Source organism: Bacillus cereus group sp. BfR-BA-01492 (assembly GCF_022662815.1).
Classification (GTDB): domain Bacteria; phylum Bacillota; class Bacilli; order Bacillales; family Bacillaceae_G; genus Bacillus_A; species Bacillus_A cereus_BD.
Window position 1 is genome coordinate 115,343 of record NZ_JAKUEH010000002.1, and the last position, 115,343, is coordinate 230,685.

Below are 115,343 nucleotides of genomic sequence, written 5' to 3' on the forward strand. Positions count from 1 at the left end.
ACAAGATCCATCATATTAGGAGCAGTAGAAAGTAACACCGCTAGCGCAATGATCCATCCGATTAGGATGAACCATTTCCCTTTTATAATCGCTTGCACACTCTTCCCTCCATTCAAAAATTGTTTATTCACTACTACCTCGATTCATATTTGAAATGGATCGTGTAAAAGTGTGATTACCGTCAGATGACAACTTCTGAAACAGGACGACGCGGACTCGGTAATCCTTGTAACGTCGGATAACCTAAACGAAATTGAATCACACTTTGCCAATTTGAGTCATTTATAATCCCATTTAATTTCTTACCGATTTTAGTTTCTATCCCTAAAGAAATTTCCCTATCACGGCGCTCTGACAATTGATTTAATACTTGCAACGCAAGACCTTTTGCCGTACCAAAAAGGTGGATTCTTTGCCATAATTGTCCCGCTTTAATTACTTGCTCATAATTGTTCAAATCGCGAACTGCAATAAAGCCAAAAGCTGCTGCTGTAGGAAGCTGTTTCTCCTTCACTGTTTTTAACCAAAATGCATTATTCTGTTCTACTGAAAGCGGAGGCAACATTTTGGCAACTACCCTCATAAATGGAGATAATCCTTGTGCATCTAAAGTGATACCATCTTTATGTGCTTCGATTGCATCCCAAGTTTGTCTCATCCACTTCGCATCATCATTTACTTGATCTTGATCTGCAATAAAAGCTTCCGTAGCCTCAAACATTGCTTCGCTAATCATTTTCTTATCTGACGACGAATCAAATAAAAATAGTTTCACTTCTTCTTTTTCCTCGTTTAATTTGTGTAAAAATTGTAGCATATCTTTCGATACAGTTCGCTCCGTGTCATACGGAGCCCGATTCATATGTCTTTTCGGAATGGCATCATATAATTCTGAACGAACCGTTTTTCCTTCTGAAAGATTGACCTTTGCTATATGATTTTTCTGTGAGGAATCAGGGAAATATTCAATTTCAGAAGAATATCCTTTGGCTGCGGCAGCGATAACTAAATTTTCAAGAGCACACCCTAAACTAGCATGCATTTCTCTCAAAAACGGATCGGCTGTACCGATATTTCTAGCTTTATCCGCAAAAATATGAATATATGTATCTCCAATATCAAAGCGCCATGGCTGTGTATTATGTGAATTTGCAGCTAACGTTGCCGCACGCACAATTTCTTCCATCCCTTGAGCACTTGTATTCCAAGCTGAATAAGCGAGGCCTTCCCCCGAATTAAAAACCCCTGCATCAATTGCTCTCCAAAACCCGCCAGCTGCTAAAAGCCCTCCTACGACAGCAGATCCCTTTAAAAAATTCCGTCTGCTAACCAACTTTATCGCCTCCATTTCATCACCTCAATCGCTATGATTTGCAATGGATTGTTCAAGAAAATAAAACATCTCCGCAATAAACTCCTTCGCTTGGACCCCATGTTCAAGCAGATAACTTTCCTTACTTAAGACTAAATTGGACATCCCAATAATATTCGCATAGAGAACAAACGCTGTTTTCGTCACATCAATATCCGCTCGAACACTGGAATCCTTGATACCTTCTTGAAGAAGATTTACTAAATAATGAAATGTTTTTTCACCCTCTAAATCGCTCATGACTTTAAATTCATCATCCGCAGGTAACTCACTCATCGCTCCGTTATACAAAACAATCATCTCAAAGTACTTCGGATGAAGTTGGATAAAACGCACATATGCCTTTCCTAATAACTTCAGCTTCATAATTCCATTTAAATCTTCCCGTTCATCTAAAGTATCACTAACAATTCCATTTAAAGCTTGATACGCTCTATAAATGATTCCATGAAGCAATTGCTCCTTACTTTGAAAATACGAATATAGCGTTCTTTTACTGTACTCCGCTACGTTTGCAATTTCATCCATCGTTGCACCTTCATAGCCTTTGGCAAAAAAAACCGCCTCTGCCGCTTTCAGAATATCCTCCCTACGAATCTTTTTTTCCCTCTCTTTTCTTTCTATAATTCCCATGTATCCTCCTTACGTAAAACTTTAAGTTATTTAAAGTACACTATTAGTTTACTTACCAAAATCATACAAAAACGCAAATGATTTTTCAAGTATTTTCCATAATAATTGTATATTTTTAACTTTTAAGAATTTAAATTGTATTCTAATTACTTTTAGATTGTAAAATATATACAAAACTTTTAAAATAACTTTATTATTTTAGATTTATTGACATATGTGTTAGGAAAATCTTCTGCATTTATGGTAGAGTAGAAAACTTGAACAAATTTCTTTAGGCTATCCAAAACATCAGTGAAACCTATTTTTTGGGACAACCTTTCATGGTAGTTCTCTACATAAGTTACAAAATCGACATTCTTTTCTTGACCATTCTCGGCTTAAGTGATGTAGGTTCTGTAATCACACCGAAAGATTATGATAAAGGCGATGCTGATGATTATGTGATGCATGAGGATGGAGAAAAAACTTATTTTCTTATCAAATCAAAATCAGATGAATATTGCTTTACAAACAAAAGATGAATTCATTTAGATGGGACGAATGCTACAAGTAAAAAGCGTACGTTAAAACGATTTAGTTACAGCAAATATCCAATTAAAAACGTAATGCTTGAAACTGCTGGTACAATCGATTTAGATGTAGAAATTAAATTTCATATGGGGGGGATGAATATTACTCCATTGATGTTCATAAAAACGTATTATAGAATTAAAATATTTATATAAAGCATTTTTTAAAATTGAAGAAATCTCATATGATAATGACGTTACCTCACAATACGCTCATAAAAGTTTAGATATGGCTTCTCATACATTTAGTCGTATTACAAACGCACAATTAAATTTAGCAGAACAATTTAAAGAAATGAATCAAATTGCATTCAATTGGCTTGTCGATACAAAAAAACAATACAACATAAAAGACTATGGCTTTGTCTTTGAAAAATTTATCAATAATTGATCTACAAACAAAAAACCTTGTTATCAATGATAACAAGGTTTTTTTATAGCGTCCCAGGAGAGATTCGAACTCCCGACCCGTCTTTAACCCGATATGTATAAGCGCTTTTACAATCCGCTTCTTGATACGTTCACTGTCTCGGTCAACTGACCGTTTGTTTAAATTCTACCTTATTATATAAAGTACCGTCAAGGCGAATATTCTGCGATTAATCGACCTATCCCCCGTAAAACTATTTCTAATCGTCTCAAAATGCGAATCTCGGCGTAATTAGACACAAAAAAAAGCGGCGACAAATCTCTCCGTTAGTGGAAAGACTCGTCGCCCCACCAATACAGTTATGGTTTTTCTTTTTATCTCTTTTACTATTTAGCGGCTTATCTTTTATATAAGAAATTAGTCGATAATATATAAGATGTAATTCTTTTCGATAGAAAAGGATTACCGAAGTATGAGCGTAAGCGAATGCTTCGTTATCTTAAATCTTTTTCCTTAAATCTCGTTATAATAAATCTAGTTAGACGGTAAATATTACCCTTACGAAATCCCCTAAAATACCTCGTCTAATTGTACTTTTTTACCATTCCTCAAAATCCCGAAGAATCGTCGAATAAATGGGCGCCGTAAAGTTCTTTTTTACGTTCCATCCCCGCTTCTAACTTTCGTAATGCTCTCTCGTATGCTTTTTTGCTTCCGGAAACTCTTCGAAAAACTCGTCCTCGTCTAATGGCTCATATGGTCGATAGCTATTTCCTAATAATCCCCTACGTTTTTGAATCAATCGCAACTCTTCTAACACATTCAAATGCGTTCTCACTGTCTTTTCCGCTTTACCGTACTCCATTGCTAGTCGTTGTGTTGACGGCCAAGCGTATCCGAACTCTTCGTTAAAATAGTCAACGATCAGCGCGTACAGATAACTCATCTCGGCTTTGTACTTCGGATGATATACGTAGTGTTTTAAATTTGACGGAAGTTTGATGAAATTTCCTTTGTATGCCCCTTTTGCTTTACGAAATAGTTTTTGTTTTCTCATTTCTACGCCTCCCTCTGTAGTGTTTGATGCGTCACAAACCTTTTTCGCACACTTTTTCGTAAATTTCTTTTGTAATTTTTACCGCCTATACTATAAATGACGCAAGACCTGCCCTCGTCGCGCACCAAAACGCGATAAAATTTTTCAATTCCACTTACTAAGTCGCGTGAGATGTCCATTTCGCACACTTTCCAATTAAATAAACGCAAAAAAGCACCGCTAGCCGCCCTGTGCTTCTTGTTCTATCCTTTATATATTCGGCTATCCTTGTAACACCATTTCGATGTACTGAACAACACCCATTTTAGACAACTACCTATTTACAGAAAGACAATCATCTAATTGGTACGTAATTCAATAAAATGTAGAAAACTAAGGAGTGATATACATGTTTCATAGTCTGCTAAACGAAGGAAATGATTATACTAGTTACCATACATGGCGTCGCCCCCTCTCTATACCTTCTTACTATCCCTATTTCATACCAACCACTTATCAAGCAACGTCTTACAGTCCATATTCATATATTTACGGAGGGCAGCCAGACCCACTTTGGGAATGTTATTATCAGTGCGTAAATAATGGTGGAAGTTCCGCAAGTTGTTGTTTTTATTGCGGTTTATGCTAAACGACTTAAATAAGCGCAAAAAACACGCGTATAGGCTGCGCGTGTTTTACTCGTTCTATATATAAAATTGCCGTCGTCATTCTCATCTTGCCTTATCCGGGTAGATTTATTTTGCTGTCTCCTAGTTGCCGCTAGGTAAATTCTGTCCTTCTAGTACCGCTTCGATAAATTCTACGGCGCTCATTTCGTGTATATTTTCGATTTCCGCTTTGCAATAAATTTCGACTGCTCTGTAACAATCTGAATTGTAAATCGTTAACTCCTTTTTACCGCGTTCGCGCAAAGGTATTTCTCGGAAAGTTAGATTCTCCCCGTTAAATTCATAACATACCGAATCTGATAATAAATACGCTTCATACTTCGATTCCTTTAATCCATCTACATCCTGATACTGAAAATTAACCGTGATTCTCTCCATTTCCGTTTTCCCCCCTTTATTAATAGGCCGATACGAAAAGTCACACACCACTACGAGATTGCTGTCTCGTATCTCCATGCCACTTTAACGCACCACTTAGGTCGCTGATTCATCCGCCTGCCTACCGCGGACGAATCTTACGACTCACCTTTTCAAAATTACTCGCTGAAGATTAAAACCAGCGATTCATAATTTTCGATTCCTCCATTTTCCTGTTTTTATAGTACATAAGCAATAAGCATATCGACGGCATACAACGTACCACCTACGCCGAATACTCCCCAATACCAAATACGATCAGATAACGTCTCAAGACCGAAGTAATCGTTTAGCTTTGCGAACATAATACGTTGCCTCCTTAATGTAAACCCTTTGTGAGCGTAGTGATTTTCAATAAGAATTCGATGACGTTCATGTTACTAATCTCTTCTAAGTTAAGCCCGTAGTCATTGACTGAACCTTGCAAGTCGAGTACCTCTTCGTCCAGGACAATAGCGCCTGCTTGGTCGTAATGAAATTTGTTGATAGCTACGCCTGCTTCGTAAACACTAAGAATCAATGCATCGCTGATTTTCAGCCCCTTTTCGGTGAATTCAACGGTGCTGCCGTTGGGATTATTGATAGCTACTTTTACATTTAACTCTTCGGTATTTTTTAGATTCATTATTCAATCGCTCCTTTTTATAATTCAAAGTGATGTCACCTTGATTTGTTACTCGCATTATAAAAATGATGTCACCTTGAAGTCAACAAAAAAATCAAATATTTAAAAATTAATTTAAAAATGCTATCATAATGACATCACCTAATAAGGAGCGGATATAAATGGCTACAAATAAAAAGGCGTTCACTTTACGCTTACAGGAAGATAATTTTAAGAAGATACAGTTCATTTCCGAGAACGAACATAGATCAATTGCGAATAAAATTGAAGTTTTAATTATCAATGAAATCAAAAAGTATGAGCAAGAAAACGGAGAAATTATTGTAGAAGATGAAGAGAGCGCTAAATAATAGCGTTCTTTTTTATGGAGAATCCCCGGGGATTCCGAAAAGGAAACTCGAGTTTCTATTTAGATATCCTTTTGGTCACACGAAGAGATATGCAGCGTAAACTGAACCTTTCCGAAGCTCTAACGTAAATTCTACGGTCAAATAACGAGAGAATTGTCTAGGAATTTAGCGATATGTATGTTGAATGGTAGTAATACATAGGAAAGTTTTATAACGAAGAAAATATAACCAATAGATTGATTTTTCTTTATTTTGTTATTTACATATTTATCCTCTCGGTTCATAATTTTAATGGAGAAGGAGAAAATATATGGTTCACATTAAGGTAACGCCTGAAATGCTAGAAGAAGTTGCAAATCGTGCAAGTAATACCAGGGTCGCATTAGAATCTATACATAATAATCTATGTAATGATATTGATCATTTGTGTTTTCAATGGATTGGTGCCTCTAATCAACAGTTCGTTCAAATGTTCAATGATGCCAAACCAAAAGCTTTTACATCTATCAATTCTATTGTACAAGTAGAAGAAGATTTAAAACGAATCGCTGAGAAATTCCGTACCGCAGATACTTCATATGATGGAAAGACTTCCGATGATAATATTGAAGAAGGGGCGATGTGTGGTCCATTAAATAGTGAGAAAAAAAATACCTCTTTATCGGACAAATTAAAACAAAGTCTTGAGGAAACTTATGAAGATTTTAGTGAAATAAAGAACGCCGATGAGTCTTTATATGATAAGTTTAAACATGGTGCAGAAGCAGCTTATGAAGGCTACAATAAAATAAAAGGTGCCCTTGACGATGAAGTCGAATCTACATTTGAAAAAGCCGGATTAGGTGCCCCCTATCATTTTATCAAAGGCGGAAAAGAGGCTCTTTCTGATGAATTAGTAGGACTTGCAGATGCAGTTATCCATCCAATAGACACATTTAATAACACGATTGAAGCCGCTTCTCACCCAGTCGAGACATTCAACATGATAAAACAAAAGATTTCTGATTCTTGGAATACCGATGTTGTAAACGGGGATTGGAATAGTCAAGCTGAATGGTTCGGAGGTGCAGGTGTTCATACTACACTTGCTGTTGGACAACTATTCTTAGGAACAAAAGGCGTAGATAAGATTTCAATGTTGAAACCTGGCACTAAATTAGTTGAGATGTCGCAAACTGCAAAACAGAACTTTGAATACGCCGCATCTTTATTTAATCGTAATCATAAAGAGTTTGCTATTGCTGGTGCGGGCTCAGGAATACCTTCGATAAAAGACTTTCTTTGGAGAGCAGATAGCGGAGAAAGTAATGGAGGCAGCGGATTTAATACCCTAATACAAAAAGGAGGCAAAATATTATCAGAATTAGATATCTCTTCTTTTGAAATAAAAGATAAACATTTGAATAGCTCAACAGCAAAAAGAGCAAGGAAATTTTCAGCAAACACTCCTGAAGAAGCCTCCGAAATTGTATCAGATGCATTAAAAAATGGAAGAGTATTAGAAATTTTAGATAATGGACTAGGAAGTGCAAATCAAAATTCTTTTTCAGCAATAATAGAGACTGGGAAAATCATTGGAACTAAGGGAGAAACAAAAGTAAAAATAGTTTATGATGAATTAAAAAATATATGGACTACTTATCCTGTAAAATAAGGAATGATGAATTTGAAAAAAGAGTTTAATAAACAAGCCTTTTTAGAAAAGAATGGAGAGTTCTCTAAAAACAAGTTAAAAGATTTTTTGATATCAGAAATTGAGGAAGATACGTTAGAAGATACTATTACATTTTTAAAGTGTGAAATTGGAAAAGAAAATGAAAGACTAAAAGAGGATTTGTATCATGGTGACAAATATGATGGAATTATACTTGATGGAAATCAATATTTAATAAAAAAAGAAGGGAAGCAAGCAATAATTATTGATGCAATATCGGAGGAACACTCAAAAGAGACAAAATTCACAAGGTTTGAATTACCAATTGATACTCTACTATACATTATTATCAATAAGAACAAAATTTTAAAAGAATTATAATACCCTATAAATTTTAAAAAAGGGGCACCTGCTCCTAGCGACCTACTCTTTTGGCATAAAGAAAATTTAACGTCTGAACAAATTTTAGAAATAGATTTGAATTATAAGAAAGAAAAGAAAGTACAGATTAATAACATATAAGTAAAGAAGCCAACTTTTCTGTCTTTGTAGAAGTTGGTTCTCTTTATTTTTATTCGGATTTTTTTACATACGCATTACTAGTCGTAATGTAGTACGTATTCCCTTTCGAATTGCTAATTAGAGTCGATATCTTACGTTTTAACCCCGTTTTCCTAGAAAATTATCAGCGAATTTGAGTACGTATATCCGAAGTAATATAAATGCCTTTCTAAACGACTTATATACTTTAAAACGTAGAGTATTATCTAGGGATTTAGACCCGAGGTTTTAAATTTTGCACGGATTTTGCAGGCACCTTGCGAACCAAACTCCCGAAAACCTCCCCCACCCCTAAAAAAAGAAGCCGGTATTATCTACCGACTACAATTTAAATGTTTTTAATTTGTCCTCGATTTGTTCTTCCGTGATTCCAATGTAGCGTAATGTAATCGAAGGGTGACTATGATTTAATATCTTTTGCAACTCCGCGACGTCCTTATGCTGCTTATAGTACCAATACCCGAACGACTTTCTTAACGTATGATTACCAACGCTCTCTACTCCTGCAAAGTCTGCGGCTTTATTTAGCTGACGATATGCTTGCGTTGGTGAGATTGCCTTGTCGCCTTTCCTCGAAGGGAACAACCACTCGCTATCCAGCGTGGATACGTATGCCTGTATCTCGTCGTATATCGAGTCTAGGTAGATAGTGCGTTTCTTTTGTGTCTTACCTTCCTTAACGATCGCCTTACGTTTCCCCTTTACATCCGATACCTTTAGCTTTAATAGATCACCGACACGCAATCCCGTATTGATACCGATTAAGAATAGTATATAATCCCTTTCGCTACAATGTCTGCGTAATGACCACTTCATGTTATCGATTTGTTCTAAATCTCGAATCGGTTGCACGTCTTTCAATTGTTTCATACGAAATCTCCCTCTCCCCAAACGCAGTAATATCAACGTTTTGAATGTACGATTTTTTAAGATAAGTCTATTTTATCGTCGATATCCCTCAATGTCAATAGAATAAACGAAATGAATGTACGTTTTTAAATAGAATCACACATTCGTAATGAGGGTCGAAGTTTTTGAAGGACGTCCGTCGTGAAGGCGTAGACTAATGGAGTCGGAAGTAATCCGTAAGCAGAAAACGAGTTTCTTCTATTATATGGACGAAAAACGACCCGATTCCGAAAGTTCCAATCGGGCGTCTATCCATCGTTGGCGACTGACGAAATGTAAACCGTTGTAAACTGACGAATTCATTTCCTACTATATATAGCGGAAAAATAGGACGCTTTACATTTACGTTAAAATTTATCGGAGGGCTACGATGCACAGTTTCCGTGCGTGGGCAGTATGTAATCGGTAGTAAAAATGTAAGTAGAAATGCACATGTGAGCATATATTAGTTCGTTGGCTTAATCCTTAACACTTTTTCGAAATTAAAAGTGCTAAAATGACTACTAAAACCGCGTAATGTCAACGTTTATAAGCCCTCGTCCTTAAAGAGAAGTATATAAAAGTGCTAAAACCTTGAAGTCTATTTCTATCGAAATATCCTTCCATCATTAATATATTCGGCGGTAATCACTTATATAAAAGAACTCCGCTAATAGATGATGAGATGCAATGAGCGTAAGCGAAGTTGCCGGGGGTTAAATACTAAGGAGGTGTAACTAGTGAATAATGAGATAGTAGTTTTTGATTATGGTCGATTAGATACTAATATGGCTGATTTCTTGCGAAAAAAAGAGAATAATATGCAAGATATTGTAGGTAAAGCTTATAAAGACTTAGGGAGAGAATTAAAAGAAGTGCAGGATGAACTAGCAAGCCATGATCAGTATAAAGGAGTTTTTGAAAAATGGTACACAGCATTGGGCTTCGCTAAAAGAACTGTTTATGCTTACATTAACTACTACAATGTTGTGCGACAGGCGCACGAGATGCAAGCGAAGGTAGATGTGGAGTCGTTGCCCAAAAAGTTAATATATGCTATCGGATCTAGTAACTCAGAATCAACGGAACCTAAACGACGAGCGAAACAAGCAGTATTAAACGGAGAAGTCAAAACGTTAAAGGAATACAAAGAGTTAGAAAGATCGTTACACCAAGCCGAAGAAGACAAACGAAAGCTCGGCCAGCTATTAACGGAAGAACGTAATAAGCCGCCGGAAGTCGAATACGTTATTGATCCCGATACTGAAATTTAATTACGTTTGTATCTATCCGAATAAGGTCGTATTGCATCACTTCACCAGTTAGCCCTATTAGGTCAATCACCGAGGAGTGATTTACGCTATTCCCTTATCGATCTCCAATGGGTAAAAAGTACACATTGGGTTTCTTTGTTACTGATTCTGTGGACAGCTCGACTTCATTAAACGATGGTAAATCCGCTACCATACCTCCACTTCCTGTAAATAAATTAACACACTACCATTCTCCTTTACGTAATATGGAGATAGAAAAAGGGCATCGCATTACACGACACCCACTTATAATCTATCTCTAGTTTCCGCGTCTATTATCTCTAAACGCGATAATCGTCATAACTCCAATTACAACAGTCGTCAGTTGCTCCGCCATGCTTAAGGCTTCTTTTGTAAACTCGATCAATAGCTACACTCCTTTCATCGCATCAAATCGCGTGACTTAATGATTTAAGCGTAGCATATTTTATTACGTCAAAACTCAAGGCGGAGTTTAATAACATCCAACCGTTTTTTACTGAGAAATCCTTCTGTATCAAGGGTTACGCATTATTTACGCTATCTTATAATTATTTCACGTGAAACAAGAAAATTCGACATACCCCCTAAAACTTTCCGTCCTCCCCTCGTATTTACCGACAATTCCCTCGATAACCTACGCCAACTCTCGCCCTCTTCCCCTAACTCCCCATCGCAATCCCTCCTCAATTTTATCAGTAAGTTGTCTCGTTATTTCCGCTTATAATCGAAGTTGCCTTTACCGCTTATCTTCACCTTTACTCTTCGTTATTAGTACGCTTCAGGGCAAGCCCTCACTGCTTCACATCTACGGATGCGCCTCCCGCTATGGGCTACGTCCCCTTACCGATCAGTTGCCTATCGTCGCTTTCGTCCTCCCTTAACGTTTACTCTTCACTCCGTTAGTGGTAGTCGCTACCATCCTCCGCCTATCTTGGCTAGTGGCGTATACTTCGTTATTTTTTGTTTTTGCCCTTGACTGTCTTTACGCTTTTTTGCTAGCGGAAGGAGGACGGTCTAGGAAACGATGGGGCAGGCTTCACCCCTAGGCACCACGTTAAAAAAATAAACGAGGCGCGAAGAGGTGAAGCACATACTAGCGTCAGTCGTTGGCTGAGGTTTCCGCGTACGCCCCTTCCGACTTCGGCGATTGATTTCTCTCTCGCCCACCGTCTTTCTACATTGCAGCATGTCCCACAATGCGCCGGTACTTTACGTACCCGCCTGACGATGCACCTCGCCTTTACAGATTCGTAAAAGCGCCATGCGTCCACTCCTTACCGTTAATGGCCGTAACCGCCTAGACCTGTACACGCACGGAAGGGTTATGCGTTTAGCGTACAGCGCCTTACTTTCCGACATTGGCTAGGCTCACCTGTTCAAGTTTTTAGCGTGGTGTTAGGTCGTTCCCACGTTCGGAGATTACCGTAACCTAGCGCCTAAAAAAGTGTATACTTAAGAAGCCTTGCATTCCTCGAATTTTTTCGATAAAATGAAGGTGCTAGGTAATCGGATTATCCGGTATTTAATTGTTGTTAAATGCATGGTAATCGGAATGTCCGGTATTTAGTTTTGAGTCGATTATTTTGGGTCACGGACTGCGCCAACAGTCTACCCTACGAGGAGCATCCGCCAAGATGCTCTTTTTTTTATTTACAAGAAGCTTCGTAAACTCTCTGCTACCTCTTCTTTTTCTAAATGTAAATAACGCGTCGTAACGGCTATATCGCTATGACCTAACGCTTTAGATATCAATGCTATATTTGCACCTTTCTTAAGCAAGTTCTTCGCAAAACCTCGTCTTAATGCGTGTGGGTTTATATTCTTAAGCCCGTGATCCTTCGCATATTTACTCAATCGCTTTGTTATATTGTTATTTGTTGGACTTGTTGCAATCCGCCCTCCACTTTTAGTGATAAATAGGTAATCGTTACGTACTTTATGTTCTTTTCGAATGATGTCGTTTTGTCTCATAAGAACGTCCAATAACCTCATAAGTACCTCATCGAATGGTAAATGTATCGACTCATGATTTTTAATAATACCGCCGTCAATTCTTAATAATTTCGCATCTAAATTAACGTGCTTATGTTCCAGTTGCGATAACGTTCCGACACGTATACCTGTTTGATACATGGTTAATATCGCTACCGCATCACGTAACTCTATAAAGTGTGTTAAATCGAGCATTGATAGCAGAATATTTATTTCGCGGTCAGTTGCCCCCTCTTTAACAGGACTATCCACCTTTATTTTGACATTTCGCCAAAAATTAATATCAACCCATCCATTATCAAAACAACGCCCTAAAAACGCTTTTAGGCACTTTAAACGTGTTAGTTTCGTTTGGTTACTCACGTTCATGGACGATAACCATAGATAAATATGATCAACGTTCAACTCTTCGATAAACTGAACACCTGTTACTTCGATAAAATGGTTAACATGTAATTCGTAATCACAAATCGTACGTTCACGTAATCCCGTCGCTTTCATTTGACGAATAACTGTTACGAGTGCTTTGTCGATTGCAAAACCTCTGACACGTTCCTTTTTCGGTTTACGATTAAAAACATCCGATAAATCTACGTTAACTGTTAGAGAATCTTTTCTTTTGGACATAAAAAAATAAGCCTCCTAACTCGTTGTTGATCGATCACTGACCGTTTCAACTGAACGAATTAAAAGGCTTATATCACGCGGTTTTCGACCTTACCGCAAGGTTTTTTATAGCGTCCCAGGAGAGATTCGAACTCCCGACCGACGGCTTAGAAGGCCGTTGCTCTATCCAGCTGAGCTACTGGGACATGGAGCGGGTGAAGAGAATCGAACTCTCGACCAGAGCTTGGAAGGCTCTTGTTTTACCACTAAACTACACCCGCATATTTCATTTTTTATTTGTTGATGTCTTATCGACAATGTTTATTATATTTGTACGTAAAGATAAAGTCAATACTTTTTTTCAAAGAGGATAAGAAATTTTTATCCTCTTTGAAATGTTACTTGTTCAACAACTTGTCCTTCTAAAGTTTTAAACTGAACTTCTATCTCATGTTCATTCATTTGTAGCAGCGCAAATGTTTTTTCTTTACGAGTCCGCGGCAATAAAATGCTACCCGGATTAATAAATAACATATCTTTATAAATTTCTGCCCCTAAAACGTGCGAATGTCCAAAGCAAACAACGTTAGCTGTTACTTCTTCCGCATAGTACGCCAATGTTTGTAATGTCATTTTCACATTATGACGATGACCATGCACAATTAAAAAGCGAACGTCTTTCACATCCATAACAATCTCATTCTCAAAATCATTATGAAAATCGCAATTTCCTTTTACAATTTTAAATCCTTGAATATCTTGATGCTCTGAAGTTAATTCAGAGTCACCGCAATGAATCATCACATCAACTTTTCCTTCATACATTTCTTTTAGTTGCTGCAATTCTTTTACTGAACCATGACTATCACTTACAATTAAAGCCTTCATCAGTCTCTCTCCCTTACTCCTCTAAAAACCATTCCGGGATTTTTTCTTCTAACTTGCGAAGCGCACGTCCGCGATGACTAATGGCGTTTTTCTCATCTGAAGTGAGCTCAGCCATCGCTTTTTTATATTCCTCTACATAGAAAATTGGATCGTATCCGAAGCCATTGTGACCACGGCGCTGTTCTAAAATTTTCCCTTCGCATGTTCCATTTACAATGACCGGTTCTTTATCGTCTTCAGGAAAAGCAACCGCTAATGCACAGTAAAAACGCGCTGTGCGCTTTTCAAGCGAAACACCTTCTAATTCACTTAATACTTTATCAATATTCGCTTGATCATCTTTTGGCTCACCTGCATAGCGTGCAGAGCGTACGCCAGGTTTTCCGTGTAAAGCATCCACAATTAAACCGGAATCATCAGCAATGACAATTGAGTTTAATTGCTTGCAAAGACTATCCGCTTTTAAAATTGCATTTTCTTCAAATGTTTCACCAGTTTCCTCTACTTCCTCAATATGAGGGAAATCATGAAGAGATTTTACTTCTAAATCAAATCTCTCAAATAGCTCAGCAAATTCACGCACTTTCCCCATATTTTTCGTTGCAATTACAACCTGTTTCATACTTCCACCCCTATTCAATATGAGATACGATATCACCTAATGCTTCTTTTTGTTTCTCAATAAGCTGTAAAATTCCATGTTCTGCAGCATCAAGTAATTCATTTAATTGAGCGCGGCTAAATGTTGCTTCTTCGCCAGTCCCTTGCACTTCAACAAAGTGTCCTTTTCCTGTCATAATTACATTCATATCAACATCTGCTTTCGAATCTTCTGCGTAATTCAAATCCAGAACAACGCCTTGTTCTTCCAAAATTCCAACTGATGTCGCGGCTAAATAATCTTTCACTGGAATTTTCGTCACTTTTTCTGCTTGTAATAACTTTTCAAATGCCAATACCATTGCGACATATGCGCCCGTAATAGATGCTGTTCGCGTTCCACCATCTGCTTGAATCACATCACAATCAATCCACACTGTTCTTTCTCCAAGCGCTTCTAAATCAACAACCGCTCGCAGCGCGCGTCCAATAAGACGTTGAATTTCCATTGTACGGCCTGTTACTTTCCCTTTACTAGACTCACGAATCGTACGCTGTTCCGTTGCACGTGGAATCATCGCATATTCCGCTGTTACCCAGCCTTTTCCTTCACCGCGCATAAATGGAGGTACTCGCTCTTCAACCGTTGCCGAACAAATCACCTTCGTATCTCCAACTTCAATTAGTACAGAACCTTCTGGATGTTTTAAATAATTTGTATGAATATGTACATGGCGTAATTCTCTTACTTCTCTACCATCTACTCGCATAAAATAACCCCCTCATAACTACTATTTGTTAGTATAGCCAAATTTAAATGTAGGATATGTATCACAATAGAAGAAGGGGAATTCAAAAAAGACATTCCCCTTTCTTACATAAGTATATCAAATTATTTATGATTAAAAACTACCAGTATTCACGTTTTGTGGTCGTTGAACAGGTTTTATTAATTTTTCTCCTTCTTCATTCATAAGATTGGCTTTCCCATTTACTTCAACAGATACATTCTTTACTCCTTGTTTTTCCGTTAAAGATAAGACGAGAGACTGCAACACATAGTTCGAAATCATGTTTTTATCTTTATTTGCATATATATTTTCGTTAAAGTTTAACGTCACCTTTCCATCTTGCATTTTCGGTTCACTAACAAGTTTTACCCCAGGATTAAAGTCATTTAACAAGGAAGAATGCGATGGTCCTTTCACAAGTTCATTTATTATTGTTTCCACTTCATTTTCTTTCCCTTCCGCAACGCGGCGGGTTACTGGTACATAATACTGCCTTTTATTATTTTGCGCCATAAAATAAAGTGTCACAGGCTTTGTATTCGTTACATCTGTTACTTGTTCATCATCAAAATTAATACCGTCAGCACGGCTCACACTCTCACCAAGGGGCGTCCCTCCAACAGGCATCTTCGTTAATTTCTCTCCGTTCATTTGAAACTTCACCTGTTTAATATCTTTAAATTGTGTTAACGTCCATGCAACGGATTCAACAATTTGACGTTCTTCTTCTTTTTTATAGTTTTTCACTTCCTTTGAAAAATCAATAACCGCTGTCCCATCTTTTTTCAAATCAACTGTCATAGTTGTGTTTGCTGGTAAAACTGCTCGAAATCCATTTGGTAATAAATTTTCTACCGGACCATCCTTCACAAGATATTCTAACGTTTGTTTCACAACTTCATTTTGTTTTGGAATAGGCAACGCTAACGTTTGTGGTACGACATAACCATTTTTATCAACAAGGTACAATTCTCTTTGTGTAGTTTGCTCTTGCTTTTCTTTCGTTGTTACTTCTTTCTTTCCTCCTTCTGTATAGGAAACTTTCTTGGGCGGATCAATCTGCTCTATTTCATTCTCCTTATTTAGCAAACCACAACCAGATAACAATGCCGCGCTTACCGTAACACAAGCAAGCCATTTGAAAGTGGATTTTGGCATACCAATTCCCCCTAAAATCTAAGTTTGTACTATATGTATACAAGCCTCTTATCTTTTAGAACACGCAATCATAACTTCTCCTATCATTACCGATCAAATAAAAAAACTCCTGAATCAGGAGTTTTTTATACGAATCTATTTCTTATTTTGTTTCCAAATCAATATGTTTCACATTCTCAATCGGCTGTCCAAACCATTTAGATGCAATCTCTTTAAACAAATCTATTTTACCTGTTGTTAAAAATAGGTGGTCACTTTGTTCTTCACCCTCATTTAACATCTTACTATGATATAAAATGGTACTCACTTCACGCGCAGTTTCGTCTCCAGAACTAATTAACTGTACTTTCTCACCCATTACTCGCTTAATAACCGGACCTAAAATCGGATAATGTGTACATCCTAAAATTAATGTATCAATTTCAGTACGTTTTAATGGTTGTAATGTTTCTCTAACAACCTCATATGCCATTTCACTTTCAAAATTCCCGCTTTCTACAAGTTCGACAAACGGCGGGCAAGCTAAACTCTCTACCATTACCCGATTATTAATAGATTTTAACGCTTCCTCATACGCACCGCTTTTTACCGTTCCAATCGTGCCAATAATCCCAACATGGTACGTATTCGTCACTTTTAAAGCTGTACGTGATCCTGGATGAATTACACCAACAACTGGAATCGGTAATTGTTTTTGCATTTCTTCTAACACAACTGCTGTAGCTGTATTACATGCAATTACTAACATTTTAATATTTAACGCTAGCAAATGTTCCGTCATTTCCCATGTAAATTGACGCACTTCCTCACGAGAGCGCGGGCCATACGGACATCTCGCTGTATCTCCTAAATATATAATACGCTCTTTTGGCAGCTGACGAATTAACTCCTTCGCTACTGTTAATCCGCCAACTCCTGAATCAATGACACCAATCGCTCTATTCAACATAATCACCTATTTTCTCATTCATCATCTGTTTCTTTATTTATATATTCTATATACTTTACGGTTTCATTTCACAAAGTACCTCTGTTCACATTTTTTCATATGTACCTGTATAGACCAGGACCTTTTTTATTTTGCTCCTTTTTTTCGCAATTTGCAAGACAGAAAAAAATAGCCGACCTTTTAAACAGATCGGCTTCACCTATTATAACTCGAGTTCTCCCATACGAAGAAGCTCAACAACCGCTTGCGAGCGTCCTTTAACCCCTAGCTTTTGCATTGCATTTGATATATGGTTGCGTACGGTCTTTTCACTAATAAATAGTTCACTTGCAATTTCTTTTGTTGTTTTATCTTGAACTAATAATTCAAATACTTCTCTCTCTCTCTTTGTGAGTAACGGTTTAGATTGATACGCTTTATCCTTCAACTGGTATAACCCTCCTTGCTTAAGCCAGAGCTGTACATGTGTAAGTTGGGTGTTTTATTTAGTCAAGATATTGTATGAATAAAGCGCACGAGTGGTGAATGAAAATAGGCTACATTTTGTGTGCGAATACACATTTGTATGCAATTTATTCTTTCATGCGGAATCTATAAATAAAAAGGGTCTAAAACGAAGCCCTTTTCTATTTTATCTCTCTTATTGTATAATCAACTGAAAATTAAAACAATTTTACTTCATTTAGCATGAGATACATATATACCGCGTTTGTATTTCATATCATTTAATTGCCCCTCTATATTTTTCCATATACAATAAAAGGAAACAAAATCACCGATATATAAAAATAGGTGATTCACATACGAAAGGAGAGGATCGTATAGTGGCAAAACAGTTACGTAAGTCTGAAACTGATAAAATGCTATTCGGTGTATGTGGTGGTTTAGGTGAATATTTTGATATAAGCTCTAGTATGATTCGTATCCTTTGGGTTATTGCTGTCTTATGCTTTGGAACAGGATTTTTAGCTTATCTTATCTGCTTATTACTTATGCCACGCTCTTATTAGCACCGTTATTCGGTGCTTTTTTCTATCATTTAACAGATGCGTCAGTTAACCCAGCTCGTAGTATTGCACCAGCTTTATTCGCTGGCGGAGAGGCTGTATCTCAATTATGGGTATTTATTGTTGCCCCAATTATTGGTGGTATCGTTGCTGCTATTGTAGGGAAATTTGTATTGAATACTGAAAAATAATATGATAAATAAACAAGCGAGCCTTATATGAAAAGGCTCGCTTGTTTATTTTTGCATTTTCGATTGTAAGCTTGTCACAAGCTGCTGTACTGTTACATTCGCAAGTACATGTTCCATTGCTTCTTGTGCTTGTATTAAAATAATTTCTAATACCGATTGAATATTTGCTCCGACTGGACATTCGACATTTGGATTTTCATGGAAGGAAAATAAATGTCCTTCTTCTACTACTTCCACCGCTTTATATACATCAAGTAATGTAATTTCATCTAAATCCCGAGCAAGTGATGTACCACCTTTTCCAGCTTGAACATCAACAAGACCTGCTCTTTTCAGCATTCCTGTAATTCGGCGGATCACAACTGGATTTGTATTTACACTACCAGCAATCCATTCAGAGGTACAGCGAGAGTTTCGATCGATCGCAAGTAACGTTAACATATGAACACCTACTGTAAAACGGCTACTAATTCCCATCTGCACACCCTCCTTTACGTTCATTCTATCAAAAAACATACATACTATTATATACCATTTCTTCTTTATACATAAAGAAAAAGCATGATTCTCCTTAGAAAATCATGCTTTTATCCTTATTGACGCTTCATAAACTTAGCTAAATCTTTAAATTTCACTTTATCAGAGTAGTTCATAACACCGTTGACATAAATGCGACTTGCAATCCAGTTAATGATTACAATCGTTACGACTAAAGTCGCTAATGTAGCACTAATCTCTATAGCCCCTGCCTCACCAGCAACAATACGCGAGAATGTAACCATCGGCGTAAAGAATGGGATATAAGAACTAATTACAACAAGTGTACTATTTGGATCTGTCAATGCTTTAATACTAATGAAAAGTGCACCCATTGCTAAAAATATAATTGGCGTTGCAACAGTTTGCAAATCTTCCGTTTTAGATACAACTGCTCCCATAGCTGCATATAGCATTGCATACAATAAATATCCTGTCACAAAGTAGATTAAGAACATACTAATGACAAATGAATTTAACGCCTCAAAATTCAGAAACAGTCCGAACATCCCGGAATTGTCAAAATCAACCCAACCAATTGCATATGGAATGAAAAATCCACAAGCTGCAATTAATAGCTGGGATAAGGCCGTTGCAATTGTTGCTATAACTTTTGCATACATCAATATGATTGGTTTTACTTTCGGAATCATAACTTCCATAACGCGAGAAGCCTTTTCGGATGCAATACTCGTTCCAATCGCATTCCCATACATGAGAATAAACATGTATAGTATAAATGTAAAGAAATACCCGATACCAAATATGCTCGCACGATCTTTTATCGCTTCTTCTTTTAGTGGAATTTCCACCTGTAATTTCTGTGCTACATCCGGTGAAATATTATTCGTAGTAATCGTTATTTGTGTATATTGTTGTTTTAAATACTTTGTTATAACCGCAGATTCTGCTTCTTTCGGAAATCCACTATATATATATTTCACTTCTGGAATTCCATTCTTTTCTGTTATATGAAACAATCCATCTAAATCGCCTTCTTCAACTTGCTTATGTAACTTATCATACTCTTCTTTCGTACCCAATTTCGCCTTCGCATCTGGTAACAATTTATTCAATTCATCTTCTTGTACTTTATAAGTAGAAGTTTCTACTACAATTGCAATCTTATCTTTATCCTTACTTTCATCTCCACCAGATGTAAAGTGATTAAAAGCAAAGACACCAAATATAAGTAAAAATAAAATACCGCTCGTAATTAATGTCTTTTTAGAAAGAAATGATTCCCTAAAATAAAATGAGAATACATGAGAAAATTTACGCATCACTATTTCGCCCTTTCTACAAATATTTCATTTAATGTCGGTTCAAGCATTTTAAACTGCCTTAAGCTCACACCTTGTCCTTGTAACTTCTGCAAAATCATTAAGGCTTCTGCATCATCATGAACCTTTACATAGAGCAGTCCTTGTTCTTTTTCGTACGAAATATGTAAGGCTTGCAATGCCTGTTCATTTTCTATCACATCTTCAATTGTTAAGTTACGAAAACCGTATTCTTTTTTTATGTCGCTTAGTTTCCCTTCTACAACCGCTTCTCCTTTCTTTAAAATACAGACGTGTTGACAAAACGCTTCCACTTGTTCCATACGATGGCTTGATAAAATAATTGTTTTTCCCTTTTGTATTTGCTCTTCAATTATATTTGCGAGCATTCCAGCATTAACTGGATCGAGCCCGCTAAATGGCTCATCTAAAATAAGAAGCTCTGGATTGTGAAGAAGCGCAGCAATTAATTGTATTTTTTGTTGATTTCCTTTTGAAAGCTCTCCTGCCATTTTATATTTATATTCCGGAATGGCGAGTTTTTCTAACCAGCAATCAATCGCGCGGTCTACTTCTTTTTTCGTCATTCCTTCTAATCTACCAAAATAGCGAAGTTGATCTACTACTCTACTTTTTGTATACAATCCTCTTTCTTCCGGAAGATACCCAATCGTTACACCACTTTCAGAAATAGCTTTCCCATCCCATGTAATGGACCCTTCATTCGGCGTTAATAAACCGAGAAGCATTTTGATCGTCGTTGTTTTTCCTGCACCGTTTCGGCCAAGTAGTCCTAATACTTCTCCCTTCGGTAATGAAATATGTAATTGATTAACTGCTTTTGATTCGCCAAATATTTTTGTTAACTTTTGTATTTGTAAACTCAAATGATAACTCCTCCCCTTCTCTATCATGATATTTTATTCTCATATACTTAATTTATCCATCATTCATTTAAAATTGCAAATCGAAAACTACCTATTATCAATTATAATCACACAAATATATAATACTATATATAAAAATTACGATAAATATTAAATTTTGCTATATAATATAAAATCACTTATTTGCAACTTCAAAAAATCCAATACAGAGAAAGATAAAATTCGTCGAAACAGCTTACAATCATTTGATGAAAAATAAGAAAAGGATGGCTTTCACCATCCTTTTCTTTTATCTACCATATTGCAAGCTGAAGACATTCTCCTACTTTATCGTTCCTTGTAAAGGTAAGATAAACACTTCTACACGTCGATTCTTTGCTTTCCCTTCCGATGTATCGTTTGAAGTGGCCGGACGATATTCCCCATATCCAGTTGCACTAAATTTCGCTGGATCTAACTGTTTATTTTGAAGCAACACTTGCATAAAATTTACAGCTCGCTGTGTACTTAATTCCCAGTTTGATGAAAATTGAGAGTTGGTTATAGGTACATTATCTGTATGACCTGATACCGTAATTTCACGCGGAGCAGCTGAAAGTAACAAATTAGACATCTCGTTCGCAATATTTAACGATTCTGGTTTCACATCCGCTTTGCCCGAATCAAATAATACATTCTCTAATATCGTTATCATCAAACCTTGTTCCGTTAGCTTTGTTTTAAAAGAAGATGATAATTGTTTTTCTCCAATATATTGATCAATACTTTTTTGTACAGCTTTTAATTCGTTCATTTCCCGTTGTTTTACTTCTGCTTCTGCTTTTGCTTCTGCTTCTGCTTGTTTTTTGATATTTTCAGATTCCAAACTGTCTGCTGATAACTCTTCTTTCTTTTTTGGTTTCTGGTCACTTAAAAATTCTTTATTCCCGGTTCCACCTGCTAGTTCACTTCGGAAAGAAAGGGCCATCTGTTTAAATTTCGCTGCATCAAGACTACTCATAGCAAATAAAACAATAAAAAGAGCAAATAACAATGTTAACATATCAGAATATGGAATAAGCCATGTTTCATCAATATGTTCCTCATGTTTTTTCTTTTTCCCTTTTCTACTCTTTTTACTCCTCATTTTTTTCCGCTCCTTTTTCTAGCTTTTTACGCTCAGAAGCAGAAAGTGCGCCTAAAATACGATTTTTCATAATAAATGGATATGTACCTTCTTGTAACATTAATAAACAATCGATAATTAATCGTTTCTTTTCTAATTCTGCTGCAGATTTTTGCTTTAACTTATTGGCAAATGGATGCCATAATACATACCCTGAGAAAATACCAAAAATGGTTGCGATAAATGCCCCTGAAATCGCATGCCCTAGTTTCTCAATATCGGTTAAATTACCTAGAGCAGCTACAAGGCCAATTACAGCCCCTAAAACCCCAAGCGTCGGTGCATATGTACCAGCTTGCGAAAATATAGCCGCACCTTTTGCATGACGTTCCTCCATTGCTTCCAATTCAGCTTCTAAAATTCGCTCTAAATCTTCAGCCGACACACCATCAATAACAAATTTCATACCACGTAATAGAAATTCATCTTGAATGCCTTCTAATTGTTGTTCTAAAGATAAAATACCGTACTTTCGACTTTCGGATGTCCATTGAACGAATGACTCCAACAATTGTTCATAACTTAAATCTTTTTTATTTGAACCAAAAAGAACCTTAAATAACTTCGGAACTCTTTTCAATTGATTCATTGGAAACGCAATACATACTGCTGCTATTGTTCCAACAAAAATAATAATTGCTGCAGCAGGGTTTAATAAAGCTGTTACTTCAGCTCCCTTAAAGAACATCCCTACTATTACTGCAACCAAACCTAATATAATTCCAATAAATGTTGCAAAATCCATTTCCATTCACTCCTAGCTTATCCAAGAAGTCATCCACTCTCGATAATCGTTACATCTTCTTATGTATATATATTACATAAAAAATTGATTTCATGAAAGATTTTAGAAATATTATTCTAAAAAAAACTACATATTCACACATTTTCTGACATTTTCTTTGCAATTCTATTACGTTACGACTCTTATATTTCTTTTTCCACAAACTAGATTTATAATAAAAACAATATAACTTTATTAAGAAAGGACTGAGAATAAGCACTTTTATGAAAAAAATAGTTTTTATTTCTACCGCTACCGCTATAATCGGTATCACATCCTTCGCTTATTTCAGCTCTCACTCATTAACGCGAAATGAAGTGAAAGCTGTCGAAGATCAAAAGCATGTGAAACATTCAAAAACAGAAATTCCTTCCTTTCCAAAAGCAGCTCATACAGCTCAAAAAATAGATGATAATGTTTCTCTCGTTACAAACCCAGATTCACCACTTGTCTTAGTAAATAAGCATCGCAAATTGCCAGATGGCCATATACCGAAGGATTTAACAAAACCAAATGTTTCCTTTACCTCTCCTAAAGATAAAGAAAAAACATTACTTCGCAAAAATGCTGCCATCGCCCTTGAGAACATGTTCCAAGCTGCAAAAGAAGAGGGATTAGAGCTAATAGCCGTTTCGGGATATCGCTCTTATAAACGACAACAATCTTTACATAACACATATATTAGACGCCAAGGAAAAGCTGAAGCTGACTCTGTTAGCGCAATTCCTGGAACAAGCGAACATCAGACTGGGCTTGCAATGGATATTAGTTCTAAATCAGCAAAATACCAATTAGAACCTATTTTCGGAGATACAAAAGAAGGGAAATGGGTTGCAGCACATGCTCATGAGTTTGGCTTTGTCATTCGATACTTAGAAGATAAAACAGATATAACCGGATACGCATATGAGCCATGGCATCTACGCTATGTTGGAAATCCATATGCTACATACTTATATAAACACCACTTAACATTAGAAGAAGCAATGGATGATAAAAAATAAAGAGAGCGATTCCGCTCTCTTTATTTTTGTAATAATTTTTGCTTCCATTCCTTAAACCATGATTCTCCTTTTCCTGTTTTCTTAGACACTTGTACCATTGCTCCGCGGCCCACTAAACAAATTTCGCCAGACTCATTTTTCACCATATAGTGTAAGTCTAATGATGAATTTCCCACTGCTCCAGCTTTCACATATACTTTTAAGCGTTCATCAAAGAAAATTTGCTTTAAAAAATTACACTGAAGATCCGCAACTACAATCATTGTTTCAGATGACTCATGCGTCCACTCTTGCATAAAACCAAGCTCTTTAAAAAATTCAATCCGCGCTTCTTCAAAATACGTAAAAGCTACACTGTTATTCATATGACCAAACATATCGGTTTCACCAAAACGAACTTTTACAGGAATATAAAATGAAAAACCACATTCCCATTTCTCAAAATCTTCGATATACGAAATTTGCTTCATAATCAACTCTCCTTTTTGAATAAACAGAAAATTTAAAAGTCAGTTTAAAAAAGCATCTATATAAATATTGCCTCTTCAAATCGAAGAGGCAATATTTATTAATAGTTATTATCGCTACCAAAGAAATCCTTAAATGATTGAATTGTTGTATCACGGTTTAAAGCTGCAATAGATGTTGTCAATGGAATTCCTTTCGGACATGACTGTACGCAGTTTTGCGAGTTACCACAGTTAGCAAGTCCACCATCACCCATAATGGCACGTAAGCGATCTGCCTTATGCATTTCACCGGTTGGATGTGCATTGAACAAACGCGCTTGTGACAATGGTGCAGGTCCGATAAAATCAGATTTACTATTTACATTCGGACATGATTCTAAGCAAACTCCACAAGTCATACATTTTGAAAGTTCGTATGCCCATTGGCGTTTTTTCTCTGGCATTCTTGGTCCCGCTCCCAAATCATATGTACCATCAATTGGAATCCAAGCTTTTACCCGTTTTAATGCATTAAACATGCGACTACGATCAACTTGTAAATCACGTACAACAGGGAATGTTTTCATCGGTTGTAAGCGAACTGGTTGCTCTAATTTATCAATAAGAGCTGTACATGATTGGCGTGGTCTACCATTAATCACCATAGAACAAGCACCGCACACTTCTTCTAAACAGTTCATGTCCCATGCAACTGGAGTTGTATGATTTCCTTTTGCATCAACTGGGTTACGACGAATTTCCATAAGCGCTGAAATAATGTTCATATTAGGACGATATGGAATTTCAAATTCTTGATCATATGGCTGTGAATTCGGTCCGTCTTGTCGTGTAATGATGAGGCGGATTGTTTTCTCAGGCATGTTGTTTATCCCCCTTCTCTTCACCCTTAGAAGCTACTTCGTGTTTTGAAGTGTAATCACGCTTACGCGGTTTGATTAATGAAATATCAACATCTTCATAATGGAATGCTGGTGCATTTCCTTCGCCATCAAATTTCGCCATTGTTGTTTTCAAGAAGTTCGCGTCATCCCGCTCTGGGAATTCTGGTTTATAATGTGCTCCACGACTTTCGTTACGGTTATATGCCCCAATTGTAATAACACGTGCTAACTGAAGCATATTTGCAAGTTGACGTGTAAATGAAGCCCCTTGGTTACTCCATTTCGCTGTATCGTTAATATTAATGCGTTTATAACGCTCCATTAACTCTTGAATTTTATCATCTGTTTCTAGTAGTTTTTTATTTTCACGAACTACCGTTACATTATCCGTCATCCATTCTCCAAGTTCTTTATGAAGAATATAAGCATTTTCATTACCATCTAATGATAAAATATTGTTAAATTTCTCTGTTTCGATTAATTCATTTTGTTCATAGACAGCTGATGAAACAGTATCCGATGCTTTTGATAGACCTTTTATATATTCAATTGCACTTGGACCGGCTACCATACCACCGTAAATTGCAGATAGTAAAGAGTTTGCTCCGAGTCGGTTTGCACCGTGCATAGAATAATCACACTCACCTGCTGCAAACAACCCTGGAATATTCGTCATTTGCTTATAATCTACCCATAATCCACCCATTGAGTAATGAACAGCTGGGAAGATTTTCATCGGTAGTTTACGAGGGTCATCACCTGTAAATTTCTCATAGATTTCAATGATTCCACCAAGTTTAATATCTAGTTCTTTCGGATCTTTATGAGAAAGGTCTAGATATACCATATTTTCACCATTAATACCTAGTTTTTGCTCCACACATACGTCAAAGATTTCACGTGTTGCGATATCACGAGGTACAAGGTTTCCATATGCAGGATATTTCTCTTCTAAGAAGTACCATGGTTTACCATCTTTATATGTCCAAACACGACCACCTTCACCACGTGCGGATTCACTCATTAAGCGTAATTTGTCATCACCAGGAATTGCTGTTGGATGAATTTGAATGAACTCACCATTTGCATAATATGCACCTTGTTGATAGATAGCTGATGCTGCTGTACCTGTATTAATAATAGAGTTTGTAGATTTTCCGAAGATGATACCAGGACCCCCTGTTGCCATAATCACGGCATCAGCTCGGAAACTTTTAATCTCCATAGATTGTAAATCTTGTGCAACGATTCCTCGGCATACACCTTCATCATCCATAACAGCTCGTAAGAAATCCCAACCTTCATATTTCGTTACAAGTCCTGCTACTTCATGACGACGCACTTGTTCATCTAATGCGTACAATAACTGTTGTCCAGTCGTTGCACCAGCGAATGCTGTACGATGATGTTGCGTTCCACCGAAACGACGGAAATCAAGAAGACCCTCTTCTGTACGGTTGAACATAACACCCATACGATCCATTAAATGAATAATACCAGGTGCTGCTTCACACATTGCTTTAACTGGTGGTTGATTCGCTAAAAAGTCCCCACCATAAATTGTATCGTCAAAGTGGATCCATGGAGAATCCCCTTCACCTTTCGTATTTACGGCACCGTTAATACCACCTTGGGCACATACAGAATGCGAACGTTTTACTGGTACTAAAGAAAACAGTTCCACGTTTACTCCTGCTTCTGCCGCTTTAATCGTTGCCATTAAGCCAGCCAAGCCACCGCCGACTACTATAAGTTTCCCTTTCATGCTCTCCCACTCCTTACTGATTTGCTAGCTGCGGATCAACAAACGCTAATAATGCACTCACACCTACATAAGATAAACCTAAGAAAATTGCCAAAGTTATATAAGTAGAGATACGTTGCGAACGTGGTGATACTGTAATTCCCCAGCTAATGCAGAATGTCCATAGTCCATTTGCAAAGTGGAAAATTGTTGATACAACTCCAACTAAATAGAAACCAAACATAACAGGATTGCCTAAAATATTCGCCATCATATCATAGTTCACTTGCTGTCCCATCGCAGCTTGAATACGAGTTTCCCAAACATGCCAGGAGATAAAGATAAGAGTGATAACACCTGAGATTCTTTGGAAAACAAACATCCAGTTGCGGAAATAGCTGTATGATATTGCATTATTCTTAGCTGTAAAGGCAATATATAATCCATATATCGCATGGTACAGTATCGGTAAAAAGATGACAAAAATCTCTAGCGCATACCGGAATGGAAGGAGCTCCATAAAATGGGCAGCTTTGTTAAAAGCCTCTGCTCCTCTTGTTGCAAAATTATTTACTACTAAGTGTTGCGTCAAAAAGACACCAACCGGGATGACTCCCATTAATGAGTGCCACTTACGAAACGTATACTCGCGGCCTTTCATGTCCCCATTACCCCCCTTGAATGTTTGACTGCTGCTTTCAGAATAGTTTATAACAATAATGTTTTTTCACTATTGCTATAAGAAAAACTGAAAAAATTATTCGAAATATTTCAGCATAATTTGATACCAAGTTCATTTTACTCCTATTTTTGTCGAAGCGTCAAGAAAACGTATACATAATTTGCATATAATTTGCCAATTCTTTTTTTCTTCCTATATATTCATATTTTCCCGTAGAAAGTGCTGTTTTTATAAACGAGAAATGTTATATAATAATCCCTATAGAAAGAGGGGAATATTGTGAGCAAAAATAAAGTCGATATAGAATCTTTACAGGATATTTCTTTGAACGCGTTCGCTTATGAGTTACTTCGTGAGGAATTATTGCCTGATTTAATCGGTAAAGAATTAAATGAAATTTTATATTGGGCTGGTAGAAACTTAGCTAGAAAATACCCACTAGAAACAATTGAAGAAGTGATTCATTTTTTTGAAAAAGCTGGCTGGGGTACTTTAAGTATCATCGAGCATAAACGACGAGAAATGCATTTTCAGCTAACTGGCCCACTTATCATAGAACGTGAAAAACAAAAACGCCATTCTTCTTATCAATTAGAAGCTGGCTTTATTGCTGAACAAATTCAAAAGCAACGAAATGTTGTTGCAGAATCCTATGAAGAGCAAAAGAAGCGTTCGGATTCTATCACATTCCTTGTAAAATGGGATGTAAAAGACATCATTGAAATATAATCTCTCTACTAGCAGTCAACTAGACACATATGTTTAGTTGACTGTTTTACATTTTGTACATTCATTCACATAATATTATTTCAAATCTTCTGAAATTATAACAAAAAACAGAAGACATTGTAAACTACAATGTCTTGTTGTTCGTTAAATAAGAATAAATGGTTTCCGCTACATGTTGCGGTATTCCTACCTCGATAAATTCCCCTACAGAAGCTTCCTTCATTTTTTTCAAGGAACCAAAATGCTTTAACAATACTTTCTTTCTCTTTTCTCCCACTCCTGGAATTCCATCTAAAGCAGATTGAATAACTGACTTTCCATGCAGCTGCCGATGGAATGTAATCGCAAATCGATGTACCTCATCTTGAATTCGTTGTAATAAATAAAACTCTTGGCTATTTCTTTCTAGCATAACAGGCTCTGGTGGATCACCGATGATTAAATGAGATGTTCGGTGCTTCTCATCTTTCACAAGTCCAGCCATCGGAATATATAATCCAAGCTCATTTTCTAAAACATCACTTGCCGCCGCAAGATGCCCTTTCCCGCCATCAATTACAATTAAATCAGGAAGCGGTAATCCTTCTTTTAATGCTCTTGTATAGCGGCGACGCACAACTTCCCGCATCGATTCATAATCATCAGGGCCTTGAACCGTTTTGATTTTATATTTACGATATTCCTTTTTCGCAGACTTTCCATCTATAAATACAATCATTGCCGATACAGGATTGGCTCCTTGAATATTTGAGTTATCAAACGCTTCAATCCGATATGGTGTGTCAATTCCTAACTGTTCTCCTAAATTTTCAATTGCTTTTACTGTACGCTCTTCATCACGTTCAATTAAATAAAATTTCTCTTCTAAAGCAATTTTCGCATTTTTATTTGCCAGTTCAACAAGTTCTTTTTTCTTCCCGCGCTTTGGCTGCGTTACATCCACTTCTAAAAAACGCTCTACTAATTCAGGATCAATACTTCCTGGAACGGCGATTTCTTTCGGTTTAAAATGATTGTTTTGCTCATAAAATTGGCCAATAAATGTTAGAAATCCTTCCTCTGGTTCATCATAAATCGGAAACATAGAAACGTCACGCTCAATCAACTTCCCTTTTCGAATGAAGAAGACTTGCACGCACATCCACCCTTTATCTACTGCATATCCAAATACATCACGATCCACAATATCGTTCATAATCATCTTTTGCTTTTCCATAATTGCATCCATATGAGCAATTTGATCGCGCAGTTCTTTCGCCCGTTCAAATTCCAATTTCTCAGATGCCTCATACATTTTCGCTTCTAATTCTGAACGGATTTCTTTATGCCCACCATTTAAAAATTTTGTAATTTTATCAACGATTTCTTTATTTTGTTCATCCGTTACTTCGTTCACACAAGGCGCTAAACATTGCCCCATATGATAATATAGACATACTTTATCCGGCATTTTTGTACATTTCCGAAGCGGATACATACGATCTAGTAATTTTTTCGTTTCATGTGCAGACTGTGAGTTCGGATAAGGGCCAAAATACTTTCCTTTATCCTTTTTCACATTTCGTGTAATCAGTAAACGCGGTTGCTTCTCTCCAGTAATTTTAATAAACGGATATGTTTTATCATCTTTTAATTTAATATTATAGCGTGGATCATACTTTTTAATTAAATTTAATTCTAAAATAAGCGCTTCTAAATTGGAAGAAGTCACAATGTATTCAAAGTCAGCAATCTCTCCAACAAGGCGAAGCGTCTTCCCATCATGTGAACCGGTAAAATACGAGCGCACACGATTTTTTAATACTTTCGCCTTTCCGACATATATAACCGTTCCTTGCTTATCCTTCATTAAATAACAACCTGGTTGGTCTGGTAAAATCGCTAGCTTCTCTTTTAAATGTTCGTGCACTCTCATACCTCCATTCTCCATGTGTATCCTTGTTATTTATAAAGAGAAACATATCTGTTACTCCCCAACATACGTTCTTTCATTGTAACGGAAAATAAGAAAAAAGGAAAATCTCTTCTATTTATAATGTTACATGCAAATTACGATAGACTTTTCCTTCTCCTTGACGCATAATGGATTCAAAAATAATTTACATATAAAGTAATGAGTATATCGGAAAAAGAAGATGGAGAATGATAATGGAAAAACAATTCATAAATGCTCACTATTTTTCCTCTCATAATAGAACTTACTTAGAAAAGGATTGCATATGCGGCTGTTTTTATTGTTTAAAAATTTTTCATCCAATAGAAATCGTGGAATGGTGGGATAACAACAATACAGATGTTTGTCCTCATTGTGGCATAGACTCTATTATAGGGGAAGGGTCTGGTTTTCAAATAACCGAACTTTTTTTAAAACAAATGAATGAAAAATGGTTTTGGTAAAAAGAAAAAACGCTGCCAACAGGGCAACGTTTTTCTTTTTAGAAGTGTTTAGAAACTAATTCTACTAACGCTTCTTTTGGTTTGTAACCTAATGTTTGATCAACTACTTTACCATCTTTTAAAACGAAAAGAGCAGGAATGCTCATTACTTCGAATTGACGAGCAGTTTCTTGGTTTTCATCAACATCTACTTTTACTACTTTTACTTTATCGCCTAATTCTGCATCGATTTCTTCTAATACAGGAGCGATCATTTTACAAGGTCCACACCATGGTGCCCAAAAATCTAATAATACAACACCTTCGCTTGTTTCAGATGCGAAGCTTTGGTCAGTTGCGTTTACAATTGCCATTTTATTTCCTCCTTCAAGTGTATTCTACCAAGAGTATATCATTATCTTATATACGTGGCGAATATTATGTATCGTTATGTATTGTAACAAAAAAATGTACCTTTATACTATACAAAAATATAGAATACATATGAAAAAAGTGAGAGACAAGAGATCTCCCACCTTTTCTTATCTATGGGGGTCATTCACTTGAAACACAAAGAGCATCAAATTAAGAATGTACTTTTAACTTTTTAAACTCCTCTGTTAAAAGTGGTACAACTTCAAATAAGTCACCAACAATACCATAGTCAGCTATTTTAAAAATACTTGCTTCTGGGTCTTTATTAATTGCAACGATTACTTTCGAGTTAGACATACCAGCTAAATGTTGAATCGCACCGGAAATACCACATGCAATGTATAAATCTGGTGTAACAACTTTACCTGTTTGCCCAATTTGCAATGAGTAGTCGCAATATTCTGCATCACAAGCTCCACGAGATGCTCCAACAGCCCCTCCTAAAACATCAGCTAATTCTTGTAACGGTTTAAAACCATCTTCACTTTTCACTCCGCGTCCACCGGCAACGATTACTTTCGCTTCCGAAAGATCGACACCTGTTGCTGTTTTACGAACAACATCTTGAATAATCGTACGCAAATCTTTTACATCGACTGTAATAGATGATACGTCGCCCGTACGCGACTCATCTTTTTCCAGCGGCGTAATATTGTTTGGGCGCACTGTTGCAAACAAAATACCATCTGTTACGATTTTCTTCTCAAATGCTTTACCAGAATAAATTGGACGAGTGAATACAACATTACCGCCAGCAACTTCTAAAGCAGTTACATCAGAAACAAGTCCCGCTTCTAGTTTTGCGGCTAATTTTGGCGATAAGTCTTTTCCAAGTGCTGTATGCCCAAATACAATCCCCTCTGGTTTTTCTTCATCGTATACAGCTAAAAATGCTTGCGCATAACCATCGGATGTATATGATTTTAATGTATCACTTTCAACTGTCACAACGCGATCTGCACCGTAATGAATCAATTCACTTGCCAAACTAGCTACACTTTCTCCAATCAGAAGGCCAACTACTTCTCCACCTTCTGCAATTGTTTTCGCTGCTGCGATTGCCTCAAATGAAACGTTACGTAGTGATCCGTCACGAACCTCACCCATTACTAATACTTTACGAGCCATAGATTTTCCCTCCTGCATATATAATTTCGTATTTTATTAGATTACTTTTGCTTCTGTATGGAGCAATGATACAAGTTCTTTTACTTGATCTTGCAGCTCGCCTTGTAACACTTTACCTGCATCTTTCTTAGGAGGTAAGTAGATTTCAATTGTTTTTGTTTTTGCCTCCACATCTTCTTCTTCTAAATCTAAATCATCTAATTCTATGTCTTCAAGCGGCTTTTTCTTCGCTTTCATAATACCTGGCAGTGATGGATAACGAGGTTCATTTAAACCTTGCTGCGCAGTTACTAAAAGCGGTAACGATGTTTCAATCACTTCTGTATCTCCCTCAACGTCGCGCTCAATCTTCACTTTTGCACCATCAATTTCAAGCTTTGTAATTGTTGTTACATATGGCATATTTAGCGCTTCCGCTACACGAGGACCAACTTGTCCAGATGCACCATCAATCGCTACGTTTCCACCTAAAATCAAATCTGCTTCTTTATCTTTTAAATACTCTGCAAGTATTTTTGCTGTTGTAAATTGATCACCATTTTCCACATCATCTTCAATATTAATTAATACCGCTTTGTCGCAACCCATTGCTAGCGCAGTGCGAAGTTCTTTTTCGCTATCTTCACCACCAACTGTTACAACTGTAATTTCACCGCCATGCGTATCTCTTACTTGAATGGCTTCTTCAATCGCATATTCATCGTAAGGGTTGATGATGAATTCCGCTTCGCCATCATAAATTGCACCATTCTTAATTACAATTTTCTCTTCTGTATCAAATGTTCGTTTCATGAGTACATAGATGTTCATTCCATTTACCCCCTTAGTTTTTAAGAAAGATTCCGTCAATTTAAATATTCTGTTAATTTATATTAAAAAAATAATGGACTACCTACCGCTAAATGAAGGCTTGCGCTTTTCTAAAAATGCCGCTACACCTTCTCTTCCATCCTCGCTTGTAAATACTTCTCCGAAGATTTGCGCTTCACGTTGCACACCCTCATAATATTGGGATGATTTCGTCGTCTGCAATAATTCTAGCACAGCGCGAACTGTCGCAGGACTTTTCCCTGCAATTTGTTTTGCAATTTTGATCGTCTCCTCCAACAAGGATTCTTCAGAGAACACCCCATTTACAAGACCCCATTCTAATGCTTGTGCACCAGTAATCGGCGTGCTTGTTAACATCATTTCATAAGCTTTTGCTTTTCCAACATAACGAGGTAATCGTTGTGTTCCTGCAAATCCAGGGATTAATCCTAGTGTTAGCTCAGGTAAACCAAGCTTTGCACTTTCAGTTGCAAAACGCATATGGCAAGACATAGCAAACTCAAGGCCACCGCCAAGTGCCGCTCCATGAATTGCCGCAATAACTGGTTTTGAACACTTTTCTACGCGCTCAAATGTAACTTGTCCAAGCTGTGCCAGCTCTGTCGCTTGCTTTGCTTCCTCAACAGAAGTAAATTCCTTAATATCTGCCCCTGCTGAGAAGAAGCGACCCTCCCCATGAAGAACAACAACACGAATATTGTCGTCTTTTTCAACTTGATCAATTAATTCAGTTACGTCATGCATAACTTGTGAAGACATTGCATTAGCTGGCGGATGATTGAACGTCACCACTGCAATATGGTCTTCAACTGCTACAGATAGGAATTTCAACTTGATCCCTCCCATTATTGACGATAACCACAAGCTAAAACAAGTAGCTCATGTACCGTTTTTGAAAGTGCGACCAAATCATATTTATGATCGCTCATTACCCAATTGGTTACAACCTCATCTACTGTTCCAAAGATCATTTGCCTTGCTACACGAACATTCAAATTCGCTCTAAATTCTCCTTGTCTTATACCTGTTTCTAAAATTTCATCGATGACTTGTAAATATCCTTTTAGTACCTCATTTATTTTAAGGCGTAGTTCTTGATTGGATTGTCTAAGCTCTAGTTGCGTAACAATAGCAAGAGAATCATTTTGTGATAACAGCAAGAAGTGCATTTCTACCAACATAAATAACTTCTCTACAGCGCTTTCAATTCCTGCTGTTTTTTGACGAATTGTTTCGATAAATTCTCCCATCTTCTCTTGGAATAAGGAAATTAATATATCTTCTTTATTTTTAAAATACAAATAAATTGTCCCATCAGCTACGCCAGCTTGCTTTGCAATTTTCGAAACTTGCGCTTGATGGTACCCATTTTCTGCAATCACAATCACTGCAGCATCAATAATTTGATTATATTTCGGTCTATTCTTTTTCACTTTACTGTCCCCTTCAAGAAGATGACTGAATGAGTAGTCATTCATATTTTAATATTACTGACTATTTAAAATATTGTCAATCCTATATTTTCAAAAAGAAAGGGCCTTAGCCCGTTTGTTCCTCCTCTTTCTTTTTTTGCTCTTCTTCAATAAGAGCTCGTCGTAAAATCTTACCAACTGTTGTCTTTGGTAATTCACTTCGAAACTCATATACTTTTGGGACCTTATAAGCAGCTAAATATTTACGAGCAAATCGATCCAATTCTTCTTCGGAGCAAACTTCATCTTCTTTTAAGACAATATAAGCCTTTACAGTTTCACCGCGATACGGATCAGGAATTCCGATTACAACCACTTCTTGTACTTTATCATGTTCATATAGTACTTCTTCTACCTCGCGTGGGTACACATTAAAACCACTGGCAACTATCATATCTTTTTTACGATCTTTCACATAAAAAAAACCTTCTTCATCCATATAACCAACATCACCCGTATGCAACCAGCCATCTTGCAATACTGCTGCTGTCTCTTCAGGTTTCTTCCAATACCCTTGCATAATTTGAGGGCCTTTGACCACAATCTCACCAATTTCACCTGGCGGCAATATTTCTCCTGTTTCAAGCGATACAATACGCGCATCCGTATCTGGCCACGGAACACCAATACTTCCTGACACACGTTTTTCCCATAGAAAATTACTATGAGTAACCGGTGATGATTCTGTCAGTCCATAGCCTTCTACTAATTTACCACCAGTAATCCTTTCGAACTTCTCCTGTACTTCTACAGGTAATGGAGCAGAACCACTAATACAAGCACGAATAGAAGATATATCATATTCTTTTAGAAGCGGACTATTTAAAAGAGCAATATAAATGGTCGGAGCGCCCGGAAATAGCGTAACTTTATGCTTCTTTATTGCTTCAAAAACCATTTTCATATCAAACTTTGGAATGAGTACCATTTTATACCCTTGCATAATACTTAAATTCATAACAGCAGTCATCCCGTATACATGGAAAAACGGCAGCACACCAAGAACAACTTCCTCCCCTTCTACACAATTATATAACCAATGAATTCCCATTAAAGTGTTCGATACAAGATTTTTATGCGTTAACATAACTCCTTTTGGAAATCCTGTCGTCCCCCCCGTATATTGTAAAAGGGCTAGATCATTTTCAGGATCACAAAGTATATCTACCGCTGTATCACGCTCCTTTTCGACTGCATTCCATAGGTGAATCATATGGCTTTCTTCAACTTTTACGATGAGATTTGTTTGCTTCCTTTGAATGAATGGATAGATAAGATTTTTAGGAAATGGTAAGAAATCAGCAATGCGAGTTACAATGATATGTTCAAGTTTTGTAGTGGATTGAACGCTTGCAACCTTTGGAAATACGAAATCCATACAAAGAATGACCTTCGCTCCAGAATCGTGTAGTTGATACTCTAGCTCCCGTTCTGTATAAAGAGGGTTCGTTTGTACAACAATCCCCCCTGCAAGTAGCGTTCCATAATATCCTATGACAGCTTGCGGGCAATTGGGTAACATAATCGCTACTCTATCACCTTTTTTCACTCCCAGTTTCTGAATAAAGTTTGCAAACTGCCTCACCTTGCTATTCAATTCTGAAAAAGTAATATCCTTCCCTAAAAAATGAAGCGCTTTCTTTTCTGGGTATCGTGAAGACATTTGCTCTAAATATACATGAAGAGGCTGCGTATCATAAGCAATGGTATGTGGAATTTCCTCTGGGTAATACTGTAACCAAGGCTTTTCCATTCCTATTCCTCCTTTCATTTTCATAACTATAAAATGAATGCCCATTCATGATGATTGTTTTCATTATATTATAGCCATAACTTCGTTACAATCATAATATTCTGACTTTTTCGCAACTATTCGATACTTTTTCTTTATGTACTTGTTCCCCTATTCGTTCATTACAATAGAGGGAACCTAGTTACCTAATCTTTCTAATTCTAAGTCAAGTCAACTCAATCTAATAATCGTCAAAACGGCTCCAGGGGTACTAGTTGATAAAGTTGCAACAGCCAATAGTCCAAATAGCTGCAAACTAATCGCGTCACCAGCCGCAAGCGTTGTAATAATTGTCGCGCTAAATGAAGTCGTTGCCACTAGTGGGGAATTAATGGTTCCCGCAAGCGGTGAGCCATTAACAGTAATTCGAGAACTTACTAATAACGAAGCTGTTATATTAATTGTATATGAAATATAGTAGTTCCCTGCACTTGCAACAGTAAATACGGTATTCCCGCCAGAAACAGTAATACCTGGACCAATATTTTGATTATTTGGAAGCGGTACATTCGTTCCACCAAGAAGAACAGATATAACGCCACCAGATGTATTATTGGCAAAAGCGTACGTTGCCGTTACACTAACACCTGTCGGACCGGTTGGGCCGGTTACTCCTGCTATTCCCGTTGGACCAGTTGGACCCGTCACTCCTGCTATTCCCGTTGGACCGGTTGGACCCGTCACTCCTGTTGCTCCCGTTGGACCAGTTGGACCCGTCACTCCTGTTATTCCCGTTGGACCGGTTGGACCCGTCACTCCTGTTGCTCCCGTTGGACCGGTTGGACCAATTTTAGGAACCGTCCCATCGCAGCTAAAACAACATGAATGAATATATGTTGTTTTATTACAACCACAATTTGTATGAAAATGATTGTACCATTGAGACATGGTGATTCCTTCCTTCATTTTTTATCTTTAACATACACTCTAGTAACCGAATAAAACGTTAGCTGATTCGGTCTACAACCAATCTTTTATACACAACAATTTATTCCCTATATCCTAATAGTTATTAGATGCAGCTAATTCTATTTTTGCTTATACTTTTGTCTTTCTTTTTAACGAATCCGCTCTTCTTCAACATTACTTCCTAAATATGTGAACATACTACATCAATGTGGCATAAAATGAATCTTTCATCGGTCCTCACCAATCGGGCTTTTACAGGATAAAATAAAAAAGAAGGAAAAATGTCTCCTCTCGTGAATTTATCATTTGAATAACCATAGGGGGGATAACATGTTTCAAACAATTGAGGGCTTTTTAAAAACATGGAAATACGAGGCTGATTCTACACAAAAAGTATTAAATGCATTAACTGATGAATCGTTAACACAAGAAATTACGCCTGACCATTGGACTTTAGGTAGAGTTGCTTGGCATATTGTTACGGCAGTTCCTGTTATGCTATCACGTACAGGATTAACATTTGAAGGCGCAACAAAGGATTATCCTGTTCCAACTTCTGCAAAAACAATTGCGGAGAATTATCGTAAAGTAAATGCATCATTTGTTGAAGCGATTCAAACACAGTGGACTGATAAAGATTTAGCTACAATAAATGACTTCTTTGGGCGTCCAATGCCTAATTCTATCTTTTTAATGACTTTAATCAACCACCAAAATCATCATCGTGGTCAAATGACTGTACTTATGCGCCAAGCCGGTTTGAAAGTTCCTGGTATTTACGGCCCTGCAAAGGAAGAATGGGCAGCTGCAGGAATGGAAGCTCCCAAAATGTAATAACGGAAAAAGACAAGGGATTGAGAACCTTGTCTTTTTCTGTAACTTGTTTCATGTGGAACTTTACAGTGCATCTTCATTCTCAATATTTCTAATTCCATAATAAGCAATCATAATGCCAATAGCCGCAAGCGCGAATTGAAGTGGCAAAAAGGTTGCTAATGAGAACTCTGGTTGACTTTGACATGCGATCATCACAACAATTAAGGAAGACAAAACCGTTGTTGGAACAGAATGTTTACGCATACCAAAATACAATGGAATTAAACCTGCTCCTGCAGCTGCAATGGAAAAAGGAATCACTTTTATCCCTTCTTGCATCAACTCCGCTATCGTTATTGTATTCGGAATAACTAGCATATAACGATTCAAAATAAAGAAGACACCTATTACAAAAATATTGGATAAGAAAACTGTTACAAACGTTAACGTTGCCGTGATTAATAACTTACTAGCAATGATTTTTTTTCGATTAATTGGATAAGAAAACATAAGTAATATTGTTTTGTTTTTATATTCTTCAATTACTAGTTTTGCAATTAATACTCCTGCAAAGACAATAAATGTTCCTCGCACCATTGCACTAGCCATTGAAAGCATCATTTGAGGATTTCTTAGTTCTACATCTCCTTCAATTTGTGACACATAGCTTACAAAAAACAACAGCGCAACCATCACTATATTTGCGATGATCGCTCCCTTCACATACCACCCAAGCTTACATTTCTTCATTTCTAGCTTCATAAGTTGCAACATTTTCTTCACCCCTGCTTCTATTTTAAAAGCATTCTCATTCCAGTTATAATGATATCTACTACCCTATCGCCATTAAAAGTAAAAAAACTTTCTGCTCAGGGCGTCTGTAATATAAAATTCCTCCGATTAAAAGGGCTATAATCCCTCCTATTAGATTAAGTATCAACAAATCCATAATCAGTCCCCCTGATTCTATTTATTATTCTGAACACTGCTTCTATTCCTAGCAAAACAATACTTAAAGTAAACCACTGATCTTCTCATACATATCGATTTATGAGTAAATCAAAGAAAATCAAAGTCATGAATTTATATTTATAGTTCCTTGTTTACTTAAAAGCTCCACTTTATTTAATGCATCACCAATCGTACCTTCTTTTAGCTTTTCCGTATTCGTCTTTTTCTTAAACCCGGCTAAATTCACTGTTATATCGGATGAATTACTACTAGCCGTAATCTTTAATGAAGTAGGTGCTTTATTATAAGACACTACGATATCTCCTGACTTCGTCTCTATAAATAATGACTTTTCTTCCTTTATATCTTTAATGGATACTTCACCATCTATTGAAGTGGCTTTCAGCTTAGAAGTGGTTACATTTGTAATGTAGTTATCACCAATAGTAGAAGATACAGATAGTTCTTCTACTGAGCTATCTTTTAAACTGAGTTCCCCCTCTTTTGATGAAAACTTCCCTTTTTCTGCGAATAGCCCTTCAATCTTTTGCACTCCCGATCTATTTGAAAATACAACATTTTTAGTCTTTATATCATTTATTTTTATATCACCAGAACTATTATTCAAAGTAATTGTATCTACTCCAGCCTTTGGAATAGAAATATAAATAGTACCTTTCTTTCCAAAGCTGAATCCTTCAATAAATCCTCCTTTTTGATCTTGTTGATTTACTATCATTTTCTTCCCATCATTTTTAATCGCTACAGGGGCATTCTTCTTATCTTTTTGTTTCCCTTCAGCTGTGATTGTTACTTTTTTGGATTCCGTATTTTTAAACTCAACATTCCAACTTTCATTATTTACTTCTATTTCTTCCACACTATCTACTGCAAAAGAAATTTTCTTTTCAAAACTCTTTCCTCTTACTTCCTTGAGACTAAAAACTATACCAACAACTACAATTATGAAAATAGCGGCTACTATCATTTTCTTCACTTTTTATTCTCCAGTTCATTTTAGTCGTGGTCATATCTTTCTTTACGATACATCTGTTTTATCAACTTTACGATACGAAAAATAACTAATGAAAAATCCTAATATACAAAGCACAATTGGTACAATTATAAAATCAAATAAGCTCATGGAACTATTTGCATCACCAACGGATCCATTCACTAAAAATCCGATAATGGTAGCGGAAGTAATGGTTGTCGGTGTTGATTTTTTTCTCATACCAAAATATAAAGGAACTAAACTGATTCCCGCTATCATAAATCCGTTTATAAAGGTAGCAGGAATGGTAGCAATGATATCACTTATCGTAACAGGCACTTCAAGTAAACCCATGATTGGATTCAAAAAGAATAACAATATACTAATTAGAAATGTAGCCATAATTGTACTTATAAAGCAAAATCCAAAAACGATTGCCAATTTAGCTTGTATCAACGTTTTTCGTTGTAACGGATACACGAACAATAATTGCATTGTTTTATTCTTATACTCATCAATAATTAAGCGCGACAACATAACAGCTGCAAAAATGATAAATGTGATTCTAATAAAAATATTTGCTAAAGACATGAATCCAGCATAATCAGAGAACATGACATCCTCTTCAACTTTAGATCCCCATGCCATAAGGCTAACAACAGCAAAAATGGCTACGATACAAATTGCAACACTTGTAAGATAACGAGATAAATGATGTTTTCTCCACTCTAGTTTCATAAGTTTTAACATAATTGTTTCCTCCACTAATTGTTCTCTTTCTACGTTGACAAACTTCTTTTATTTATACAAATCTACTTGTTCAATTTTCCTTATCGCTCTATACGCAATAAACAACCCTACACAAGCTAGCGCAAGAGGAATCGCGATAATATGAAATAAAGAATATTCACCATTTATACTTGACGTTACAAGACACATAATGATAATTGCTGATATAAACGTTGTACGTACTGAATAGTTCTTCATCCCGAAGTAAATGGGAATTAAGCTAATTCCAGTTGCTGCTACTGCGTGTACAAATAGCATAATGGCGTTTTTACTAACGATTGCTAGCGTGAGTGATTCTGTAATAACTGGTTGATATAAATTCAATATATAAAAAAGACAAAAAACAATCGCTTCAGAAATGAGAATAAGAAGCAAGGTAACGATCATAATAATACACATTTTAGCCATCATCATTTTTTTACGATTAATTGGGTACATAAACATAACTGTCATTGTTTTCGTTTGAAACTCTTGAATAATAAATTTTGCAATTAAACTCGCGCCAAACATAATATAGATTCCTCTCATAAAAATATCAATGAATCTAAATACTTCATCATAATGTGTAAACTCACCATCAAACATAAGTAATATTACAAATAGAGAAAAAACACATATCGCAATAAGCGCCCCTCTTATAATCGGCCACAACTTAAATTTTATAAGTTCAAGCCTCATTAAATTAAGCACGAATACCCTCTCCATTCACAATATTTAAAAAATACTCTTCTAATGAACTATGTTTTTTGTTTATACTTTCAATTTCCACATCATTCATAATTAATGTTTTAGAAATTTCTTGCTGCGTCACTGTCATTTCATACACACGAATCATATTTCCACTCATTATTTTGTAATTCGTTATGTGAAGTTTATTTTCTAACATGTAAGCTGCACGCTTCACATCTGGAACCGAAATTTCAATATACTCCGTTTGTTTTCCATTAATACTCTTCATTGAAACTTCTTTTATCAATTTTCCATTTTGAATGACCCCAATTGTATCTGCCATTTGCTCCATTTCTCCTAAAATATGACTAGAGACTAATAAAGTCATTCCATATTCTTTACAAAGCATTTTTAATAAGTCACGTAATTCCCTAATCCCGACTGGATCTAAACCATTGATTGGTTCATCTAAAATTAGTAACTCCGGCTTCGTTAAAATGGCTCTTGCAATTCCTAATCTTTGTTTCATCCCTAATGAAAAGTCTTTTACTTTCTTATTCTCCACGTTTTGTAAATTGACAAGATTTAACGCCTGCTGAATTCCATTCTTATCGTAGTAACCCATATATTCACAATGAAGATATAAATTTTCTTGAGCTGTTAATTTTTCATAAAAAATAGGGTACTCGATAATCATTCCCATACGTTTTAACACTTCATATGATGTACCTGTTAACTTCTCGCCAAAAATTTCAATATCTCCGCTCGTTGGTTTCATTAAATTTACAATCATTTTCATAATCGTTGTTTTACCGGCACCATTTGGTCCTAAAAACCCGTAAATTTCTCCTTTTTTCACATGCATATTTACGCCCGAAATTACTTCTTTTCCTTGAAACACCTTTGTTAACTGATTCGTTTTTAATATATATGTCATTTCATTTTCTCCTTTCGTATCACTTTATATTTCTAGCATAGACAATGAAGGTCTCTTTTTTCTTACCCCTTCCTTACAAATTCCTTACGTTCAAAAAAAGCTTGTAGAATCCTATTTCTACAAGCTAAAAATCGATTTTTCTCAGCATAATCGTAAATACTGTTTTTTCATACGGCTTACTAAAAAGGTGAATTTCTCCCCCTAAAGCTTCTACCAGTCGTTTTGTAATCGTAAGACCAAGACCACTACCTTGATATAGTCGATTCCTTGAATCCTCTAACGTATACATACGCTCAAATACTTTATCAATATGCGATTCATTAATTCCTTTACCGCGGTCCCATACATCAACATATACATATCGTCCATCATCTCTTAACGTAATACCAAGTATTTTTCCATCATATCCATACGTAATGGCATTGGATATTAAATTATTTAATACACGACCTAATACTTCTGCATTCCCAAATGCATACATATTTTTCTCCGGTATATCAATATGTACCTCAAACCCTTTAGTCGTTATTAAATCATAAAACGTTAAAATCTTTTCTCGGCACACTTCATTCATATTCACCTTTGTTATTTCAATTGCTTTATCTCCAGATTCTAATCTCGCCAAATCAAAGAATTTATGGATAAGTTCCATTACTTCTAGCGTTTTTACATGTACCTTTTCTAACAGTATTTGTTGTTCTTCTTTGTTCATCGTTTTATCTTTATTTAACATTTCCGTATATCCAAGAATAACAGTGAGCGGCGTTTTCAAATCATGAGAAATGTTAGAAAGCATCTTTCTCATTGAAATTTCAACCTTCGCATGATTCGCATTTGTTTTTTGTTTCGCATCTAATAAATGATTAATTGCTACTAATAATTGTTGTAGTTCTTTATCATCCGTTACAACTAATAATTTCTCACCAGTTTGTTGCTTTATAATATTCTCTAATTTTTCATACGTATAACGTATATTCGCACTCTTGCTTTTCCCTATTCTATATTGAAAATAAATGACACCTAATAATATAAAAATAACAATCATGAACAGAAAAAACATGCTACATCACTTCCAACTTATAGCCAATTCCCCATAATGTTTTAATATATTCTGGATTGGATGGATCTGTTTCAATTTTCTCACGTAACCTTCTCATATGAACGTTAATAACATTATCATCGCCATAGTATTCTTCATTCCAAATGAGATTATATATTTGTGCTTTTGTAAATACACGATTTTGATTCTTTATGAACAATTTTAAAATTTCGAATTCTTTTAAAGTGAGTTTTAACCGTTTTTCTTTTTTATGCACAGTGAAGTTAATCAGATCTATTTTCAAATCACCAATCTCAATCATTTCTTCTTTTTGCTCCACAACTGAATACTTTGTAAATCTTCGAATACTTGCCTTTGCTCTCGCTGCCAATTCAATCATAGAGAATGGTTTGCAAATGTAATCATCTGCACCAAGTCCTAACCCCACCGCCTTATCAACATCTGTATCTTTTGCGGACATCATTAAAATTGGTACAGCGCTTTTTTCGCGAATGATTCTCACAACTTCTAAACCATCTAGCTTTGGCATCATAATATCAAGAATAATCAAGTCAAATGTTCCATGAAAAAATTTCGCAACGCCTTCATCTCCATCAGAAGCAATTGTAACTTGAAATCCCTCTTTTAATAAATATTTCTCAACCATTTCCTGAATCGAAATGTCATCTTCTATTAATAAAATATGATGTGGCATGCTCCTATCCCCTTTTTACAAACATTAACAATTTTATTGTATCGTAACTGCTATAAAGTGGAAAGAATTATATGAATGTGCAAACCAACTTCCTTTCCTTCTCTAACAATGATATGATGAAATTCGCGACTCATGTTTGCAATGTACTTTATATAAAGGAGACTCACTATGTCAGAAAATAAAAAAGTAAGCTTGGCTGATTTAATGCGCAAGCAACTTGCGAAGAAAAAGCAAGGAAACAAAAATGGAGCAAGTATGAAAAATAAAGACCAGGCAACGAAAAAATTACAAAGTCAACAAACAAAAAAGCCAAATAATCAACGTAGACGTACAGGTGTATAAATGAACAGGCAAAAGCGAGCGAATATTTCACCTGGTCTAGAAGTAGATATTGTCTTAAAGAAAGATCAACGGACTGGCACTCTCACTCGAGGGATTGTAAAAGATATTTTAACAAACTCACCATCTCATCCACACGGGATTAAAGTTCGATTGCAAGACGGACAAGTTGGCCGCGTGCAGCATATTGTCCAATAAAAAAGAAGCTCATTTACGATTGAGCTTCTTTTTTAGGATTATCCTTTAAGCTTTTCAATAAAGACTACTTTTAAATAGTTACCTTCTTTAAATTGATCGATTGTACGGAAATCTTCTGGTAAGGAATGTTCTTCTAAAATTTTATATTTACCATTCATCTCTTTAAAAGCTGCACTGATAAAGCCTTTAAATTTTTTCATATCAAATGTACTACAGTTTGTAGAAGCAACGATGATACCGTTGTTTTCTGTAATGGCAATTGTTTCTTTTAATAAGTTTTTATAGTCTTTTGCTGCACTAAATGTATATTTTTTCGAACGTGCAAAGCTTGGTGGATCTAGTACAACCATATCAAACTTCATCTGTTTCTTCGCTGCGTATTTAAAGTAATGGAATACGTCCTCCACGATAATATCTTGTGCTTCATAGTCAATGCCATTTACGCTAAATTGTTCAATTGTTTTACTTAAACTGCGATTTGCTAAGTCGACACTTGTCGTTTTGATTGCTCCTCCAAGGGCCGCGAATACGGAGAACGCACCTGTATAAGAGAACATATTTAAAACCGTTCTGCCCTTTGCATACGTATCACGAATTTGTTTTCGAACGTTACGCTGATCTAAAAATACCCCTACCATTGCACCATCATTTAAATACACCGCAAAGTTTACACCGTTCTCTTTCACTAAAAGAGGGAATTCACCGCGCTCTCCTATTACAAAGTCATCTTCTTCAATATATTTTCCTTTTGTATCAAAGCGCTTCTTCTGATAGATTCCTTTGAAATTTGCTACCTTTTGAAGGGCTCCAATAATTTCATTTTTAAAGGAATATATCCCTTCGCTATACCAGCTAATCACATAAAACCCAGCATAATAATCAATGATTACACCGCCAAGACCATCACCTTCACCATTTACGACACGGAATGCTGTTGTATCATTTGATTTATAAAAACCTTTTCTCTTATGTAACGCTGACTTTATTTTTCGTTCAAAGAAAGCTTGGTCAATGTGTTCTTGCTCTTTTCTCGTTAAAATCCAACCATATCCTTTATTTTGCTTACCGTAATATCCTTTTCCAAGAAATTGATTTTTCTCATCTAATATGTTAAGAATCGTTCCTTCTTCTTGTATGTCATTTACATTTTGAATTGCCTCTTTTAAAATAAGTGGATAGCCACTTTTCAATTGTTTTATAAATTTTGGTTTTATTTTCACAGCAACTTCAGATCTCATATAATGACTTCCTTTCTATTTAAATGCTTTCTAATGGATTAGGAAGCACGAAAAACGAGGCTGAAAAAGCAGCCTCGTTTCACTATACCATATTATCACTTTGTAAGTACAACAAGCTCCTTCTTCAAAACACTCCTGTCGCTTACTTCTCTATCACAACTGCTCTCTTTTGAAACATAGACACAATATATCCGACAAACATACCAATGATTCCCGGAATTAGCCAACCCATTCCAACGCTATAAAGTGGTATTTTTTCTAAAATAGGTGCAAGTGTTACAAATTCAATATGAGCATTGTGTAAACCATCAAACAGGCTAATTGCAAATGCTCCTATCATACCTCCTACGTACATTGCTAATGGAATCGGAATATAATTTTCAACAAGAGATAAGATAATCAACACAATCCCAATTGGATACAGTGTAATTAAAATTGGTAATGCTAATGCAATGAGCTGTGTTAACCCAAGGTTTGCTACCATAAATGCTAATGCACAGAAAATAAAAATGACTGTTTGATAAGAAAGCTTTGGTAGTAATCCTGAAAAGAACTCTCCGCACGCTGCAACGATTCCAACAGATGTTGTTAAACATGCCGCTGCGATTGCTACACCTAGTAATAAAGTGCCATATCCACCAAATAAATGATGAACAATATTTGTTAAAATCACACCACCATTTTCCCCCATTCCGAGAGAAACACTAGAAGCTCCTAAATAAGCAAGCGCTAAATAAATAAGAAATAAGGCAAGTGCAGCAACGATCCCTGCAATAATTGTCACTCGTGCAATACTTTTCTTATCTGTAACACCTTTTCCTTTTAACGTATTCACAACGACATTTCCAAAAACAAGCGCCGCTAATCCATCTAAAGTTAAATATCCATCAATAAACCCTTTGAAAAGTGGATCTTTATAAGTTTCAGTCGGTGCACGAAACTCTCCAATTGGAGAAATCAATGCTTTCACAACAATAATTGCAATAATCGCTAATAAAATCGGTGTTAATACTTTTCCGATGCGTCCCACTAATTTTGATGGGTTCAATGCTAAATAAAATGTAACAGCAAAGAAAATAAATGTAAATATAACAAGTGGATACTTTGCACCAGCTACTTCAGTTGGTAAAAATGGAGCAACTGCCATTTCATAAGCAACTGTGCCTGTACGTGGTACACTCACAAATACACCTAAACATAAATAAATCGCAACGATGAAAACAAGTGCAAATAAAGGATGTACACGACCTGCGAGTTTATTAATATCTCCTTTTAAAGCAATCGCGATGACTCCTAGTAATGGAAGTCCCACACCTGTAATGACAAACCCAAATAACGCAATCCATACATTTGTTCCAGCCCCTTGTCCTAATGCTGGTGGAAAAATCATATTTCCTGCACCAAAGAAAAGTGCAAATAACATTAAACTGATTGCAAATATTTCAGATACCTTTAAAGATGACTTCACTTTCATTTACCTCCTTAAAAACAGAATATTCAGAAACAAAATTCATTACATACCCTTTTCCATATCGTCCTTCCTTTACAAAAGAACGCAAAAAACACCCGTCCCTAACAAAGGGACGAGTGTTGAAATCGTGGTTCCACCCTTATTCTAATAAAATGAATGTATAACAAAAAATTCATTTTATAGCTCGTGTAAATTGATAACGGTTTTATCCGCCAAGAATTACAATGCACATGCAGTTCACTCTTGAAGTTTAGAGGTGGTAAGTTTATCTTTTCGTATTAGGAAGCTCACAGCCTAAGGCCTCCCTCTCTGAGAATCGTAAAAAATAACTCATGTCCTCATCATTACTTTTACAAAATATATTGTCGAAACTTGTTGTTTTTTATTATATGGGCTATTTGAAAAAAAAGCAACAGTTTTATTTTTTCTGATAAAAAACATACGGAGCAAACAACTCTCCCTATAATACTCCTCGTAACTCTTGTAACTCTTCATCGGTAAGGTAGCGCCACTTTCCAACCTCAAGCTCACCTAATTTTATGTTCATAATTCGAACACGCTTTAGTTTTGTTACTGTATAACCGAAAGCACGGCTCATTCTCCGAATTTGTCGATTCATTCCTTGTGTTAAAACGATGCGAAATGTAGAGCAATCTACTTGTGTTACTTTACAAGGTTTTGTCATTCCATCTTTAATTTTCACACCGCAGCTCATACTATGAATAAACCAATCCGTAAACGGTTTATTAACAGTTACGACATATTCTTTCTCATGTTCATGGTCTCCGTGTAAAATTTGATTGGCAATCTTCCCATCATTTGTTAGTAAAATTAACCCTTCTGATGCTTTATCTAAGCGGCCAACTGGAAAGATTCTTTCGGGATAGTTGATATAACCAATAATATTCCCTTCGATATGTTCTGCAGCTGTGCAAGTAATTCCAACTGGTTTATGAAAGGCGATATATACTTTTTCTTTTTCTTCTTTTTCAATAACTTTTCCATCAACCGTTACAACATCATCGGGCTTTACAAGTACACCATGCGCACAAACTTTATCATTCATTGCGACGCGCCCAGCTTTAATAAGACGATCTGTTTCTCGCCTTGAACAGGAGAGTGCTTCACTTATAAATTGGTTAATTTTCATTGTCTATTCCTTTTTCTTATAGATTGTCCGAAAAGAAAAAGCATCAATCTCAAAGCATAGTATGATGCCGAGATTGACACTTTTTTACTTTGCAAAAACCATTAAATAAATAATCCCAATCATCAAAAATATGCCGCAACATGCTAACAATACTTTTGCAAGTTTGTCCATAAACATAATGGTTTACCCCTTTATTTGGCTTTTTGCTATTTTAATTCGACAACTGTGACGCCAAGGCCTCCCTCGCCCATATCGCCGTAGCGGAAACTTTTCACGCCGCGATGGTTCTTCAAGTAGTCTTGTACACCTTGTCGAAGCGCTCCTGTTCCTTTACCGTGAATAATCGATACACGCGGATAGTTAGCAAGCTGTGCATCATCTAAATACTTTTCAACACGCATCATCGCATTTTCAAAACGTTCACCGCGAAGATCCAGTTCTAAGGAAACATGGTAGTCCCGTCCTTTTACTGTTGTAACTGCTTTTTTCTCAAGCTGCTTTGGTGTATTAATATATTCCATATCAGATTCTTTTACTTTCATCTTCAGAATCCCAATCTGAACGTTCCACTCATTATCACTTACTTTTTTTAGAAGTTGACCTTTTTGGCCAAACGTTAATACTTTTACTTCATCGCCCGGTCTTAACTGTTGTTTTGGCGCTGTATTTTTCACTTTTACTTTTTGTTTTTTCACAAGTTCAGGCGCTGCCCCTTCTAGGCGGCTTTTCGCTTCAATCAATTCATGATCTTTCACATTGGCAAGCTGCGCTTTACGCAATTGACGAAGTTCACGAATAATCTCTTCTGCTTCTTTCTTCGCAGCTTCGACCTTTTCTTCTCCTTCTTTTTGCGCTTTTAATAATCGTTCATCACGTTCTTCATTAAATTCAATAATTTGGCGTTGCAATTCGCGATGAAGCTTTTCAGACTGCTTACGAAGCTCTTCTGCTTCTTTCCAATCACGTTCTGCACTCTTTTGGCTTTCTTCTAATTTCGCAATCATATTTTCGATCTTATTTGTATCTGTACTAATATGATTGCGAGCACGATTAATTACGCGTTCAGATAATCCAAGGCGTTTCGAAATTTCAAAAGCATTACTACGTCCTGGTACACCAATTAATAATTTGTAAGTTGGACTCAATGTATTTACATCAAATTCCACACTTGCGTTAATGACTTGATCACGATTATATCCATATGCTTTCAATTCTGGATAGTGCGTTGTTGCAACAACGCGTGCACCGCGATTATATACTTCATCTAAGATAGAAATGGCAAGAGCTGCCCCTTCTTGCGGGTCTGTTCCAGCACCTAATTCATCAAATAGCACTAAGCTTTCAAAGTCAGCTTTCTCTAAAATATCGACAATGTTAACCATATGGGAAGAGAATGTACTTAAACTTTGTTCAATGGATTGCTCGTCACCAATATCGGCAAAAATATTTTTAAATACGCAAATTTCCGATTCCTCTTGTACGGGAATATGAAGACCAGATTGTGCCATTAATACGCATATTCCAACCGTTTTTAACGTAACTGTTTTACCACCTGTGTTCGGACCTGTAATGACAATTGTTGTAAAGTCTTTACCAAGCATAATATCATTTGGCACAATCACTTTTGGATCGATAAGCGGATGACGTGCTTGGCGTAAATCCATATAACGCTCATTATTGACAATCGGTTTTGTCGCTTTCATTCGTTTCGCATACAAAGCTTTTGCAAAGATAAAATCAAGATTCGCAATCACTTCGACATTCGCTAATACGATATCAGCTTCTGCTGCTACTTCTTCTGTAAGCATCATTAAAATACGTTCTACTTCTTGTTTCTCTTTCACACGTGCTTCTTGCAAGGCGTTATTCAGTTCCACGATGACTTGTGGTTCAATAAATAACGTTTGTCCTGATGCAGATTGGTCATGAACAATACCACCATATACGCCGCGATATTCCTGCTTAACCGGAATTACATAGCGATCGTTACGGATCGTTACAATGGCATCTGATAACATCTTTTGTGCATTTGAAGAGCGCGTCATATTTTCGAGCTTCTCACGAATGCGACTTTCCGCTGTACGAATTTGATTGCGAATACCACGCAATTTATCGCTGGCGCTATCGAGTACTTCGCCACCATCTCCAATACAGCCTGTAATTTTCTTTTCTAAATCATATAAAGATACAATTTGCGCAACATGAGTTTCTAAAATCGGAAGCTGGGCGCCATTATCAACCATATCTTCAATGAATCGTTTCATTTGACGGCTGCCATACATTGTACTTGCGATATCAAGCAATTCATGAGGGCTCAGCATACTTCCTATTTTTGCACGCTTTACATTCGGTCGAATGTCAAAAATCCCGCCGAGTGGTGCATGCCCTTTTAAACGGATTACTTTCGCCGCCTCATCAGTTGTATCTTGCATTTCCACAATTTCTTCAAAGTCTGTGCTTGGCATAAGACGCTTTACTTTATCTCGACCAAGCGAAGAAGCTGTATGCTCAAGTAACTGTTCTTTTACTTTGTCATATTCTAATACACGCAACGTTCGTTCTAACATAAGTTGCCTGTCCCCCTTGTGTTACTTATTACGTTTAATAAAATCTAATAAACGTTCAATATCCCATGTGTTAATCACGGTATCTTTTTGAATCCAACCTTTACGTGCTGCCGCTACACCTGTTTCCATATCTTCTAACATCTCAAGTGTATGAGCATCTGTATTAATTGCTATTTTCACACCAGCATCTTGTGCCTGTTTTAATAATTTCGCACTTAAATCTAGACGGTTCGGATTTGCATTTAATTCTAAAACAGTATTTGTTTCTTTTGCGAGCTCAATTAATAGATCTGTGTCTACATCATACCCCTCACGGCGTCCAAGAAGACGTCCTGTTGGATGAGCAATCATTGTTACATGCTTATTTTCAATTGCGGCACGCAAACGTTTCATAATTGTTTCACGGTCTTGTGAGAAGCTGGAATGAATCGCACCAATTACATAATCAAGCTCCGCTAATACCTCATCATCAAAATCTAATGTCGCATCTGGCAGTATGTCCATTTCAATCCCACGTAAAATTGTGATATCTGGGTATTTTGCATTGATGCGCTCAATTTCTTTTGCTTGTTCACGAAGTCGCTCTTTCGTTAAGCCATTCGCTACTTTTAAATATTGGGAGTGATCCGTAATTGCCATAAATTTATAGCCACGCTCGCGGCATGCTTGTACCATTTCTTCAATGGAAAAAGCGCCATCACTCCATGTTGTATGCATATGAAGATCACCTTGTATATCAGAGAACTGAATTAAGTTTGGGTATTCCTTAATGAGTTCGATCTCTTTTCCGTCCTCACGTACTTCTGGCGGAATAAACGGAAGGTTGAAATGAGCAAAAAACTCTTCTTCTGTTTCAAATGTTTTCACTTCACCTGTCTCCAAATTTTCCACACCATACTCACTAATCTTTTCACCATTATCTTTTGCGATTTGACGCATTCTTACGTTATGATCTTTTGAACCTGTAAAATGGTGAAGCGTTGTAATAAATTCTTCAGGTTTCACAAGGCGAAAATCAATTGAAATATCATACTCATATTGCAGGCGAACAGATACTTTTGTATCGCCGCTTGCAATCACTTCAATCATATTATCAAATTGAAGCAAATGTTCACGTACTGCTGCTGGTTCTGTCGTTGCAATAATGAAGTCTAAATCTTTCACAGTCTCCCGAACGCGGCGTAAACTACCAGCGCGCGAAAAACGAATTACTTCTGCAATATTCGACAATTTCTCTTCTATTTCCCCGGCAATAGGAAGTACCATTGCAATCGGTAAACGTTCAGGGCGAGAACCAGCTTGCGCAATTGCTTCTAGTATTTTCTCTTCCGTCTTCTTCCCAAACCCAGCAAGCTCCTGTACTTTCTTGTCTTCACAAGCTTGCTTTAATGTTTCCATGTCAACAACACCAAGTTCTTTATAAAGTTTCGCTACTTTCTTACCACCGAGTCCTGGAAGTTTTAATAATGGCAATAAGCTACTAGGAACTTCTTTTTCAAGTTCTTGCAATACCTCTGACGTTCCAGCTTCCATATATTCTTGAATAACTGCTGCAGTTCCTTTTCCGATGCCTGGAATCTTTGTAAAATCTTCAATTTCAGAAAGGCTACGATCATCACTTTCTAACGCTGCTGCCGCTTTACGAAACGCGGATATTTTAAATGGATTCTCGCCTTTTAATTCCATAAAAAGAGCGATTGTCTCTAATAATTTAATAACTTGTTTTTTATTTATTTTCATACGTTCCCCGCCTTTCCTTCATAGAAAAAAACTTCTCTTTCCGAAAAAGAGAAGTTATACTCTGCTACCTGTCTGCCATAGTTCCTTCACCTTTTCAGAAAGAATCGGTGTATCGTCTACAATTATTTTGCTAATTGATGATTGTTGTAATGGTGTTTGCACTTGTTCAATCGGAAGAATCGTTCCAATAATAATTAAAACAAACAAAATAATGTATACTTCTAAAAAACCAAGAATTGCTCCAGCAAATGCATTAATTTGCTTTAACACTGGTATTTCCGCAAACATATTTAGCAAATTACCAAGTAATGAAAGTGCAATCTTTGTAACAATGAATAGTACAATAAACGCAATTGCTTGATAAAAAACTGTCTCCATATTGTTTGCATCGATCCATTCTGGAACGGATACATTTTGATCAAACGGATACGGAATCATTTTCGCTAGCGCTGGCGCTAAATCTTTACAGTACCAGTATGCAACAAGGCATGCGATAATAAAGCTTGTTAACTTTACAAGTTGTAGAATAAATCCTCTTCTTAAACCGAGGAAAAATCCCATAACAAGCAATAAAATGATAATGATATCAACCATGTTATTCCATTCCTTTTTGTCTCATACTTTCTTTCAGTTTTTCATGTTCTTCTTTTAATTTTATGTAATCGTGTATGACGTTTACCGCCGTCAATACCGCTAGTCTACTCGTATCAAGCGAAGGATTCTTGGCATTGAGTTCGCGCATTTTATCATCCACAATCGCTGCTACCATGCGGATATGACTTGTACTTTCATCGCCAACAACTGAGTACTGTTGACCATAGATTTCTACATTAATTCGACTTTTCTTTCCCTTTTGTTGTGACAACTCACCGGCCTCCAATCACGTACAGAATCCTAAAGTTTATCATACCATGAACTTTCCCAATATGGAAACAGAAAGAATAATCCGATATGATAAAAATAACACTATTGAAAAAGGAGCGATCATTTTGTCAAATTCTATCGTATTACAAACAAGTTCTACAGTCATTGAAGAGATGAAAAAACAATACAAACAAGCAATTAGTCCAACAGTTCCGCAAGGCGGTATCTTTATGGCGAAAGTATCATCTTGTACAATTACTGCTTATAAATCAGGAAAAGTTATGTTTCAAGGTGGACGCGCTGAAGCAGAGGCTTCTCGTTGGCAAACTGTCTCTCGAGCACCGAAATCATCTGTAAAAAAATCGGTCGATTCACATCGTTATGCACCGCCCGCTTCCATCGGTACAATGTCTATTATAGGGTCTGATGAAGTTGGTACGGGAGATTACTTCGGACCGATGACAGTTGTCGCTGCATACGTAGATGCAAAACAAATTCCACTTTTAAAAGAACTTGGTGTAAAAGATTCTAAAAACTTAAATGATGCTCAAATTATTGCAATTGCTAAACAACTCCTTCACGTTGTTCCTTACAGCTCCCTCGTTCTTCATAACGAAAAATATAACGAGCTGTTTGATAAAGGAAACAACCAAGGGAAATTAAAAGCTTTACTGCATAATAAAGCAATTACCAACTTATTAGGAAAAATTGCACCGACGAAGCCAGACGGCATCTTAATCGATCAATTCACACAACCTAATACATACTATAAATATTTAACAAAACAAAAAGAGGTACAACGTGACAATGTTTATTTTGCTACAAAAGGCGAAAGTATACATTTAGCTGTTGCAGCGGCATCTATTCTGGCTCGTTATTCATTCGTAAAACAATTTGATAAACTTAGTAAAAAAGCAGGTATGCAGCTTCCAAAAGGTGCAGGTATGCAAGTGGATATTGCCGCAGCTAAACTCATTCAAAAATTAGGAAAAGAGCGTCTTCCTGAATTTGTGAAGCTTCACTTTGCTAATACAGAAAAAGCGTTTCGTTTATTGAAAAAATAGCTATGTTTTAGTATCGACAATATGTAAATGAACTAAACAAAGAGAAAAGAAGTCTTATTTCTTTTCTTTTTTATTTTTGTTACAATTAGAATATACAGAAATATATGATTTTAAGCGCATATATAAAGGGTGATTTCATTGCTATTTTTACAAATGATTTTAAACATTTTGTTGGGAAATCCACATGAAAGACAATTAAGAATTCGCGAAAACATACGATTACTAAATGATCAACCCGAGTTCAATTTACTATTGGAACGATACGGAAGATCTATTTTGCTAAAATTCCGAGTGAGAAAACATATTAGTAAATATGATGCCCAAACATTGATTCATAACCCAATACAGCTTAAAAAATTTTGCAATGAGCTTGAAGATATTATTAAAAAATAACATCTTGATAACAACTAAGGGCGGGCAGCACTGATAAAAACTATTAAGTTTAAATGGATATTTTGAATAAAAAGGAGCCATGTCAAATGACTCATACGAAAGTAAAAAATCACTATACATACTCGTCCATTTTATCGGTCCTCTTACTTACTTTATTATTTCCCTTATTTGGGGAATTTTTTTCACTTCTAAATCTCTTGCGGAAAATATAACAGATAATCTATGTATTATGGCGATATATTGCTTGTTCGTTAGCTTATTATGGTTTTTCTATTTCGAACGCTTAGACAAAGATGTAGATAAAATGATAAAAGAAATGAAAAAATAATAGAAATAAAAACATATAAAATGAGTCATTCGAACGAATGACTCATTTTATATGTTAACTTCGCTTCTGTTTCTTATTTGATGAAGGTACTTTATAAGCACCTGTTTCATGCGTTGTTGTTCCTTGTCCTTCTACTTCTGGAGAACCTAAAACTGCTCGTGAAGGATCTTTTTTCACTTTTTTACTCATTCCTATTCACCCCTTCACGTTACTTTTTACTTTTCAATAAAAATCTATACAAAAAAAGCGAGAGGAAGGTCCTCTCGCTTTTTTTCATATTTTAAAACTCCGCAGAACCTGGCGTTCTTGGGAATGGAATTACGTCACGAATATTCCCCATACCAGTGATGTACATTAAGAAACGTTCGAAGCCTAGGCCGAATCCAGCGTGTTTTGTACCTCCGTATTTTCTAAGTTCTAAGTACCACCAGTAGTCTTCTTCTTTCATGCCTAATTCTTTAATTCTGTCTACTAAAACATCCATTCTTTCTTCACGTTGACTTCCGCCGATTAATTCGCCGATGCCAGGAACAAGAAGATCAGTAGCAGCTACTGTTTTACCATCATCGTTCATACGCATGTAGAATGCTTTAATATCTTTTGGATAGTCTGTTACGAATACAGGACGTTTAAAGATTTGTTCTGATAAATATCTTTCATGCTCTGTTTGTAAATCAATGCCCCATTCTACTGGGTATTTGAAGTCAGCACCTGATTCTTGAAGTACCTTAATTGCTTCTGTGTATGTGATGCGACCAAAGTCAGAGTTAATGACATTGTTCATGCGCTCAAGAACTGTTTTATCAACAAATTTGTTGAAGAATTCCATTTCTTCTGGCGCATGCTCTAATACGTATTTCATTGCATATTTTAGCATATCTTCTGTAAGATCCATTACATCTTCCAGTTCAGCAAATGCAATTTCCGGCTCAACCATCCAGAACTCAGCTGCGTGACGAGTTGTGTTTGAGTTTTCCGCACGGAATGTAGGTCCGAATGTATATACATCGCGGAATGCTAATGCATACGCTTCAGCAGGAAGTTGACCACTTACTGTTAAGTTTGTTTCTCTACCGAAGAAGTCTTTCGAATCGTCTACTTGTCCATCTTCTCCTTTTGGTAGGTTGTTCATGTCATGTGTTGTTACGCGGAACATTTCACCTGCACCTTCTGTATCGCTACCAGTAATAATTGGTGTGTGAACATGAACAAATCCACGCTCTTGGAAGAACTTATGAATCGCGTAAGCTGCGATAGAACGAACACGGAACGTTGCAGAGAATGCATTTGTTCTTGGACGTAAGTGAGCGATTGTACGTAAGTATTCAAACGTATGGCGTTTCTTTTGAAGTGGGTAATCGGAATCTGATAAGCCTTCAATTTCGATTTTTTCCGCTTTAATTTCAAATGGTTGTTTTGCAGTAGGTGTTGCAATTAACTTACCTTCTACTTTAATAGAGGAGCTAAGCGGTAATTTTGTAATTTCCTTAAAATTATCTAATTCTGTATCGAAAACAATTTGTACGCTTTTAAAGAAGCTACCATCGTTTAATTCGATAAAACCAAATACTTTTGAATCACGTAAGTTACGAATCCAACCAGATACTTGCACGTTTTGATCTACATATTTATCTGTTTCTCTATACAGACTTTTTACTAATGTGTTTTCCATAGTGAATGTCTCCTTTACTGATATTTAAATACAAAAAAACCTTTCATCCATAAAGGGACGAAAGGTTAAACTTCGCGGTACCACCCAATTTGTCATAAAGACCAACTTTGATTCGTATGTAATCCATACTTCCCGATTTGTAACAGGTAGGTTTCCCGTCTAAGTCTACTCTTGAATGGCAACATTCAATTTCGGTTAGCAACTCCAAGGTGTTCTTCATATATACCGCCTCACCAGGCTCTCACCGTCCCTGATTCGCTATGGATTATAGTATATACTACTTTTCCTTATCATCGTCTTTCATTTTGTTAAACTAAATTTAATGTACTACATTCGAGAGAAAGATGCAAGACGTCAGAAAATATATGAGTGATCTTTCTATTGTTGATTCGACATAGAATATTGACTGACCAACACCAATCGAACTGTTACTGCGCTAAAATAGCGGGATAAAAAAATTGCCGGATTGATTCCGGCAATTTTTTATTATTTACGTAACTCCGCACCAAATTTCTCTTCTACCGCTGCTAATACACGGCTATGTGCTTCTGTTACTTCTTCGTCTGTTAATGTGCGTTCTGGATCAAAGTAATTCATAGAGAATGCAAGTGATTTCTTACCTTCTTCCATTTTTTCACCTTCATATAAATCAAACAACGTTACTTCTTTTAGAAGTTCTCCGCCCGCTTCTGCAATAACCTTCTTCATTTCACCAGCTTTTACATCTTTCACTACAACAACAGCCATATCACGTGTCATAGATGGGAAACGTGGAATTGTCGAGTAACACGTTTCTTCTACATCTGCGCTAAATAGTTTTACAAGAGATAGTTCGAATACAAATGTATCTTTTACATCTAATTGTTTTTGTGCTTCTGGATGCAATTGACCGATAAAACCAATTACTTCGCCATCTAATAAAATATTAGCTGTACGACCTGGATGCATACCTTCACGCTTTGCTGGTGTATATGTGATATGGTTTGTAACGCCAAGTACGTCAAATAATCCTTCTAATACCCCTTTTACAACGAAGAAGTCGACAACTTTCTTTTCACCTTGCCATGCATGATGAAGAGCAAGACCTGTCATAACACCTGCAAGATGCTGTTCTTCTTTCGGAAGCTCTCCTTCTGCTGTCGGTAAGAAGATAGAACCTACTTCATATAAAGCAACACTATCATTTTTACGAGCAAGGTTGTAAGAAACTGCTTCTAACAATTGTGGTACTAAACTTAAACGAAGCTGACTACGCTCTTCACTCATTGGAAGTGCCAAGTTCACAGGAGCTTTTTCATTTGGTTCAACTATATATTGTTTCGCCTTATCCGCACTTGTTAATGAGTACGTAATTGCTTCGTATAAGCCAGCACCCTCTAGGAAGCGGCGTACTTTACGACGTTTCGCTTGTGCTTCTGTTAACTTACCACGTGTCATTGTACCTGTTGGAAGTGTTACTGGAATATGATCGTATCCGTACAGGCGTCCTACTTCTTCTACTAAGTCTTCTGCAATTGTAATGTCAGGACGACGAGACGGTACATTTACATGGAATGTTCCTTCTACTTCTGTGAATGGAAACTTTAAGTTTGTGAAAATTGTCCCCATTTCACTCGCAGTAATGTCTGTACCTAATACACGGTTGACTTTTTCTACTGTAATCGATACTGTACGTTCTTTTACTCGTAAGTTATCAACTTCTACTACACCTTCTAACGCTTCACCACCAGCGTATTTCGCCATTAGAGCAGCGGCGTGTTGAATTGCTTCAAACGTGCGTGTTGGGTCAATTCCTTTTTCGAAACGCGCACTTGATTCACTGCGAAGACCTAAATCTTTTGATGCGCGGCGCACTGTTTGACCTTCAAAGTATGCAGCTTCAATTAGAACGTTGACTGTATCATTGGTAACTTCAGAATCTGCCCCGCCCATTACACCTGCAATACCTACTGCTTCGTTTCCGTTTGTAATCACAAGGTGATGTGCTTGTAATGTACGTTCTTGATCGTCTAATGTTTGAATCTTCTCACCCTCTTTCGCATGACGAACAACGATTTCTTTTGAACCTAATTTATCATAATCAAATGCATGTAATGGTTGACCGTATTCCATTAAAATGTAGTTTGTAATATCGACTACATTGCTAATCGGACGAATGCCAGCTGCCATAAGACGTGTTTGCATCCACATTGGTGATGGACTAACCTTTACATTTTTCACCATTTTCGCAATATATAACGGATTTTCTTCTTTTGCTTCTACACTTACAGAAATATAATCCGATGTTTTTTCTGTTGACTCTTGTAGGTCAATAGCTGGAAGCTTTACTTCGCGACCGTAAATAGCAGCTACTTCATAAGCAACACCTAACATATTTAAGCAATCCGCACGGTTTGGTGTTAACCCAAGCTCAAGTACTTCATCGTGCAAGTTTAAAATTTCAAGTGCATCTGCACCAACTTCTGCATCACTTGAGAAAATGAAGATGCCGTCTGCATAATCTTTTGCAACTAACTTCGCATCAATGCCAAGTTCTTGTAGAGAACAAACCATACCATGAGAAGCTTCACCACGTAATTTTGCTTTTTTAATTTTGAAGTTACCCGGAAGTACAGCACCAACTTTTGCAACCGGTACTTTTAACCCTTTTGCAATGTTAGGAGCACCACAGATAATTTGTACTGGCTCTTCTTCACCGATATCGATTAAGCATTTGCTTAATTTATCAGCTTGCGGGTGTTTTTCACATTCTAATACGTGACCAACTACAACACCTTTTACCCCTTTATTTAATACTTCAACGCCTTCTACCTCAATACCACTTTTTGTGATTTTATCTGCTAGTTCTTGCGCCGTTACATCTTTAATATCTACATACTCTTGTAACCAACGATATGATACAAACATTCTTTATCTCTCCTTCCCTTACGCTCGTTTAAATTGTTGTAAGAAACGTACATCGTTTGTATAGAAATGACGAATGTCATCTACGCCATATTTCAACATTGCAATACGTTCTGCACCAATACCGAAAGCAAAACCTTGATATTCTTTTGAATCATACCCGGCCATTTCCAGTACATTTGGATGAACCATACCTGCACCTAAAATTTCAATCCAGCCTGTTCCTTTACATGTGCCGCAACCTTTACCATGACACATCATACAAGAAATATCCATCTCTACAGATGGCTCTGTGAATGGGAAAAAGCTTGGACGAAGACGAATTTCTCGATCCTCACCAAACATCTTTTTCACGAATACTTGCAGTGTACCTTTTAAATCACTCATGCGAATATTTTTGTCGATTACAAGACCTTCAATTTGCATGAACTGGTGGGAATGCGTCGCATCATCATCGTCACGGCGATATACTTTACCAGGACAAATCAATTTGATTGGACCTTTTTCTGTATTCTTTTCCATCATGCGTGCTTGCACAGCTGATGTATGCGTACGAAGCAATGTTTCTTCTGTAATATAGAAAGTATCTTGCATATCACGCGCTGGATGATCTTTCGGTAAGTTTAATGCTTCAAAGTTATAGTAATCTTGCTCTACTTCTGTTCCTTCAGCAACTTCATATCCCATACCGATAAATATATCTTCCACTTGCTCAAGTACTGCAGTTAATGGATGATGACAACCTGTTTCGACAGGACGACCTGGCAATGTAACATCGATTGTTTCAGAAGCTAATTTTGCTTCAATTTCTGCTTTTTCAATATGATTGATTCTGTCTTCTAAACGCGTTTGAATCGCTTCACGCACTTCATTTACTAACGCTCCCATACGCGGGCGCTCTTCCGGAGATAATTTCCCCATGCCACGTAATACTTCAGTAATTGGACCTTTCTTCCCTAAATATGCTACGCGTACATCGTTTAAACTCTTTAGCTCTTTCGCTTCTTCAATAAGCTCTAACGCTTTTTGCTTTAGCTCTTTTAAACGTGCTTCCATTTAGAACCCTCCTAATAATAAAAAATAAAAAAACCTCGCTCCCTAAAAAGGGACGAGGTAAATTCGCGGTACCACCCTAAATTGACAGAACGAGTCTGCCCACTTGATTTGTATAACGATCAACTTAGACCGGAACGCCTTTACATAATAAAAATGGTCCTGGCGTCAACTCCAGAGGTGAATTCACTTCCGTCTACCATAAGAATGCTTTCAGTCTGTGGCACTCTCTCCCTATATGGCGATTTTGAAAGTTACTCTTCTCTATCAATGTTTTTCATTCTATTCTTTTCTTTTTATTATATGTTCAACTTATTATAAGAAGTTTTTTAACGATTCGCAACCGGGCTTTGTAAATAATATGTTAAAATCCCAGCAGCAACTGCTACATTTAGCGACTCGGCTCCGCCATAAATCGGAATGTATAAGTTTTGATCACATTTTGCAAGAATATCTTGGTGCACACCATTTCCTTCATTTCCTACAATTAATGCGAAACTTCCTATTGGTGTTATTTCACCATATGGAACGCCATTTTCTAGAGCTGTTCCATATACAGGAACGTTATGTGTTTTTAACTTGTCTATCCATTCTTCTAAATTCCCTTTGACAACTGGCAAATGAAAAATAGAGCCTTGTGTAGAGCGCAGCACTTTACTATTATAAGCGTCTACACATCCTTCTCCAAGTACAACAGCATGAACACCTGCTGCATCAGCTGTGCGAATAATTGTCCCTAAATTACCTGGATCTTGAAGACCATCGAGCAAAAGAAATTTTCCATTTGTAAGCTCTACTTCTTTTTCTTGTTTCTCACAAACTGCAAATACACCTTGTGTTGTTGCTGTTTCACTAAGCACCTTTACAATCGATTCAGGGACAATATACATTTCGACATCAGAAACAGTCCAATCTTTCGGAAGGTCCGTTTGATCTGATACGATAAGTTCTGTAACAATGTCTGCTTTTAAAGCTTCTTCTACTAAATGGAATCCTTCTACAAAGAATAGACCTTTCTTATCGCGTTCTTTTTTTGTTTGCAACTTTTTCCACTGCTTCACACGCGGATTTTTTACTGAATCAATGTTTTTCATTCTATGCATTCCCTCTCTTCTTGTCTTCTCATTATAGCCTATTTTTCATACATATTTACATAAAAAAGAACAAAAACTAATGGCAGTTTCAATTTCGAAAAAGAGGTGACTGAAATGAACTTTAATTTACGCGGAGCAGTATTAGCAAATATAGCTGGTAATACACAAGATCAATTACAAGAGACGATTGTTGACGCTATCCAAAGCGGCGAAGAAAAAATGCTACCAGGACTTGGTGTTTTATTTGAAGTCATTTGGAAAAATGCAGATGAAAATGAAAAACATGATATGCTCGAAACATTAGAACAAGGATTAAAAAATAAGTAATATTACAAGCCTGTCTCCAAAGAAATATTTTTTTTGGAGACAGGCTTGTGTACAAAATCATCATATATCGGCGATTTTTCAAATATATCGGCGTTTCTTCATCCTATATCGGCGATTTTTTCAAAATATCGGCGTTTCAACACGAGATATCGACCAGCCGACAAATTTCGTCATCTCATTCCTACTAAAAATAATAAAAGCCCGTCTCTTTTCCCTAAACATTTCTACTTTACTAATATCGCTTAATGGAGTACAATGTTCAAAATATATTCAAATCGGTTAAAAAAGGAGTGAATGTTTTATGCGCCACGTTACACTTGAACAAATTTTCGAACATCACATTACACAAAAGTACGTAAACCGTTCTGGAATGGTCCATGCGATTACCGTCGCTTATCATGCGTTTCACTTAGCGAAAAAGCATCACGCCTCAGTCGATGCGGCAACAAAGGCTGGTTTTCTTCATGACATCGGACATCATACATGGTATAGCGACGGAAAATGGGACTATGAATTATATAAAAAGAATGATATCCATGCAATTAAAGGAGCTGAAAGAGCTCACAAATTGTTGATTCGATTAGGAGAACACCCTAAACTTGCAAAAGAAATTTCCATTGCGATTCTTCTGCATACAGACTCTTTCCTAGTAAAACAAGAGATTGAAAGAACACCTCTTCAACAGATTATTAAATGGGCAGATGAAGCAGATGAAGAACCGGGCGGAGCACATCACTACCGCACAATTTCTTATGAAAAAGCACGAAAAGCAATTCAGCAATTAGATCAAATGGTAGAGCGTGAATTACAAACACAACAAACGAAATCCAATAAAAAAATAGCGCAAATTTGTCAATAAATAAGAGGTATCACTGCATAGCGATACCTCTTTTATTATTTTACAACAACTTCATTTTATATTTCTTTTCTTTACTCCTATATAAACCATGACATAATAAAGCAATATCAAGTTTTATTAATGATTGTTTATCCCTATTTTTGAAGAAATCATTTTTCGAGGAATCATTATTATGATTATAACTTTCTTTACGGGCTAGTAAACGAACAAATTCTATTATTTCACGTTATGAATAATACGTTAGCATTTTTATCATAAAAACAGATTCGTTTTTAATCCTAATATTGTAAAATATAACTTATCAACTAGAAGGAGATTTTATATGGAAGCATCCGGAATATTCATTTGGATTTACTTAACGCCGATTTTCATATTATGTGGAATCATTTGCGGAATTTTTTTCATTATTACCGGAATTAAATATCGGAAATTACTTACTATTTTAGCAGGTTTGATTTGTCTCTCACTTATGGTTTCCCCTTTCATTTGTTTAGGGATTGGAATAGATTGCGAAAAACTACTCCCCGTTTCACCTGTTGTATATTGGAGCTTATTCCCTTTAGCTGGTGTACTCGCTATTATAAGTGGAAGGTCAATCAAAAGTATTTCTTACATGGGTCTAATCACATTTATAACAGGATTCATCACGTTTATCGCGTATCAACTTCTGATTGCAGCTTAATTATATTTGTAAAGAATACAAAAAAAGCAGGGACATTAATTCCCTGCTTTTCTATTTGGCTTATTACCTGATTTCAAGAAGAATGATAATATCCAGGCAATACCCGCTAATATAGTTGCAATTAAGAACGCATCATTAATACCGTTAATTGCAGATAGCTTTGAAATTTGTCCGTATAATAGTTGCGTACTCATCGCATCTCCAGCTTGTGCGGAACCAGCTAAAGCTGCTAAGCTTTGTCCCATTCCATGCACTTTATCAACTAAAATCGGATTTGTCGTTGTTAACATATTTCCGTAATCTGCTACATGATAGTTTGTTTGCTGCGTCATGATTGTAATTAAAATCGCTGTACCAATTGAGCCAGCCACTTGTCTTGACGTATTTTGTGTTGCTGTACCATGAGAAATCAATTTCATCGGCAACGCGTTCATACCAGCTGTCATAATTGGCATCATAATGAACGACATTCCGATTGAACGTATGATGTAGTCTCTCATGATTACACTATATGGTGTATCCATTGTTAATTTCGTAAATTCATATGTTGCATATGTTGTAATGGCTAACCCAATAATCGCTAATGGACGAATGCCATACTTATCAAATAGTTTACCTGCAATCGGTCCCATAATCCCCATAATTAATGATCCAGGAAGAAGCAGTAGACCTGATTCAATTGGCGTAAAACCACGAATATTTTGCAGATATACAGGAAGTAATAACATACCTCCAAATAGCGCCATTGTTACAATTGCGTTAATTAATAATGTGAAAGTAAATGTTGGATACTTAAATACATGTAAATCCAACATCTTATTATCCGTCGTCATTTCTCTCCAAATAAACAATGCAAGACCAATTGTACCGATGATAAGGGAAACAACAACTTCTGCACTGCTCCAACTATTATTGCCGGCTTCACTAAATCCATATAATAAACTACCAAGTCCAATACTTGAGCTAATGACACCAAATGAGTCTAATTTTGCTTTCGATACTGGCTGTGCTAGTGTAAAGAATTTTAATGACAATAAAGTAATGATTAAGCCGATCACAAACATCGCATAGAACATTAAGTTCCAGCTGTAATTTTCAATGACCCAACCTGTTACAGTCGGTCCAATAGCTGGTGCTAAAATCATTGCTACCCCTAATAATCCCATTGCAGCTCCTCGCTTATGAGGAGGGAACAGCGTCATAAAAATATTCATACCAATCGGCATTAAAATACCTGCACCAACTGCTTGAATTACACGGCCTATCATCATCATCGTAAAGTTTCCAGATATAGCACAAATAATAGAACCTACTGTAAAGAATACCATTGCTGCTATAAATAAATTACGATACGTAAAGCGCGATACTAAAAAGGCACTGATTGGGACTAAAATCCCGTTTACAAGCATAAATCCTGTAATTAACCATTGCGCTGTTGAAGTTGAAACATTAAACTCATTCATTAATGGTGGCAAAGCAACATTAATAATCGTTTGGTTTAAAATCGAAACGAACATACCAAGAATCAATACTGTTACAACTGCTTTTACATTTACATTTTCTATTGGCAAATGCTTTTTAGATGCTTCTTTTTTCATGTTTCGCACATCTGGCTCTACTGCTTCTTTCTTAGTTGCTTCTAATTCTACAATATTTGAAGCATTTTGTTCCGGTTGCTTCGTTTCTATTTTACTTACGGCTGGGACCTTCTCTTCTCCCGCGTTTGTTTTTTTCTTTCTAAAAAGACGATTCACAAGGAAGAAGACGATAATACAAAATATAGCATATCCTACTATTAAAGATGAGGACATTTTATCTCCCCCCTTATTTATGAATACGAACTGTCACATTCATTCCAGGAACAATATTTACTGACTTACTGTGGTCTAAAGAAATTTTAACTGGTACTACTTGTGTCACTTTTGTATAATTTGCTGTCGCATTGCTTGATGGTAACATCGAGAACGTATTTGCCGTTGTTAAACCAACTTGTTCTACTTTTCCTGTTAATGTTGTATCAGGGTATGCATCAACATACACATCTACTTCTTGTCCTTTTTGTACATCATCAATCTCTGTTTCTTCAATGTTTGCTGTTACCCATAAATCATTCATATCAAATGCGTATGCAATTGGGCTGCCTGCCCCAACAAAAGTATTTGTTGTTGCATTAGATTGTACAACTGTTGCACCTTGTGGAATTGTCACATCCATTGTTTGTTCACCATTTGAACCTGATGTTGTAACAGCACCTAGTTTTTCATTTTCATTGTAGTTTTTACCTACTTCTGCTTGCCATTCTGTTAATTTTCCCGCTACTGGTGATGCGATTGGAATTACTTTTCCATCAATTTTCGCATTCTCTGTCTTTAAATAGTTTTCGGATTGGTTGTAGTAGTAATAACCACCGATACCGCCGCCAACTAATACGATTAATGTGATAATGTTGATAATCACCATTCTTCGAAATTGATTCATTGCTTTTCTCTCCTTATATCGAATATAATTTTTCTCTAAACTATTTCCATTCCTTTTGTTTATACTATTTAATTGTTAATTATATTAACAATTAACCAAAAAAAGCACACCTTTTGCATGATAAAATAAGCTTTTCTTTTCATCATACGAGTGGTGCTGTTTTCTAAAGGAATATCGTTTATAATTATAAATAATTATTTCAAATCTACAACCGACAAATTAAGCATATATGTTGTTTATCCAACATTTAATTATGTATATGTTGATTAAGTAAATAAAACTCAACAAGGAGAAGCAAAAATGTCTATTAAAAATACAAATGATCCACGTGTAAAACGAACGAAACAGCTCATACAGGATGCTTTTATCACTTTAGTAGGCGAAAAAGGTTTTGAAAATGTAACTGTGCAGCACATTGCGGAACGCGCTCCTGTCAATCGCGCTACTTTTTATAGTCATTACCATGATAAGTACGACCTGCTCGAAAAAACGATTACTGAAATGCTAGAAACACTAACTGAAGCAATTAGACCAACAAAGCGAAATAAAGAAGATTTCCAGCTCACATTTGATTCACCACACCCAAGCTTTTTAGCTTTATTTGAACATATCGCAAAAAACGAAAGTTTTTATCGCGTTATGCTCGGTGATCAAGCAGCTGGCAATTATGGATATAAAATGATGAAAACCATTCAAACTCATTTAACTTTAAGTTTATCCATCGCACAGCCAAATGATGAAAAACTTATCGTTCCACGCGATATTCTCATCAGCTATATCACTGGCGCTCACCTTGGCATCATTATGTCTTGGCTCAAAAAAGGGACAATTTACACACCGCACTTTATGGCACTTCAATTAACGCGTTTAATTATTTTAGGAGCGCATACTGCAGCTGGATTAGAGCGCCCTTTTTAAACAAAAAAGCGAAGAGACACCTCTTCGCTTTTTTGTTTAACCAAATGTAATATTATGTACAGTCTCTTTATCAAGACGTTTAATCACTTCTACAATGAGTTTCACTGCATTTTCATAATCGTCACGATGTAACATAGCAGCATGAGAATGAATATAACGAGTTGCAATTGTAATTGCCATAGATGGAATACCATTTACAGAAATATGGATCGCCCCTGCATCAGTTCCGCCTCCAGCTACAGAGTCGTATTGATATGGAATATCTAACTCATCCGCAACATCCACTACGAAATTACGAAGCCCAGCATGACCAATGACAGATGCATCATATAAAATGATTTGTGGGCCATCTCCCATTTTACTTTGCGCTTCTTTTTCTGTTACTCCCGGTGTATCGCCAGCAATTCCAACATCTACTGCAAACGCAATATCCGGTTTAATATAGTTTGCTGATGTTTTCGCACCGCGTAGTCCTACTTCTTCTTGAACTGTTCCAACACCGTATACAATGTTTGGATGTTTTTCATCTTTTAATTGTCTTAATACATCAATCGCAATAGCACAACCAATGCGGTTATCCCACGCTTTTGCAAGCAGCATTTTTTCGTTTTTCATCACTTGGAATTCGAAATATGGTACAACTTGATCTCCTGGTCGTACGCCCCATTCCATTGCTTCTTCTTTGCTAGAAGCACCGATATCGATGAACATGTCCTTAATTTCAACTGGTTTTTTACGAGCTTCTGCTGGTAAAATATGCGGTGGTTTTGAACCAATTACACCTGTTATATCCCCTTTGCGCGTTATAATTGTTACGCGCTGCGCAAGCATAACTTGTGACCACCAGCCACCTACCGTTTGAAAACGAAGAAAACCTTTATTATCGATTTGTGTAATCATAAAGCCCACTTCATCTAAATGACCGGCTACCATAATTTTTGGACCGTTTTCTTCCCCTACCTTTTTAGCAACTAAACTTCCTAAATTATCTGTAGAAAGTTCATCCGCAAACGGTTCAATGTACTTTTTCATCACTTCACGTGGCTCACGCTCATTTCCCGCAATACCGCGCGCATCTGTTAGTTCTTTCAGCATTGTCAATGTTTTATCTAACTTTTGCATTGTCAATCCTCCTTTTTCTTCGTTTAACCTATTATACAATAAGTAAATTGAAATATTCAAAAAAATAAAGCAACACTTTAATCAGTGGAGATTTTCTTTATGCTCCACTGATTATAAACCTTCATCCATTAATATCCTTGCGTTTGACGTTGATGATTCACTTTATTTTTATCCAAATATGCTTTTTCAATTTCTTCTTGACTAAATTCAAGAACTTGTCCAAGGCGAAGATAGCTTGTAAATAATTCAATGTAATTTGTAATAGATGGTTGATCTGTGAAACGAATTACTTTTGCATATGTGTCTAAGAAACTTTCCACCTGTGTTTTATTCGTTTGCGCACATTTATAAAATAGAAAGTTCTTATCAATTCCTAAATCAATACCAATTGATAAAATGAAATGTAAACCATCTACATATTCTTCTAGTATGACTTCACGCTCAGATGCTGGTTTTGTACTCCAGTATTTAAAGCAACGCGTTTCATTTGCAAGTTCTCCAATCTCAACAAGGAGCGCTAACATTTTCTCTTTTAATAGCTTCTTCGGCTGTAAATCATGTTCTTTTGTAATATGATCATCTAATTCTTTTTGCAATTTAAATAGCTGTAGTAAATCCATTCCATCGTCCTCCTCTAACATCGCACAAAGACAATGTTGTTTCATCTCATATTTCATGTAAGCTAAAAGTCCTACCCTTATTACCTATTTCGCTTTCTATTCCCTTATGAAATATCTTGTCCTTAAATCATGAATCCATTTCAAACATTAGTAAATGATATGATAATAATTCTATATCATCTTTCCATTATAACAGTGTCGTTTCTACTAGAAAAGATACCTTTCAGAAGCAGTAAAAAAGTCAGAGAAATCCCCCTTGACGTTTTGTTACATATTATAAATTTACTACAGATTTTGTCATATCGATTACAAAATCTCCATTTCTTTTCTTCATTTCCAGCTAGCGTTATATCTTAGGAACACAAAAAAACCTTAGAAGAAACTCTTCTAAGGTTTTTAAGTAATTATTTTAAGTTGTTTTTTGCAACTGTTGCTAATTCAGCGAAAGCTTTTTCGTCATGAACAGCTAAGTCAGCAAGCATTTTGCGGTTAACTTCGATACCAGCAAGTTTTAAACCGTGCATTAAACGGCTGTAAGAAAGACCATTCATGCGAGCTGCTGCGTTAATACGAGTGATCCATAATTTACGGAAGTCACGTTTCTTTTGACGACGGTCACGGAACGCATATAATAGAGACTTCATTACTTGTTGGTTAGCAACTTTGAATAAAGTATGTTTAGAACCGTAGTAACCTTTCGCTAATTTAATCATTTTTTTACGACGTTTACGAGTAACTGTACCACCTTTTACTCTTGGCATAATATTACCTCCTAGTGTGTTCTATATATCAACCGAACTTATTTTAAGTTGTCAAGCATTTGACGAATACGTTTGTAGTCACCAGCACTTACTAGACCAGCTTTACGTAGTTTACGTTTCGCTTTTGTAGACTTATTTGCAAATAAGTGGCTAGTATAAGCGTGATCACGTTTAAGTTTACCAGATCCAGTTTTTTTGAAACGCTTTGCAGCGCCGCGATGAGTTTTTTGTTTAGGCATAGGTATTTCCTCCTCTATCTATTACTTATCGTTTTTCGGTGCTAAAATTAAGAACATGCTACGTCCTTCCATTTTAGGCTTAGATTCAATTGTTCCTACTTCAGCACAAGCTTCCGCGAAACGATCTAAGACACGTTGACCGATTTCTTTATGAGTAATGGCACGTCCTTTAAAGCGAATAGATGCTTTAACTTTGTCGCCTTTACCTAAAAATTTAAGAGCGTTGCGAAGTTTTGTGTTAAAGTCATGTTCATCAATTGTTGGACTTAAACGAACTTCTTTCATGCTAATTACTTTTTGATTTTTACGCTGCTCTTTTTCTTTCTTTTGTTGCTCAAAGCGGAATTTACCATAATCCATAATGCGGCATACTGGCGGTTTCGCATTTGGAGCAACTAATACTAAATCAAGATTAAGATTTGCAGCCATATCTAAAGCGTCATTACGAGACTTAATACCAAGTTGATCACCATTTGCACCAACTAAACGTACTTCACGGGCACGAATTTGCTCGTTAATCATCATATCCTTGCTAATAGTAAGCCACCTCCAAGATTTTCTCAGAATATGTTTGCAGTCATAGAACCCGAACAAAAAAAGTGCGGGCATACGACACCCACACTTGTACTATCTTAAGTAAGAAATACATTTACCTGTTAACTGCGAATGCGTCAATCAGGTGAGAAGCGGGTGCTTCTACTTGTTCTACAAAACAATATTCTATTATCCTTGATGAGTTTACCATAGGATATAATGTCTGTCAAGAAGACACGTTTTACTAACAACAAGAAATATTGTAACAAACAACACGAATACATGCAATACTTTTTTATGATAAGTATCATTTCATTATGATATGTATTCAGCAAGAAAGTCGCGGCATGCCGCGACTCTCTTATCGTTTTCCTTCAACTTTAATCATATCAACAAAGGCATCTAATGCAATTGTTTCTGATTTTTGCTCACCATATTTACGTACATTCACGCCGTTTTCAGCAACTTCATTATCACCTACTACAAGCATGTATGGAATTTTTTGCATTTGTGCTTCACGGATTTTGTAACCAATTTTTTCTTCACGTGTATCTACTTCAACACGGATACCAGCACGTTGCAATTGTTCTTGCACTTTCTTCGCATAGTCTAAATGCACTTGCGGAGAAACTGGAATAACTTGTACTTGAACTGGTGCTAACCAAGTTGGGAATGCACCTTTGTACTCTTCAATTAAGAAGGCAACGAATCGTTCCATAGTAGATACGACACCTCGGTGAATAACTACTGGACGATGTTGTTTTCCGTCTTCACCCACGTAAGTTAATTCAAAACGTTCTGGAAGTAAGAAGTCTAATTGAACTGTTGAAAGTGTTTCGTCTTTTCCAAGTGCAGTACGAACTTGAACATCAAGTTTTGGACCATAGAATGCCGCTTCACCCTCAGCTTCATAGTATTCAAGTCCCATTTCATCCATTGCTTCTTTTAGCATTCCTTGTGCTTTTTCCCACATTTCATCATCCGCATAGTACTTTTTAGTATCTTCTGGATCGCGGTAAGATAGACGGAATGAATAATTTTCTAAACCGAAGTCTTTGTATACTTCTAAAGTTAAGTTCACAACACGTTTTAACTCTTCTTTAATTTGATCCGGACGGACAAAGATATGTGCATCATTTAAAGTCATCCCACGTACACGTTGTAGTCCAGATAACGCACCAGACATTTCATAACGGTGCATTGTTCCAAGTTCTGCAATGCGGATTGGTAATTCACGATAACTGTGAATATCGTTTTTATAAACCATCATATGATGAGGGCAGTTCATTGGACGAAGGACTAATTCTTCATTATCCATCTGCATAGATGGGAACATACCATCACGATAGTGATTCCAGTGACCAGAAGTTTCGTAAAGTTCTCTGCTTCCTAATACTGGAGTATATACGTGGTCATAACCTAAGCTTGCCTCTTTATCAACAATGTAGCGCTCAATAATACGGCGAATTGTTGCACCTTTTGGTAACCAAAGAGGTAAACCTTGTCCTACTTTTTGACTATTTGTAAATAATTTCAACTCTTTACCTAATTTACGATGATCACGTTCTTTTGCTTCTTCAAGCATACGCATATGTTCATCTAATTCCGCTTTCTTCACGAATGCAGTACCGTAAATACGTTGTAGCATTTTATTGTTGCTATCACCACGCCAGTAAGCACCTGCAACGCTTAACAATTTAAACACTTTAATCTTTCCTGTAGATGGAAGATGCACACCGCGGCAAAGATCGAAGAATTCGCCTTGTTCATAAATTGAAATAACAGCATCTTCTGGAAGATCGTTAATCAATTCTAATTTTAGTTCATCATTAATTTCCTCATAGCGACGAAGAGCTTCAGCGCGTGGCACTTCATGACGAACAATTTCTAAATTTTCATTTACAATCTTTTGCATTTCTTTTTCAATTTTCGGGAAATCTTCAACTGTAATCGCTTCTTCCATATCAATATCATAATAGAAGCCGTTTTCGATTACTGGACCAATACCAAGCTTCACATCTTTATATAAACGTTTTAACGCTTGGGCTAATAAATGAGCTGTTGAATGGCGTAAAATATATAAACCATCCTCAGAATCTAATGTAACAATTGAGATTGCACCATCTTTTTCAATTGGTGTACGAAGATCAAGCATCTCATCATTCAATTTTCCAGCCACAGCTTTTTTCTTTAAGCCTGGGCTAATAGAAGCTGCGATTTCTTCAGTTGTTATTCCTTTAGGAAACTCCTTAACAGCTCCATCAGGGAAAGTAATTTTAACTACATCTGCCATCACTGGTCACTCCTCTTCTTCTCAAAATAAAAAACACTCATCCCCGTAAAAGGGACGAGTGTTGAATTCGTGGTTCCACCCTTGTTCCAATTAACTAAATTGTTAATTGCTCAAGTTCAACATAACGGTGTTGTCCGTTAGCAATTACTAGACAAACGTTCACTGCTAAAGTTCAGAGGTGGTAAGTAATAAACCCGTATTAGGAAGCTCACACCTTCATACTTCCCTCTCTGAAAATCGTAGTAAATTACCCATGTCCTCATCGTGACATTTCAATATATTTCGTTTATGTAGGTAATTATATGCTCAAAAACTTAGAAAATCAAGGGCGTCACCCTTATTTTTTATTTTTTTCACATTGCGCTCAAATTCATGTAATCCATACAACTGCACCCGTTCCTGAAATACATTTTGAAGGGTAATAATCATATTGTGATCCTGTTCCTTTGCATACAAATAAATCTTTTTAGGTGCAATCGACAAAAGCGGTGCAATTACCTTCGTATCAACATAAATATCTTTTTGATTTACTAAATCTTCATCTATATACTGCACTAATTTCTCTTGTTTTAAACGTACTCCTTTTTCATTATAAAAAATAAAACTTTCATCAAATACAAGATGTAAACAAGACAATCGGGATTTTCTACTACTCACTTGTTGCCTTAACATTTCGATAAACATTTGATATTCCTGCTCCATTTTATATTCATCAATCGCGACTACGGCGAGTCGATTGATCCTCTCTCTATATGCGCGAAGGCGAAATTGAACATAGGATGAAAATGAAAAGGATAAAGGGTCTCTTAGCCAATCTTTTAACGAAGAAACAACTTGAGACTCCATCTCTTTCTGCGTTAAGTCTTGTGCAATTCCTTTTCTTTTCCCTTTTAAAATCTCATGTGCCATATGTAAAATTTGGCGACACTCCTCTTGATCCTCGTAAAAAAACTTCTCTTTCAAAATCGTACGGAGCCATTCATTTTGTTTAATATTTACAATGAAATAAAGGAGCACTGGCATCAGAACTTTTCTAATATAGTGCGATTCACATATCGGGATATGGATTACTACTTTCTTTTCACTTACATAAATACTCGTTTCTTTATATAAGGCTTCCGTCCTTTTCATAAGTTGTCGATATACATATACAGCTTCATTTTTTTCTTCGAAGCAAATCTCAATCACTTTTGTCCCCCCTTTTATCCCCGTTCAAAGCATTGTCTTCTCTTAAGAAGAAGCGAAAGAGTCTATCACCTGGAAAGCTTTTACTCTTCGCCCGATATTTCTTGCTAATTTTATATATATTAAGGGCAGGGGAAAAAAATGATACAAGCTGGTTGCTTTAATAAAAAAAGAGCAAGCATTCCACTTACTCTTTTTGTCACGATTTGTTTCGTAACTAGTATTCTTGACCCGAATCGTTGCGATCTCATATCTATAGGTAAGATATATGTTTACATATGACGACGATTCTTACCACCAATTGCAACGGGTTTTGCTAAGTATTTAATCCGCTCCATAATACGAGCCGCTTTCATCTCTTCCGCTTCTCCACGCTGCGTATATGTTAAATGATGCTCTAACTGTTTAAAATCAAAATTAGATGTAAAAAACGTTGGTAAGTTCTCTAGCATTCGGAACTGCAATATCGCACCTAGGACATCATCACGCACAAAGCTCGACATCGCCTCTGCTCCAATATCATCTAACATTAATACCGGCACATATTTCACCGCATCAATTTTCTCACTAATTGTATTGTTCTGTAATGAGCTTTTAATCTCGCGTAAAAATTCCGGTAAGTAGACAATCATCGAACTTATCTTTCGCTGCGCTAATTCGTTTGCAATTGCTCCTAAAATAAATGTTTTCCCTACACCAAATGGCCCATAGAAATATAGTGCTTGCACCTTTTTCCCTGGTTCATATGCACTTAAAAACTCATTGGCAGCACGTATCGCTTCAAAACGATCTCCATCTGATAAATCAAGCGAAGACATAGAGGCTTGCAATATATCCTTTGGCATATATACACTTTGAATTAACTTTTCTTGTTTCTTTCTCTCATCGTAAGCCACTTGTCGAACGCAGCGATCATAATGAATGTCTATCATTTTCCCTTGAATTATTAATTTCGGCTCATATCCTTGAATGATATTTTTACACGATTCTAAGTTCGGACAATCCGCACACCCAACACTTTGACCAATGTATTCATATAATTTCACCAAACTTCTCTCGATCATAGAAGTTGTCACTTCATCTTTATGTTCTTCAATAAATTCCTTTACACGCGGATGTTCCATAACTTCTGCTTTCAATATTTCATATCTATTTTTAAAGTTTTCATTTTGCATTAATTTTGCAAATGAATTTTGAATATGCTCCATTCTTTCACCTCAAAGAGCGTTCATTCTCCTCTATTAATCACGCTTATATTTTTTCAATTCTTCTTCCAATCTCTTTCGTTCTTCTTCTAGCTTGTTCGTTTTTCGTTTCGAACTTGCCTTTTCCTTATCTGGCAATGATTCTTTTGATTCTTCTTTCAGCCAATCTGGCACCATTTCTTTTCGTACTGTTTTTGTCGATGGACGCCCCTTTTTCTTTGTCTCCGCCCATTCTTGATATTGACGATTTTCTTCTTTCGCTAAAGCCATCGCTTCTGACACTGTGCTTACTTTTTTCCTTGCCCAATGACCTGCAATCTTTTCAACATATGTTTTAGCAAGTTTCATATCAGAACGCAACATTACATAATAAATGAGAACATTCACAACTCCCGGTGCTAATTTTTGATTTAACATAACATCTTCGACAATTTGTAAATCTGCCTTTGTTGCCTCTGCGCCACCTGAAATTTCTTTTAATAACTGCTTTGGTGAAATTTCTTCTAATTGTTTTATTAACAACTCTTCTTGCGTAGAAGGTTCTTTCTCCACCATTGTTCGTGCTGAATGAGGCTGTACACGTTCACTTAATACCGGAAGTGCTTGTCCATGTTCAAATTGATACCAATCACGAGCCCCTTTACGAAGGCGTTCCATATCAATTGTTTGCATTTCCGTCATCGCACCAAGAACAATATTTTGCATGGATAACACATCCACTCCGTATACATAAGCTAGTGTAACGACGCATTCACGAACCTGTTCTGTAATTGTTTTTTTAGGGACAAGCGCCGATAATCCTTCAACAAATAATGAAAAATCAAAGAAATCATTCCAAATCTTAGGTGCATTTCCCGTTTCACTTTGCGGCATCACTGTTGCCTTTGGAATGCGAAGTTCTTCTTGTACATGTTCAAACTGTTCCGGATTAAACGAACCAAATACATCATTAAAAGAATGGGTAACATTCTCATATGAAGTAAAATCAAACATTTCTTCTAAAAAATATTTTTTTACTTGGTTGTACTTCGTTCTACTTAACCTATTGTATAAGAAAATACTTAAAACAATATCATCAAAAAACTGTTTTGGAGATAATGGTGGTTGCAGTTCATATATAAACATACGAATGTCTTTTTCTTTTTTTATATAGACATTTAAAAGCCCAATTGCTTCTAACTTTCTTCGTTCCTCATATATTTCAGGAAGCTGCATTTGCATGGTTACCATAAGAGAGTGGTGCGTATTCTCTTTTCCAAACAAGCGATCTTGTTCCAACTCTCCCCATAGCGTCATGTATAAACTAAAAGCTTTGCTACCTACTAAAGGTTGGTATAGCATGGTTAATACTTTCCGGTCATAGCTATGCAACAACCCTTTTGCACTTACTTTATAACGATCAATTGGCAATAGCTCCATCCATGACTGTTTTTCCATCCTTGAAATTCCTTTCTTTCATCCATTCTAACCTAACATCCACCATGCGTTCACCTTATAGAACTTCTTAGTGAAAAAGAGCTATTAGCTTACGCTTCTAGCTCTCTTATCCCGTTATTCGCAAATCAGATTTTTACCCTGCTATTTCAAGGCAGTAAAACTCCCATCTTAAGATTCAGAGAGAAACAAGGGAGATAACGGCCCATAATAACCCAATCAGCGCGAGATGAAGCCACGCTTATAATTGCGAGGCAAAAACCTCATCTTATTCTCTCTCTTTTTGCAGTATATCTTTTAATTCTTCAATAAACACATTTAAATCTTTAAATTGGCGATATACCGAAGCAAATCGTACATAAGCAACATCATCGATATCCCTTAATGCTTCCATTACAATCTCACCAATCATATCACTTTTTACTTCCGATATCCCTAGATTCCGAAGCTCACGCTCTACATTTTGCGTTACTTCTTCTAATTGCTTTAAAGAGACCGGTCGTTTTTCACAAGCTTTAATTAAGCCACGTAAAATCTTTTCTTTATTAAATTCTTCTCGTGTACCTTCTTTTTTTACAACAATAAGAGGTGGTTCTTCCACTCGTTCAAATGTTGTAAATCGGTTTAAACAACTTTCACATTCTCTCCTTCTTCGAATAGAGCGTCCTTCATCTACTGGACGTGAATCCAACACTCTCGTACCATTATGAAAACAGGATGGACAACGCAACGTATTCACTCCCTTACAAAATAATCTTTACTCTTTTTCATTTCTCTACACGTAAATATATATCCACATTATATAACTTATTTATCTGTGCTTACCACTTTAAACTCATTTTATATAAACTAAAAAAAGAGGTGTATTATACACCTCTTTACATTTTAAATCAATTATGTTCTTTTTTAAAGAGCTTTTGTTTCTCTTTGCTTAATTTCGAAGCTACCTGTACCTCGAGGAAGCTCGATGCTCTCACGCGTTTTCGCATTTAAGCCTTCTGCAATATATTCTGCAGCAACATTTGGATCGATACGATCCCCACAAGTATAAACATCAATACTCGCATAGCCGTGTTCTGGAAAGCTGTGAATTGTTAAGTGTGATTCTGAAATAATTACAACTCCACTTACACCCTGCGGTGCAAACTTATGAAAAGCAACCTCACGTACTTCAGCACCAGCTCTTAGCGCTGCATCCACAAACAATTGTTCAATAAACGGCATATCATTAAGCTTGTCGAAATCGCAATCCCAAAGTTCAGCGATTACGTGACGACCCATAGTGTCCATAGTATCCATTCTACAGTTCCCCCTTATAAATTTAATCTAACTGTTCGAATTGAAAACTAATTTGCAATTTGGCTTGCTCCACTACCACGGGGGAAAGTTAGTCCAGAGAGGTCCTAACCCTTTAAGTAGTGACTACGTACCTCAGCTCTTAAGTTTACGAGTGTTAGTATACTTTGTTTATTTTCATTTTGCAACAACAGTTTTTTCGATTTTTTGTCAAATTCTCTTCTTTACTTTTCCCAAAACGAAATAAACGATTCACAAATACAGTAATCACAATGTTTTTAAGTATGTATCTGACTTAACAATATATTTATATAACTTTTTCCTTTTCAAAAAAATGAAAAAGAAGGCAAGCAATCGCTTGCCTTCTCATTTTTCCACTTAAATATGTTGAACATTTTCTTGTTTTGCTAGTTCTGCAGTAACTAATTTCACAAGATCGACAACACGGCGAGAGTAGCCCCACTCATTATCGTACCAAGCAAGAACTTTTACTTTACGTTCAGCCATTACCATTGTGGATAAACCATCAATAATCGCTGAGTGTGTATTCGTATTAAAGTCAATAGAAACTAAAGGCTCTTCACTGAACTCAATAATTCCTTTCATTGTACCATTTGCAGCTGTTTTAAACGCTTCATTAATGTCCTCAACTGTTACATCACGTTTTAAATCAACTACTAAGTCAACAAGAGACACGTTTGGTGTTGGAACGCGAAGCGCCATACCGTGAAGTTTTCCATTTAAATGTGGAAGAACTTTCGCTAATGCTTTTGCAGCTCCTGTTGTTGTAGGAATGATAGACTGCCCACAAGCGCGTGCTCTTCGTAAATCTTTATGTGGATTATCAATATTTTTTTGGTCATTTGTATAAGCGTGAACAGTTGTCATTAAACCGTTTTCAATTCCGAACTGTTCATCTAACACCTTCACAACAGGTGCTAAACAGTTTGTTGTACAAGATGCATTTGAAATAACTGTATGTTTTGTGACATCTAATTGTTCTTCATTTACACCAACTACAACTGTTACATCTTCATTTTTACCAGGCGCTGTTAAAATAACTTTTTTCGCACCAGCTTCTACATGAAGAACCGCTTTTTCTTTTGCATTAAATTTACCAGTTGCTTCAATTACAACTTCTACACCTAGTTCTTTCCAAGGCAATTCTTTTGGATCGCGATTGTTTAGAAGGCGAATCATTTTCCCATCCACTAGTAAATGATCTTCAAACGCTTCAATTGTTCCATCAAACTTTCCATGAATTGTATCATACTTAATCAAATGTGCTAATGTTTCCGCTGGATAGCTTGCATTGATCGCCACAATTTCGAATGCGCTTTCTTTTATTGCCTGACGAAATACCATTCTTCCAATACGTCCAAAACCATTAATTGCCACACGAATCATAATATGTTATCCCCCTTGAATGCGTTATACTATTTATCTCCAATCCCAATAATAGTATAACACAAAAAGAGGATATGTCACTAAGCATTTTCATTAATTTCAAAATTTTTTAGTTAATAATGCCCCATTCCTTTAAAATCCGCTCCAATTGTCCTTTTGTCTCAGCAATTGTGCCATCATTATAGATAACTTTATCTCCTAATGTTATCTTTTCTGCTAGCGGCATTTGTGAATGAATCCTCGCTTTCGCTTCTTCTTCTGAAAAACCATTTCGCTTCATTAAACGTTCTAATTGTACACGCGGTGAAACTGCTACAACTAAAACATGATCTACAAGATTTGTTAATTTCCCTTCAAACAAAAGGGGAATATCTAGCACAACCGCTTGTACTCCTTCATTTATGTACCGATCCTTTTGTTCATTCATCTCTTTACGCACAGCAGGGTGAACAATTCCATTTAATTGCATTCGTTTTTCTTCATTATGAAATACAATACTCCCAAGTTTTTGACGATTTAATTCTCCATCCTCTTGTAATATTTCTTTTCCAAACACCTCTACAATTTTGTTATATGCTGGTTTCCCTTGTTCTACAACCTCTCTTGCAACAATATCTGCATCAATAACAGGAATGTTACATTCACGTAACATTTGCGAAACAGTGCTTTTTCCGCTTGCAATACCTCCTGTTAATCCAATTACAACTGTCATCCGTTTTCCTCCTTAACAATAAAGGCGTGAAACTTATGTTCCACGCCCCCTACATTTTCCAAAGTCCAATAATAATTAGTAACACTCCAGGCAGGAAAGTAAATCTTTGTAACCACCGCATATTTGATAACATTGTGCCCATTTGCATTCCAATAAATAAAAATAACGAACTCATCACCGCTACTAGCATTGCCATCATCGCTGGTGCATACCCTAATAAAGACGCTCCTATTCCAGCTCCAAATGAATCTACTGAAAGCGCAATGCCAAGTAATAAAGCTTCTCCAGCAGAAATTGTCCCCGACCTGTCAAAATCAGCGACAGTTGGTTTTCGTAAAATTTGAATGACTAATCCAAGGGAAGCAATTTCTAATTTCCAAACTTTTTCTTCTTGCTTCATTTCCTCTTTTTTATCGCCTCGAAAAAACTGATATAACACCCACGCACCAATTCCGACAAGGACAAACCCACCGATGCGTGTTGCAATCATAGGCGAAAACACTTTCGCAATCATATTTCCGATTCCCATAGAAACAAGCATTACGGCTGCTGAGCACATTCCAATGATTATGATGGAGCGCAGCGGAATCCGCACGTTCCTCAGCCCATAAGTAAGCCCTACACTACAACTATCTAAACTTAATGTAAAAGCTAATAAAATAAGAGAAAAGTAAAGAGACATCGGCAAGCTCCTTCCTATACACAACTCTGCTGTATGTATATGATAAATGCCTATCCGATGTTCACTTTCTTAGTTTCTCGGCTGACAATGCGGGCAATAATGCGTACCGCGTCCACCAACTACTATTTTTTCAATGGCTGTCCCGCATGTTACACATGGTTCACCTTTTTTTCCATATACATTCAACAGATCTTGGAAAGAACCAATTTCTCCTTGTGAATTGATATACGATCGAATTGTACTGCCGCCCCGCTTCACTGCCTCTGTTAATGTCGCTACAGTTGCCGCATGAATCTTTTCGATTTCATTTTTTGCAAGAGATGAAGCTTCTCGTTCCGGATAAATGCCGGAACGGAACAACACTTCATCTACATATATATTTCCTAGCCCTACTAAAAGCCGCTGATCTAATAATGCAACCTTTATTTTACGATTTGTCTTTTGCAATTTCTCTTGCAAATACTCCACTGTTAGCTCAGGGCCAAATGGTTCTGGCCCTAAATCAGCAAGCGGCATTTCTTTAAATTCCTCGCCCTTTGTAAAAAGATGCATCGTTCCAAACTTTCTTACATCTTTATAATGAAGCTCTGTGCCATCAGTAAATTGAAAGCGTACATGTGTATGCTTATCAACTGGGCCATCACTCTCATGAAGGAAATATTTCCCTTCCATACGCAAATGTGAAACAATCACATAATTTGTTACATATAGAAGAAGAAATTTTCCTCTTCGTTCAATTCGTTCAATCGTTTCCCCTCGCAACAGTTCTTTAAAAAGCTCTGCATCATCTGGTCGTTTCACTAATTTCGGATATGTTACAATGACATCTTTAATTGTTTTTCCTGTTACAAGATTTTCAAGTGTTCTTCTTACATTTTCAACTTCTGGTAATTCGGGCATTTCATCACTTCCTTATTTTGCATCATACCAAGTTGGCCCGTATGAATAATCAACCTTTAGCGGAACAGCAAGTTCAATCGCATGTTCCATTACTTCTGGGACAAGCTTTTCAAGTTTTTCTATTTCCTCTTTTGGCACTTCAAAGATTAATTCATCGTGTACTTGTAGAAGAAGACGCGCTTGCAATCCTTCTTCTTCTAAACGATCTGCCATAACAATCATTGCTTTTTTAATAATGTCAGCGGCACTACCTTGAATTGGCGTATTCATTGCCGTACGCTCAGCAAAACTACGCAAATTAAAATTTCGGCTTGTAATTTCTGGAATATAGCGACGGCGATTTAATAAAGTAGAAACATATCCCTTTTGTTTCGCTTCTTGGACAATTTCATCCATATACTCTTTTACACCAGGGAAGCTAGCAAAATACTTCTCGATAAACTCTCCTGCTGCTTTCCGTGTAATTCCTAAATTTTGTGAAAGTCCGTAATCGCTAATGCCGTACACAATACCAAAGTTTACTGCTTTTGCTTGTCGTCTCATATTTGATGTTACTTCATCTTTTCCAACACCAAAGACATCCATTGCTGTCTTTGTATGAATATCCATATCATGCTGAAACGCTTCTACTAATCCTTTATCCTTTGCAATATGTGCCAGTACACGCAATTCGATTTGTGAATAATCAGCCGCATACATGACCCAGCCTTCTTGTGAAGGAATAAAAGCCTCGCGAATCTTTCTTCCTTCCTCTAAACGAATCGGGATATTTTGTAAATTTGGTTCTGTAGAACTTAAGCGCCCCGTTTGTGTTAATACTTGATTAAAACGAGTATGAATTTTAGATGACTCATCATGAACAACTTTTAGTAGACCTTCAATATACGTTGAGTTCAATTTACCAAGTTGACGATAATGTAAAATCTTTGAAATGATTTCATGATGATCCATCAGCTTGTCTAGTACATCAGCTGATGTAGAATATCCTGTCTTCGTCTTTTTAATCACCGGTAAATTCAGTTTCTCAAACAGAACAACACCGAGCTGCTTTGGCGAATTAATATTAAATTCTGTACCAGCAAGCTCATAAATTTCTTGCTCCATTTCCTTTAGTCTACCAGCAAGTTCATCTCCCATATTACGCAAGCGCTCTGTATCAACTTTCACACCTTTTACTTCCATGTCAGCTAAGACGCGCGCTAGCGGCATTTCAAGATTTGTGAACAGTTCATATTGTTCATTTTTCTCTAATTCATCTATAAATGTTTGTTTTACATCGTATAAGACATGTACTTTGCGAGCTACATGTTCCGCAACAATTTCCTGTGCCGGAACAGCACGTTTTGCTCCCTTACCATACACTTCTTCATCCGATTTCACCGCATGCGTTTCTTTCATTTTCGCTACCGTACGAAAATCTTTATCTGTATCAGCTGGATCAAGTAAATACGCAGCGATTAATAAATCAAAATCAATCCCTCTAATTTCTACATCTTTCCATTTAAGCGCTACAATGGCACGTTTGGCATCAAATGTATACTTTCTCATTTCTTCATCTTTCAGCCACTTTATGAATGCCTCAGACACAAGAGCTACATCCGTTGGGATGAAATAACAACCATTGTCATTTTGAATACCAAATCCTTGAATGTCTGCTTTATGATAATTCTCTTCTTGCACTTCTACAATGATTGCACTATCTTGCTGCAGCATCTCTTCTGTTACTTCTTCAGCAATTTCAAATGAAATCTCATCTAATTCAGCTGGAGCAGTTTCTTCAGAAGGAGCCCCAAGCTTATTTAATAAAGACGTAAACCCTAGATTTTCAAAAAGAGGAATAACGTCGACTGCCTCATATCCTTTATATTCAATATCATCTATATGCACGGTAATAGGTGCATCCGTAATAATTGTCGCAAGTTCTTTACTCATAAATGCTTGCTCTTTATGTGTCTCTAATTTTTCTTTTAACTTCTTACCGCTCACTTGATCTAGATTTTCATATACAGCTTCCACTGTCCCAAATTGCGTTAACAGTTTAATCGCTGTTTTCTCTCCAACACCTGGGACCCCAGGAATGTTATCTGATTGGTCTCCCATTAGACCTTTCATATCAATAATTTGCTTTGGTGATAAGTTATACTTTTCAAAGAGTGTCTCTTTTGTATACTCGTCCACTTCTGTAATTCCTTTACGCGGAATACATACACGTGTATGATCAGAAATGAGTTGAAGTAAATCTTTATCTCCTGAAATTACTTTTACCTGTGCCCCTTGTTCACTTGCTTCTTTCGCTAACGTACCCATAATATCATCAGCCTCGTAGTCTTCTAATTCATAACGAGGTACATGAAAAGCATCTAACAATTCGCGAATGAAGGGGAATTGCTCTGAAAGTTCAGGTGGCGTTTTTTGACGTCCTCCCTTATAGTCACTAAATGTCTTATGGCGGAATGTTGTCTTCCCAGCATCAAATGCTACAAGCATATGCGTAGGCTTTTCTTCTTCCAATATCCTCATAAGCATCATTGTAAAACCATAAATTGCGTTCGTATGTATCCCCTTATCGTTATTTAAAAGCGGTAGTGCGAAAAAAGCACGATACGCGATATTATTTCCATCAACTAATACAACTTTTTTTTCCAAATTTGAAACCTCCCCATACAAAATTGAACTGTTCTTTCCTATATAAAAAAACCGTTCTTTCCTTCTCTCTATATTAACACGACTAAGAGAGAGAAGAAAAATAACGGTTTTCCTTATTACATAAAAATATAATATCTCACAGAAAAGGGAAGTGACGAGAACAGAGTATCTATTCTCGTCCCAATTTACTACTCCTTGGATGAAGGGGTTTTCATATATTATATTAACAGGTCTTTATTAATCTTTAATGAAGCTATTGTTAATATAATGTAAATATCCCTCAACCAAAGTCTAGAGATTTACTTTTGGTAAAGCTACCGTAAACATTGTCCCTTCTCCTATTTTACTTTCTACAGTAATCATTCCGTGATGAGCTTCAACTAAATGTTTAACAATAGATAGTCCAAGCCCTGTTCCACCTGTATTTCGGCTTCGTGCCTTATCTACACGATAAAAACGTTCAAAGATTCGTGGGATTTCTTCTTTACTAATCCCAATTCCCGTATCAGCTACTTTCACATATGCATTCTGTTTGTCCTCAAATAACGAAACAGAAACGGTCCCACCAACAGGCGTATATATAATTGCATTATGAATTAAATTAATAAAGATTTGCTTCAAGCGGCTGGAATCTCCAATAACAGACACATGCTGCATAGTATCTATCTGTAACATAATCTCTTTATCTTGCGCCTTTTTATCTAACACCATTTTTATATCTTCCAGCAAGTCCTTTATATCCACATTTCCCATATTTAATTTAAAACCTTGTTGCTCGATTTTCGATAAATCTAACAAATCTTCAATCAAGTCTTGCATACGTTCACTTTCTTTTAAAATAATATGTAAAAAATGCTCACAAAATTTTCGATTCTCCATCGCTCCGTCAAGCAACGTTTCTGAAAATCCTTTAATAGAAGTAATTGGTGTTTTCAACTCATGAGAAACGTTCGCTAAAAAGTCTTTTCGCATTTGCTCAAGTTTCTTTAATTCGGTTATATCATGAAATACAAGTACAATCCCTTTCCACTCATGATTCGTCCCAATAATAGGCGCGCCGTATACTTCAAAATGCTTTCGTTCAATATCAAGCGGCAACAGCACTTGTTTGCGCACTTTCACTTCTGTCATAAAAATCTCTTCTACAAGTTCAATAATCTCAGTGTGATGAAACGATTCATAATATAAACGATTTAAATACTCTTCATCTGTAACATGAAAAATCTCTTTATACGAACGGTTTACAAGACTAATATACCCTCGGCTGTCAATTAAAATCATACCGCTCCCCATATTTTCAATAAGCGTATGCAAGCGATCTTGCTGCATTTCTTGCTCTAACGTCATCTCTTGTAAATTACGGGCTAAAATATTAATTGCTTTACTTAACATTCCTGTTTCATCAGAATGACTCTCATACGCTCTTGCCTTATAATTCCCCTTAGCCAACTCAATGGCTACCTTTGTAACAGATTCTATCGGGCGAATATACTGTCCAGTAATTTTCATTCCAAGAAAAACAACTACAAGACAAGCAATTACAAATCCAACAATTAATAGTCCCCATGTTTTTTGATGAACATCCTTTAAAGGTTCGATTATACTTTTCACAAGAATATATCCTTGCTTTCCTTGCGTATCTTGTACAAATACAGCATGGTAAAATACATTGCTCTGCTTTGATTCTTTTGTAATGACCCTACTTTTTTGGCCGGCTGTTTCAGAAGTAAGCTCCTCTATCATTTTTTGATCAAACACCGGCTTATCGCTCTTACTATATTGAACCTTTTTCGCTTCATCAATAAAGAGGATAGAAATCGGTATTTGTTCTTCTAATTCGGTAAAAACATTCTGTTCATGTAAAACCTTATCAATACCTAACTCTTCTACTAATAAAGCAACATACCTTGTTTCCTTTATCGTTCTCTCTTTCGTGTGCTCGATATAATAATTCTCAAACAATGTCTCTAACAGTACACCGAGTCCCACTAAAATAAAAATAATAAGCGAAACAAATGTAAAAAGAAGCCTGGAGCGAAATTTATTCATCTCCTTTTGGCTCCTCTAATTTATAACCTAATCCTCGAATTGTCTTAATATACGCTGGTTTTTTTGTATTGTGTTCTATTTTATCTCGCAGATGACTAATATGAACATCAACAATTCTCGTATCACCAGCGAAATCATAATTCCATACCGCGCTTAATAATTGATCGCGGGTTAATACCCGCCCTTTATTCCTCGCAAGATAAACAAGTAATTCAAACTCTTTCGGAGTAAGTTCTAACTTTTCTCCTCTGAAATATGCCTCATAAAATTCTGGTAAAATCTTTAGTTCAGAAATCATAATGCTATTTTCATCTGGCACTTCTGGAGTTTGTTCCTCTTGCAGCTTTGTTCGGCGTAAAATGGCCTTCACTCGCGCAACAACTTCCCTCGGGCTAAACGGCTTCGTCATATAATCATCTGCCCCAAGTTCAAGCCCTAGTACTTTATCAAATTCATCATCTTTTGCAGTTAGCATAAGAATAGGTGTCATAACGCGCTGCAAACGTAATTCTTTACATACTTCCATTCCATCCATCTTTGGAAGCATTAAATCTAATATAATCAAATCTGGACGCTCTGTTGTCGCCTTTTGAAACGCAACTTCACCATCCATTGCTGTGATCACTTCAAAACCAGCCTGCTGTAAATTAAACTCAATTAAAGTTAAGATAAACTCTTCATCATCAACAACTAAAATTCGATTGCTCATTCTCTTCCTCCAAGTAATAGACTTGAAACCTTCTTCATCCTAGTATTTTCCCCGTTATTCTCATCATACTAGAAAACAAAGCCCCTCTCAATAGAATTGTCCATTCGGAAAACCTTATCGTTACAAAGTTGAAACGATAAACTAAAAAACAGCATGACACCGTTCCTATCGAATGAAGGAACAAACATATGCTATTTTCATTCTTTTTGAAATTGGTGTAGTTCTCTCATTTGAAAATGGTTAAGAGAAGGCTGTTCTACTTGGAGACATCATTTTATGCTTATACCGTACCATGCTATATTTCAATTATGTTCCAGTTTTGAACGTGTATATGCAAATGATGAAGGCATATTTACTATGAGGATAAACGATCCATTAGAACCCCCCCGCTTGGTGAGGACTCATAATGAAGGAGACTTGACCATTTGACTTACCTACCTTAAAATGAAACCATTATATATCGTTGAATTAAAATATATTGTTAAAAGAGGTACTTTTGTAATGAATCAAAAAAAATGGATATTATCTAGTATGGCCTTCTTATTTGTCGCTACATTTGTGATTGGATTTTCTAACTGGGACACATTACACTCCTTCTTATCTGATTTTGGAGAAGGATTTGCCGCAGGATTTTTTAACTAAATGACTGCTATATGATTATACGAAAAAAGTAGTGCTAGTCCAGTGGAGCAGCACTACTTTTTTTCTGTCAAACTGATTTAACGTGTTTAGAAGTTATCTAATGTTTTTTCTAACATGGACACCGATTGGTAAGGAGGCGTTACTGTTAATCTTCCTTTCACAACCACTTCTTCACTTTCATCATAAGCAAATACACGCATATCAATTGTATGTTCTTCTTGAGAAACCTCTATCACTTCAAAATGAATTTCTAATGTTTCATAATGATGAACTGGTTTGACAAACATAAGATCCTTCCTAACAACATGACTTCCTGGACCTGGTAAATATTTTGTAACTGCTGTTGTAACCATTCCTGTTAACATCATGCTCGGTACAATCGGCTTTTCATATGGAGTTTGGGATGCATAATCATGCTGAATATATAACGGATTCGCGTCATTTGTTAAACCTAAATACAATAACAAATCTTTATCTTCTATTTTCTCAGTAATGGATAACTTCTCTCCTACTGTCATTTCATCTATTCGACGACCAATTTGAACTTTTTTCTTTAACATGTCACATTCCCCCTCCGATTTTCACCTTATTATCCTACTAAAAGCGATTTTTATTCGAAGCGTTGCAATAACGAAGGTAATGTCTGTTACAATTCTATCGTTCTACTATAGGACATAACGATTGATAGCGCTTTCAAATTATTTCAAAAAAACAATCTACTAAATAGCGGAAAAAGATTCGGAACCCGAATCTTTTTCCTAGCACATATTTAACTTAAGAAAGAATTTTCATAACGTTACGCACAGATTCAACTGAACGATCTAACGCCGTTTTTTCTTCTTCGCGAAGTTCCAACTCAATCACTTTTTCAATACCGTTACCGCCTAAAATTACTGGTACACCTAGGTAAAGATCACGATAACCATATTCCCCTTCAAGATATGCAATAGCTGGTAACACGCGGCGTTGGTCTTTCAGGATTGCTTCCGCCATCTCAACGAGAGAAGCAGCCGGTGCATAATATGCACTACCATTTCCTAATAGATTTACAATTTCACCGCCACCTTTACGTGTACGTTCCACAATTGCATCTAAACGCTCTTTCGAAATGAGTGTTTCTAGCGGTATACCACCTGCATACGAGTAGCGAACGAGCGGTACCATATCATCACCGTGACCACCAAGAACAAATCCAGTAATATCCTTAACAGAAAGGTTCAATTCTTGTGCGATAAATGTACGAAAACGAGCTGTATCTAATACACCAGATTGACCAATAACGCGTTCTTTCGGAAATCCCGCTTCTTTAAATACAGAATATGTCATTGCATCAACTGGATTTGTTAACACAATAATAATTGTGTCTGATGAGTATTTTGCAATTTCTTTTGTAACACTTTTCATAATTTTAGAGTTTGTTGCTACTAAATCATCGCGGCTCATACCTGGTTTACGTGCGATTCCTGCTGTAATAATTACAACGTCAGAATCAGCAGTATCTGCGTAATCAGATGTACCGATAATGTTAGCATCAAAACCTTGGACAGGGCTTGCCTCTAACATATCTAACGCTTTCCCTTTTGTTGGATTTTCAAGCTGTGGAATATCCACTAGTACAACATCTGCAAGCTCTTTTTGAGCTAATAAAAACGCCGTTGTTGCTCCTGTAAATCCCGCACCGATGACTGATACTTTTTTGCGTTTGATTGTCATACGTTCACCCCCGCTTTTATTACGCGTTTTTAATTGCCGCTACGTCCATATTGTTAATAAGAGCATCAGCAAATTCAGAACATTTCACTTCAGTTGCACCATCCATTAGACGTGCGAAGTCATATGTTACCACTTTTGAAGCAATTGTTTTTTCCACTGCCCCAGTTACTAATTTCGCAGCTTCATTCCACCCTAAATGTTCTAACAATAATACTCCTGAAAGAAGAACAGAAGATGGGTTTACTTTATCTAAACCTGCATATTTCGGAGCTGTACCATGTGTAGCTTCGAAAATTGCATGTCCAGTCACATAGTTAATATTTGCACCTGGAGCAATACCAATGCCACCTACTTGAGCTGCAAGCGCATCAGAGATATAGTCACCATTTAAGTTCATTGTTGCCACAACATCAAATTCACGTGGACGTGTTAAAATTTGTTGTAAGAAGATATCTGCAATGGAATCTTTTACGATGATTTTACCAGCTGCTTCAGCTTCTGCCATCGCTTTATTCGCTGCATCTTTACCATCTTTTTCAACAATGCGATCATATTCTGCCCATGTAAATACTTTATCACCAAACTCTTGTTCAGCAACTTCATAACCCCAATTTTTGAAAGCACCTTCTGTAAATTTCATAATATTTCCTTTATGAACTAATGTAACAGAAGAACGTTTTTCGTTAATTGCGTATTGAATTGCAGCACGAACAAGACGCTTCGTCCCTTCTTCTGAAATTGGTTTGATACCAATTCCTGATGTTTCTGGGAAGCGGATTTTGTTTACACCCATTGTATCTTTTAAGAAAGCAAGAACTTTTTCTGCTTCTGGAGATCCTTTTGCATATTCAATACCAGCATAAATGTCTTCTGTATTTTCACGGAAAATAACCATATCAGTATCTTCCGGGCGTTTTACAGGTGAAGGAACACCTTCAAAATAACGAACCGGACGTAAACATACATATAAATCTAACTCTTGACGAAGCGCCACGTTTAGAGAACGAATTCCACCACCAACAGGAGTTGTAAGCGGACCTTTAATCGCAATTAAATACTCACGAATTGCATTTAAAGTTTCCTCTGGTAACCATTCACCCGTTTGGTTGAATGCTTTTTCCCCTGCAAGCACTTCTTTCCAAATAATTTTCTTCTCGCCATTGTAAGCTTTCTCTACAGCCGCTTCTAATACACGAGATGCAGCTGCCCAAATATCCGGTCCAATTCCATCCCCTTCGATGAAAGGGATAATTGGATTGTTCGGTACATTCATAACACCATTTGTTACAGTAATTTTTTCTCCTGTCGTCACTGTGATAACCCCCATGTTCGAAATTTCATATGTATGAGACTGAGGGAATAACCCTCAGTTCAAACCGTTAGTTAAATTAAAATATTCCAATCATTACTTCTTTCCTAAAAAGTCAGACTTTTAAAAGCGTATTTCTACTATCGAAATAGTGCTTTTGACTTAGCGTTGTGCTAGCGGAACGTATCTTTGATGCGTCGGTCCACTATATTCAGCACGCGGGCGAATTAAACGGTTATTTTCATATTGTTCTAAAATATGAGCTAACCAGCCTGACATACGGCTAATCGCAAAGATTGGTGTAAATAAATCATGGTCAATTCCTAAACAATGGTATACAGAAGCAGAGTAGAAATCGACATTTGGCGGAAGAGCTTTTTCTCTTGTTACAATATCTTCTATTTTCACAGACATATTATACCATTTCTCTTCTCCTAAAAGCACGCATAATCTCTTAGACATTTCACGTAAATGTTTTGCACGTGGATCACCATGTTCATATACGCGATGACCAAATCCCATAATCTTCACTTTATTTTGAAGCGCATTATGAATATAGGATTCTACATTTTCTTCTTCACCAATTTCTTTTAACATCTTCATTACATTTTCATTTGCCCCGCCATGAAGAGGCCCTTTTAGCGCACCAATCGCTGCTGTAATACCAGAATATACATCTGAAAGTGTAGCAACACAAACGCGCGCTGTAAATGTAGAAGCGTTTAATTCATGATCTGCATGAAGTACAAGCGCCTTATCAAAAGCCTCAATTTCAACTTCATTCGGTTCACGATTATTTAGCATGTATAAGAAGTTTGCTGCTAATGATAGATCTTTTCTTGGTTCGATAACCTCTAACCCTTTACGAATTCTTGCGTATGCTGCGACAATTGTTCCGACTTGAGCCTGTAATTTAACCGCTTTCAAACGATTGGACTGTTCATCCATGATTTCAGCGCTCTCATCATATAATGCTAGCATGGAAATCGCTGTTCGTAAAACTGACATCGGATGCGCAATCTTTAAATCTACTTGCTTTAAATATGTGAAAATCTCATTTGGAACTTCCGAATACTTGGATAAAACTCCCTTGAATTCCGCTAATTCAGCTTCGTTAGGCAGTCTGCGATTCCATAATAAGTATACGACTTCTTCAAATGTAGCATTTTCTGCTAAATCATCAATATTATACCCAACATACGTTAATGTATCATCAATAATTGAGCTCACAGATGATGTTGTTGCTACTACCCCTTCTAAACCTCGAATAACAGTCATGACACTCTCTCCTTTTCCTAAAAATTCTCCCAACCTTGTATCCACTTGCACTCCTTCTAAATTATGAACGCCCGTTCACTCTTTAGGCAAGCAAAATGCACGATCATGCAATTTGTTGTGATATCCCCATCATGTAAGTTCTATTGCCTTATTTGTCTAAAGCATGAGCGTGAGTTTCTCCCCGACTCCTCACACTTAGAACTACAGATGGTGAGGAAAACTAGTTTCGAAGAGTTTATGATAAAAACAACATAAAACAATATCACTAAAAATTGTTTTATGTTGTTTTTATTTTATCTGGTGTAAGTCTTTGTTGTTATGTAACCTTTTTAAGTTTCTATCTTTATTATAAACAATTATCTGACTTTTGTGAATGGAAAGAATTCAAAAAATTTATATTACTATAAAATTTTTCATTTAAACATCTGTATAATGTTCATGACTGCATAGGCAATTCCAGCTCCGATTAACGGTCCTACAGCTACCCCATTAAATAGAGCAACCGCAATAATAGTCCCAAATACAAGCGCAGTTGTAATATGCGGATCGTTCGTTAACAACTGCAAACCGCCCTTTGCCAATAGTGCAACCGCTATTCCTGAAGCTAAAGCAATCCATGCATAATAAGATTTCGTCGCTTCACTCAGTTGCTTAAAACCAATTTCACCTGTCGCAATTGGAACAAGAACCGCTATCGTAATGACTGTTACTCCTAGATTAATCCCTTTCGTTTGTAAATAAGGTAGAATTTTATCTCCCAAAAACGTCCACTTTAATACAAATAGCACACAAATGGCTACAATTAATGATTGATTTTTAGCAATTAACCCAATAATAAGCAGTATGAATAAAAATAACGTTGATTGACTAATCATGATTGCACTTCCTTTCTGAAAATAATGAACCTGTTTCCAAACAAAAATACTGTTAAACATATCGTTATACCAGATATAAAGTCTTCATCCATTACTTTCTATAAAAATAAGTACTGTATGGACGATACAAATAAATTACATACAATTTTTGCGATTTGAAAACCTAAACCAGAATGAAGAATAGTATACAGCCATAAAACAGATTCCTTTTCTTTCTTTTCTGAAAAGAAACAGGTAAAATAAAAAGAAAATAAAGTGAGGTTCTTACCATGTAAACATAACTTTTCTGTTTGGTTAATCCGCATCATCAAGCTTTTACGAGAGGATGGTTTTGCCGTTTTAGGTGTATCCTAACACTCGCAAATAGCAGGATAAATCCATCATTCCACTATAACACAATACACTTTGGAATGGGAGGTAAACATCTTTGAATCGTAACTCACTATACGTCTTATTACGACTGATCTTAGTCATCATGATAACAATAATCGGGTTTTATGTTCTCATCTATATTTCAGGACTCATATACCCATTTATTATCGCTCTAGCATTTGCTTATTTGATTAATCCAGTCGTAAATTTTCTGAACCAAAACCTACACTTTCCTCGTGCATTATCGGTGCTCGTCAGCTTAATTCTCGTTTTCGGTGCCATCGTTGGACTCGTCACATACCTTGTGACAGAAGTTATTTCTGCCACAACTTATTTATTGCAAATTGTTACCGACAAATTTCCGACTATCGTTCAATATGCACAACAATTTGCACTCAACAATATTATGCCTCTCTACGACGATTTAATTTCTAAATTTAATCATCTTGGAGAATCTCAGCAACATACCATTACACAAAACATTCAAAATCTAGGCACGGAAGCTACAAAACAAATGAAAGATTTGTTAACTGCTATTATTAGTGGATTAACAAACTTTATTAGTGCACTTCCAACTACGTTAACTGTGCTTGTTTTTGTTCTCTTAGCAACTTTCTTTATTAGCTTCGATTGGCATAGACTTGCTCATAAAACAAGACATTTTCTTCCAAACCGGGTACACGGATACGGAAAGACCATTTTTGTAGATTTAAGAAAAGCATCATTTGGATTTGTGAAAGCACAACTTACCCTCGTATCGATGACAACGATTATTGTATTGGTTGGTTTATTAATTTTACGAGTACCATACGCAATCACAATCGCATTAATAACTGGTATTGTAGACTTGCTTCCTTATTTAGGCACAGGAGCTGTCTTTGTTCCTTGGGTTATATACGTCTTTTTTACAGGAGATACAGCCTTTGCAATCGGCTTACTCATTTTATATATCGTCGTAATTGTCCAAAGACAAATTATGGAGCCAAAAGTCTTATCATCAAATATTGGACTTGATCCTCTTCCAACACTTGTCGCTTTATTCGTTGGATTTAAGCTCTATGGTTTTTTAGGGTTAATTGTCGGTCCAGTCACATTAGTACTCTTAAATACATTGCATAAAGCACATGTCTTCCATGATTTATGGAAATTTATTAAAGGGACTCCCTTAAAATAATACCATTCATATGTAACACTTTTATTCGAAACAAAAAAATAAGGGACTTAGTCATCTATCACGACTAATCCCTTATTTTTTTGCATATAATATCATAATTGAGGATAGTTTTGTATTTTCATTCTACTTTCAGTATTTTTATCATTACCTTTTCTTCCTTTTTCTACAAATGAATAAATATACACTTTATAATTCGACAAAAAAATAACCCGTAGAACATTCCTCGTTCTACGGGTTATTTTTGTACAATAATAGTTGTGTTCCTTCTTAATTTCCACTCTAGCCATCTCATTACTATCGGCTTCCATATCTTTCGTGTCACTGGCATGACAAACACAAAACCAATTACATCTGTTACATATCCAGGCACTAATAAAAGCACCCCACCTATAAGAATAAAAATCCCATCTAATACAGCATCTCCTGGCATCTCTCCTCGGCCTACTCTAAGCCTAATTTCCCTAAGTACCCTAAAGCCTTGTCGCTTCGCTAAATAAGCTCCTAACGCAGCTGTAACAATAATCATAGCAAACGTTGGCCATACACCAATTACATGACTTGAACCAATCAAAACCGTCACTTCAAGAGCTGGTATCAAAATAAATAAAACGAGCAGCCATTTCATTTTTCTATCACTCCTTTCAACTGTCCCTAGCAAGCTGCACAACCTTTCAGAAGAACGAATCCCCATATCCCTAGTCCCTTCTCTGGTAAGGGCTCATAATCAGTAAGAGAGGAAGAAGCTCCCTTACTACACCCCTTATTCAATCGAAGTTGTACGAATTTCCTTTTTAAGTTGTAAAAAAAAGAGAAGGATCCTCATCCTTCTCTCCATATTACTTCTTATAGCACTTCCGCATGTCCATTATAAACAATTCCGCGAGCTGCATCAACTGTTACTTCTTGGCCATTTTTTAAAGTTTCTGTTACACCGTTTACGCCAACGATAACTGGAATACCGATTGAAACACCTACAACAGCTGCATGGCTTGTTAAACCGCCTTCTTCTACAACTAAAGCTGCCGCTTTTTCAATTGCAGGAATCATATCTTTATCAGTACTTGTTGTAACTAGAATATCTCCTTCTTTTACGTTCGCTACAGCCTCAGTTGCTGTTTTCGCTACAACCACTTTACCTTTTGCCGCTTTACGACCAATTCCTTGTCCTTTAGCGATTTCTTCGCCAACAACATGAATTTTCATTAAGTTTGTTGTACCTGTTTCAGCAACTGGAACACCAGCTGTAATAACTACAGTATCACCAAGTCCGATTAGACCAGCATCCATACCTGTTTGAATAGCAGTATCTAACATTTCATCAGTAGACGCCGCACGTTTACTAGCCATAAACGCTTGTACACCCCAAACAAGTGCAAGACGACGGCATACTTGCTCATCAGATGTTACAGCTACGATTGGAGATTTTGGACGGTATTTAGAGATCATTTTTGCAGTATAGCCACTTTCAGTTGGAGCAAAGATTGCAGCTACATCAAGAGCGATTGCTGTATGTGCAACAGATTGACTAATCGCATCTGTAATTGTTGGTGTAAGCTCTTTAATACGTTTCTTGAACATATCTTTATATTGTAATGATTTCTCAACGCGTGTTGCAATATTCGCCATCATTGTTACTGCTTCTATTGGATATTGCCCTGCTGCAGTTTCACCTGAAAGCATGATTGCATCTGTACCGTCAAAGATTGCATTTGCTACGTCACTTGCTTCCGCACGAGTCGGACGTGGGTTACGTTGCATAGAATCTAACATTTGTGTTGCAGTAATAACTGGTTTGCCTAATACGTTACATTTTTTGATTAGACGTTTTTGTACTAATGGCACTTCTTCTGGTGGAATTTCTACACCCATATCACCACGAGCTACCATTAAGCCGTCAGAAACTTCTAAGATTGAATCGATGTTATCGATACCCTCTTGGTTTTCAATTTTTGGAACGATTTGGATATGTTGTGCATTATGTTCTTCTAATAATTCACGAATTTCTAACACGTCAGCTGCTTTACGAACGAAAGATGCTGCGATAAAGTCAACATTTTGCTCGATACCAAAGATGATATCTTTTACGTCTTTTTCAGTAATACCAGGAAGCTTAATGCTTACGTTTGGTACGTTTACACCTTTTTTATTTTTTACAATACCGCTGTTTAGTACTTTTGTACGGATATTTCCGTCAGCTTTCTCGATTACTTCTAGCTCGATTAAACCATCATCGATTAGAATGCGAGAACCTGGATTTACATCGTCATATAAACCAGCATAAGTTACTGAGAACTTTTCTGCAGTTCCTAATACTTGCTCAGTAGAAATAACTACTTCTGAACCAGTTGTTAGCTCAGCTTGTCCGTCTACGAAGTCGTGTGTACGAATTTCTGGACCTTTTGTATCAAGTAAGATTGCAACTGTTTTACCAGTCTTTTTAGACGCTTCACGAATGTTTTTAATACGTGCTCCGTGCTCTTCATGGCTACCATGAGAGAAGTTTAAACGAGCAACGTTCATACCAGCCTCAATTAACTGTTCTAATTTCTCAATATTTTCACTAGCAGGACCTATAGTACATACAATTTTTGTTTTACGCATATTGCACCTCCGAAATTTCTGAAACCGTTCCCAAATATCTGACATTACGTCGATTAGATGGATAATTCTTTAGATAATTCATACATATCTGTATCAATTACATGTTTTTGAGCTAACGCTTCGATAATATCATGATCAACCAGTTTGTTGTTTTGGATACCAACGCAACGTCCGCCCTTGCCTTCCATTAATAATTCAACTGCTCTTGCGCCAAGGCGACTCGCTAATACACGGTCTTGTGCACTTGGTGATCCACCACGTTGTACATGACCTAATACTGTTACACGAGTATCAAAGTTTGTCGCTTCCTCAATTTTCTTACCAATGTCAATCGCACTGCCAACACCTTCAGCTACAACAATGATACTATGTTTTTTACCACGTTCGCTACCGCGTTTTAAACGAGCAATTACATCATCCATATCATATTCTACTTCTGGAATCAAGATTGTCTCTGCACCATCAGCTAAACCCGCCCATAATGCGATGTCTCCAGCGTGACGCCCCATTACTTCAATAACGTATGTACGTTCATGAGATGTAGCTGTATCACGAATTTTATCAATTGCATCAATAACAGTATTTAAAGCCGTATCGAATCCAATTGTAAAGTCTGTTCCAGGAATATCATTATCGATAGTACCTGGTACACCTACACAAGGGAAGCCTTGCTCTGTTAATTTTTTAGCTCCTTGGTAAGAACCGTCTCCACCAATAACAACAAGTCCTTCAATACCAAGTTTCTTCAATTGTTCGATTCCTTTTTCACGAACAGCTGGATCTTTAAACTCAGGGCATCTTGCTGTATATAATTTCGTACCACCACGGTGAATAATATCGCCAACGGAACCAAGTTCTAATTTTTCAATGTGACCAGAAATTAGTCCAGCATATCCATGGTAGATACCATATACTTCAATATCATGGTAAATCGCTTTACGAACAACCGCACGAATGGCAGCGTTCATACCAGGTGAATCTCCACCACTTGTTAATACACCAATACGTTTCATTTGTACTCACCTCAAAAAGATTATTTGCCTTATAATAAAATAACATGAAGAAATATAAAAATACAATGGAGAAGATGTGTCTTTTCACAATAAAAACGTGCATTCGCGAAAGGGAACGCACGCTTTTATTATTTTACCCAAATGGAAGCGTTTGAAAACGAAACTTGCCCAATTTTCATATATTTTTCATAACGTTTTTCAATTAATTCGTCTTTCGAAATACCACTTAATTGTTCAAACGTTTTCTGCAACACAACATTGATATTTTCTGATTGCTTTAAAATATTACGATGCGCTCCGCCTCTTGATTCGGGAATAATTTCGTCAATTACACCTAATTCTTTCAAATCAGCCGCTGTAATTTTCAATGCTTCCGCAGCATCTCTCGCTTTTGTCGCATCTTTCCAAAGAATGGTCGCCGCACCTTCTGGACTAATGACAGAATAAGTGGAATTTTCTAGCATATAAATGTAATCCCCTACTCCAAGACCTAATGCACCACCGCTACCACCTTCACCAATAACAATACAAATAACAGGAACAGTAAGACCCGCCATTTCAAATAAATTGCGAGCGATTGCCTCACTTTGACCACGTTCTTCAGCCGCTTTCCCTGGATAAGCACCTTTTGTATCAATAAAACAAATAATTGGACGATTAAACTTTTCCGCTTGTTTCATTAAACGCAGCGCTTTACGATAGCCTTCTGGATGAGGCATTCCAAAATTACGGCGAATATTTTCTTTCGTATCTTTCCCGCGCTGATGCCCAATTACAGTTACAGGCATGCCATTATACTTCGCAATGCCGCCAACAATCGCTGCATCATCACCAAAGAAGCGATCTCCGTGACATTCAAAAAAATCAGTAAATAAGTGCTCAATATAATCAAGCGTCGTTGGCCTTTCTGCATGCCGAGCAATTTGAACGCGATCCCAAACCTTCATATTGCCGTATATTTCTTCCTCTAAATTTTCTAGCTTATCTTCCAAAATACGAATCTCCTCACTGAAATCCATCTGGCTGTGTTTCGTATATTCTTTTAGTTCATGAATTTTATTTCTTAGCTCAACAACCGGTTTCTCAAATTCTAGTTCTGCCATACAGCCATTCCCTCCCCTTGATGAACTTCTAAAATCTTGCGGAGTGATTCTCTCATCTCATTGCGATGCACAACGGCATCCAATTGACCATGTTCTAACAAAAATTCTGCTGTTTGAAAATCTTCTGGGAGTTTCTCACGCACTGTTTGTTCAATAACACGTCTACCGGCAAAACCAATCAGTGCACCTGGTTCTGCAAGATTATAGTCACCAAGTGAAGCGAAACTTGCTGAAACTCCGCCCGTTGTCGGATGCGTCATAACAGAAATAAATAATCCTCCAGCATTACTATATTTCTTCAAAGCTACACTTGTCTTTGCCATTTGCATTAGACTTAATATACCTTCTTGCATACGAGCACCGCCCGAAGCAGTGAAAATGATAAACGGCACTTGTAATTCATATGCCTTTTCGACTGCACGTGCAATTTTTTCGCCTACTACAGAGCCCATGCTGCCCATTCGAAAACGAGAATCCATTACTGCCACAACAACAAGCATTTCATCAATTGTTCCCTCACCTGTCACAACCGCTTCATTTAATTCTGTTTTCTTTCGATCGTTCTCTAGTTTCTCTTCATAGTTTGGAAACTGAAGTGGATTTAAAGAAACCATTTCTTTATCATATTCACGAAATGATCCTTCATCCAATATACTGTCGAGACGTTCCCATGCATTCATCGGATGATGATATCCACAGTTCACACATACTTTTAAATTTTTTAGAAGCTCTTTTGTATACATAATTTTTTTACATTTTGGACATTTGGTCATAACACCGTCCGGTACATCTTTTCGTACTTGTTCTGAAGGAATTGCAGCGTACTTTTTCTTTTTCACGAATAAATCTCTTAGCACAATTTGACCCCCTTTGTTGAGAGCTAAGGTTAGGAAGAAAATGGGGCTAACACCAAAAATCGATGTTAGCCTTCTTTTCTTAATCTGTCTAATAACCTCTCTCTTTACGTTTAACTTTAACCGCTGTGCGGTAGATTGTTTGTCATAACGTGTCATGGTCATTTCGACAAATTTTATACATTACGAGTGAAACTGTATTTTCTCTATCAATTCATCATAAATGTTCAGTGTCTCTTCTTCCTGTTTTGCTTCCAAAGCTTTGTAAAGTTTTCTATATCCCTCTATAGAGTCTATTAACACTTTACAAGAAAGGGTTGCCACATAATCATTTACAATCATCCAAATGCGATATAGTAAATAGTTATCCACTTGTTCAATAAGTGTTTTGAAAAACGTTTGATGAAACGCTTGAATTGAACTTTCATGCCCCTCAAGCGCCTGTTTTAATTTACTTAACACCGTAGAGAATGTATCATCTGATAAATTACAGACAATCCGAATCATATCTTTTTCAATTAATCGTTTCGTTTGTAATAAATCCTGTCTTGTTTTTTCATCTTGCAATAAAAATGGTGCAATTAATTGAACGAGACCATTTTCATAAAAGTTACGAATAAACGTCCCTTCACCGCGCCTTGTTTCAATTAATCCTACCAGTTCTAAAGCACGCAATGCTTCTCGTACAGACGAACGCCCAACATTCAAACGTGCACTTAACTCACGCTCTGACGGCAAACGGTCACCTGCAACTAAACCATCCTCCTCCATAATGGAGCGGATTTTCTTTACAATTTCGAGGTATACTTTTGTATTTGATGATGTCAATTAAAACTCCTCGCTTATTCGTTACCAATCAACGCTAATCGTTTTGTTTTCTCAGCAACTTCATTTGGATCTACTTGACGACGAGCTACCCCTGTCTCCATCGCAGCTTTCGCTACATAAGCCGCTACCTGAGGCGCTACACGCGCGTCAAATGGCGCCGGAATGATATAGTCTTCATTTAACTCATCAGCTGTTACAAGCTCTGCTATAGCCGCTACAGCTGCCATTTTCATTTCTTCGTTAATTTGGGTAGCATGCACATCAAGTGCACCACGGAAAATGCCAGGGAATGCTAACACATTATTTACTTGGTTCGGGAAGTCAGAACGACCTGTTCCAACAACCGCTGCACCCGCTGCTTTTGCCGCTTCTGGCATAATTTCTGGAACCGGATTTGCCATTGCAAAGATAATTGCGTCGTTATTCATCGTACGAACCATTTCTTCCGTTAATGCACCTTCTACAGATACACCGATGAATACATCCGCACCTTTTATAACATCCGCTAAAGAACCTTCTACACGGTCTTTATTTGTATATTTTGCAACTTCTTCTTTCACTGGATTCATACCAACAGGGCGGCCGTCGTAAATCGCTCCTTTACGGTCACACATAATAATGTCGCGCACACCGTAACGGTATAAAAGTTTAATAATCGCAATACCCGCTGCACCTGCACCATTTGCCACAACTTTAATATCAGACATTTCCTTTCCAACTAACTTCAGAGCATTTACAAGACCTGCCACTGTTACGATAGCCGTTCCGTGTTGGTCATCATGGAACACAGGAATATTCGTTTCTTTTTTCAAACGTTCTTCAATAATAAAACAGTTTGGAGCTGCAATATCCTCTAAGTTTACACCACCAAAGTTTGGCTCCATTAATTTTACAGTTTCAATAATTTTTTCTACATCGTTTGTATTTAAGGCAATCGGGAATGCATCTACGCCAGCAAAGCTCTTAAATAATACCGCTTTACCTTCCATTACAGGTAGAGATGCTTCTGGTCCAATATTACCAAGACCAAGTACTGCTGTCCCATCTGTTACAACAGCTACCATGTTTCCCTTCATTGTATATTCATATACCTTACTTTTATCGTCATAAATTTCTTTACAAGGTTCTGCAACCCCTGGAGAATATGCAAGACTTAAGTCTTTTGCATTTTCTACTTTTACTTTTGATACAGTTTCTAATTTTCCTTGATGCACTTTATGCATGTGAAGTGCTTCTTCACGAAGTGTTGACAAACTATCCACTCTCCTCAAATTATTCTTGCTGCTATCAATTTTTCCGAGTGGTCTGACCACGAACACTACTACTATAATAATCGAACTATAGGGGCGTTGTCCATTATATTTTTACGACCACATTTTCTTTGCCGACAATTTCACGAAGTGTTCTTAAACATTCCTCGCTCGGATGGATTGACAAACTACGAGATAATTGTACCACTTTATGTTCCTTTTCATAATAAATTAGTACTTTCGCAAAACCTGAATAGTGAAATAATATTTTTGTAACTTGATTGAATAACTTCTTATCGTACTGCGAAGGTAATTTGACATAAATGGATGCTTCTTTCATTTCGTTATATACATCCATTTGTTCTAATGAATAAAGCCCGTTTATAATCCACTGTAATTTATTATTTCTAGATTCAACCGTTCCCTCAACAAGAACTATTTCTCCTTCTTGTAGCCTTTCTGAAAAATGAATGTATGTCTCCGGAAAAACAACCGCTTCCATTTCATCGTTATGATCACAAAACGTAACAAACGCCATTTTTTGTAATTTCTTTGTACGAATGACTTTCACTCTTGTAAGATAAACAATCGCACGTTGTACTTTTCCTTTTTGTCTCATTGCTTGCGCAAGAGAAGGGATTTCTAATTCTTTTACTAAGCTTGCATACTGAGCTGTCGGATAACTTGATAAATAAAAACCAAGCGTTTCTTTTTCCTTATTCAATTGTTCGATAAAAGACAACTCTTTCCCTTGCACGTAAACTGATTTTGGTACACTTTCTTCCCCTAATTCACGCGCAAGACTTGCGTACTCTAAAGCACCCTTTATGCTGTTAAACAAAGTTGTTCGTGAAACTTGAAAATCATCGAAACAACCAGACCAAACAAACGCCTCTAAATTGCGCTCTGTTACAAATTTCACTGGCATTCGAAGACAAAAGTCAAATAAATCTTGAAACGGTGCTTTCTCTCTTTCTTCAATCAAAGCAGTCACTGTTGCCATCCCAATATTTCGAATGGAAAGAAGGCTATAACGAATCGCATTTCCTTCAATTTGAAAATGATAGCTACTTCTATGAAGTGATGGCGGCAAAACACGAAAACCCTTTCGTTTGGTTTCGCGTATATATTGCATAATCTTATCTTCATTTCCAATTGCACTTGATAATAAAGCGGTCATAAACTGAAGTGGATAATTCGCTTTTAAATATGCAAGTTGATACCCAATCATACTGTACGCCACCGCATGGCTTCGGTTAAAACCGTAATTTGCAAATCTAACAATTAAATCATAAATTTGCTCTGCAGATGTTTGATCATATCCATTTTGTAAACAACCTTGCACAAAATGCTTTCGCTCTTCTTCTAAAATATCTCGACTTTTTTTACTGACTGCACGGCGAAGTAAATCCGCTTCTCCAAGTGAAAATCCAGCCAATTTAGAAGCAATTTGCATAATTTGTTCTTGATAGACAATTACGCCATATGTACTCTCTAAAATCGGTTTCAAATCTGGATGTAAATATTGAATGTTTCGTCTTCCATGTTTAGATTCAATAAAGACCGGAATTTGTTCCATCGGTCCTGGGCGATATAAAGAGTTGACGACAACGATATCTTCAAATTCGTTTGGCTTTAACCCGCGAAGTACATTTCGCATGCCACCTGATTCAAGCTGAAATACCCCTGTTGTATCTCCTCTTCCGAGCAATTGAAATGTCTTTTCATCTTGGAGCGATACATTCCTTATATCAATTTGTTTTCCAGTCGTTGTTGTAATAAAAGTAAGAATATTTTCAAGCAATGTTAAATTGCGCAACCCTAAAAAGTCCATCTTTAGTAGACCAAGTTCTTCTAAAACATCTGCTGGATATTGCGTTACATATACATCATTATGCCCTTCTTGAATCGCAATACTTCCTGTTAAGGGCTCTTGACTCATAATAACGCCAGCTGCATGAATAGACGTATGACGCGGTAATCCCTCCACACGTTTTGCAATTTCAAATACACGTTCATGCAAAAGATTTCCTTGAATAAAATCGCGAAGAGCTTCAGACTCCTCATAAGCTTCTTTTAATGTAATTCCAAGTTTCGATGGGATCAGTTTGGAGAACAAATCAATATCCCGAGGCGGCAATCCCATTACACGAGCAATATCACGAATTGCTGCTTTTGCAGCCAGTGTTCCGAACGTAACAATTTGAGCAACACGAAGCTGGCCGTATTTATCCTTTACATAACGAATCATTTCATCGCGTCTTACATCAGGAAAATCAATATCGATATCTGGAAGTGTAACACGTTCCGGATTTAAAAATCTTTCAAACAATAAATTGTATGCAATTGGGTCAATATCTGTAATTTCTAGTACATATGCGACAAGTGAACCCGCTGCCGATCCACGTCCTGGCCCTGTTAAAATCCTCTGTTCGTGTGCATATTTCATAAAGTCCCATACGATGAGGAAATAATCACTGAACCCCATGCGAGAGATAACCTCAAGTTCATGATATAAACGGTTCACATGTACCTCTTTTGGCGTTCCATAGCGCTTATATAGTCCCTCTTCACAAATTCGGCGCAAATAAGCATCGCTCGTTTCATTAGTAGGAACAGGAAATTTCGGTAATTGATTCACATGAAATGGAATTTCTACATGGCAACGTTCTGCAATATGAATGGTATTACGAAGTGCTTCTTCCACATGAGAAAATAAGGCTTCCATTTCAGCTGATGATTTCAAATAGTACTGATCCGTTTTCAACCTTGGTCTATCCGGATCCGTCATTTTTGTACCGCTCTGAACAGATAATAAACATTCTTGTACAAGTGCATCGCTTTGATTAATATACCGAACATCATTTGTTGCCACGATTGGAATATTCCTGTTTCTGACAAACTCTGCTACTTTTTCTTGCAACAATAATTCATCTTGAATCGCATGATGCTGCACACTCATATAAAAATGTCCAAACATATTTTGGTACGTGCGGGCAATCTCTTCTGCAAGCTCATCTTTCCCTTGCAATAATAATTGTTCAATTTCTCCATCTTTCCCTGGTGAAATTGCGGTTAATCCTTCCGCATAATGGACAAGCCACTTTTTAGGAATTCCATCTTTAGACTTTGTCATAATGGTGCTAGAAATTTTCAATAGATTTTGATAACCTACTTCATTTTCAGCCAGTAAAACAAGTGGATAAGCGCGTTCTTCTTCCTCATTCAAAACGGAAGCTGTTAATCCGATAATCGGCTTTATCCCCATCTTCTTACATGCTTTATAAAATGGAATAACTCCGTACATCACGTTTTCATCTGTAATTGCAAGAGCTGAAAACCCAAGTTCTTTCGCTCTGGCCACAAGTTCATCAATTTTACAAGCACTTTTTAACAAACTATAAACGGTTTGACATTGTAAATGCACAAACTTCACTGTTGTACCCTCTCTTTACCTATTTGACTACTTTCATTATAGGTGATGAGGAAAGGGGAAATCAAAACATACTTCTCACACTTTGTCCATATATATATAAAGGAGAAAGGGGAATGACGATGGATGTAAGACAATATACTTTTTTCTCTCTGCTTATCATTAGTTACTTTATTGCCTTTGGGGTCATACTTGGTGGTTCTTTAATTGGAGGAATTGGGGCTTTTCTTATTGGACAGCCTGCTCTTACTTCCATTAATCAATTCGCACAAAATTTAAGGATTTGGGCACTCGTTGCAGCAATCGGCGGGACTTTTGACACATTTTATAGCTTTGAGAGAAGTTTTTTTGAGGGAGATATGAAAGACATTGTGAAACAAATTTTGCTTATCTTCTTTGCAACAGGCGGCATGCAGACTGGTCTTATTATTATTAAATGGTTAACGCAGGAGCATGTATGAGAGTTCCCAGCGCTTCTACTGCCAAACGATGGTATTTATTTTTAGCTGGTGCTGCTGTTGGCGGTGTAATTAGCTGGTTTATCTTCCTCTACATATATGGCATCTTCCAACAAGAACAAGCTAGTCAAATTGCAGAGCAAAAGTACATTATAAATAAACAAGAAGAAAAACTACGTGTGCTTCTTGAGGATCAAGATAAACTAAATAAAGAGAATAAACGACTCTTAACAATCCAAGAAATTAAAATAAAAATTATCAACGGGGAAAAATATGACTTAGACAACCTCACACTTGAGAACATGACTACTTCTATTCATAACGACCTCCAGCATCTTTTAACGAAAAATATTCAAAGTATCGCCAAAAATAAAGAACTGCTCAAAAAATTAATTGAAAATAAAACTTACAAACATTACGATCGTATGTATCGCTTTAAAGTCGACATGATTTCTTTTGATACTGTACTTGAAATTAGTGTTCATATAGAAAAAGAAAAGTAGAGCCTTTTCGCTCTACTTTTCTCCTCAGTCTATTGAAATGATTCCAACAATGATAGGAGGCATTCCCCCTACTTACTTGCAAATGGCACGTAAATCTTCAAAAAGGCGATCTGCTTCTTCCCAAGAAAATACTTTCGCACCAGAAGCCATCGGATGTCCCCCACCATTATATTGCATTGCTAAAGTATTAATAACAGGCCCCTTCGAACGAAGACGAACACGAATCACATCGTCCTCTTCTAAAAACAGAACCCACGATTTTAATCCATCAATATTACCAAGCGCTCCTACAACGCCAGATGCTTCTGAAGGAAGCACATCAAATTGTTGTAATATTTCTTTCGTTAGCTTAATATAGGCCGCACCTTCTTCTGTCATCGTGAAGTTTTGTAAAATGTAGCCGTTTAAACGAGCAATTTTCTCTTTCGTTTTATACATTTCATCATATAATCCAGTAAATGTAACACCCATTTCGACAAGTTCACTGACATAGCGGAACGTTTTTGCGGTTGTATTTGGAAATAAGAAACGTCCTGTATCTCCAATAATTCCCGCGAAAATAAGACGTGCTGCTTCCGCTGTCATTTTTAAGCCTTTCTCTTTCCCATAAGAATAAAACTCGTAAATCATTTCACTTGTAGAGCTTGCTGTTGTATCCACCCATGTAATATCTCCATACGGGTCTTCATTTGGATGATGATCAATTTTAATTAACATCTTCCCTTTTGTATAGCGCTGATCACAAACACGTTCCTGGTTTGCTGTATCACAAACAATAACAAGTGCATTTTCATATACACTGTCTTCAATCTCGTCCATTACTCGTAAATACGATAAAGACGGTTCATTGTAACCAACCATATAAATGTTTTTTTCTGGAAACGATTCTTGCAAAATTGTCCCAAGTCCACATTGGGATCCTAATGCATCTGGATCTGGACGCACATGGCGATGAATAATAATTGTATCAAACTCTTGGATTGCCGCTAAAATTTGTTCATGCATATGTATAATCTCCTTCTTATCAATCGATATTTATATACTCTATTTTCACTTTATTCTCCATTATAGCGGAAAATATTTCATACATGCGAACAATTCCTTTATAATATAAATCAGAAAGTTTAGATTTTTACCACTTATACTTATCATTCTGCGGAGAAACAGAATATGCAAAATAATGGGGGGATTGTATTATGCCAGTATTAGTCTTTTGTATTATCATCTCATTTATGTTGTATCTTTTCTATAAAACAAAATATTTTCGTACAAACCGTCCAATGGAGAAAGGCTGGCTTTCCGGAAAATCGGCAATGGCACTCGGTTCATTCGTTTCTTTATTTGGTTTCAATCAATTTTTCCTAGAACTTTCTACTGCACGAATCATTGTCGGTGCATTATTTCTCTTATTTGGCATTGCAAGTATTGTAAATGGTTTCCGTCAATATAAGCATTTCTTACCTCTAGCTGTAAAAGAAGCAGAGGCCTATAAAACAATGTAATGTAAAAAAGCATCGGCTATTTGAGCAGATGCTTTTTTTATTTCTTTTCGATTTCACAATTGGTATATGCAACAAAAGTAGAAAGTAAACACAATGGATTTCCTTGCATGTGAATGTGCAATGGTTCCTCTTCAAACGACATTTTTTATACAGCTCTTGCTACGAAGGTCCTGTATGCTTCTTTTTTCATTCCATTTATCGATCAATTAACTGCACCATAAGCAGTGCTTTCCCGACAACATTTCCTTCATGATGTACTTCAACATCGACCTTACCAAATTTACGACCAATTTCTAATACCTTTGGATGAACTGATACGATATGATCAATTTGGACAGGCTTTACAAAATAAATCGTTAAATTTTCAACGATTAAATCGCTCTTCTTTTGCGCTCGAATCACACGATTTGTCGCCTCTGTTACAATCGTTGTAAATACACCATAAGATAACGTTCCTAATGAATTCGTCATTTGTGGCGTTACTGAAAATTGATAATTTTGTTCATGTTTCGTTTCTTTTTGATTCACAAATTGACTTGTTACGATATCATCAATTGTTTCTCCTACTTGTGGTTGACGCTGAATCATTTGCAGTGCCTGAAGTACATCTTGACGACTAATAATTCCCTGCAGTTTGCTCCCTTCATCCACCACAGGAAGCATTTCAATTCCTTCCCAAACCATCATACGTGCTGCTGCAGCAACAGACATTTTTCCATTCACTGTAATCGGTTGTTTTGTCATGACCTTTTCAATCGGTGTTTCTTTTGCAACCCCAATCATATCTTTTGACGTTACGATTCCTAATACTTTTTTATTGTCATCGATGATTGGATAACGCCCATGCATCGTTTCTTTATTATAAGCATGCCATCTCTCCACTTTATCATCTGGCTTTAAATATAAAGTTTCTTCAATTGGCGTTAAAATATCTTCAACAAGTACAATTTCCTTTTTAATAAGCTGATCGTAAATCGCACGGTTAATTAGTGTCGCTACAGTAAATGTATCATAGCTACTTGAGATAATTGGCAACTTCAATTCGTCTGCTAATTTCTTCACATAATCTTCCGTATCAAATCCACCTGTAATTAATACAGCAGCTCCCCTTTCTAACGCAAGCTGGTGCGCATTTGTACGGTTCCCAATAATTAATAAGTTCCCAGCTTCTGTATAGCGCATCATCGCTTCTAATTTCATTGCGCCAATTACAAATTTATTTAATGTCTTATGTAACCCTTCTCTACCGCCTAACACTTGACCATCGACAATGTTAACGACTTCTGCATATGTCAGTTTTTCAATATTTTCTTTCTTCTTTTGTTCAATTCGAATTGTTCCCACGCGTTCAATCGTACTTACATATCCTTTATTTTCTGCATCTTTAATTGCGCGATATGCTGTTCCTTCACTGACACTTAAATCCTTTGCAATTTGACGCACAGAAATTTTATGCCCTACTGGCAAGTTATTAATATGTTCTAAAATTTGGTTATGTTTGGTAGCCAAATGGTTTCACCATACTTTCTTTTCCCTAAATTCTTCATGTATTGTATGTTTAGTATACTATATTTCCAAAACTGTTACACACTCTCTTTACATATCTGTACTATTTTCCATATAACAAACAAATTCTTACAACAGCATAATTTATTTTTCATCTCATTCCATCATTTATCCGCTCACCTCAATATAAAATAAAGGTAAGAAATGAAAATGAAACACCTGGACAATCATTACAAAATATCCAGAATGCATACTCTTACACCTATTTTTCATACATAAAGAAACCCTTCACTTGTTTGATCAAATGAAGGGTTTCTTTTCTATAGTGTAATACTTTCTCCCACTTCTAATACTCTCCCTGTACGGTTTGTTAGCTTTTCAACAAATCGATGTGGGTCTTGTTCAATAACCGGGAACGTATTATAATGCATCGGCACAACTGTTTTCGCATCAATCCATTTCGCTGCTAACGCCGCATCTTCTGGTCCCATTGTAAAGTTATCACCAATTGGTAAAAATGCTAATTCAATATCGTTACGCTCTCCAATTAATTTCATATCAGAGAATAATGCCGTATCCCCTGCATGATAAATTGTTTTCTCCTCTGCTGTAAATAAAATCCCAGCTGGCATTCCTGTATATGTAATCGTCTTATTTTCTTCATCGATGTAGCTAGAACCATGGAATGCTTGCGTAAACTTTACTTTTCCAAAATCAAATTCATGCGCCCCACCGATATGCATTGGATGCGTCTTCACACCTTGCCATCCTAAAAACGTCGCGAGTTCAAAAGGAGCTACTACAATCGCATCATTTCGCTTCGCAATTTCGGCTGTATCACCAACATGATCTCCATGACCGTGCGATAAAAGAAGCGCATCTACCTTTACATCTTCCGCTTTTAAATCTGTTTTCGGATTTCCTGTTAAAAATGGATCAATTAAAATCACTTTTCCATTCGTTTCAATCTTTACAACTGAATGCCCGTGATAAGATATTTTCATTGTTACATTCCTCCTCACTCACCCCTTTTATTCTACATGATTTCACAATTTCCTGTCTTTTCTAACATCTATTTACTTGTCATAACTCTTTCATCCGATGTAAAGTTATATATGTAACTGAAATCTCGGAGGTGTCGATCGATGAATACTAGATTAGAAAAATTCATGCACTGGCTACAAGAACAAAACGTGGAAGCTGCCTTCTTAACTTCTACACCAAACGTTTTCTACATGACGAACTTCCATTGTGAACCGCACGAAAGACTACTCGGTCTATTCGTATTCCAAGAACAAGAACCTATTTTAATTTGTCCGAAAATGGAAGAAGATCAAGCGCGAAATGCTGGATGGACACACGAAATTATCGGATTTACTGATACTGACAGACCGTGGGATATGATTGAAAAAGCATTGAAAGACCGCAGTATCAAAGCAAATGCAGTTGCAATTGAAAAAGAACACTTAAATGTAGAACGCTATGAGGCGTTAACAAAATTATTCCCAAATGCAACTTTTCGCTCTGCAGAGGAAAAAGTTCGTGAACTTCGTTTAATTAAAGACGAAAAAGAACTTTCTATTTTACGTGAAGCTGCTCATATGGCTGACTATGCCGTCGGTATTGGTGTAGAGGCCATTAAAGAAGATCGTAGTGAATTAGAAGTACTAGCAATTATCGAACATGAACTAAAGAAAAAAGGTATACATAAAATGTCATTCGACACGATGGTCTTAACTGGAGCGAATTCAGCTCTACCTCACGGTGTACCAGGCACTAACAAAATGAAGCGCGGTGACTTCGTTCTATTCGACCTAGGTGTAATTATTGATGGTTACTGTTCTGATATTACACGCACAGTCGCATTCGGCGATATTTCTGAAGAACAAACGCGTATTTATAACACAGTACTAGCTGGCCAACTACAAGCAATTGAAGCATGTAAACCGGGCGTTACACTCGGTGCTATCGACCGCGCTGCCCGTTCTGTTATTGCAGACGCTGGCTACGGAGACTTCTTCCCGCACCGCCTCGGTCATGGACTTGGTATTAGTGTACATGAATATCCAGATGTAAAAGAAGGCAACGAATCCCCATTAAAAGAAGGCATGGTCTTCACAATTGAACCAGGCATTTACGTACCAAATGTAGGCGGAGTTCGAATTGAAGATGATATTTACATTACAAAAGACGGAACAGAAATTTTAACAAAATTCCCGAAAGAATTGCAGTTTGTGAAATAAATAAAAGGTAGCGAGAATGCTACCTTTTTATCTACTACCTCAAACTTCTCAACAATCATTTGGGCTGGATAGCTCTCAAGTATTTGAGAAGACCATACTTTTATTTTATATCCTGATTTCAACTGCTGATATGTGTTGCTATCAACAAAATTCAAAACAGTGTCAGTTGGAAACTTCTCATGTAGTCGCTCTTCTATATACTCTTGAAACTCTGCTTTTGTTTCAAATTTTTTATTCGTGATGAAATATACATTATCATTTCCCACTATGACATACCCTTCTACAGTAGCGATTTGTTTAGATGGAAATGTAGATGCACATGATGTGAGTATTGTAAGGAAAATACTTAAAAAAACAAATACCCAAGCCATTGAGCTCTTCCCCCTCATTTCAATCCCCCCTAAAAATTTTATCCCGCTATTTGCGAGCAATAAGACCCTCACCTCAAAATTCAGCAGTTAAGAATGATAAAAAGAAGGCACTCAAAAAGTGCCTTCTTTCATCTTACTAATATTCACTTGAAAATTTACAATCCAAACTGAGAAAAGATGTACAAAAATCGCTATAACCATACAAGTCCCGCTCAAAAAAGTTAAAATTGGGTGCGAGTATGAATGCTCTAAGTAATAAGACACTCCAATAAAAAACAGTGTTATATAGATGTAGATTGCTCCATGTATTTGCCTCATATAAGCCCCCTTTTCCTATATTATACCATAAATTTTCTGATTATTCACATTAATAGACTGTAATCAATATTTCTCAACTATTACGACTCTTACAATACCCTATATATTAGTATATCTTTTGTAAATTGTTTCATTCATCTTTTTTACCAATTGCATCTTAACTAAAAAAAGCCCATCTATGTTGATGCGCTTTTCTGCTTATATACAAACCATCATTCTATTCTTTCATCGCTTCTTTCACAACATCTTGAATCATTATCACTTCTGTTTTCATATCGACAGCTGGTGCTTCTTCATCAATACATTCATCCCAAAACGCTAAGTGCTTTTTATCAATTTCATGATGAGAATTTTCGACAAGAGTCCCCCCTTCTCCTTGTACAGAATACCAATATAAGTACTCTTCTCCATCTCTTATTTCCCGGAAAATTGTCTCTACATACATTTTTTCGTCGTTTAGTGTCAAAAGCACTTCTTTCATATTGTCATTAAGAAGCTGCATCCACTCATCTACACGATGACTTTTTCCTGGTTTCACTTTGAATCTTGTTAATTCGACGTTCATTTTTATCCCTCCGTTTTCTTACGTACAAATAAATTATATTCTACTGGATTATGAAAATTTAATTTACTAGCTAATTTTTGCGAAGGAATATTGTCTACGTTACAATCCCAGCACGGCATTATATGATTTTGTATACAATGTTCAATGAAACGTGTTGCGACCGCTTGGGCTAATCCTTTCCCTTGATGCGCTTCATGCGTCACAATATCAATTTCAGCAAAACTATTCCCGCTAAATATCGTGACACATTCCGCTACGATCATCCCATTTTGTTCTATGCAAAATCCAAATCCATTATTCAAAAACGCTTCAGTTGATCCCCAATATTCTTTATAATACGCCTCTGTAAATTCCTTACTTCGTTCTATATCGCTTCTATCAATACGCTTAACCTCATATGTATTTTTGTTACAATCTCGTTTTCTCTCTTCAAAAGTTTCTCTTTGAAATTTCACTCGCGGGATTTTCCGAAATACATTATTAAAACGGTCTTCAATCATCATTTCCCATTCTTCACTAGAAGTGAAAAGCGTAAATCGTTTTTCTTTCGTTTCAATGGCTGTTTTTATATACGAGAATAAATCTTCGTTATAACTTTGATCATGAGTGTCACCGAATAAATAATAAATGCCGTTAGCTGCGATAATTAGTCCTGCTGTTAATTGCTCGTTTACAAAAAACTCACCATTTATCATTTGATCACATACCGCATAAGCAAATGTGGTCGTTCTTGTATTGCTTTTTAAAATCGGAAGAACTTTTCTATACTCGACTACAGATAATTTTTTCATAATTGCTCCACTATAATCGTATCAGCCTCTATATGTTCAAAACAAAGATTTACCGTTCTCTTTAATGCTCTCGTTCTATGAATCGTACATGATGGAATTAAAATTGAATCATTCGGTTTCAAAACTGCTGTCTCTCCATCTTCAAAATCGATAAGTAATTCTCCCTCTAATACAATGAATAATTCGTCCGAATTAGAATGATAATGCCAATCATATTCACCAGTAAACACAGCAATTCGTAAGCAATGACTATTTACATTTGAAACGACGAAGTTTTTATGTTGGTCTTTAATATCTTTTGTTAAATCTATTAAATTTATCTTTTCCATAGAATCCCCTCCTTATGCCCCTATATATCTATCTTAAAATTATCATAGGAGGCATTTTACTAACAAGAAAAAAATTCCATATAAAAACCTTAAATAAAAAAAGATCTCTAATCTTTCCTAGTCTATAAAAAAAATTAAAGATCCTCTTTTCTATTCCATCGGAAATGTACTATTTCCAGCAGAAAGCACACCTTCCACATAACCTTTTGCGAAATCAGGTAATACAATGACAATTACTGCAGTTAAAATCCCAATACCAATTCCTCTTAATTTCGGATCATTCTTCTTTTTAGCTACCACCATTGTAATAATTCCTGCTATAAGCAAAACGAATGACAAAATATCACAAATATACCCCATGTTGTTCCTCCTATTTCCATTCATGTTTCTTTTTATTCATATTATATGATGCTTATGTTTCAAATAAAAGCCCTCCTTATCACAAGAAGGGCCTCATCTAATATTTATTATGATAAAGCAGGGGCTTTTTCAAGAAGCTCTTTCGCATCAGCGTATTGT

General features: G+C 36.5%; 119 protein-coding genes, 2 tRNA genes, 2 pseudogenes and 5 other annotated features (2 of these 128 running past the window's edge). Of the genes and pseudogenes, 26 read left to right on the top strand and 97 right to left on the bottom strand.

The window, feature by feature from the left end; all coding sequences use genetic code 11:
• The 3 genes from MR063_RS03715 to MR063_RS03725 all read right to left on the bottom strand — a co-directional run.
• A protein-coding gene (locus MR063_RS03715) for an MMPL family transporter (RefSeq protein ID WP_242193454.1) crosses the window boundary here: on the bottom strand, nucleotides 1–98 show its 5' portion. 3,019 nt of this gene lie to the left of the window's left edge; only the first 98 of its 3,117 coding nucleotides appear in the window; the start codon lies at nucleotides 96–98; the stop codon falls past the left edge of the window.
• 83 nt (nucleotides 99–181) lie between these two features.
• Nucleotides 182–1,333: an Acg family FMN-binding oxidoreductase gene (locus MR063_RS03720; protein WP_242193456.1), complete on the bottom strand. Its 1,152-nt coding sequence runs from the start codon at nucleotides 1,331–1,333 to the stop codon at nucleotides 182–184.
• Nucleotides 1,334–1,357: 24 nt separating this feature from the next.
• Nucleotides 1,358–2,005 carry a TetR/AcrR family transcriptional regulator gene (locus tag MR063_RS03725; protein ID WP_242193457.1) on the bottom strand — a complete coding sequence of 216 codons (648 nt, stop codon included), beginning with the start codon at nucleotides 2,003–2,005 and terminating at the stop codon, nucleotides 1,358–1,360.
• Between the two features lie 320 nt (nucleotides 2,006–2,325).
• Here MR063_RS03725 and MR063_RS03730 point away from each other — a divergent pair.
• Nucleotides 2,326–2,965 (top strand): annotated as a pseudogene (locus MR063_RS03730) (PH domain-containing protein).
• Nucleotides 2,966–3,620: 655 nt separating this feature from the next.
• Here MR063_RS03730 and MR063_RS03735 read toward each other — a convergent pair.
• The 4 genes from MR063_RS03735 to MR063_RS03750 form a co-directional block, all read right to left on the bottom strand.
• Nucleotides 3,621–4,001 (bottom strand): helix-turn-helix domain-containing protein, encoded by a 381-nt coding sequence (locus MR063_RS03735; protein WP_242193458.1) that lies wholly within the window; start codon nucleotides 3,999–4,001, stop codon nucleotides 3,621–3,623.
• 749 nt (nucleotides 4,002–4,750) lie between these two features.
• A complete protein-coding gene (locus MR063_RS03740) occupies nucleotides 4,751–5,047 on the bottom strand; it encodes a hypothetical protein (RefSeq protein ID WP_242193459.1) in 297 nt (98 codons plus the stop codon).
• Between the two features lie 218 nt (nucleotides 5,048–5,265).
• Complete coding sequence (locus tag MR063_RS03745; RefSeq protein WP_242193460.1) at nucleotides 5,266–5,391, bottom strand: DUF3961 domain-containing protein; 126 nt, start codon at nucleotides 5,389–5,391, stop codon at nucleotides 5,266–5,268.
• Between the two features lie 14 nt (nucleotides 5,392–5,405).
• Nucleotides 5,406–5,711, bottom strand: coding sequence for a hypothetical protein (locus MR063_RS03750; RefSeq protein WP_242193461.1), 306 nt, complete (start codon nucleotides 5,709–5,711; stop codon nucleotides 5,406–5,408).
• A 161-nt stretch (nucleotides 5,712–5,872) separates the two neighbouring features.
• Here MR063_RS03750 and MR063_RS03755 point away from each other — a divergent pair, with 161 nt between their 5' ends.
• The 3 genes from MR063_RS03755 (at nucleotide 5,873) to MR063_RS03765 (ending at nucleotide 8,096) form a co-directional block, all read left to right on the top strand.
• A complete protein-coding gene (locus MR063_RS03755) occupies nucleotides 5,873–6,061 on the top strand; it encodes a hypothetical protein (RefSeq protein WP_242193462.1) in 189 nt (62 codons plus the stop codon).
• Between the two features lie 310 nt (nucleotides 6,062–6,371).
• On the top strand, nucleotides 6,372–7,715 hold the full coding sequence (locus MR063_RS03760) for a WXG100 family type VII secretion target (protein ID WP_242193464.1): 1,344 nt from the start codon (nucleotides 6,372–6,374) through the stop codon (nucleotides 7,713–7,715).
• A gap of 6 nt (nucleotides 7,716–7,721) precedes the next feature.
• Complete coding sequence (locus MR063_RS03765) at nucleotides 7,722–8,096, top strand: hypothetical protein (RefSeq protein ID WP_242193466.1); 375 nt, start codon at nucleotides 7,722–7,724, stop codon at nucleotides 8,094–8,096.
• Between the two features lie 501 nt (nucleotides 8,097–8,597).
• Here the strand turns inward: MR063_RS03765 and MR063_RS03770 are convergent.
• Nucleotides 8,598–9,146, bottom strand: a complete 549-nt coding sequence (locus MR063_RS03770) for a tyrosine-type recombinase/integrase (RefSeq protein ID WP_242193470.1) — start codon at nucleotides 9,144–9,146, stop codon at nucleotides 8,598–8,600.
• A gap of 806 nt (nucleotides 9,147–9,952) precedes the next feature.
• Here MR063_RS03770 and MR063_RS03775 point away from each other — a divergent pair.
• The gene (locus MR063_RS03775; RefSeq protein WP_242193471.1) at nucleotides 9,953–10,438 is read left to right on the top strand and encodes a hypothetical protein; all 486 of its coding nucleotides are present in this window, start codon (nucleotides 9,953–9,955) and stop codon (nucleotides 10,436–10,438) included.
• A 1,671-nt stretch (nucleotides 10,439–12,109) separates the two neighbouring features.
• Here MR063_RS03775 and MR063_RS03780 read toward each other — a convergent pair.
• From MR063_RS03780 to gerE, 9 genes are all read right to left on the bottom strand, one after another.
• Nucleotides 12,110–13,078: a tyrosine-type recombinase/integrase gene (locus MR063_RS03780; protein ID WP_242193473.1), complete on the bottom strand. Its 969-nt coding sequence runs from the start codon at nucleotides 13,076–13,078 to the stop codon at nucleotides 12,110–12,112.
• A gap of 111 nt (nucleotides 13,079–13,189) precedes the next feature.
• A tRNA-Arg gene (locus MR063_RS03785) sits at nucleotides 13,190–13,263 on the bottom strand.
• 1 nt (nucleotide 13,264) lies between these two features.
• A tRNA-Gly gene (locus MR063_RS03790) sits at nucleotides 13,265–13,338 on the bottom strand.
• A gap of 100 nt (nucleotides 13,339–13,438) precedes the next feature.
• Nucleotides 13,439–13,945: a metallophosphoesterase family protein gene (locus tag MR063_RS03795; RefSeq protein WP_242193475.1), complete on the bottom strand. Its 507-nt coding sequence runs from the start codon at nucleotides 13,943–13,945 to the stop codon at nucleotides 13,439–13,441.
• Between the two features lie 13 nt (nucleotides 13,946–13,958).
• Complete coding sequence (locus MR063_RS03800) at nucleotides 13,959–14,567, bottom strand: XTP/dITP diphosphatase (RefSeq protein WP_242193477.1); 609 nt, start codon at nucleotides 14,565–14,567, stop codon at nucleotides 13,959–13,961.
• A gap of 10 nt (nucleotides 14,568–14,577) precedes the next feature.
• The gene (gene rph, locus MR063_RS03805; RefSeq protein WP_242145271.1) at nucleotides 14,578–15,315 is read right to left on the bottom strand and encodes a ribonuclease PH; all 738 of its coding nucleotides are present in this window, start codon (nucleotides 15,313–15,315) and stop codon (nucleotides 14,578–14,580) included.
• Between the two features lie 132 nt (nucleotides 15,316–15,447).
• Entirely contained in the window at nucleotides 15,448–16,494 is a 1,047-nt protein-coding gene (locus MR063_RS03810; RefSeq protein ID WP_242193478.1) for a GerMN domain-containing protein, read from the bottom strand.
• Nucleotides 16,495–16,636: 142 nt separating this feature from the next.
• The gene (gene racE, locus MR063_RS03815; protein WP_277927776.1) at nucleotides 16,637–17,443 is read right to left on the bottom strand and encodes a glutamate racemase; all 807 of its coding nucleotides are present in this window, start codon (nucleotides 17,441–17,443) and stop codon (nucleotides 16,637–16,639) included.
• A gap of 202 nt (nucleotides 17,444–17,645) precedes the next feature.
• Nucleotides 17,646–17,870, bottom strand: coding sequence for a spore germination transcription factor GerE (gerE, locus tag MR063_RS03820; RefSeq protein ID WP_012095666.1), 225 nt, complete (start codon nucleotides 17,868–17,870; stop codon nucleotides 17,646–17,648).
• A gap of 397 nt (nucleotides 17,871–18,267) precedes the next feature.
• Between gerE and MR063_RS03825 the strand changes: the two genes are divergently transcribed.
• Together MR063_RS03825 and MR063_RS03830 are read left to right on the top strand one after the other, a co-directional pair.
• A complete protein-coding gene (locus MR063_RS03825) occupies nucleotides 18,268–18,453 on the top strand; it encodes a PspC domain-containing protein (protein WP_242145643.1) in 186 nt (61 codons plus the stop codon).
• Nucleotides 18,426–18,641: pseudogene (locus tag MR063_RS03830) on the top strand (aquaporin); the annotation flags it as partial. The gene MR063_RS03825 and the pseudogene MR063_RS03830, both read left to right, overlap by 28 nt.
• A gap of 45 nt (nucleotides 18,642–18,686) precedes the next feature.
• Here MR063_RS03830 and MR063_RS03835 read toward each other — a convergent pair.
• From MR063_RS03835 to motA, 5 genes are all read right to left on the bottom strand, one after another.
• Nucleotides 18,687–19,118 carry an Rrf2 family transcriptional regulator gene (locus MR063_RS03835; RefSeq protein WP_242193479.1) on the bottom strand — a complete coding sequence of 144 codons (432 nt, stop codon included), beginning with the start codon at nucleotides 19,116–19,118 and terminating at the stop codon, nucleotides 18,687–18,689.
• A 116-nt stretch (nucleotides 19,119–19,234) separates the two neighbouring features.
• Entirely contained in the window at nucleotides 19,235–20,461 is a 1,227-nt protein-coding gene (locus MR063_RS03840) for an ABC transporter permease (RefSeq protein WP_242193480.1), read from the bottom strand.
• Between the two features lie 2 nt (nucleotides 20,462–20,463).
• Nucleotides 20,464–21,348: an ABC transporter ATP-binding protein gene (locus MR063_RS03845; RefSeq protein WP_242193483.1), complete on the bottom strand. Its 885-nt coding sequence runs from the start codon at nucleotides 21,346–21,348 to the stop codon at nucleotides 20,464–20,466.
• Nucleotides 21,349–21,670: 322 nt separating this feature from the next.
• Nucleotides 21,671–22,474, bottom strand: coding sequence for a flagellar motor protein MotB (gene motB / locus MR063_RS03850; protein WP_242193484.1), 804 nt, complete (start codon nucleotides 22,472–22,474; stop codon nucleotides 21,671–21,673).
• Nucleotides 22,464–23,258 (bottom strand): flagellar motor stator protein MotA, encoded by a 795-nt coding sequence (motA, locus tag MR063_RS03855; RefSeq protein WP_242193486.1) that lies wholly within the window; start codon nucleotides 23,256–23,258, stop codon nucleotides 22,464–22,466. The genes motB and motA overlap by 11 nt, the downstream gene beginning before the upstream one ends.
• 263 nt (nucleotides 23,259–23,521) lie before the next feature.
• Between motA and MR063_RS03860 the strand changes: the two genes are divergently transcribed.
• On the top strand, nucleotides 23,522–24,301 hold the full coding sequence (locus MR063_RS03860; RefSeq protein WP_242193487.1) for a M15 family metallopeptidase: 780 nt from the start codon (nucleotides 23,522–23,524) through the stop codon (nucleotides 24,299–24,301).
• A gap of 20 nt (nucleotides 24,302–24,321) precedes the next feature.
• On the opposite strand, the gene MR063_RS03865 is transcribed toward MR063_RS03860, so the two are convergent.
• From MR063_RS03865 to MR063_RS03880, 4 genes are all read right to left on the bottom strand, one after another.
• Entirely contained in the window at nucleotides 24,322–24,771 is a 450-nt protein-coding gene (locus MR063_RS03865) for an acyl-CoA thioesterase (protein WP_242145650.1), read from the bottom strand.
• 98 nt (nucleotides 24,772–24,869) lie between these two features.
• Entirely contained in the window at nucleotides 24,870–25,631 is a 762-nt protein-coding gene (gene sdhB, locus MR063_RS03870) for a succinate dehydrogenase iron-sulfur subunit (RefSeq protein WP_242145651.1), read from the bottom strand.
• Nucleotides 25,624–27,417, bottom strand: a complete 1,794-nt coding sequence (gene sdhA / locus MR063_RS03875) for a succinate dehydrogenase flavoprotein subunit (protein WP_242145652.1) — start codon at nucleotides 27,415–27,417, stop codon at nucleotides 25,624–25,626. The genes sdhB and sdhA overlap by 8 nt, the downstream gene beginning before the upstream one ends.
• 13 nt (nucleotides 27,418–27,430) lie before the next feature.
• Nucleotides 27,431–28,057, bottom strand: coding sequence for a succinate dehydrogenase cytochrome b558 subunit (locus MR063_RS03880; protein WP_242145653.1), 627 nt, complete (start codon nucleotides 28,055–28,057; stop codon nucleotides 27,431–27,433).
• A gap of 300 nt (nucleotides 28,058–28,357) precedes the next feature.
• On the opposite strand from MR063_RS03880, the gene MR063_RS03885 reads away from it, so the two are divergent.
• Nucleotides 28,358–28,807 (top strand): YslB family protein, encoded by a 450-nt coding sequence (locus MR063_RS03885; protein ID WP_242193488.1) that lies wholly within the window; start codon nucleotides 28,358–28,360, stop codon nucleotides 28,805–28,807.
• Nucleotides 28,808–28,931: 124 nt separating this feature from the next.
• On the opposite strand, the gene uvrC is transcribed toward MR063_RS03885, so the two are convergent.
• Entirely contained in the window at nucleotides 28,932–30,716 is a 1,785-nt protein-coding gene (gene uvrC, locus MR063_RS03890; RefSeq protein ID WP_242193489.1) for an excinuclease ABC subunit UvrC, read from the bottom strand.
• A 239-nt stretch (nucleotides 30,717–30,955) separates the two neighbouring features.
• On the opposite strand from uvrC, the gene MR063_RS03895 reads away from it, so the two are divergent.
• Entirely contained in the window at nucleotides 30,956–31,204 is a 249-nt protein-coding gene (locus tag MR063_RS03895; RefSeq protein ID WP_242193491.1) for a cytoplasmic protein, read from the top strand.
• A gap of 38 nt (nucleotides 31,205–31,242) precedes the next feature.
• Here MR063_RS03895 and trxA read toward each other — a convergent pair whose 3' ends face one another.
• The 7 genes from trxA to MR063_RS03930 form a co-directional block, all read right to left on the bottom strand.
• Entirely contained in the window at nucleotides 31,243–31,557 is a 315-nt protein-coding gene (trxA, locus tag MR063_RS03900) for a thioredoxin (RefSeq protein ID WP_242145657.1), read from the bottom strand.
• Between the two features lie 211 nt (nucleotides 31,558–31,768).
• Complete coding sequence (gene etfA, locus MR063_RS03905; RefSeq protein ID WP_242193494.1) at nucleotides 31,769–32,746, bottom strand: electron transfer flavoprotein subunit alpha; 978 nt, start codon at nucleotides 32,744–32,746, stop codon at nucleotides 31,769–31,771.
• Between the two features lie 36 nt (nucleotides 32,747–32,782).
• Complete coding sequence (gene etfB, locus MR063_RS03910) at nucleotides 32,783–33,556, bottom strand: electron transfer flavoprotein subunit beta/FixA family protein (RefSeq protein ID WP_242193497.1); 774 nt, start codon at nucleotides 33,554–33,556, stop codon at nucleotides 32,783–32,785.
• A gap of 78 nt (nucleotides 33,557–33,634) precedes the next feature.
• Nucleotides 33,635–34,423 (bottom strand): enoyl-CoA hydratase, encoded by a 789-nt coding sequence (locus MR063_RS03915; RefSeq protein WP_242193499.1) that lies wholly within the window; start codon nucleotides 34,421–34,423, stop codon nucleotides 33,635–33,637.
• Nucleotides 34,423–35,010 carry a TetR/AcrR family transcriptional regulator gene (locus tag MR063_RS03920; protein ID WP_472927017.1) on the bottom strand — a complete coding sequence of 196 codons (588 nt, stop codon included), beginning with the start codon at nucleotides 35,008–35,010 and terminating at the stop codon, nucleotides 34,423–34,425. The genes MR063_RS03915 and MR063_RS03920 overlap by 1 nt, the downstream gene beginning before the upstream one ends.
• A 106-nt stretch (nucleotides 35,011–35,116) precedes the next feature.
• Nucleotides 35,117–36,802: a long-chain-fatty-acid--CoA ligase gene (locus MR063_RS03925; protein WP_242193500.1), complete on the bottom strand. Its 1,686-nt coding sequence runs from the start codon at nucleotides 36,800–36,802 to the stop codon at nucleotides 35,117–35,119.
• 210 nt (nucleotides 36,803–37,012) lie between these two features.
• Nucleotides 37,013–37,729, bottom strand: coding sequence for a BclA C-terminal domain-containing protein (locus tag MR063_RS03930; protein ID WP_242193502.1), 717 nt, complete (start codon nucleotides 37,727–37,729; stop codon nucleotides 37,013–37,015).
• Between the two features lie 351 nt (nucleotides 37,730–38,080).
• Between MR063_RS03930 and MR063_RS03935 the strand changes: the two genes are divergently transcribed.
• Entirely contained in the window at nucleotides 38,081–38,584 is a 504-nt protein-coding gene (locus tag MR063_RS03935) for a DinB family protein (RefSeq protein WP_242193508.1), read from the top strand.
• Between the two features lie 63 nt (nucleotides 38,585–38,647).
• Here the strand turns inward: MR063_RS03935 and MR063_RS03940 are convergent, their stop codons facing one another.
• From MR063_RS03940 to MR063_RS03970, 7 genes are all read right to left on the bottom strand, one after another.
• The gene (locus tag MR063_RS03940) at nucleotides 38,648–39,340 is read right to left on the bottom strand and encodes an ABC transporter permease (protein ID WP_242193510.1); all 693 of its coding nucleotides are present in this window, start codon (nucleotides 39,338–39,340) and stop codon (nucleotides 38,648–38,650) included.
• 301 nt (nucleotides 39,341–39,641) lie between these two features.
• Nucleotides 39,642–40,514 carry a DUF4097 family beta strand repeat-containing protein gene (locus MR063_RS03945; protein WP_242193511.1) on the bottom strand — a complete coding sequence of 291 codons (873 nt, stop codon included), beginning with the start codon at nucleotides 40,512–40,514 and terminating at the stop codon, nucleotides 39,642–39,644.
• A 42-nt stretch (nucleotides 40,515–40,556) separates the two neighbouring features.
• Nucleotides 40,557–41,261 carry an ABC transporter permease gene (locus MR063_RS03950; protein ID WP_242193513.1) on the bottom strand — a complete coding sequence of 235 codons (705 nt, stop codon included), beginning with the start codon at nucleotides 41,259–41,261 and terminating at the stop codon, nucleotides 40,557–40,559.
• A 48-nt stretch (nucleotides 41,262–41,309) separates the two neighbouring features.
• A complete protein-coding gene (locus tag MR063_RS03955) occupies nucleotides 41,310–41,978 on the bottom strand; it encodes an ABC transporter permease (protein ID WP_242193514.1) in 669 nt (222 codons plus the stop codon).
• A 4-nt stretch (nucleotides 41,979–41,982) separates the two neighbouring features.
• Complete coding sequence (locus MR063_RS03960; RefSeq protein WP_242193515.1) at nucleotides 41,983–42,906, bottom strand: ABC transporter ATP-binding protein; 924 nt, start codon at nucleotides 42,904–42,906, stop codon at nucleotides 41,983–41,985.
• A 124-nt stretch (nucleotides 42,907–43,030) separates the two neighbouring features.
• A complete protein-coding gene (locus tag MR063_RS03965; RefSeq protein WP_242193517.1) occupies nucleotides 43,031–43,966 on the bottom strand; it encodes a sensor histidine kinase in 936 nt (311 codons plus the stop codon).
• A gap of 1 nt (nucleotide 43,967) precedes the next feature.
• On the bottom strand, nucleotides 43,968–44,660 hold the full coding sequence (locus tag MR063_RS03970) for a response regulator transcription factor (RefSeq protein WP_242193518.1): 693 nt from the start codon (nucleotides 44,658–44,660) through the stop codon (nucleotides 43,968–43,970).
• Between the two features lie 168 nt (nucleotides 44,661–44,828).
• On the opposite strand from MR063_RS03970, the gene MR063_RS03975 reads away from it, so the two are divergent.
• Both MR063_RS03975 and MR063_RS03980 read left to right on the top strand, forming a co-directional pair.
• Nucleotides 44,829–45,002: a hypothetical protein gene (locus MR063_RS03975; RefSeq protein ID WP_242193519.1), complete on the top strand. Its 174-nt coding sequence runs from the start codon at nucleotides 44,829–44,831 to the stop codon at nucleotides 45,000–45,002.
• Complete coding sequence (locus tag MR063_RS03980; RefSeq protein WP_242193520.1) at nucleotides 45,003–45,197, top strand: YwbE family protein; 195 nt, start codon at nucleotides 45,003–45,005, stop codon at nucleotides 45,195–45,197.
• A 38-nt stretch (nucleotides 45,198–45,235) separates the two neighbouring features.
• On the opposite strand, the gene MR063_RS03985 is transcribed toward MR063_RS03980, so the two are convergent.
• From MR063_RS03985 to zapA, 7 genes are all read right to left on the bottom strand, one after another.
• Nucleotides 45,236–46,435, bottom strand: coding sequence for a class I SAM-dependent rRNA methyltransferase (locus tag MR063_RS03985; RefSeq protein ID WP_242193523.1), 1,200 nt, complete (start codon nucleotides 46,433–46,435; stop codon nucleotides 45,236–45,238).
• A gap of 142 nt (nucleotides 46,436–46,577) precedes the next feature.
• Complete coding sequence (gene brnQ6 / locus MR063_RS03990; RefSeq protein ID WP_242193525.1) at nucleotides 46,578–47,903, bottom strand: branched-chain amino acid transport system II carrier protein BrnQ6; 1,326 nt, start codon at nucleotides 47,901–47,903, stop codon at nucleotides 46,578–46,580.
• A 108-nt stretch (nucleotides 47,904–48,011) separates the two neighbouring features.
• Nucleotides 48,012–48,260, bottom strand: a binding site (T-box leader).
• A 106-nt stretch (nucleotides 48,261–48,366) separates the two neighbouring features.
• Nucleotides 48,367–49,056 (bottom strand): 23S rRNA pseudouridine(2604) synthase RluF, encoded by a 690-nt coding sequence (locus tag MR063_RS03995; RefSeq protein ID WP_242193526.1) that lies wholly within the window; start codon nucleotides 49,054–49,056, stop codon nucleotides 48,367–48,369.
• Between the two features lie 206 nt (nucleotides 49,057–49,262).
• Nucleotides 49,263–51,623, bottom strand: coding sequence for an endonuclease MutS2 (locus tag MR063_RS04000; RefSeq protein WP_242193527.1), 2,361 nt, complete (start codon nucleotides 51,621–51,623; stop codon nucleotides 49,263–49,265).
• A gap of 21 nt (nucleotides 51,624–51,644) precedes the next feature.
• Complete coding sequence (polX, locus tag MR063_RS04005; RefSeq protein WP_242193528.1) at nucleotides 51,645–53,363, bottom strand: DNA polymerase/3'-5' exonuclease PolX; 1,719 nt, start codon at nucleotides 53,361–53,363, stop codon at nucleotides 51,645–51,647.
• Nucleotides 53,364–53,417: 54 nt separating this feature from the next.
• Nucleotides 53,418–53,957, bottom strand: a complete 540-nt coding sequence (locus MR063_RS04010; RefSeq protein WP_242193530.1) for a CvpA family protein — start codon at nucleotides 53,955–53,957, stop codon at nucleotides 53,418–53,420.
• A 1-nt stretch (nucleotide 53,958) separates the two neighbouring features.
• A complete protein-coding gene (zapA, locus tag MR063_RS04015) occupies nucleotides 53,959–54,228 on the bottom strand; it encodes a cell division protein ZapA (RefSeq protein ID WP_041810059.1) in 270 nt (89 codons plus the stop codon).
• 124 nt (nucleotides 54,229–54,352) lie between these two features.
• Here zapA and rnhC point away from each other — a divergent pair, with 124 nt between their 5' ends.
• The 3 genes from rnhC (at nucleotide 54,353) to MR063_RS04030 (ending at nucleotide 56,012) form a co-directional block, all read left to right on the top strand.
• Nucleotides 54,353–55,291 (top strand): ribonuclease HIII, encoded by a 939-nt coding sequence (gene rnhC / locus MR063_RS04020; RefSeq protein ID WP_242193532.1) that lies wholly within the window; start codon nucleotides 54,353–54,355, stop codon nucleotides 55,289–55,291.
• Nucleotides 55,292–55,429: 138 nt separating this feature from the next.
• A complete protein-coding gene (locus MR063_RS04025; RefSeq protein ID WP_242193534.1) occupies nucleotides 55,430–55,684 on the top strand; it encodes a hypothetical protein in 255 nt (84 codons plus the stop codon).
• A 79-nt stretch (nucleotides 55,685–55,763) separates the two neighbouring features.
• Nucleotides 55,764–56,012, top strand: a complete 249-nt coding sequence (locus MR063_RS04030) for a hypothetical protein (RefSeq protein WP_242193536.1) — start codon at nucleotides 55,764–55,766, stop codon at nucleotides 56,010–56,012.
• A 54-nt stretch (nucleotides 56,013–56,066) separates the two neighbouring features.
• On the opposite strand, the gene MR063_RS04035 is transcribed toward MR063_RS04030, so the two are convergent.
• From MR063_RS04035 to MR063_RS04055, 5 genes are all read right to left on the bottom strand, one after another.
• Complete coding sequence (locus MR063_RS04035; protein ID WP_012095704.1) at nucleotides 56,067–56,201, bottom strand: YuzL family protein; 135 nt, start codon at nucleotides 56,199–56,201, stop codon at nucleotides 56,067–56,069.
• Between the two features lie 91 nt (nucleotides 56,202–56,292).
• On the bottom strand, nucleotides 56,293–57,684 hold the full coding sequence (asnS, locus tag MR063_RS04040; RefSeq protein ID WP_242145559.1) for an asparagine--tRNA ligase: 1,392 nt from the start codon (nucleotides 57,682–57,684) through the stop codon (nucleotides 56,293–56,295).
• Between the two features lie 50 nt (nucleotides 57,685–57,734).
• Nucleotides 57,735–57,987 (bottom strand) — a binding site (T-box leader).
• A gap of 183 nt (nucleotides 57,988–58,170) precedes the next feature.
• Complete coding sequence (gene pheT, locus MR063_RS04045; protein WP_242193538.1) at nucleotides 58,171–60,591, bottom strand: phenylalanine--tRNA ligase subunit beta; 2,421 nt, start codon at nucleotides 60,589–60,591, stop codon at nucleotides 58,171–58,173.
• A gap of 18 nt (nucleotides 60,592–60,609) precedes the next feature.
• Nucleotides 60,610–61,644 carry a phenylalanine--tRNA ligase subunit alpha gene (gene pheS / locus MR063_RS04050; RefSeq protein WP_242145557.1) on the bottom strand — a complete coding sequence of 345 codons (1,035 nt, stop codon included), beginning with the start codon at nucleotides 61,642–61,644 and terminating at the stop codon, nucleotides 60,610–60,612.
• Nucleotides 61,645–61,689: 45 nt separating this feature from the next.
• Nucleotides 61,690–61,921 (bottom strand) — a binding site (T-box leader).
• A 49-nt stretch (nucleotides 61,922–61,970) separates the two neighbouring features.
• A complete protein-coding gene (locus MR063_RS04055; protein ID WP_242193539.1) occupies nucleotides 61,971–62,735 on the bottom strand; it encodes a TrmH family RNA methyltransferase in 765 nt (254 codons plus the stop codon).
• A 114-nt stretch (nucleotides 62,736–62,849) separates the two neighbouring features.
• On the opposite strand from MR063_RS04055, the gene sspI reads away from it, so the two are divergent.
• The 3 genes from sspI (at nucleotide 62,850) to MR063_RS04070 (ending at nucleotide 64,603) form a co-directional block, all read left to right on the top strand.
• Nucleotides 62,850–63,062: a small acid-soluble spore protein SspI gene (sspI, locus tag MR063_RS04060; RefSeq protein WP_242145555.1), complete on the top strand. Its 213-nt coding sequence runs from the start codon at nucleotides 62,850–62,852 to the stop codon at nucleotides 63,060–63,062.
• A gap of 301 nt (nucleotides 63,063–63,363) precedes the next feature.
• Nucleotides 63,364–63,921, top strand: a complete 558-nt coding sequence (locus tag MR063_RS04065; protein ID WP_242193542.1) for an HD domain-containing protein — start codon at nucleotides 63,364–63,366, stop codon at nucleotides 63,919–63,921.
• A 322-nt stretch (nucleotides 63,922–64,243) separates the two neighbouring features.
• Nucleotides 64,244–64,603 carry an ammonia permease gene (locus MR063_RS04070; protein WP_242193543.1) on the top strand — a complete coding sequence of 120 codons (360 nt, stop codon included), beginning with the start codon at nucleotides 64,244–64,246 and terminating at the stop codon, nucleotides 64,601–64,603.
• A gap of 35 nt (nucleotides 64,604–64,638) precedes the next feature.
• Here the strand turns inward: MR063_RS04070 and MR063_RS04075 are convergent, their stop codons facing one another.
• Nucleotides 64,639–66,414, bottom strand: a complete 1,776-nt coding sequence (locus MR063_RS04075) for a DHA2 family efflux MFS transporter permease subunit (RefSeq protein WP_242193544.1) — start codon at nucleotides 66,412–66,414, stop codon at nucleotides 64,639–64,641.
• A gap of 13 nt (nucleotides 66,415–66,427) precedes the next feature.
• The gene (locus MR063_RS04080; RefSeq protein ID WP_242193545.1) at nucleotides 66,428–67,081 is read right to left on the bottom strand and encodes an HlyD family secretion protein; all 654 of its coding nucleotides are present in this window, start codon (nucleotides 67,079–67,081) and stop codon (nucleotides 66,428–66,430) included.
• A gap of 300 nt (nucleotides 67,082–67,381) precedes the next feature.
• Here MR063_RS04080 and MR063_RS04085 point away from each other — a divergent pair, with 300 nt between their 5' ends.
• Nucleotides 67,382–67,999, top strand: a complete 618-nt coding sequence (locus tag MR063_RS04085; protein ID WP_242193547.1) for a TetR/AcrR family transcriptional regulator — start codon at nucleotides 67,382–67,384, stop codon at nucleotides 67,997–67,999.
• 36 nt (nucleotides 68,000–68,035) lie between these two features.
• Here the strand turns inward: MR063_RS04085 and MR063_RS04090 are convergent, their stop codons facing one another.
• The 18 genes from MR063_RS04090 to MR063_RS04175 form a co-directional block, all read right to left on the bottom strand.
• Nucleotides 68,036–69,121 carry a M42 family metallopeptidase gene (locus MR063_RS04090; RefSeq protein ID WP_242193549.1) on the bottom strand — a complete coding sequence of 362 codons (1,086 nt, stop codon included), beginning with the start codon at nucleotides 69,119–69,121 and terminating at the stop codon, nucleotides 68,036–68,038.
• Nucleotides 69,122–69,249: 128 nt separating this feature from the next.
• Nucleotides 69,250–69,741: a dUTP diphosphatase gene (locus tag MR063_RS04095; RefSeq protein ID WP_041810065.1), complete on the bottom strand. Its 492-nt coding sequence runs from the start codon at nucleotides 69,739–69,741 to the stop codon at nucleotides 69,250–69,252.
• Between the two features lie 404 nt (nucleotides 69,742–70,145).
• Nucleotides 70,146–70,502 carry a 50S ribosomal protein L20 gene (rplT, locus tag MR063_RS04100; RefSeq protein WP_012095717.1) on the bottom strand — a complete coding sequence of 119 codons (357 nt, stop codon included), beginning with the start codon at nucleotides 70,500–70,502 and terminating at the stop codon, nucleotides 70,146–70,148.
• A 38-nt stretch (nucleotides 70,503–70,540) separates the two neighbouring features.
• Nucleotides 70,541–70,741, bottom strand: a complete 201-nt coding sequence (gene rpmI / locus MR063_RS04105; protein ID WP_012095718.1) for a 50S ribosomal protein L35 — start codon at nucleotides 70,739–70,741, stop codon at nucleotides 70,541–70,543.
• A gap of 21 nt (nucleotides 70,742–70,762) precedes the next feature.
• Entirely contained in the window at nucleotides 70,763–71,266 is a 504-nt protein-coding gene (gene infC, locus MR063_RS04110; RefSeq protein ID WP_109090154.1) for a translation initiation factor IF-3, read from the bottom strand.
• A 62-nt stretch (nucleotides 71,267–71,328) separates the two neighbouring features.
• Nucleotides 71,329–71,449, bottom strand: a sequence feature (ribosomal protein L20 leader region).
• A 187-nt stretch (nucleotides 71,450–71,636) separates the two neighbouring features.
• Nucleotides 71,637–73,568, bottom strand: a complete 1,932-nt coding sequence (thrS, locus tag MR063_RS04115; RefSeq protein ID WP_242145548.1) for a threonine--tRNA ligase — start codon at nucleotides 73,566–73,568, stop codon at nucleotides 71,637–71,639.
• Between the two features lie 47 nt (nucleotides 73,569–73,615).
• Nucleotides 73,616–73,843: a binding site (T-box leader), on the bottom strand.
• 31 nt (nucleotides 73,844–73,874) lie between these two features.
• The gene (gene ytxC, locus MR063_RS04120) at nucleotides 73,875–74,756 is read right to left on the bottom strand and encodes a putative sporulation protein YtxC (RefSeq protein ID WP_242193552.1); all 882 of its coding nucleotides are present in this window, start codon (nucleotides 74,754–74,756) and stop codon (nucleotides 73,875–73,877) included.
• A gap of 269 nt (nucleotides 74,757–75,025) precedes the next feature.
• Nucleotides 75,026–75,961 (bottom strand): primosomal protein DnaI, encoded by a 936-nt coding sequence (dnaI, locus tag MR063_RS04125; protein WP_242193553.1) that lies wholly within the window; start codon nucleotides 75,959–75,961, stop codon nucleotides 75,026–75,028.
• 33 nt (nucleotides 75,962–75,994) lie between these two features.
• On the bottom strand, nucleotides 75,995–77,395 hold the full coding sequence (locus MR063_RS04130) for a replication initiation and membrane attachment family protein (RefSeq protein ID WP_242193556.1): 1,401 nt from the start codon (nucleotides 77,393–77,395) through the stop codon (nucleotides 75,995–75,997).
• Between the two features lie 265 nt (nucleotides 77,396–77,660).
• Nucleotides 77,661–78,122, bottom strand: a complete 462-nt coding sequence (gene nrdR, locus MR063_RS04135; RefSeq protein WP_012095725.1) for a transcriptional regulator NrdR — start codon at nucleotides 78,120–78,122, stop codon at nucleotides 77,661–77,663.
• A 176-nt stretch (nucleotides 78,123–78,298) separates the two neighbouring features.
• Entirely contained in the window at nucleotides 78,299–78,682 is a 384-nt protein-coding gene (speD, locus tag MR063_RS04140; RefSeq protein WP_176371956.1) for an adenosylmethionine decarboxylase, read from the bottom strand.
• A gap of 384 nt (nucleotides 78,683–79,066) precedes the next feature.
• Nucleotides 79,067–80,095 (bottom strand): glyceraldehyde-3-phosphate dehydrogenase, encoded by a 1,029-nt coding sequence (locus tag MR063_RS04145; RefSeq protein ID WP_242145544.1) that lies wholly within the window; start codon nucleotides 80,093–80,095, stop codon nucleotides 79,067–79,069.
• Nucleotides 80,096–80,204: 109 nt separating this feature from the next.
• Complete coding sequence (coaE, locus tag MR063_RS04150; protein WP_242193563.1) at nucleotides 80,205–80,807, bottom strand: dephospho-CoA kinase; 603 nt, start codon at nucleotides 80,805–80,807, stop codon at nucleotides 80,205–80,207.
• 49 nt (nucleotides 80,808–80,856) lie between these two features.
• A complete protein-coding gene (ytaF, locus tag MR063_RS04155) occupies nucleotides 80,857–81,489 on the bottom strand; it encodes a sporulation membrane protein YtaF (protein WP_242193564.1) in 633 nt (210 codons plus the stop codon).
• Nucleotides 81,490–81,558: 69 nt separating this feature from the next.
• Nucleotides 81,559–82,389, bottom strand: coding sequence for a DNA-formamidopyrimidine glycosylase (mutM, locus tag MR063_RS04160; RefSeq protein ID WP_242193565.1), 831 nt, complete (start codon nucleotides 82,387–82,389; stop codon nucleotides 81,559–81,561).
• A 12-nt stretch (nucleotides 82,390–82,401) separates the two neighbouring features.
• Nucleotides 82,402–85,035: a DNA polymerase I gene (gene polA, locus MR063_RS04165; protein WP_242193567.1), complete on the bottom strand. Its 2,634-nt coding sequence runs from the start codon at nucleotides 85,033–85,035 to the stop codon at nucleotides 82,402–82,404.
• A 291-nt stretch (nucleotides 85,036–85,326) separates the two neighbouring features.
• Nucleotides 85,327–87,084, bottom strand: a complete 1,758-nt coding sequence (pnpS, locus tag MR063_RS04170) for a two-component system histidine kinase PnpS (RefSeq protein ID WP_242193577.1) — start codon at nucleotides 87,082–87,084, stop codon at nucleotides 85,327–85,329.
• Nucleotides 87,077–87,793, bottom strand: a complete 717-nt coding sequence (locus MR063_RS04175) for a response regulator transcription factor (protein ID WP_242193580.1) — start codon at nucleotides 87,791–87,793, stop codon at nucleotides 87,077–87,079. The genes pnpS and MR063_RS04175 overlap by 8 nt, the downstream gene beginning before the upstream one ends.
• Nucleotides 87,794–88,237: 444 nt before the next feature.
• Here MR063_RS04175 and MR063_RS04180 point away from each other — a divergent pair, with 444 nt between their 5' ends.
• Nucleotides 88,238–88,435: a hypothetical protein gene (locus tag MR063_RS04180; protein ID WP_242193597.1), complete on the top strand. Its 198-nt coding sequence runs from the start codon at nucleotides 88,238–88,240 to the stop codon at nucleotides 88,433–88,435.
• A gap of 86 nt (nucleotides 88,436–88,521) precedes the next feature.
• Here the strand turns inward: MR063_RS04180 and MR063_RS04185 are convergent, their stop codons facing one another.
• From MR063_RS04185 to MR063_RS04205, 5 genes are all read right to left on the bottom strand, one after another.
• Nucleotides 88,522–88,995, bottom strand: a complete 474-nt coding sequence (locus MR063_RS04185) for a MaoC/PaaZ C-terminal domain-containing protein (protein ID WP_242193600.1) — start codon at nucleotides 88,993–88,995, stop codon at nucleotides 88,522–88,524.
• Between the two features lie 214 nt (nucleotides 88,996–89,209).
• On the bottom strand, nucleotides 89,210–90,148 hold the full coding sequence (gene mdh / locus MR063_RS04190) for a malate dehydrogenase (protein WP_242193616.1): 939 nt from the start codon (nucleotides 90,146–90,148) through the stop codon (nucleotides 89,210–89,212).
• Nucleotides 90,149–90,167: 19 nt separating this feature from the next.
• Nucleotides 90,168–91,460 carry an NADP-dependent isocitrate dehydrogenase gene (gene icd, locus MR063_RS04195; RefSeq protein WP_242145534.1) on the bottom strand — a complete coding sequence of 431 codons (1,293 nt, stop codon included), beginning with the start codon at nucleotides 91,458–91,460 and terminating at the stop codon, nucleotides 90,168–90,170.
• 159 nt (nucleotides 91,461–91,619) lie between these two features.
• Nucleotides 91,620–92,768 (bottom strand): citrate synthase, encoded by a 1,149-nt coding sequence (citZ, locus tag MR063_RS04200; protein ID WP_242194886.1) that lies wholly within the window; start codon nucleotides 92,766–92,768, stop codon nucleotides 91,620–91,622.
• A 380-nt stretch (nucleotides 92,769–93,148) separates the two neighbouring features.
• On the bottom strand, nucleotides 93,149–93,610 hold the full coding sequence (locus tag MR063_RS04205; protein WP_242145561.1) for a DUF441 domain-containing protein: 462 nt from the start codon (nucleotides 93,608–93,610) through the stop codon (nucleotides 93,149–93,151).
• 427 nt (nucleotides 93,611–94,037) lie between these two features.
• On the opposite strand from MR063_RS04205, the gene ytvI reads away from it, so the two are divergent.
• The gene (gene ytvI, locus MR063_RS04210) at nucleotides 94,038–95,156 is read left to right on the top strand and encodes a sporulation integral membrane protein YtvI (RefSeq protein ID WP_242193630.1); all 1,119 of its coding nucleotides are present in this window, start codon (nucleotides 94,038–94,040) and stop codon (nucleotides 95,154–95,156) included.
• A 235-nt stretch (nucleotides 95,157–95,391) separates the two neighbouring features.
• Here the strand turns inward: ytvI and MR063_RS04215 are convergent, their stop codons facing one another.
• The 8 genes from MR063_RS04215 to dnaE form a co-directional block, all read right to left on the bottom strand.
• Entirely contained in the window at nucleotides 95,392–95,781 is a 390-nt protein-coding gene (locus tag MR063_RS04215; protein ID WP_242193632.1) for an FxsA family protein, read from the bottom strand.
• Between the two features lie 218 nt (nucleotides 95,782–95,999).
• A complete protein-coding gene (pyk, locus tag MR063_RS04220) occupies nucleotides 96,000–97,757 on the bottom strand; it encodes a pyruvate kinase (RefSeq protein WP_242193664.1) in 1,758 nt (585 codons plus the stop codon).
• Between the two features lie 53 nt (nucleotides 97,758–97,810).
• Complete coding sequence (pfkA, locus tag MR063_RS04225; protein ID WP_242193716.1) at nucleotides 97,811–98,770, bottom strand: 6-phosphofructokinase; 960 nt, start codon at nucleotides 98,768–98,770, stop codon at nucleotides 97,811–97,813.
• 128 nt (nucleotides 98,771–98,898) lie between these two features.
• Complete coding sequence (accA, locus tag MR063_RS04230) at nucleotides 98,899–99,873, bottom strand: acetyl-CoA carboxylase carboxyl transferase subunit alpha (RefSeq protein ID WP_242145529.1); 975 nt, start codon at nucleotides 99,871–99,873, stop codon at nucleotides 98,899–98,901.
• Entirely contained in the window at nucleotides 99,861–100,730 is an 870-nt protein-coding gene (gene accD, locus MR063_RS04235) for an acetyl-CoA carboxylase, carboxyltransferase subunit beta (protein ID WP_242145528.1), read from the bottom strand. Before accD ends, accA begins: the two co-directional genes overlap by 13 nt.
• A gap of 180 nt (nucleotides 100,731–100,910) precedes the next feature.
• Entirely contained in the window at nucleotides 100,911–101,555 is a 645-nt protein-coding gene (locus tag MR063_RS04240) for a FadR/GntR family transcriptional regulator (RefSeq protein WP_242193746.1), read from the bottom strand.
• Between the two features lie 14 nt (nucleotides 101,556–101,569).
• Nucleotides 101,570–102,778 (bottom strand): NADP-dependent malic enzyme, encoded by a 1,209-nt coding sequence (gene ystJ, locus MR063_RS04245; protein ID WP_242194888.1) that lies wholly within the window; start codon nucleotides 102,776–102,778, stop codon nucleotides 101,570–101,572.
• A 133-nt stretch (nucleotides 102,779–102,911) separates the two neighbouring features.
• On the bottom strand, nucleotides 102,912–106,241 hold the full coding sequence (dnaE, locus tag MR063_RS04250; RefSeq protein ID WP_242193751.1) for a DNA polymerase III subunit alpha: 3,330 nt from the start codon (nucleotides 106,239–106,241) through the stop codon (nucleotides 102,912–102,914).
• A gap of 119 nt (nucleotides 106,242–106,360) precedes the next feature.
• Here dnaE and ytrH point away from each other — a divergent pair, with 119 nt between their 5' ends.
• The gene (gene ytrH / locus MR063_RS04255; protein ID WP_242194891.1) at nucleotides 106,361–106,699 is read left to right on the top strand and encodes a sporulation membrane protein YtrH; all 339 of its coding nucleotides are present in this window, start codon (nucleotides 106,361–106,363) and stop codon (nucleotides 106,697–106,699) included.
• Nucleotides 106,696–107,199: a sporulation membrane protein YtrI gene (gene ytrI / locus MR063_RS04260; protein WP_012095750.1), complete on the top strand. Its 504-nt coding sequence runs from the start codon at nucleotides 106,696–106,698 to the stop codon at nucleotides 107,197–107,199. The genes ytrH and ytrI overlap by 4 nt, the downstream gene beginning before the upstream one ends.
• A gap of 72 nt (nucleotides 107,200–107,271) precedes the next feature.
• Here ytrI and MR063_RS04265 read toward each other — a convergent pair whose 3' ends face one another.
• Nucleotides 107,272–108,204: a DHH family phosphoesterase gene (locus tag MR063_RS04265; protein WP_242193755.1), complete on the bottom strand. Its 933-nt coding sequence runs from the start codon at nucleotides 108,202–108,204 to the stop codon at nucleotides 107,272–107,274.
• Nucleotides 108,205–108,395: 191 nt separating this feature from the next.
• On the opposite strand from MR063_RS04265, the gene MR063_RS04270 reads away from it, so the two are divergent.
• Complete coding sequence (locus MR063_RS04270) at nucleotides 108,396–108,701, top strand: YtpI family protein (RefSeq protein ID WP_242145523.1); 306 nt, start codon at nucleotides 108,396–108,398, stop codon at nucleotides 108,699–108,701.
• Between the two features lie 37 nt (nucleotides 108,702–108,738).
• On the opposite strand, the gene MR063_RS04275 is transcribed toward MR063_RS04270, so the two are convergent.
• From MR063_RS04275 to MR063_RS04285, 3 genes are all read right to left on the bottom strand, one after another.
• Complete coding sequence (locus MR063_RS04275; RefSeq protein WP_396021438.1) at nucleotides 108,739–108,843, bottom strand: DUF3949 domain-containing protein; 105 nt, start codon at nucleotides 108,841–108,843, stop codon at nucleotides 108,739–108,741.
• A gap of 53 nt (nucleotides 108,844–108,896) precedes the next feature.
• Complete coding sequence (locus MR063_RS04280; protein WP_242193758.1) at nucleotides 108,897–110,210, bottom strand: CBS domain-containing protein; 1,314 nt, start codon at nucleotides 110,208–110,210, stop codon at nucleotides 108,897–108,899.
• Between the two features lie 317 nt (nucleotides 110,211–110,527).
• Complete coding sequence (locus MR063_RS04285) at nucleotides 110,528–111,211, bottom strand: metal-dependent hydrolase (protein WP_242193760.1); 684 nt, start codon at nucleotides 111,209–111,211, stop codon at nucleotides 110,528–110,530.
• Nucleotides 111,212–111,352: 141 nt separating this feature from the next.
• On the opposite strand from MR063_RS04285, the gene pepQ reads away from it, so the two are divergent.
• Entirely contained in the window at nucleotides 111,353–112,450 is a 1,098-nt protein-coding gene (gene pepQ / locus MR063_RS04290; protein ID WP_242193765.1) for a Xaa-Pro dipeptidase, read from the top strand.
• On the opposite strand, the gene MR063_RS04295 is transcribed toward pepQ, so the two are convergent.
• The 7 genes from MR063_RS04295 to ald form a co-directional block, all read right to left on the bottom strand.
• Entirely contained in the window at nucleotides 112,384–112,821 is a 438-nt protein-coding gene (locus MR063_RS04295; protein WP_313928305.1) for a DUF3221 domain-containing protein, read from the bottom strand. The two genes, pepQ and MR063_RS04295, sit on opposite strands and share 67 nt — an antisense overlap.
• 111 nt (nucleotides 112,822–112,932) lie before the next feature.
• Entirely contained in the window at nucleotides 112,933–113,139 is a 207-nt protein-coding gene (locus MR063_RS04300) for a hypothetical protein (RefSeq protein WP_041810068.1), read from the bottom strand.
• 217 nt (nucleotides 113,140–113,356) lie between these two features.
• A complete protein-coding gene (locus MR063_RS04305; RefSeq protein ID WP_242193826.1) occupies nucleotides 113,357–113,704 on the bottom strand; it encodes a DUF6176 family protein in 348 nt (115 codons plus the stop codon).
• 2 nt (nucleotides 113,705–113,706) lie between these two features.
• Nucleotides 113,707–114,495 carry a GNAT family N-acetyltransferase gene (locus tag MR063_RS04310; protein WP_242193830.1) on the bottom strand — a complete coding sequence of 263 codons (789 nt, stop codon included), beginning with the start codon at nucleotides 114,493–114,495 and terminating at the stop codon, nucleotides 113,707–113,709.
• Entirely contained in the window at nucleotides 114,492–114,824 is a 333-nt protein-coding gene (locus tag MR063_RS04315; RefSeq protein WP_242193877.1) for a cupin domain-containing protein, read from the bottom strand. Before MR063_RS04315 ends, MR063_RS04310 begins: the two co-directional genes overlap by 4 nt.
• 150 nt (nucleotides 114,825–114,974) lie before the next feature.
• Nucleotides 114,975–115,184 carry a hypothetical protein gene (locus MR063_RS04320; protein ID WP_242193879.1) on the bottom strand — a complete coding sequence of 70 codons (210 nt, stop codon included), beginning with the start codon at nucleotides 115,182–115,184 and terminating at the stop codon, nucleotides 114,975–114,977.
• Nucleotides 115,185–115,291: 107 nt separating this feature from the next.
• Nucleotides 115,292–115,343: the end of an alanine dehydrogenase gene (ald, locus tag MR063_RS04325; protein ID WP_242193894.1), read on the bottom strand. 1,082 nt of this gene lie beyond the right edge of the window; 52 of the gene's 1,134 nt are visible here — the last part of the coding sequence; its start codon lies off the right edge, out of view; its stop codon occupies nucleotides 115,292–115,294.

What these genes read in the sequence shown, in the direction of transcription:
- MR063_RS03725 (WP_242193457.1), bottom strand. Translation starts at nt 2,005, where the DNA reads ATGGGAATTATAGAAAGAAAAGAGAGGGAAAAAAAGATTCGTAGGGAG.
- MR063_RS03735 (WP_242193458.1), bottom strand. Translation starts at nt 4,001, where the DNA reads ATGAGAAAACAAAAACTATTTCGTAAAGCAAAAGGGGCATACAAAGGA.
- MR063_RS03740 (WP_242193459.1), bottom strand. Translation starts at nt 5,047, where the DNA reads ATGGAGAGAATCACGGTTAATTTTCAGTATCAGGATGTAGATGGATTA.
- MR063_RS03745 (WP_242193460.1), bottom strand. Translation starts at nt 5,391, where the DNA reads ATGTTCGCAAAGCTAAACGATTACTTCGGTCTTGAGACGTTATCTGAT.
- MR063_RS03750 (WP_242193461.1), bottom strand. Translation starts at nt 5,711, where the DNA reads ATGAATCTAAAAAATACCGAAGAGTTAAATGTAAAAGTAGCTATCAAT.
- MR063_RS03755 (WP_242193462.1), top strand. Translation starts at nt 5,873, where the DNA reads ATGGCTACAAATAAAAAGGCGTTCACTTTACGCTTACAGGAAGATAAT.
- MR063_RS03760 (WP_242193464.1), top strand. Translation starts at nt 6,372, where the DNA reads ATGGTTCACATTAAGGTAACGCCTGAAATGCTAGAAGAAGTTGCAAAT.
- MR063_RS03765 (WP_242193466.1), top strand. Translation starts at nt 7,722, where the DNA reads ATGAATTTGAAAAAAGAGTTTAATAAACAAGCCTTTTTAGAAAAGAAT.
- MR063_RS03770 (WP_242193470.1), bottom strand. Translation starts at nt 9,146, where the DNA reads ATGAAACAATTGAAAGACGTGCAACCGATTCGAGATTTAGAACAAATC.
- MR063_RS03775 (WP_242193471.1), top strand. Translation starts at nt 9,953, where the DNA reads ATGGCTGATTTCTTGCGAAAAAAAGAGAATAATATGCAAGATATTGTA.
- MR063_RS03780 (WP_242193473.1), bottom strand. Translation starts at nt 13,078, where the DNA reads ATGTCCAAAAGAAAAGATTCTCTAACAGTTAACGTAGATTTATCGGAT.
- MR063_RS03795 (WP_242193475.1), bottom strand. Translation starts at nt 13,945, where the DNA reads ATGAAGGCTTTAATTGTAAGTGATAGTCATGGTTCAGTAAAAGAATTG.
- MR063_RS03800 (WP_242193477.1), bottom strand. Translation starts at nt 14,567, where the DNA reads ATGAAACAGGTTGTAATTGCAACGAAAAATATGGGGAAAGTGCGTGAA.
- rph (WP_242145271.1), bottom strand. Translation starts at nt 15,315, where the DNA reads ATGCGAGTAGATGGTAGAGAAGTAAGAGAATTACGCCATGTACATATT.
- MR063_RS03810 (WP_242193478.1), bottom strand. Translation starts at nt 16,494, where the DNA reads ATGCCAAAATCCACTTTCAAATGGCTTGCTTGTGTTACGGTAAGCGCG.
- racE (WP_277927776.1), bottom strand. Translation starts at nt 17,443, where the DNA reads ATGTTGAATAGAGCGATTGGTGTCATTGATTCAGGAGTTGGCGGATTA.
- MR063_RS03835 (WP_242193479.1), bottom strand. Translation starts at nt 19,118, where the DNA reads ATGGGAATTAGTAGCCGTTTTACAGTAGGTGTTCATATGTTAACGTTA.
- MR063_RS03840 (WP_242193480.1), bottom strand. Translation starts at nt 20,461, where the DNA reads ATGCGTAAATTTTCTCATGTATTCTCATTTTATTTTAGGGAATCATTT.
- motB (WP_242193484.1), bottom strand. Translation starts at nt 22,474, where the DNA reads ATGAGGAGTAAAAAGAGTAGAAAAGGGAAAAAGAAAAAACATGAGGAA.
- motA (WP_242193486.1), bottom strand. Translation starts at nt 23,258, where the DNA reads ATGGATTTTGCAACATTTATTGGAATTATATTAGGTTTGGTTGCAGTA.
- MR063_RS03860 (WP_242193487.1), top strand. Translation starts at nt 23,522, where the DNA reads ATGAAAAAAATAGTTTTTATTTCTACCGCTACCGCTATAATCGGTATC.
- MR063_RS03865 (WP_242145650.1), bottom strand. Translation starts at nt 24,771, where the DNA reads ATGAAGCAAATTTCGTATATCGAAGATTTTGAGAAATGGGAATGTGGT.
- sdhB (WP_242145651.1), bottom strand. Translation starts at nt 25,631, where the DNA reads ATGCCTGAGAAAACAATCCGCCTCATCATTACACGACAAGACGGACCG.
- sdhA (WP_242145652.1), bottom strand. Translation starts at nt 27,417, where the DNA reads ATGAAAGGGAAACTTATAGTAGTCGGCGGTGGCTTGGCTGGCTTAATG.
- MR063_RS03880 (WP_242145653.1), bottom strand. Translation starts at nt 28,057, where the DNA reads ATGAAAGGCCGCGAGTATACGTTTCGTAAGTGGCACTCATTAATGGGA.
- MR063_RS03895 (WP_242193491.1), top strand. Translation starts at nt 30,956, where the DNA reads ATGGAAAAACAATTCATAAATGCTCACTATTTTTCCTCTCATAATAGA.
- trxA (WP_242145657.1), bottom strand. Translation starts at nt 31,557, where the DNA reads ATGGCAATTGTAAACGCAACTGACCAAAGCTTCGCATCTGAAACAAGC.
- etfA (WP_242193494.1), bottom strand. Translation starts at nt 32,746, where the DNA reads ATGGCTCGTAAAGTATTAGTAATGGGTGAGGTTCGTGACGGATCACTA.
- etfB (WP_242193497.1), bottom strand. Translation starts at nt 33,556, where the DNA reads ATGAACATCTATGTACTCATGAAACGAACATTTGATACAGAAGAGAAA.
- MR063_RS03915 (WP_242193499.1), bottom strand. Translation starts at nt 34,423, where the DNA reads ATGGGAGGGATCAAGTTGAAATTCCTATCTGTAGCAGTTGAAGACCAT.
- MR063_RS03925 (WP_242193500.1), bottom strand. Translation starts at nt 36,802, where the DNA reads ATGGAAAAGCCTTGGTTACAGTATTACCCAGAGGAAATTCCACATACC.
- MR063_RS03930 (WP_242193502.1), bottom strand. Translation starts at nt 37,729, where the DNA reads ATGTCTCAATGGTACAATCATTTTCATACAAATTGTGGTTGTAATAAA.
- MR063_RS03935 (WP_242193508.1), top strand. Translation starts at nt 38,081, where the DNA reads ATGTTTCAAACAATTGAGGGCTTTTTAAAAACATGGAAATACGAGGCT.
- MR063_RS03940 (WP_242193510.1), bottom strand. Translation starts at nt 39,340, where the DNA reads ATGTTGCAACTTATGAAGCTAGAAATGAAGAAATGTAAGCTTGGGTGG.
- MR063_RS03950 (WP_242193513.1), bottom strand. Translation starts at nt 41,261, where the DNA reads ATGTTAAAACTTATGAAACTAGAGTGGAGAAAACATCATTTATCTCGT.
- MR063_RS03955 (WP_242193514.1), bottom strand. Translation starts at nt 41,978, where the DNA reads ATGAGGCTTGAACTTATAAAATTTAAGTTGTGGCCGATTATAAGAGGG.
- MR063_RS03960 (WP_242193515.1), bottom strand. Translation starts at nt 42,906, where the DNA reads ATGACATATATATTAAAAACGAATCAGTTAACAAAGGTGTTTCAAGGA.
- MR063_RS03965 (WP_242193517.1), bottom strand. Translation starts at nt 43,966, where the DNA reads ATGTTTTTTCTGTTCATGATTGTTATTTTTATATTATTAGGTGTCATT.
- MR063_RS03970 (WP_242193518.1), bottom strand. Translation starts at nt 44,660, where the DNA reads ATGCCACATCATATTTTATTAATAGAAGATGACATTTCGATTCAGGAA.
- MR063_RS03975 (WP_242193519.1), top strand. Translation starts at nt 44,829, where the DNA reads ATGTCAGAAAATAAAAAAGTAAGCTTGGCTGATTTAATGCGCAAGCAA.
- MR063_RS03980 (WP_242193520.1), top strand. Translation starts at nt 45,003, where the DNA reads ATGAACAGGCAAAAGCGAGCGAATATTTCACCTGGTCTAGAAGTAGAT.
- MR063_RS03985 (WP_242193523.1), bottom strand. Translation starts at nt 46,435, where the DNA reads ATGAGATCTGAAGTTGCTGTGAAAATAAAACCAAAATTTATAAAACAA.
- MR063_RS03995 (WP_242193526.1), bottom strand. Translation starts at nt 49,056, where the DNA reads ATGAAAATTAACCAATTTATAAGTGAAGCACTCTCCTGTTCAAGGCGA.
- MR063_RS04000 (WP_242193527.1), bottom strand. Translation starts at nt 51,623, where the DNA reads ATGTTAGAACGAACGTTGCGTGTATTAGAATATGACAAAGTAAAAGAA.
- polX (WP_242193528.1), bottom strand. Translation starts at nt 53,363, where the DNA reads ATGAAAATAAATAAAAAACAAGTTATTAAATTATTAGAGACAATCGCT.
- MR063_RS04010 (WP_242193530.1), bottom strand. Translation starts at nt 53,957, where the DNA reads ATGGTTGATATCATTATCATTTTATTGCTTGTTATGGGATTTTTCCTC.
- MR063_RS04030 (WP_242193536.1), top strand. Translation starts at nt 55,764, where the DNA reads ATGTCAAATGACTCATACGAAAGTAAAAAATCACTATACATACTCGTC.
- MR063_RS04035 (WP_012095704.1), bottom strand. Translation starts at nt 56,201, where the DNA reads ATGAGTAAAAAAGTGAAAAAAGATCCTTCACGAGCAGTTTTAGGTTCT.
- asnS (WP_242145559.1), bottom strand. Translation starts at nt 57,684, where the DNA reads ATGGAAAACACATTAGTAAAAAGTCTGTATAGAGAAACAGATAAATAT.
- pheT (WP_242193538.1), bottom strand. Translation starts at nt 60,591, where the DNA reads ATGTTTGTATCATATCGTTGGTTACAAGAGTATGTAGATATTAAAGAT.
- pheS (WP_242145557.1), bottom strand. Translation starts at nt 61,644, where the DNA reads ATGGAAGCACGTTTAAAAGAGCTAAAGCAAAAAGCGTTAGAGCTTATT.
- MR063_RS04055 (WP_242193539.1), bottom strand. Translation starts at nt 62,735, where the DNA reads ATGAAAAACATTGATTCAGTAAAAAATCCGCGTGTGAAGCAGTGGAAA.
- sspI (WP_242145555.1), top strand. Translation starts at nt 62,850, where the DNA reads ATGAACTTTAATTTACGCGGAGCAGTATTAGCAAATATAGCTGGTAAT.
- MR063_RS04065 (WP_242193542.1), top strand. Translation starts at nt 63,364, where the DNA reads ATGCGCCACGTTACACTTGAACAAATTTTCGAACATCACATTACACAA.
- MR063_RS04070 (WP_242193543.1), top strand. Translation starts at nt 64,244, where the DNA reads ATGGAAGCATCCGGAATATTCATTTGGATTTACTTAACGCCGATTTTC.
- MR063_RS04075 (WP_242193544.1), bottom strand. Translation starts at nt 66,414, where the DNA reads ATGTCCTCATCTTTAATAGTAGGATATGCTATATTTTGTATTATCGTC.
- MR063_RS04080 (WP_242193545.1), bottom strand. Translation starts at nt 67,081, where the DNA reads ATGAATCAATTTCGAAGAATGGTGATTATCAACATTATCACATTAATC.
- MR063_RS04085 (WP_242193547.1), top strand. Translation starts at nt 67,382, where the DNA reads ATGTCTATTAAAAATACAAATGATCCACGTGTAAAACGAACGAAACAG.
- MR063_RS04090 (WP_242193549.1), bottom strand. Translation starts at nt 69,121, where the DNA reads ATGCAAAAGTTAGATAAAACATTGACAATGCTGAAAGAACTAACAGAT.
- MR063_RS04095 (WP_041810065.1), bottom strand. Translation starts at nt 69,741, where the DNA reads ATGGATTTACTACAGCTATTTAAATTGCAAAAAGAATTAGATGATCAT.
- rplT (WP_012095717.1), bottom strand. Translation starts at nt 70,502, where the DNA reads ATGCCAAGAGTAAAAGGTGGTACAGTTACTCGTAAACGTCGTAAAAAA.
- rpmI (WP_012095718.1), bottom strand. Translation starts at nt 70,741, where the DNA reads ATGCCTAAACAAAAAACTCATCGCGGCGCTGCAAAGCGTTTCAAAAAA.
- infC (WP_109090154.1), bottom strand. Translation starts at nt 71,266, where the DNA reads ATGATGATTAACGAGCAAATTCGTGCCCGTGAAGTACGTTTAGTTGGT.
- thrS (WP_242145548.1), bottom strand. Translation starts at nt 73,568, where the DNA reads ATGGCAGATGTAGTTAAAATTACTTTCCCTGATGGAGCTGTTAAGGAG.
- dnaI (WP_242193553.1), bottom strand. Translation starts at nt 75,961, where the DNA reads ATGGAGCATATTCAAAATTCATTTGCAAAATTAATGCAAAATGAAAAC.
- MR063_RS04130 (WP_242193556.1), bottom strand. Translation starts at nt 77,395, where the DNA reads ATGGAAAAACAGTCATGGATGGAGCTATTGCCAATTGATCGTTATAAA.
- speD (WP_176371956.1), bottom strand. Translation starts at nt 78,682, where the DNA reads ATGGACACTATGGGTCGTCACGTAATCGCTGAACTTTGGGATTGCGAT.
- MR063_RS04145 (WP_242145544.1), bottom strand. Translation starts at nt 80,095, where the DNA reads ATGATTCGTGTGGCAATTAATGGTTTTGGACGTATTGGAAGAATGGTA.
- coaE (WP_242193563.1), bottom strand. Translation starts at nt 80,807, where the DNA reads ATGACAGTTGTAATTGGATTAACAGGAGGTATTGCAAGCGGAAAAAGC.
- ytaF (WP_242193564.1), bottom strand. Translation starts at nt 81,489, where the DNA reads ATGTCTCTTTACTTTTCTCTTATTTTATTAGCTTTTACATTAAGTTTA.
- mutM (WP_242193565.1), bottom strand. Translation starts at nt 82,389, where the DNA reads ATGCCCGAATTACCAGAAGTTGAAAATGTAAGAAGAACACTTGAAAAT.
- pnpS (WP_242193577.1), bottom strand. Translation starts at nt 87,084, where the DNA reads ATGAATAAATTTCGCTCCAGGCTTCTTTTTACATTTGTTTCGCTTATT.
- MR063_RS04175 (WP_242193580.1), bottom strand. Translation starts at nt 87,793, where the DNA reads ATGAGCAATCGAATTTTAGTTGTTGATGATGAAGAGTTTATCTTAACT.
- MR063_RS04180 (WP_242193597.1), top strand. Translation starts at nt 88,238, where the DNA reads ATGAAACCATTATATATCGTTGAATTAAAATATATTGTTAAAAGAGGT.
- MR063_RS04185 (WP_242193600.1), bottom strand. Translation starts at nt 88,995, where the DNA reads ATGTTAAAGAAAAAAGTTCAAATTGGTCGTCGAATAGATGAAATGACA.
- mdh (WP_242193616.1), bottom strand. Translation starts at nt 90,148, where the DNA reads ATGACAATCAAACGCAAAAAAGTATCAGTCATCGGTGCGGGATTTACA.
- MR063_RS04205 (WP_242145561.1), bottom strand. Translation starts at nt 93,610, where the DNA reads ATGATTAGTCAATCAACGTTATTTTTATTCATACTGCTTATTATTGGG.
- MR063_RS04215 (WP_242193632.1), bottom strand. Translation starts at nt 95,781, where the DNA reads ATGAAATGGCTGCTCGTTTTATTTATTTTGATACCAGCTCTTGAAGTG.
- pyk (WP_242193664.1), bottom strand. Translation starts at nt 97,757, where the DNA reads ATGCGTAAAACAAAAATTGTATGTACTATAGGTCCTGCTAGTGAAAAT.
- pfkA (WP_242193716.1), bottom strand. Translation starts at nt 98,770, where the DNA reads ATGAAACGTATTGGTGTATTAACAAGTGGTGGAGATTCACCTGGTATG.
- accA (WP_242145529.1), bottom strand. Translation starts at nt 99,873, where the DNA reads ATGGCAGAACTAGAATTTGAGAAACCGGTTGTTGAGCTAAGAAATAAA.
- ystJ (WP_242194888.1), bottom strand. Translation starts at nt 102,778, where the DNA reads ATGCATAAAGTGCATCAAGGAAAATTAGAAACTGTATCAAAAGTAAAA.
- ytrH (WP_242194891.1), top strand. Translation starts at nt 106,361, where the DNA reads ATGGATGTAAGACAATATACTTTTTTCTCTCTGCTTATCATTAGTTAC.
- ytrI (WP_012095750.1), top strand. Translation starts at nt 106,696, where the DNA reads ATGAGAGTTCCCAGCGCTTCTACTGCCAAACGATGGTATTTATTTTTA.
- MR063_RS04265 (WP_242193755.1), bottom strand. Translation starts at nt 108,204, where the DNA reads ATGCATGAACAAATTTTAGCGGCAATCCAAGAGTTTGATACAATTATT.
- MR063_RS04270 (WP_242145523.1), top strand. Translation starts at nt 108,396, where the DNA reads ATGCCAGTATTAGTCTTTTGTATTATCATCTCATTTATGTTGTATCTT.
- MR063_RS04275 (WP_396021438.1), bottom strand. Translation starts at nt 108,843, where the DNA reads ATGTCGTTTGAAGAGGAACCATTGCACATTCACATGCAAGGAAATCCA.
- MR063_RS04285 (WP_242193760.1), bottom strand. Translation starts at nt 111,211, where the DNA reads ATGAAAATATCTTATCACGGGCATTCAGTTGTAAAGATTGAAACGAAT.
- pepQ (WP_242193765.1), top strand. Translation starts at nt 111,353, where the DNA reads ATGAATACTAGATTAGAAAAATTCATGCACTGGCTACAAGAACAAAAC.
- MR063_RS04295 (WP_313928305.1), bottom strand. Translation starts at nt 112,821, where the DNA reads ATGGCTTGGGTATTTGTTTTTTTAAGTATTTTCCTTACAATACTCACA.
- MR063_RS04300 (WP_041810068.1), bottom strand. Translation starts at nt 113,139, where the DNA reads ATGAGGCAAATACATGGAGCAATCTACATCTATATAACACTGTTTTTT.
- MR063_RS04305 (WP_242193826.1), bottom strand. Translation starts at nt 113,704, where the DNA reads ATGAACGTCGAATTAACAAGATTCAAAGTGAAACCAGGAAAAAGTCAT.
- MR063_RS04310 (WP_242193830.1), bottom strand. Translation starts at nt 114,495, where the DNA reads ATGAAAAAATTATCTGTAGTCGAGTATAGAAAAGTTCTTCCGATTTTA.
- MR063_RS04315 (WP_242193877.1), bottom strand. Translation starts at nt 114,824, where the DNA reads ATGGAAAAGATAAATTTAATAGATTTAACAAAAGATATTAAAGACCAA.
- MR063_RS04320 (WP_242193879.1), bottom strand. Translation starts at nt 115,184, where the DNA reads ATGGGGTATATTTGTGATATTTTGTCATTCGTTTTGCTTATAGCAGGA.